The following is an 89,800-nucleotide window of genomic DNA, read 5'->3' as shown; positions in this document are numbered from 1 at the left end:
CTACTTGTCTTTTTAGGAATTTTTGAACTTATCAACAGTTGCGTGAAGAGAACCGCAGAACAAAAATAGTTTTGTTAGAAGAATCCCGCAAATTTTTGACAAAAAAAAGCCCGGCGACTGCCAGGCTTTTTAAAATTGGTAGTGAGAGGCGGACTTGAACCGCCGACCTACGGATTATGATTCCGTTGCTCTAACCAGCTGAGCTACCCCACCACACGTAACGCGTTTGCGTGAGACAGGATTTTTAATTGGGGGAGCGTGTTATGTCAACGATGGGCTTTGCGTTATAGTGGCTTTTTTAATTTTTTGCCCACAACCTCGCCTTAGGTCTTGACCTCCCCCCTGTTTCCACAATGCAATAACAGAGGATGTAAGAAAACCACCATGGAGGGGGAAATTACTATGAAAAAACTCATGATGGCACTGGCGGTGCCGGCGCTGCTTATTGGCTGTTCCAAGGATTCCAAGCCAAAAAAGCCAGGTTCCGACGGTATTGCGGGTCTGTTCTGGACCCAAGAAACAAACCTTATCACTATTAAATCCACAGACGATCAGCCTCTGGCGGGAGCACAAATCCTGATCGGCGATGCTCTCAATGCTCCTTTTGAAGGTAACTTCCTGACCGCTAACGAATCCGGCCAAGTGGAAATTCCCGCCGCATGGACGACGCCACTGACCATCACCGTTCAAGCTCCCGGTTATGTGCGCAGCACTTATATGGGACAAGAACCCGGTGCTTTGACGATCAAACTGCGCCAGCAACCCACAAAAACTCAATACGAAGTTCGCGGCGGCACTCAAGGCCTCCCCATTCAAGACAAAGATGGTCTTGTCGATTTCGGTCTTGTGATGCCCGCGTTCTCAAAACTCGATTTGATGGCTTTCGACATTAATAATGTTATCAGCCCCCAATTCGATCGCATCACAGCCATGGGCCAAGACATTGATGTTCCCGCAAACATCTCTTTGCCTCGTCAAAGTGAGAAATATTCTTTATTCACGATCACGCTGGATAAACCCACTTATCGCATTTACTACGGCCAAACCGGCGTGAATCGCGTTTTTGCTGCCCGCGGACGCTTCCCATTTAAATCCACGGTCGACGCCCTCAGAAACGGAGCCGAGTTCTATGAACTTATCAATGATTTCAAAATCAATGGCGGAGCCGTTCGCGATATCGAAGTAAAATCAGCCCAAACAAAGTTGGATATGCCCACCCGCGAAATCAACTTCACGGACTCTAAAGGACTGGTCGCTCCTCAATTCCGCGCCGATGAAATGTTCCTCGCCGTGGGTATCGCCAAACAATCAGGCTACATGATCCCCACGGATGTGAAGAAAACCACTCAAGGACAAAAGCTGACTCTGAACACTATGCCGGACTCAGAACAAATGATCCTTGGAGTGCTGAAAAAAACCGCAGACATGAAAAGCGGCGGCGATCGTATGAGTGCGACCTTACTTCCGTTTGCTTCAGGTGTTGCCCCCAAGATGCTGCCTCTGATCCCCGATCCTACACTTGCTAGCGATGGAGAGGTTTTAATGCCTAAATTTAACACAGTTGATGGCGTCAATCCGATTGCGACCTACTCTATTCTTTCCAAGGTGGAGGAAGTGATGCAAGGAACCGCAAAAGTGAAAGTCCTTCATCCGCAGTGGGAAGTTTACTCACAAAATTGGCTGGAGCGCATGAAGCTTCCCCAATGGCCTGAGGACACGGCGATCCCTGGCAAAAAGCGCTGGGAGGTTAATTTCGTAGGCTCCCAAACTGCTTCACAAGTGCCGGTGGGACCTGCTATGATCGAAGCCGCAACGCATGTCACACACAGCTCAATCTCTTTCTAGAAAAATCCTTCTTGGACTTGTGATTTTCACAGGCTGCACTCTTTTTGGGTGCAGCTTGTTTGATAAAAAACCTTCCGCACACACGCGCATGGCGCAAATCAATAAACAGAAAGTCTTCTTCGCCTCTTACGATTCTGTCTGGAGAGCGGCTCACTCTGTTCTGAAGTATCCCATTGCTCAAGAAAACCAAGACACTGGGATTATTGAAACCGAATACATCAAGGGCATTGATGGATGGCTTCCCCCAAATGAACAACGTCCCCCTTCTAGCGGCATCCGCTATAAGCTGATCCTGACTTTTGCCCGCGGCAAAGCTGAAGGACGTGAGTCCGTGCGTGTGACCGTCGATAAGAAGATGGAGATTTTACGAGACTTTTTCTCTGAGCCCGAACCCATGGAAAGTGATGGTTTGGAAGAGAAAATTATTTTCTACCGTATTGAGCGAGAGCTCATCGTCAACGAAGCCCTTAAGCGAGCGAATTAAAGCTCGATCGCTTCTTTTTTAACATAGTTTTTCCAAAGTCCAACAAGAGCCGACGGTTTTTCCTGTCCACCACCAAGCTTAATCCCCGTTAACTTTTCCAAACCACGAACCGCAGGCAAATGCACCCGTTGATCTTTATCAGAAAGAAGTTGCGCAAAACTTCTTATTTCACGATCCATCGGTTTTTGCGCCAGAATTTCCACGATTTGATGACGAATCCAAAGGCTTTGCGAATTTTTGAAATTGTATCCCTGATTCAACTCTTCCCACAAAAGTTCACGAACAGTCATTGAACTGCTTTTTTCAAGCACACTCACTGCCGCCGAACGAACCACCAGGGCTTTGTCCTTAAGAAGTTTTTGCGCCAGCTTCTCACCCTGCTCTGGGTTCACTTCACTTAACGCAACCAAGGCTGCATTTCTCATGTACCATTGTTTGTGCGCCCCCGCCTTCACAAGATCCGCCGTCGCCTGCATGCCCTTGGCTTCCGCCGCCGCCATCAAAGCTCGCCAACGAAGGCTCATGGGTTGAGCCTCATTAAAGGCCACAGAAATAAAATTTTGATAGTGTTTATCACCCTGCCCCCGAATCACCATGCGGCGATTTTCACCGGGAAGATTCAGAACTTCGATCGCAGAAGTTAAAGCACTAGATGAAGGTCTTAATCCGACCGCGAAAGCACTTGAAGAAAGTCCAGCAAGTAATGCAGAGGTCACAATAATCTTATTCATGGTTTAGCTCTTCTTTGCTACGAAGTTTTCAAACTCACTCATCAGTTGGTCTGTTTCATCCCCTGATTTTTTTGCCGCTTCAGAGCCGTCGCCGGCCTTTTCTGCCACTTTACTCAGGTTCTTCTGACCTTCCACCGCCGCCGCAAATTCCTTCATCAACTCATCGTCGATAAGGTCAGCGCCCCCTGCCGACACATCGGCTGCGGGAGTTTCAACGACAGGGACGGGCTCTTCAACTGGTGCCGCCACTTCAACGACAGCAGGAGGCTCTTCCTGAGTCGGTTCCGGCTCCGTAACAACTTCCGCGACTGGAGGCGCGACCGCCGCAGCACCGCCACCAGTTTTCAAGGCTTCAAGCTCTTTTTTGAGCTGATCATTTTCTTCACGATAACGAGACAGGTCTGCGATATCTTCGCTGATAATTTCATATTCAGCCAATCGCGCTTCAAGGTCTCGAATCTTTCCTGCAAAAGATTCTTTTTCTGCAGCGCTCATTCCGTCACCAGCGTCCGCAGCAGGAGCATTCATATTGGCCGCATCCGTCGCGGCCTGCAAAGCTTCTTGAAGCTGCGCCTGTAAAGTTTCAATTTTCTTGTGACTCTCACCCAAAGACATCCGAAGCTGAGCAACCTCCGCCGCAGACTCCCCCGCCACTTGAGCGGGCGCCTCCGCCGCTGAGGACAAAGAGTTTTTCTCGAGCGCATCAAGATCCATGTCCATCTCAAGATCTTCGGTAACCGCGGGGCGAGAAGGTTTTTGTGCCGCCGCCTGACTTTGATTCTCAAGAATTTTTTGCAGAGTTTTTTCTAATTGAGCCGCATCAAGGCCTTGCCCTGCCTCGCCCATTTCAGATTTGGATTTTTTCGCAAAAAAACTGCGATAAGCCAAAACAAGTGAAAGAAAAATTACAAGAGCAACGAGGCCCTCAATAATGGCGGTATTGTGCTGACTCCAAAAGGAGAGGAATTTTTCAATTGTCACAATTCAAATTCTCCCCTATCCCAAGAGCTCCGTCAACGCTGGACCTTGGAAGGTGTTTGGTGGTACGGTGGATTCTTAAGTCCGAGGTGAACTATGTCTCAACGACCCTACGACCTAATTATTCAAGGCGGAACCTGTTTACTCCCCCACCCCTCAGAGTCAGGTCTGATCGAGCAGCAGGCAGACATCGCTATTCGCGATGGACGCATTGAAAAGATACGTGATTCCATTCGCGAACCCGCGACGAAAGTAGTCCAGGCCCAGGGACTTCATGTCCTCCCCGGGGTTATCGATAGCCAGGTTCATTTTCGCGAACCAGGATTGACTCACAAAGAAGACCTTGAAACTGGAACCCGCGCTGCCATCTTAGGGGGTGTCACCAGCATTTTTGAAATGCCAAACACCAACCCCTCAACCACGACTCAAGAGGCCTTTGCCGAAAAGCTGCAAAGAGCCCACGGTCGAGCCCACTGCAACTACGCTTTTTTCATTGGCGGCGCTCACGACAACGTTGAAAATTTGGCTCAACTCGAACTTCTGCCTCATTGTTCGGGAATAAAAATCTTCATGGGAAGCTCCACCGGAAATCTTTTGGTTGAAGATGACGCCACCCTTGAACGCATCCTCAATCAAGGCCATCGCCGCGTGGTCTTTCACAGTGAAGACGAAATGCGACTGCGCGAACGAAAGCATATTGCCGTGGACATGGCCGATCCCCATTACCATCCGGTCTGGAGAGATGTCGAAACCGCTGTGAACTCAACCCAACGTTTGCTCCGACTGGCACGCAAAACAGGACGTAAGATTCATGTTCTGCATATTTCAACGGCGGAGGAAATGGACCTTCTCAAGGACCATAAAGACATCGCTTCGGTGGAGGTTTTGCCTCAGCATTTAACTCTATTTGCGCCGGACTGCTACGATCTTTTAGGTAATTACGCTCAACAAAATCCGCCCATTCGGGAAAAACGCCACCTTGATCGCCTGTGGAAAGCGGTCTTGGATGGCACGGTGGATGTGATTGGCTCCGACCATGCTCCCCACACTCGCGAAGAAAAAGAGCGTCCTTATCCGAACAGCCCCTCGGGAGTTCCCGGAGTTCAAACGCTTGTACCGATCATGCTCAATCACGTTCATGACGGTCGCCTGACCTTGCGACGTTTTGTTGAAATGGTCACTGAAAATCCATGTCGCGTTTTCGGAGTCCACAACAAGGGCCGTTTGCGCCAGGGGTTTGACGCCGATGTGACCATCGTGGATCTTAAAAAAGTAAAAACTATCGACAACTCCTGGATTGCCAGTCGCTGTGGTTGGACACCTTTCCACGGCATGACTGTGACGGGTTGGATGACTCACACGGTTGTTGGCGGAAATCTAGTGATGGAAAACGATGAGGTTTTAATGACTCCGCAGGGGCGCCCTGTCAACTTTACGGAAACGATGAAATGAATTCCACTCCTATGAATCCCAAAAATCAAGCGGCCGGACTTTTCTTTGCAGGACTTCTGCCCGTCATCGCGTTCACGTTGATTGAAGAATACTATGGCACCTTGGCCGGGCTTGTTGCCGGAATGGTGTTTGGGGTCGGCGAGATCGCTTGGGAGCTTTACAAACACAAGAAAGTTCAAAAGATCACTTGGTTTGGAAATGGACTTCTTTTACTTCTGGGAGGAATTTCTTTAATTTCCTCTGAGGGAATTTGGTTTAAACTTCAACCCGCTTTGATGGAAGGTTTTTTTGCTCTGCTACTTTGGGGGTCTGTGATCATGGGAAAACCTTTGCTGGTGTATCTCGCAGAACAACAAGGCCACCAATTCCCTGACTTCATTAAATCTCGAATGAAAGGTCTGACCATTCGTTCGGGCTTCTTCTTTGCCATTCACACCGGCCTTGCCGTTTGGGCGGCCTTGGCTTGGAGCACTCGAGACTGGGCGCTGCTTAAAGGCATTGGGCTGACGGTCAGCTTTATCCTCTATTTAGGCATCGAAGGTCTTCTTTTAAGAAAATCTGTCTTGAATCAAAAATAACCTCAGCGCCCTTGAAAATGGGGCGCCTTTTTATCTTTCATAGCCTCCAGAGCAGTAAAGTGATCTTGCGTTCTTTGTGTGATGCCCTGATAAGCCGCCGAAAGTTCTAACACAGTATGAAGATCATTCAAGTACGCTGTCTTCATCGCCTTTTTTGTCATCTGAACTGCCACCGGAGCATTGTTAGCCACTTTTTCAGCCAGCTTTTGTGTTTCCGTTTCAAGATCCGCTTCGGCGACAAAATAATTCAAAAGCCCCCACCGATAAGCTTCTTCGCCGGCTATCAAGTCTCCGGTTAAAGACATCTGCATCGCTTTAGAAAAACCAATTACTCGTTGTAAAAAGAAGGTCCCACCATCCCCGGGCACCAATCCCAGCTTCACAAAAGTTTCTCCAAATTTGGACTTTGCAGTTCCAACGCGCAAGTCACACATCATTGCCAGATCACAGCCCGCCCCAATCGCAGGCCCATGAACCATTGCAATCATCGGCTTTGAAAGCTCTTCGATACACTTCGGAATTTGCTGAATGCCGTGAATATAACGCATGCGCAGTTCATTGCTTTCCCCCGCAAACATTCCCGTTTTATTTTGCATGGCTTTAACATCGCCCCCCGCACAGAATGAGGCTCCCTCCCCTTTCAGCACGATCACTCGAACTTTCGCATCAAAGTCCGCATACTTTAGTACCTTCGTGAGAGAATCCACCATCTCAAGAGAAATGGCGTTGCTTTGCTCTGGATTATCCAAAGTCACCCATAAAACAGAAGAACTAAGATTCACTTTAAGATGGGGAAATATTTGAGAGTAAAAAGACATAAAACCTCTACAACCGTTGGTTTTATTATTCTACTCAAAGAGACGAAGAGGACACAAGCAGGTGAAAATAAAAAAGGCTCCCGGGAGGGAGCCTTTTGAAGTCTGCCATTATTTAGATTGGCAGAATGGAAGATCCGGTTGGATCTGACAGATGATCTGACAGATCATTGGATCGCCCAGCGGGCATTCGCCAGGCTCACCAGGATTTCCTGGGTCAGGCAAACCACCACCATCATCTGGCGGAGGAGGATTTGGGTTGCCGCCACCAGATTTAGCACCCACATTGATGTTCAATGTAGTCGCTGTTTTTCCAGTCGCGTCAGTAACAGTCACAGTTGTTGAACCGTTAGCTACTGCAGTCAAAGTTCCGTTGTCCGCGATAGTTGCAACAGAAGCGTTGCTGCTCGCGAATTTGAAAGGAGCTTTTCCATAAAGAGCAGAGAAAGCCAAAGTCTCAGAAGGTTTGATAGTTGCTGCTGCAGGAACGACAACCATTTTCTTAGACATTACTGTCTCAACCGCTTCGTAAGCGTCCACGCGGCAGTTACATGCAGTTTCGATAGAAACTTTAGCACCTGTCGTTTGAAGGATCGCACGAATTTGCGCACCAGTAAGTGAAGAATCTTGAGCTTTCAACAAAGCCACAAGGCCAGACACAAGTGGAGTTGCCATCGAAGTACCAGAAAGGTTTCCGTACTTATTGTTTGGCAAAGTTGACATGATGTTTTCACCAGGAGCCGCTACGTGAACAGTCGCTGTTCCGTAGTTAGACCAAGATGGTTTTGCATCAGAAGAACCAGACGCTGCAACAGTGATAGAGTTAGGGTACCCGTTGTTAGCAGGATACATCTCTGTTTTATCATTGTTTTTACCGTCATTCGCCGCTGCCGCAACAAAGATAACACCTTTGTCGTCAGCACGCTTGATTGCCTCAAGAAGAGGAGCTGCTTGTGAACGAGGAACCGCCGCACCCCAAGATGCAGAGATGATTTGCGCACCTTTTTCAACAGCGTAATCAATAGCTTTGATCGCGTTGTTCAAGTCACCAGAACCATCTTCACCCAAGAAGCGAAGAGGCATCATAGAAACTTCAGGAGCCAATCCGACGATACCACCGTCAACCAAACCAGTCGCACCAACTGCGCCCGCGCAGTGAGTTCCGTGACCAGGGTTTTGGAAGCCAGTTTTATCCATTGGATCGTTGTCGTTTTCTTTGAAATCGTATCCAGGGATCATGTTTGGAGCCAAGTTTGGATGTTTATAGTCAACACCCGTATCGATAACCGCTACGATCACATTGCGGTTTCCTTTGTTGCCAGCGCGTTGCCAAGCTTTTTCAGCTTGAACTTTCGCGATCGCCCATTGCTCTTTCAAAGCCGCAGCATCAACTGGAGCCGCGAAAGCTTTCAACTTGAAGTTCGGAACGACGTACTCAACGCCAGGTTGAGACAACAAAGACGCCAAAGCTTGTGCTTCGTGGCTCTTGTTGATGTTTACTTTTACAAGGCTTGCAGTTGGATTGTGATCCGTCATTTGGATCGTCGCAACTCTAGACATTGTCATCGTGTTAAGCATGTTGAGCGCGCTTGTGTTCTGGTATTTCACCAAGTATTCACCAGCAAAAGCCTGTGAACCGAACAACAATGCACCTAATAATAATGCACGTTTCATATAATAACCCCCTCCGTGGTAAAAAAATCATATTCAGATTTCATCCACAAATAATAGAAAAATCTTAAATAAATCTTAAATTTCATGACACAAGCCATCGAACATTGAACCCACAAACGAACTTTTCAAGAATGAATCGCTGATTTCCAACACCCATTGCAAGGACCATCACATGAGTTATCTGCACGCGCTGATTTTAGGGATTGTCGAAGGTATTACCGAGTTTCTTCCCATCTCTTCCACCGGACATATGATTATCGTCAGCTCCATGATGGGCATCGAAGACAACAGTTTCACCAAGGCCTTTGAGGTGATTATTCAGTTCGGCGCCATCATGTCGGTCCTTGTCCTCTATTGGAAACGCTTCTTGCCTCATTGGGGATTTTATAAAAAGCTCTTTGTCGCCTTCCTCCCCACGGGCCTTATCGGATTCATATTAAAAGATGTCGTCGAGCAGCTCATGGGCAGCGTGCAGGTTGTCGCGTGGGCCTTGATCCTTGGCGGAGTGATCCTCGTGTGGTCAGACAAAATCTTCGCTCACCTCACCGCCATGGGACGCAAAACCTCGGACCTAACATATGTCGACTCTGTGAAATTGGGGCTCTTTCAATCTCTGGCCATGATCCCCGGTGTGTCCAGATCCGGAGCAACGATCATGGGTGGATTGACACTCGGCATGAACAAAAAAGAAGCAGCTGAATTTTCATTTTTTTTAGCGGTCCCCACCATGGCCGCAGCCACCGGATATAAATTGTTAAAGATCTATAAGACGATCGAGCCCAGTCAAATCGGCGTGCTGCTGGTGGGTTGCCTCGTCGCCTTTGTCGTGGCCATGCTTGCGATCAAGTTTTTTATCGGTATAGTGACTCGCTATGGTTTCAGAGGTTTTGGTTTTTACCGTATCGTCTTGGGAGTTTTAATATTAATCATGCTTTACACAGGGCAAAACCTTCAGTTCAACTAGTTTTGAGTTTCAAGGAACGACAACATGGAAAAATTTATTTTTGAGCAAACAACTCTTTTTTCTGAAGATATCATAGCACTTTTAAAGTCCACGGTGTTCGTCATGCCGAACTGGAAGTGGGGGGTTTTGGCCATTGCCCTTTCTGTCGGGTTTGTTTTGCGCCCCCTTATTCAGTTCATCCTGAAAGAGATAAAAAAGCACAATCCTTTCATTAAAAAATATCCCAAAAGTTTCTCTGCCTATTTGCTGAATCAAAAAATTGAGCATCCTACGGCTTGGCTCTTAGTGATCTTCTTCTGGTTCGGCATTGGAGATGCCATCACGCTGACTGGAAAGTTTGAAGTCTACTACAACCACTTCCTGCGAGGCCTGGTTGCTATCTATGTTATTCGCCTTCTTTATTATTGCGTCGATGCCATGAGCAATGTTTTCGCGGATATGGCGGCAAAAACGGAAAGCACCTATGACGATCAACTGGTTCCCTTTGCCTCCAAGACTCTGAAGGTTTTGGTGGTGGTTCTGGGCGTCTTGATTGCGCTGCAAAGTTTCGGCCTCAACGTCATGTCTTTGCTTGCCGGCCTAGGGCTGGGAGGTTTGGCCTTGGCGTTGGCAGCCCAAGATACTGCTGCCAATCTTTTTGGCTCCATCACCATTCTTTTTGATCACCCCTTCAAAGTCGGCGACTGGGTCAAAGTCAAAGACATGGAAGGAACTGTTGAAGAGATCGGCTTCCGTTCGACCCGTATTCGCACCTTCTATAATTCCGTGATCACCATTCCCAATGCGATGATGGCCAAAGAGACTATTGACAACATGGGCATTCGCCCGTTCCGCCGCATTCGTCAAATTTTGGGACTGACTTACGAAACGCCGCCAGAAAAAATTGAGCAATTCTGCGATCAAGTTCGCTATATGATTAAGCAGCACCCCAAGGTCAACCCTGACACAGTGACCGTGAACTTCAATAACTATAACGCCTCATCCTTGGATGTTTTAGTGAACTTCCACCTTCAAGTCTTCACCGGGGCCGAAGAGCTGCAGCACCAACAAGCCGTCTTCGTGGAGATCCTCAAGATTGCCGCCAGCATGGAAGTAGATTTCGCCTATCCGACACAAACCGTGTACCACAAAAAAGGCGAAGCCGTTCCCCCGACATTTTAATAGCAATGCATTGCATCGACACGGAGGGGTATGTTCCTCCGTCGGCGAAATGCTAGCCTGTACGAATGAATCCTAAACATCTTTTAAAGAACGTTCACGTTCAAAGCGCACAATACAAGATCCTCCTGAATCTTCCCTTCTGGATCTCGGCAGGTCTCGCGGCCCTGGTTTCAGTCTTATATAATGTCCTTTTCAGAATGAGCGAAGACTGGGCCCGGGCTCACGCGACAGACTCCCTGTTGCTGCTAACAGCTCCCTTGGCCCTGTTAGGTTCATTTTTAATCGGTCATTTTTTTTCTAAAGAAGCCCTCGGCAGCGGCATTCCCCAGGTGATCGCCTCTGTCGAACTCTCCGCCCATGATCATCCTTTTTTAAACAAACTCCTGAGCATTCGCATGTTGATCGCTAAGATTTTCGGCTCTTGCTTATGTGTTCTTGGGGGAGGCGTCTCGGGCCGGGAAGGACCCACTCTGCAAGTTTCAACGGCCGTCTTTTATCAATTCTCACGCTTATGGCCTAAGAGTCTTCCCAAACCCCAGCTACCGGCCATGATTCTTGCGGGAGGAGCTGCGGGGCTGGCGTCGGCCTTCAACACTCCGTTGGGAGGAGTCGTTTTCGCTATCGAAGAACTTTCAAAATCTCACATCAGTGTCGTGCGCACGGCAGTCTTTCAGGCCGTCATCATCGCGGGGATTCTGGCTCAACTCTTTTTGGGAAACTATCTTTACCTTGGAGATTCCAACTTCGGCAGTCTTCCCTACTCGGTTCTTTATCAAACCGTGATTATCGCGGGGATCGTCGGCATTGCTGGCAGTCTTTTTGCCGAAAGTCTTTTTCGCATCAGCACCTGGAGAAATAAAAAGAACTTCAGCACGAAGGTTCTCATGACCCTCCTCTGCGGTGGCCTGCTCAGTCTGACCATTTGGCTTTGCGGTCCTCAGACGGTCGGAGCTGGCAAGCATGTTATGCTCGAGATTCTTAAAAATCCCATGACTCCCGCAGATCCCCTTCTGCCCATCGCCCGTATCTTCGGAAACTTCTTCACGTACATCGGCGGAGTCATCGGCGGCATTTTCGCCCCAGCCTTAGCCAGCGGCGCGACACTGGGACAATTCTTAAGTCAGATTTTTGGTTTCATGAATGTCAAATTGATGATCATGGTGGGAATGGTGGCGTTTCTGACTGGAATCACCCGCACCCCTTTTACTTCATTTGTCTTGGTTTTGGAGATGAGTGACTCTCATGAGATCATTCTTTACCTGATGCTGGCCTCGCTGGTTTCAAACGTCACAGCCCGTGTCGTATCGTCCAAGTCCTTCTATGAACAAGCGGCTCACCAAATAGTGAGTGCGCACCAAGAGCCCTCCAGCAAAGAATAAAAAAAAGCCCGGTTTGAACACCGGGCTTTTTCATTTACTCTTTTTATGGACTATTTCTTTTTCTTCTTAGGAACTTTCTCGAGAAGGCCGGACTCGGCACGGATCTTCGTTGCTTCCAACTTCATCTTTTCCGTTTCAGATTCAGCATGAGCAGTTTCCATTTTGATCTTGGCTTCTTCCGCCTTGTTTCTTGCGGTCTCCACCTGACCTTCAAGCTGCTCGCGTTCATTTTTGGCTTTTTCCGCCTCGTCGCGCAGGCGTTTGAGTTCGGCCTCTGAGCGCGCGGTCACAGCTTCACTTTCCGCAATGATTTTTTTGGAACGAGCAATCTCAAGATTGGCCGATGCTTGCTCTTTTTGAAGATTGCCCCGCTGACTTTCAAGCTCTTGTCGAGCTTTGGCCGCCGCCTGCTTAGACTTTTCTTCTTGAGATCTAATTTCACTGACCTTCTTGCGTTCCGCATCGGCTTGTTGTGCCGCCTCTTTTGTCGCGGATTGCGCCGCTTTCAGCTCCCCTTCCACTTTTTCAATCAAAGCTTTGGATTGCTCTTCTTGCGCTTTCAGACGAGACAGCTCAGCATCAGCTTTGGCTTTTTCCGCTTCGGCTCTGGCGATTTCTTGTTTCGCCTTGGCTTCACGTGCCCGAGACTCTGCCACCGCTTTTTGCGTTAACAGCTTTGTCTTAGCAAGATTCTGTTCGGCCTTTAAGGCCTCCATCTTTGCCGCTTCCGCTTCTTTGCTGGCCTTCATGCCCTCTTCAGTGGCGTTGTTCGCCTGCTTTTCAAGATCTTTAGCTTGATCGCGAAGATCATCCGCTTTGTTTTCCGCCTGTTTACGAACCTTCAAGGCCTCATCACGAACCTGAAGGGCTTTCTGAGTTTTTTCTTGGGCGGCTTTGATCCGCGCTTGGGCAGCGAGCTGCTCTTTTTCTGCAGCTCTTTGCTGACGCTCATGATCTGCCGCCTCCGCTTTTAACTTTGCGGAGTCACGCTCAGACTCGGCTTGTTCTTTCTTGGCTTCATTTTCAAGAGAACGTGCTTTATTGATCGCGGCTTGTGCTTCCGATCTCATTTTATCGCGACGCTTACGATCTTCATCCGCTCGTTTCCGAGCTTCATTGGCCTCCGCTTTCGCCGCTTCAGCATCGGCGGTCGCCTCTTCAGCTTCGATCTGTTCGCTTCCGACTTGCGCATATACACGTTGAGGCGCGGTTTGAGTTAACAAAGCGGCCAAAAGAAGAATCCCTAGGGGTTTTAACTGCATGAGTGTCTCCTTACGATGTAGGACAGCACATAGCATATAAGGATTTTAGGCAAAAAAAAAGCGACCAGGATTGGGGGGGAGGGGTCCTGGCCGCCATGGGGGGTTGCTCTTCACTAAAGCAACGGCGGTGCCATGCTCAGTTCTTGGTCAGAATCATTTAAATCCAGCAGGAACACTGAACCTCTGTCGAGGATTTAGACGGAAACGGACAATTGTGGGCCCCCAAAAAGCCCCCCACTATATCAGTTTGAACAAACCAGATTTCATTCACTGCAAAAGCGAGCCGCAATTTTTTTTAAAAGGCCTGCTTCATTTTAAGACGAAAGCAATAGATCGAGCGCGAAAGCGGTCTCGAATATATGAAAATTGCCTCTTATTAACAGATAAGGCCTCGATGCCTCGCCTCTTTGACCGATAAGAAGAGTAATGAATAATATCCGGAACGTCCTTGTCTATTCGCTGGGTCTTTTATTGAGCTTATGGGCTCAGGCCTCCCCGCAGTCCTTAAACTACCAGGGACGCATCCTTAAATCCGACGGGACTCCTCTAGAGTACAACAACGTCAGCTTCCTATTTGAAATCACCTCTGCCGATGGCAATTGTGTTCTTTATCGCGAAAAGCGAGACATGGTGAACATGCAAAACTCCGGTGGTGTTTTTGACGTCTCTATCGGAAGCGGCACTCGCCTCTACCCGGAAGATGCCATTTTTTCTCTTTCAGATATCTTTGTGAATGGGGTCTCTCATAACTGTGCCGGGAGCGGCACTTGGACTGCCACGACCACCTCAGAACGACAATTGAAGGTTCAGTTCCATGATGGTGCGGGTTGGAAGGTGATCTCGCCAGCAAACATCATTCGCTCTGTGCCTTTCTCGATCACCGCGTACAGCGCGCAAAAGATTGCCGACAAATCACTGAATGATTTGGTTCTAAAAAGTTCAACGCCCGCCAGTGCCTGTGCCCCAGGGCAAGTCATTACCTGGAACGGCACCAATTTTACGTGCGTCGTCGATGCGGGGGGCTCTGGTGTCATCTCTGATGTTTTGGCGGGAACGGGAATTTCCGTCTCGGGAACCTCCACCAAAACAATCGGCCTTGCAAACACGTCGGTCGTCGGCGGCACCTATGGCTCGGCCACGCAAGTCCCCAGCTTCACCGTCGATGCGCAAGGGCGTTTGACGGCAGCCAATCAAGTGACGATTTCAGGTGTCGCTCCAGGAGGTGCTGCGGGAGGTGATCTTTCCGGCTCCTATCCAAACCCGACGGTCAGTAAAATCAGCGGCGGCAATCTCGTGATCTCCAGTCCCTCGTCAGGAAATTTTTTAAAACACAATGGTTCTGCCTGGGTGAACGCGACACCGTCTTCAGCGGATCTTTCAGATGGAGGATCATTATTAAAAGCCTCACAAATGCCTGCCACTTGTGCGAACAATCAATCCTTATCGTTTGTGTCTCCGACAGGAACATGGACCTGCGCCAATATCGGAATTTCTTGGGCTCAAGTCACTAGCGGCAAACCCACCACCTTAGCCGGTTATGGCATCGTCGATAAAGTTGTTATGAATGCGGGAACAAATTCCAGCACCGATATTGTTTCTTTGCAATCAGGCCCCAACGCCTCAAAACCTGCAGCGGGAACGGCGGGTCGCCTTTATTTCTCTATCGACACCAAAGAAATCTACCGCGACGATGGCGTCGCCTGGATTCGTTTGGCGACAGAGGCTGGAACAAGTACGGCGACTCTTTCCGGCGTCACGGCGGGAACAGGTCTGAATGGTGGAGGCTCCTCGGGGAACGTTACTTTGAATCTTGCCAACACCACAGTCACGGGCGGCGCTTACGGCTCTGCCACTCAAGTTCCGACATTCACGGTGGACGCTCAAGGGCGCTTGACCGCAGCCTCGAACACAACCATTTCAGGAGTTGCCCCCGGAGGCGCTGCGGGAGGAGACCTTGGTGGTAGCTACCCAAATCCCAATGTCGTAAAACTTCAAAATACCGCCGTCGCATCGACGTCGCCCAGTTCTGCAGGACAAGTTCTTCGCTATCAATCTAGTCAGTGGACACCGGCATTTTTAAATATCGCCGACATTCGTGCCACGATCACACCCTTTGGAGGTGTTTTTGCGAGCGCCGCCTGCAATGCGGATCAAAGCCTGTTCTATGAATCCTCTTCTGACACCTTCAAATGTCAAAACATCGGCATCGCCGCTTCGCAAATCACTGGCGGCACGATTGCCACAGCTCGCCTTCCTGCCAGTGCGACATTCTGGCAAGATGGGGGCGCAGGAAAAGTTTATTATACTGGTGGTAATGTCGGCATTGGCACGAACACACCGGGGCAAAAACTCACAGTGTCGGGAGTCATTGAGTCTACAACCGGTGGACTCAAGTTCCCCGATGGCACTGTTCAGACAACGGCGGCGACGGCGACTGCGTATGGTGTCCAAATTAAAATGGGGAGCTACACCGCTCCCGCCTCAAGTGGTAACTACTCCGTAACGGGACTGGGTTTCAAACCCACCCATGTGCGCCTTTGGGTTCAGAACAATCGAACAGGTACGATGCCCGGCGTATCCACGAACGTCTGTATCGGCTCTATGACAGAGACCTCACAGATGACCTACTACGCTTATGCGAACACTCCCGCAGCTCGTAATCTGATGTATACAGACCGAGTCATTGCCTGCAGTGCCGCCGATGCCGTGGCTATCACAATACAAGCTAGTTACGTGTCAATGGACGCAGATGGTTTTACCGTGAACTACTCAACGTCCTCAAATAATTCCTGGACCATTTTTTGGGAAGCCACCGGAGGTTCAACCTCCGCCAGCTCCGGCAGCGGAACAACAAACTACATCCCCGTCTGGACCGGCAGCACCGCTTTAGGAAGCAGTCCCTTGGCTGTCTCGGGAGGAAATGTCGGTGTCGGCACAAGCACCCCCGTCAGCAGTTTGGAAGTAAATGGAGAGGTCCGCATTGGAAACTCTGGCGTGGCGTGTAGTGCCGCCAACAGTGGTGCCACTCGTTACAACAGCACCTCGAAAAAAATGGAGTTCTGTGATGGCGCTTCTTGGCAGGCCATCAATTCAGCGACTCGCAGAACTGTTTGTGCCTATTCCAATGCCTCTTACTCAACACAGATCACTGGGCAGAACATTTATAATTGGACCACGGGAGACTGTGACAATGGATATCCTTCGGCGGGATGTGTTGGTTATCTCTCCAAAGCCATTGCCTGTGGGAGTGATTCAGACTGGGGGGCGCTCGGCCCTAACGAAACGCCCTTTAATGGGGGAACGTCCGTCGGCGCCAATGGAGGCGTTTCATGGTCTTTGGTGAGTCCTTGCAACGGAATCTGGGTGCGTGCCGTCTACGAGTGTAGCAACTAGCTTCTTGTCTAGCTTGTTCTTTCACAAGAGCTCGCCTGAACTGCTGGACTGGACAAGATCCTGAGGGGTTTCTACCCTTAAATAATGAACTTCTGCCAACTCAAACAGATCGTTGCTGCTAGTGCCTTCTTGTGGAGCTTTCCCGCCTCTGCCCTGCATATCATGCTCGACCCCGGACACGGTGGTGTGGATACCGGTGCTGTTCATGGCCCGGCGAAAGAAGCTGATCTAGTTTTAAAGGTCGCTCAACGCCTCAAAACTCTGCTCGAACAAGATACACAATTTAAAGTCTCTTTGACGCGGATTCAGGATAAAAACATCAGCCTTCCCTCACGTGTAAAAATGGCCGAAGACGCCAAAGCCGATCTGTTTGTCAGCCTTCATGCGAATGCCGCCTCTGATCAGCGCGCCAAAGGTGTTGAATTCTTTTTTCAAAACAATCTTCCCCCCGACGAGGAAAGTCTTTATCTTGCAAGCCAGGAGAATCAGATGATTCTCAACAGCCAAGAACTGCATAGCATCTCGGGCGGTGATGAACTTTCCAAAAAAGGTGATATCGCCGCCATCGTCGAAGACCTGCAACGCCAAAATCGCATGACCAGCAGTTTACGCCTGACTCAAACTCTGACTCAAGTGTGGAGCAATGATGAGACGGCTTCTCAGGCCACCATCAAACAAGCTCCGTTCTATGTGATCTCAAAAACTTCGATGCCATCGGTCTTGATTGAAATAGGATTCCTCACAAATCCCCGCGAAGCCAAGCGCCTGCTCAACTCAGAATATCAAAACGATCTTGCTCAAAAAATCTACAGCGCACTCCTCTCCTACAAAGAAAAGATGGACAATCACACTGCAAAAACATTAGATTAGCCTCTATCAAACAGATGGCTGTATCGAGCCAGAGAAGGTCTTCAACTTCCTCTGACCAGAACAACCAATCCCTTCTGGAGGAAATTCTATGCGCGCTGACGGCCGTCTTTTCGATCAACTACGAGACATTAAAATCACCCCTCATGTGTCTGAGTATGCCGAAGGCTCCGCGCTTGTAGAATTTGGAAAAACCAAAGTTCTTTGCACTGCCACCTATGAACCCAAAGCACCGCAATGGCTTGTCGGAACCGGTGCTGGTTGGGTGACTGCCGAATACGGTATGCTTCCCCGTTCGACGCACACGCGTATCAAACGCGACAAGGCCATGAACAGTGGGCGCACTCAAGAAATCTCTCGCTTGATCGGACGCTCTTTGCGGGCGGCCGTGGATCTTAAACTTCTTGGCGAAAAACAGATCATCGTCGACTGCGACGTTTTGAATGCCGATGGGGGAACTCGTACGGCGTCTGTGACCGGGGGATTTGTTGCTTTGGCATTGGCGCTGAAGAAGCTGGCTGATGTGAGTGAAATTAAAGCCAACCCTTTGATCAACTATGTTTCTGCGATCAGCGTGGGTTTGCATGAAGGAAATATTTTATTGGATTTAAATTACGACGAAGACTCTGCCATCGGCACGGACATGAACTTTGTGATGACTGACAAGGGGCAATTCGTCGAAGTTCAAGGAACGGCGGAGCACCTGCCTTTCACTCGAGATCAGCTTTTCAAAATGATGGACACGGCCGAAAAAGGTTGCAAGGAATTGTTCATTCATCAGGCTGCCGTCGTAGGGGCCATTTACCAAATCGCGGGGAAGTAGGTTTTAAATGGAACTTTGGATTGCGACAGGAAATAAAGGAAAGCTTGCTGAATATAAACTTCTTTTGCGCGAAATCGCCGACCTGAAGGTTTTCTCACAAGGCGACCTTCCTTCATTCACTCCCCGCCCTGAAGATGGAAAAACCTTCGAAGAAAACGCACGCATCAAGGCAAAAACTTTGCGCGCTGTAAAAAACAACGTGTGGGTTCTTGGTGAAGATGCGGGACTTGTCGTAGAAGGATTAGGTGGATTGCCGGGAATTCATTCAGCTCGCTATGCGGGCCCTAAAGCTTCCGACAGCGAAAATGTCGCTAAACTTTTAAAGATGATGACCTTAAAACCCATACAAAACCGCAACGCCAAGTTCGTTTGCACCACGGTGGTTTACACTCCCGCGGGCGAGGAATGGATTTTCACAGGGGAATTGAAGGGAGTCATCGCTTCAAAACCCGCAGGCCTGCATGGCTTTGGTTATGACCCGGTGTTTGTTCCAGAAGGACAAACCCAGACCCTTGCCGAGATCGGTTCTGGCTATAAAAGCCAACACTCCCACCGCTCTCAAGCCTTAAGGGCTTTCTTAGAGCGACTGCAAGCGTCAGCTCAATAACTCAAGATCCCCTGCTCTGAATAAGCAGGGGATTTTTTTTATTTTTTTGAAGAACAGTGAATCGTCACTTGAACGTCAGACTCATTGGGGTGCCACCCTAACATCACGGGTTGATCCCATGATCCCACAACCGTCATACCGGCAAAGGTCTCTGTATTTTGCAGGTAAGTGATAAAATTTCCTTTGTACCCCATCACCCAGCCATAAACCGGCGCTAAAGTTGTTGTCGGAAGCTCAGTGAAGTCATGGCCGCTGGCTGCAACAGGAATCTCAAAAACAGTTTCCTTGGTCGTTGCCCCAGAGGTTTCCGTCATTGTGCAGGCAAACCCGGTCGGTTGCTCTTTGGATTCAGACATTTCACCGCGAACGCACGACATATCAAGATAGTCCGTGCTGTCTCCGCCTGAAATAAAGCTCAAACGCGCAAAATGCCCCTCACCAGCGCCCAACTGAATCAAAGTCTCTTTTTTGGTGCTTGGATCAATCAGGGAAAATTGACCCCGGTCATTTTTCACAGAAATACCACCCGCCGTCAGTCCTCCCGGAGAACGTCGGATCTCAAGGTTCGCTTCGTCTGAGGAAGTCAGAGGAAGCACATAGTCCGTCGCATACTCTACGTCGAGAGCCTTTTCTTCCAGATTGCACTGGTAGTCAGAGGCCATTGTTACGAAAGACGCCATCATTGAAACGCTAAAAATAAGTACTTGTTTTTTCATATAAGTGAATCCATAGAAAATGGCGACTTTTGTCAAACGGTTCTTTGATTAAAGATGATCCACGTTTGTGCCCTTTCACAACGGACGTTTAAAATGGAGTAGAGAAAAATCCAGGCGAAAATGTGGACAAACTAACAGGGCCTTGCTAGGGTCTCCCAAACGCACTTTTAACTCAGGAGACTACGAGTGATGAAGGGCCTAAAAATCTTTACCGCCAATGCCAACCCTATTCTGGCTAAAAAGGTGGCCGAAGCTGCCGGTGTGGAGCTCGGTTACTGTGAAGTCAGCAGCTTTGCTGATGGGGAAATCCAAGTCGAAATTCATGAAAGCGTTCGTGGGCAACATGTCTTTGTTGTACAAAGCACCTGTCCTCCCGTGAACCAAAACTACATGGAGCTTTTTGTGATGCTCGATGCCCTTCGCCGGGCCTCAGCCGCCTCCATCACGGCCGTGATTCCCTATTACGGGTATGCCCGTCAGGATCGTAAGGTGGCTCCTCGAGCCCCCATCTCTGCAAAATTGATGGCGGACCTGATCACCACTGCCGGAGCGGACCGCGTGGTCTCTGTGGACCTTCATGCCGCTCAAATCCAAGGATTTTTCAATGTCCCCGTGGATCACTTATTTGCTATCCCCACCCTGGCCCGCGCCTGGCGTGAAGCCTATGGGCAAGGGTCTGAATTTGTTGCAGTGAGTCCAGACGCGGGCGGAGTGGAAAGAACCCGAGCCTTTGCTAAACGCATTGAAGCCTCTATCGCCATTATCGATAAGCGCCGTTCTGGCCCTAATGAGGCCAAAGCCCTGCATCTGATCGGGGACGTCGCTGGTAAAACGGCGGTCATCGTCGATGATATGATCGATACGGCTGGAACTCTTACACAAGCAGTTGACAGCCTCTTGAAAAATGGGGCAAAAAGGGTGTTCGCCGTTGCAACCCACCCGGTTTTATCCGGTCCTGCGATCAGTCGCCTGAAAGAAAGCCCTATTGAAAAAGTATGGGTCACTGACACGATTCCGCTAACTGAAGCGGCGAAAAATTGTGGAAAAATCGAAGTTATTTCTGTCGCCCCGGTGTTGGCAGAAGCAATCAAACGAATCCACGGAAACGACTCGGTAAGCAGTCTTTTTGATTAAACAAAGCCTCCCTCGAAAAGGGAGATATTATTAACATCCTCTATTGGACTAGAAGGAAGAAAACATGAAAAGCAGAATCGACCTAACAGTTGAACCTCGCCAAATCGGTAAACACAACAGCCGCGCACTTCGCAACTCTCGCAACGTGCCTGCAGTTATCTACGGAGCTGTTGAGCCTATCAACGTATCTGTTGGTGAAAAAGAAATCGTAAAATTTAACACTCGCGCTTATGAAAATGCTCTTTTCACTTTGAAAAGCACTGAGAAGAACGCCAACGGTATCGTTGTTTTGGTCAAACACGTTGACGTTCACCCTCTTTCTCGTCGTCCTCAACACGTTGACTTTTTCGCTTTGGATCTGAAAAAAGCTGTTCGCGTTAACGTTGAAGTTCGTCTTGAAGGCCGACCTATCGGTCTTTCTGAAGGCGGTTTGTTGAACGTTGTTCTTCGTTCCGTTGAAGTTGAGTGCTTGCCTACAGAAATCCCTGAGTTCTTCACTGCTGACGTTTCTAACTTGGCCGTAGGTGATGCTCTTCACGTTTCTGACTTGACGGTGGCTGGCTCTGTAAAAATCCTTTCTGGCGCAGAACAAACTATCGCGGTTGTTAACGCTCAAGAAGAAGAAGTTGCAGCGGCTCCAGCAGCAGTAGCGGCAGCTCCGGCGGCAGCACCTGCAGCAGCAAAAGCAGCGGCTCCGGCTGCAGCAAAAGCTCCTGCGAAAAAATAATAAATTCGCTTGCGCTTCTGAACTTCAATTCAGAAAATCTCAAAGGCAGCTCACTCGAGCTGCCTTTGTTCATTAAGAGGCATCTATGTGGTTGATTGTTGGACTTGGAAATCCTGGTGGCGAATACAGACTCACTCGTCATAACATCGGCTTTATGGCGGTGGACTATTTTCTTCAAGGCCTCGGAAATCCAACCATAAAAAATCAATTTAAAGCCGAAGTCGCTCAAGTAAAGTGGCGTGATCATCAGCTGATTTTTTGCAAGCCTCAGACCTACATGAACCTCTCGGGGGAGTCCGTTCAGCCCCTCATGGGATTTTATAAAATCCCTCTAGATCATCTGATCGTGATTCATGACGATATCGACCAACCCTTCAATCAGATGAAGATTCATAAAAACCGGGGCCATGGCGGCCATAATGGAATCAAGAGTATCTCGGGTCTCATGGGAACCCCAGACTATATTCGCCTCAAACTCGGCGTAGGACGCCCTGAAAACCCCAACATCCCTGTTGCCGACTACGTCTTGGGTAAATTCACCAAAGAGGAATTCAACCAGATGCCGGATTTCCTCAACCGAGGCCTTGATGCCGTTGAAAGCATCATCCTCGATGGGGTCCAAAAAGCTTCGACAAAATTCAATACTTAGGCTACATTCCCGGGAATAAATATTGATTATTTTCTAAGGGGTTTTTGATGGCACTTCAGGTGGGTATCGTAGGTTTACCGAATGTGGGTAAGAGTACGCTTTTTAATGCTCTGACTTCAGCAAAGGCCGAAGCAGCCAATTATCCTTTTTGTACTATTGATCCGAACGTGGGCGTGGTGACTGTTCCGGATCCGCGCATGGATAAAATCACTCAGTTTATTAAACCTCAGAAAGTGATTCCCACGACGATGGAGTTCGTGGACATTGCAGGAATCGTTAAAGGCGCTTCTCAAGGGGAAGGCCTGGGGAACCAATTTCTTTCTCACATCCGTCAAACTGATGCGATCGTTCATGTGGTTCGTTGTTTTGACGATCCAAATATCGTGCACGTTTCTGGCAGCGTAGATCCGATCCGCGACATCGAAGTTATCAATACCGAGCTTCTTTTGGCGGACTTGGATTCCGTTGATAAAAAATATGCGCGCATCGAAAAGATGGCCAAGAACACCACTGATAAAAAATTGAAAATGGAAGCCGAAGTCACAAAGAAAGTGAAAGAAGCTTTGGGTAAAGGTCTTCCTGCCCGCTCGGTTGCTTTGGATGACCTCGAGGCTCCGTTCTTGCGTGATATGCATCTATTAACCGCGAAGCCGGTGTTGTATGCGATGAACGTGTCTGACACGGATTTCGCGGCTGGTGGAAACGATTGGACTAAAGCAGTTGAAGCTCGCGCTGCGGAAGAAAACAATAACACTATTTTAATTTGTTCTGCGATGGAGGCTGAGATTTCTCTCCTTCCACCTGAAGAGCGTAAAGACTTCCTCGATGCGATGGGCGCGGAGGAACCAGGCCTCAATCGTTTGATTCGTGAAGCTTATAAACTTTTGGGCCTACAGACTTACTTCACAGCGGGTGAAAAAGAAGTGCGTGCATGGACGATTCGCGCCGGCACCAAAGCTCCTCAGGCTGCGGGCGTGATCCATACGGATTTCGAAAAAGGTTTCATCCGTGCTGAAACTTACCATTGTGAAGACTTGTTCTCTTACAAGTCAGAACAAGCGGTGAAAGAAGCGGGCAAATACCGTCTTGAAGGAAAAGAATACGTCGTCAAAGACGGCGACATTTTGTTCTTTAGATTCAACGTTTAAGGAGAAGGGAGCCTCAAGCTCCCTTTTTAATTTTATGAATGAGTTGTTAAAACTTTCCGGTCTTGAACTTGCGGCAAAAATCTCGAAGAAAGAAATTTCTCCCAGCGAGGTTCTGGAAGCTCATATTGAGCGCATTGAACAGGTCAATCCCCCCCTCAATGCCATGGTCGAAGACGACTTCGTCCGTGCCAGAAAATTGGCACAAGAACAAACCGAACAACTCTCCAAAGACAACTCGACTCTCCCCCCCCTCTTCGGCGTTCCCTTTACTGTCAAAGAAATGTTTGCTTATGACGGAATGAAAAGAACTGGAGGCAGCATTCATCACAAAAATGACGTGATGTCTTGGGATGCGACCGTGGTCGCGCGAATGAAAAAGGCGGGCGCCATCCCCATGGGAACGACCAATGTTCCTGAACTGGGTTTTTGGTTTGAATCTTTCAACCCCGTCTATGGGCGCACCAACAATCCTTACGACTTGGGCCGCACCTGCGGCGGCAGCAGCGGCGGCGAAGGGGCCCTTCTGGGAGCCGGAGCGACTCCCATGGGATTAGGAAGCGACATCGGAGGCAGCATCCGTATGCCAGCCTTTTTTTGCGGCGTCTTTGGTCACAAGCCTTCCCGTTATCTTTTACCTCTCACCGGCCATTTTCCCTATGCCCAAGAAGAATTCAAAAATCTGAAAGGCGTCAAATATCCGTATACGTCCATGGGACCGATGGCCCGCAAAGCCACGGACCTTTACCCAATGCTGAAGATTTTGATGGGCGCTGATGGTTACGATCAAGAGACTCTTCAGAATCCTCAACTTGAGGACCTCACCCAAGAATGGGCCGGGCGCAAAGTTCTGATCTGCCCGTCACCTATTTTTCATCGGGCCCGTCAAACCGATGACGAGATGGCGCAAGTGGTGCGTAACTGCGGAAAACTTTTTGAGGAACTCGGCGCCCAGGTTGAAGAACTGGATCCTCGCTTTTTTGTCAGAGGCACTGAACTTTGGTTTGCCGCTTTGAAGGTCTCTAAAAATAAAAATCTTTATGAAACTTTGATGGGGCCCACCCAGCACCTTTCTATCGGCAAGGAACTGCTCAAGGTGGCTTTGGGCAAAGGGGATTACACCCTTCCCAACCTGATCGTTTCGTTGGGAGAGATTTTTGATAACGGCAAAACCGACTTCAGCGAAGAAATGCGGGCTTTACAAAAAATGAAAGCGGATCTTGATGAAAAACTGGGGGAAGAAGGCATTTTGATTTTGCCTCCGCATCCGCGTGTGGCTCCCAAACACCGTGCTCCGATTTGGTCGCCGTTTGACTTTATCTATGCCGGTTTTTTCACGACCACAGGGCACCCCGCGACAGTGGCCCCCATGGGGTTGAATTCCGAAGGTCTTCCTTTGGGAGTTCAAATCGTGGCTCGTCACATGAAAGACCATCTGACGATCTCCTGTGCTGAGTTCCTAGAGACCACTTTTGGTGGCTGGCAAGCGCCTACAAAACTCTAGTTTAGTTTTGGTATTCAAATTGCTAGCTCCTTAAATCACGGATTTTTCCTACAATTTAAGGAGTTTTCATGCGCTTTTTTATAGGACTGGCTATTTTGTTTACAGGTCTTCACAGTTTGGCTTATGTGGGGATGGATGAGTGCTGGGACGTTAATAATCAGCCCGTGAGAATCCAGCAAACCATGGCTCTTCGCCAGGCTGCGGAAAGCACCATCGCCAATGGCCTGCCGACCATTCTTCTTCACCCGCAAATGATGGGACAATATCCTCAAGACGTGCAGCAGTTCATCGTGGCCCATGAGTGTTCTCACCATCGCCAAGGCCATGTTGTGAGCCATCACTATGGCAACACCCTGCCACTGACATCTGAGTTTGATGCCGACTGTATGGCCGTGCGAACAATGAAAGATCTAGGACTTTTAAACGGATACGTTTTACAGAACATTCAAAGATTCCTCAATTCACTCTCAGCGGATGCCACTCACCCCGCCGGGCAACATCGGGCTCAGTATGCAAGACAGTGTGCTCAATAATTTTAAAGCACTACATTTTCAGCTTTGCTTTCACATGATCCAACACGATGTGAAAGCTCCACACCGTTAAAAAAAGAATCAATGAAGGAAATAGAATCAAATGTGGAAAGCTCGAAAGAGTTTTCCATCCTTCGCGAACCAAAATCCCCCAACTGGTATAAGGGGGATGAATTCCCAGTCCCACAAAACTCATGAAACTTTCATACAAAATATTGGTAGGAATCTGCATCGCCATCAAAATCAATAACGTGCCCAACATATTGGGAAGGATATGACGAAGCATGATGTGAACCCGCGTTCCCCCCAAGGCGACGGCGGCTTCCACAAAAGGCTTCCTTCTGATTTCAAGCACCATTCCCCGAGTCACTCTAGCCAAACTCATCCAGTGCGTCGCCGATATTCCAAAACATAAACTGACCAATGCCTTGGTAAAGACATCTTCGAAAGGTAAAACCAACTGCAAAGACATACACAAGATGGACACCAAAATAAAACTGGGAATCGCCATAAGAATATCGCAGAGTCTCATTAACACTCGATCCGTCACTCCCTCAAACCATCCCGCTAAAGCTCCATAGGTAAAACCGAAAAGAAAAGACAAGATCGAGCAGAGCAGTCCCACGAATAAAGAAATCCTCCCGCCCAGAAGCACGCGAGTAAAAATATCGCGCCCTAAAGAGTCCGTTCCGAACCAGTGTTCTTTTCCGGGGGGCATCAAGATGGATTCCACATTCTGTTCCAGCCCCGTCCCCCATCCCAACCACGGATAAAATACGATGCCGACGAACAACACCGACAAAAAAATCACCGCGAAGATAAAGAAGAACTTCTTCACGCGGCCTCCCGCAATCTGGGGTCCACCCACTTCAACAGCAAATCAATCAGCGAGTTTACCAAAATCAAAAGCGTTCCATAAAACAGAGTGAGCCCCATGATCAGTGTATAGTCCCGGTCATTGATCGCAGAAATAAACTCTGTCCCTAATCCAGGGACAGCAAATAGAACTTCCACCAAGAATGAGCCTGAGAGCAATGAAACCATCAATGGCCCCAAATAACTTAAAAAAGGAATTAACGAGTTCTTCAGCACATGATGAAAGAGAATTTGCCAGCTCCCCACCCCTTTGGCCCTTGCGGTGCGAACGTAATCTTGATTGTAGTTTTCGTTTAAAGAATTTTTAAGCAAACGAACCAAGGTCGCCAAAGGACGCAACGACAAGGTTAAAAGCGGAAGAATATAATGGCGTGGACCGGAGAGAAACGCCACCGGCAGCAGATCCCAATAAAATCCAAAAATATAGATTAACAGTGGACCCCAAAAAAGGCTGGGCAAAGACAAGAATGCCAGGACCGTCTGGTCAATCACCTGTTCAATCCAAGTGTTTCGATAGCGAACCGCTAAAACCGACACTAGGAGCGACCCTAAAACAATAAAGGCTAACGAAACTCCATTCAGCATCAATGTGTTACGAAGCCCCTGAAGAATAATCTCGCTCACGGCTCGATCCGGGCGAATCATCGAAACCCCGAGATCCCCCTGCACTAAAGCTTTGATATAGGACAGGGCCTGGGAGCTCCACGAGCTCTGAACCTGCCAGTGCTCCAGAAGTTTTTCTTTAACCAAAGGATTTAATGCCAAATCCTCATCGAAAGGACCTCCCGGAAGGGCCTTTAGCATAAAAAACGTAAGCGCCGCAAGGACCCCCAGCGACGCTATGATTTCAAATATTTTTTTTAGGACAAAACGAAACGCGTTCTCTCTCAAATGTCATCCCAATTTTCTTTTCCCGCGATCTCCGTGTTCACTTTCACAGGAACAGCTTCCGCAAGGTAAGGGAAAAGATCTTTTTTGTTGCCGTACAATTGTGAATACACATAGGCGTTTGAAACCACGCGCTTCACATAGTTGCGTGTTTCCAGGAACGGAATATGTTCAATGAACTCGTCCGTTTCAAGATTTCCAAAACTGACCAGCCAGTTTTTCACCCGATGAGGTCCCGCGTTGTATCCTGCCGCCACCAAAGGAATCGTATTTTCAAAACGATCCATCAGTCTTTTGAGATATCTTGAACCATACTTCACTGAAGTTTCAGGCTGTAAAAGCATCGGTGCTTTAAATTCTTTCTCTCCCAACAGGGTCGCTAGCTTGTGACCCGTAAACGGCATCACCTGCATCAACCCCAAAGCCCCTACCGGAGAAATGGCGTCGCGACGATAGTGAGTCTCGGCACGCATGATTCCCCACACGAGCTCTTCAGGCACTGTGAATTTTTTTGTGAACTTTTCAACATACTCAGAATACGCTCTGGGGTATGCAAACTCCCACAGATAGCGGATCCCCTCCACGCCGTGGGCGGCACGCTGTCCGCCAAAGTTGATTTGCGCAATATAAGAAGACCGATTGAAATGGCCGGCCGTATTGTACTCGCCCATCAAGGTGCGCAAGTGTTCGCGATTGGAGGTTTTTCTTTCAATATCATAAAGATCCCATCGCGCCCATTCGTACTCGCCCAAGATCATCATATCACGCGCACGTTCAAAGCGCTTCATCAACGCCGGGCTTGAGAAGGTCGTAACTTTTTCTTCTGAAGAATCTGGGACCTCATCGGCAGACGCGGCCACATCCACGGACTTCATGTCGGGATTGTCCGAAGATTCAGCCTCTTCACTTTCTCCTCTTTCATCATCGGCAGAGTATTGAGTCAGAATCAAATTTTCTTCCGATTCACTTTCATCACCACGATAGTCTTCTTGAGACACAGGCATCAGGAATTCACTGGCAGAAAAACGCGAGATCACACGCGGCTGTGTGGGAAGCGCGGTTAAGGCCAATTTTGGAACTTTGATCTCTTCCATTTTCTTAAGTCGAGCCTGCGCCACGATCGAGTAATAACCCATCAAGGAATCTTTTGCGAGACTCTCCATCATCGGTTTGGCCTGCTCTACCTTCCCCTGACGGAAAAGACTCATCGCCATCCAATAAGTCACACGGTCTTGCGGAAATGACTTCCAGGCTTTTTTGTTTTTGCGCTTTTGATTGTTTAAAGAAGCAAAATCTTTATAAGCCCCCTGATAGTCCCCTTTTAGATATTTCAGCCAGGACAAGTGCCATTGAGCATCTCTATTCAAGCCAGAGTTCGGATAGACTTTCATGAACTCCTGAAAACGTCTTGCCGCTCCATCATAGTCTTGGAATTGATAGCTCAAGAAGGCGGACTGATAGAGTGCCTGACGGCCCGTTTTAGAGCGAGGACTCAGCTTATAAGCTGAATAGTAAGATCCAACCGCCAACTGACTTTCCCCTGCTCGCGCTGAAGCGGAAGCAAAAAGAATCAGATAGTCGAAGTTCTTTTTATAGGCCTCGTAATAGGGTTTTAAAATTTCGACAGCCTTATTGACTTCACCTTCTTGGATATAGAACTGCGCCTGCAGTTTGTCGGCAAGATACTTGTCTGTCTTTGCCAACTTCTCCTTCATGATATTGATTTCACCTTGGGCCTTTTGATCCAGACCCGCCCACAATAAATAGCGCACGCGTGTGCGAAAGTCTTCGGTGGTGACTCGACAGTCAGAAGGTTTCCCGTCAAATTCGTTCGCGGCTAAATCCACGCTCCAGTTTTGTACCTTAGAGTACGCCGGATAACGCTCATACAACTTCACCAGCCACTTACACATTTGACCGTGACGCCCTAAACCTTTTTCCGCCAAAGCCAAATTGTAAATCACGTCTGGATAGTCTTCGGTGTTGCGAGTTCTCTTTTCGAGTTTACTGAAGTGAATGTCCGCTTGTTTAAAGCTCTTCTTTTCAAGAGCCACTTGCCCCAAAAGATTGGACGCCTCAATGGACATCTTTACGTTGGGTGAAAGATCGAGAATCTTTTTTAGTTCGGTCTCGGCTTGGTCCCATTTACTGGTTTTCATGAAAGATTGCGCCAAATAAAAACGCGCATATTCTTCCAAAGACGTTTTCTCTTTCAGAATTTCCTGCAAAGCCGGGATCGTCTGTTCGTATTTCGACTCCCGAAAATCTGCGAGAGCCTTTTTAAAAGACTCTAGGTCATTTTTAGCTGTCTGAGCTCCGGCCATGGGGCTCATCAACAAAGAAATCACGATGCACTTCAGTGCGTTCTTCATATGTACAATCCTTGTATCTCTCATCCAATAATGATACCGAATATCTATGGCAAAATCGAAGACGAAAACGATCTATACCTGTCAAAATTGTGGAGCCCAAAGACCTAGGTGGGAAGGAAAATGCACAGACTGCGGTGCGTGGAACTCATTTGTTGAAGAATTGCAGCTGCCGGAGGTTAAAACTCGCGGATGGTCTACCGGAAGCCCTGAGAAAGGCTCTCCTTCAACGAAGCCCGTCTCCCTAGACCAAAGCCTTGAAGAGGTGAAATTAGATCGCTTTGACACGGACTATGAAGAACTCAACCGTGTTTTAGGGGGTGGCTTGGCCCGCGGCAGTTTCGTTCTGCTAGGGGGCTCTCCCGGGATCGGAAAGTCTACTCTTTTACTGCAAATGGCCGGTGGTTTAGCGAAGCATAAGCACAAGGTTCTTTATATTTCGGGAGAGGAAAGCGTTTCCCAAACTGGGTCTCGTGCTCACCGTTTGGGTATTCGCTCCCCGCTGATTGAGATTGGCTGTGAAAGCAATCTTCATAGCATCATGGAGCTGGCGCGCTTTAAAAAGCCCGAAGTTCTGGTGGTGGATTCGATTCAAACGATGTTCTTGCCGGATTTACAGGCAGCTCCCGGTTCCGTTTCTCAAGTGCGCGAATGTGCCGGCCATCTGATGGGACTGGCAAAACAAGAAGGCATCACCGTCATTCTTATTGGTCACGTCACCAAAGATGGCAACATCGCAGGTCCCAAAGTTTTGGAGCACATGGTGGACTGCGTGCTCTCTTTTGATGGCGATGCCTCTTACAACTTCCGCCTGTTACGCGCCTTGAAAAATCGTTTCGGTGCGGCTCATGAATTGGGCGTCTTTCAAATGAACTCCAAAGGTCTTGAAGAGGTTGCCAACCCCTCAGAACTTTTCCTTGAAGAACGTGGCGACCAGTTGATTGGCTCTGCGGTTTTTGCCTCCATGGAGGGAACTCGCCCTTTGCTATGCGAAGTTCAAGCTCTCACTCTTTCCAGCCCCATGGCGATGCCTCGTCGCACAGCTTTAGGAATCGATGTGAACCGTTTGCATCTTTTAACGGCCGTTTTAGATCGTCACTTGGATGTCCGTTTGTCTTCGAATGACATTTTTATCAATGTCGTGGGCGGTTTGAAGCTGGTGGAACCCGCCGCGGATCTGGCGGTGGCTGCCGCCATTTTATCCACGGAAGGACGGCGGGATCTTGACGCCAAGACCTGTTTCTTTGGCGAAATCGGCCTGACCGGCGAAGTGCGCGGTGTTTCTTTTGCTGAAAACCGAATCAAGGAAGGCGATAAGTTGGGCTTCCAACATTTCGTAATCCCTTATTCCAACAAAAGGCATCTGGCGGACCTGAAGCTTTCTAAAGATAAAAAGATCACTTTCATTAAAAATGTCCGTGATCTGAGTCGCCTTATCTAAAAACTCCACATTTTCTTTGGAAGCGCCGCACTTCAAAAAGGTACGGCGTACCTTTCTGGGGGAATTTGAGTATCATTTAAGTATTGGTTTTTTAAAAAGGGATTTTTTCGTGTCAGATGCTTTGAGTGCGATTCAAAAAGAGAGCTATAAACCTGGAGATTACGTTTTCTTTGAGGGCGACATTGAAAATCATTTTTATATTGTTGAAACCGGCGTGGTGAACATCTTCACGAAAGACAATATGGGAAAACGCATCTCGATCTGCGACATCGTGGATGGAGAGTCCTTCGGCGAATTCGCTCTTATTTCCAACAGTCCCCGCTCCGCCTCAGCCCAAGCCGTCACTGATGTTGTCTTAGTGAAAGTCTCTGAGGACGGTTTCAAACAACTGATGTCCGAACTTCCCACCTGGGCTGAGTGTATGCTGAAGTCCTTTGTCGACCGCCTTCAAAATATGACGGAAAAGATCCGCGAGTTAGAGCAATTCAAAAAACGTGATTAACGATACTTCAAATACAGCTCTCGCTGCAGATCCATCATCAAACTGAGAAGACGATTCTCCAAAAGCTGATCGACATTTAAAAACTGTACGCCCGCAATTTGATGTACCCGCCCCTCGTGTTCTTTTTTTTGCGCGAAACGAACTTCAACTTCAAACTCCATCGGACGACGAGCTCCCAAACGCAAAGTTCCCCGGACTTTGTCGCCGACTTTAAGATCTGGTTCCGCGTGAGGAAGTTCTAACTTAAAGCCGCCAGCACTGACATCTTTGACCCAACAATCCAGAAAATAAGACTTCCCACCGTGTTTCATCAAAATGAACATCGCATCGTACTTAGCGGGAATATCAATGCGAGCGTTAGCTCTGCGCTGTAATTGAAAAAGGTCCACGTCCGTTCTGATCACGGCCCAGCCCGATTGAAAGCTGAGCTCCGTTTGAAAAAAATATTTTTCGGTCTTAAATGAGAAGTTCACAAAAATCTTTTGATTTACCGTCACACCTTTTGAATCCGCCGTGTGATGACAAAGCAGAACCTCATCTTTTTCCGTCTGCACGGCGATCAAATGAAACAGACCTTCTTGCTCGGTTCCGCGAATGGCAAGCTGCAATTTATCGTCAGCTACTTCACGGAAAAGCATTTTCTTTTCAGACATCGCGACTTTTTTAAAAATGACTTGTTCTTTTTCAGGAGCTGCCATTCTCTAAACTCTTTCCAGGGCCTCTTGCCAACGAATCATTCTGGTTTTGCGATCCTTCAGAGTCATTTTCACTTTGAATTCTTTGTTTACCTTCCAAACACGCTTGATTTCTTTAAGGTCCTTCCAAAAACCCGAGCCCAATCCGGCCATGAATGCAGCCCCCAAGGCCGTCGTTTCCAGGTTTTGGGGGCGAACCACATTGACGCCACAATAATCCGCCTGCAGTTGCATCAACAAATCATTGGCAGCAGCACCACCATCAACCTTGATCCCTTTTAATTTTTTCCCCAAGTCTTTTTGCATTGTCACTAAGATATCCACGTTTTGCAATGCCATGGCTTCCAAAGTCGCTCTGGCGATATGAGCTTTGGTAGATCCTCGCGTTAGACCACAAATCACACCACGCGCCTCTGGCTTCCAGTGAGGGGCTCCTAACCCTGTCAATGCAGGAACAAACTCGACGCCCTCGGAACTCTGCACTGTTTTTGCCAGGGCCTCCACGTCCGCAGAGTGCTGAAAAAGACCCAAACCATCACGCAACCACTGAACAGCGGCTCCACAAACAAAAGCTCCGCCCTCGAGTGCGTAAGTCATTTCTTCGTTCTTTAACTTCCAGGCAATCGTCGTCAGAAGTTTATTCTTCGACTTAACCGCTTTCTTGCCGGTATTTAACAAAAGAAAACTGCCCGTTCCAAACGTACACTTCGATTCGCCAACTTCATAACAAGTCTGACCAAAAAGCGCCGCCTGTTGATCGCCAATCATGCCCGTGATGGGAATTCCATCGGGCATGAAGCCAAGCCCTGCCGTTCGGCCAAACTCTGCATTGGAGGGGCAGATCTCTGGCAGGATTCGATCGGGAACCCCAAAGAGCTTCATCAGCTCTTCATCCCACCATCCCGTGTGAATGTTCATCAGCATCGTTCGGGACGCGTTACTCACATCCGTTTTGTGAGAATGGCCCCCGGTCAGTTTCCATAACAAAAATGTATCGACAGTTCCGGCCAGAAGTTCTCCCGCTCGAGCCCTCTTCATGGCTTGGGGCACATGTTTTAAAATCCATTGAATCTTACTTGCAGAAAAATAGGGATCTAGAACTAAACCCGTTTTCGCAGTGATTTGCTTTTCTTTCTTTGCTTTCTTAAGCTTTTCACACAAATCTTGAGTCCGACGGCATTGCCAAACGATGGCATTATAAATCGCCTTACCGGATTTGGAGTCCCACACCATCACCGTTTCGCGCTGATTGGTGATGCCAATCGCCTGAATCTGCGATCCCTTAATCCCCGCCTTCTCCAAAGCCATACGCATCGACCTCTGGGTGGAGTACCAGATATCTTCGGGATCATGCTCCACCCAGCCTGGTTTCGGAAAAATCTGCTTGAATGTCTCACGCGCTTCTGCGACAAGACCTCCGGCTTGATTGATGATGCAGGTTCTCGAGCTGGTTGTACCTTGGTCAATAGCCATGATAAAAGAAGAAGACATTAAACACTCTCCGGTCGATGGGTAACTAGTATTAATCATGAAGAATTTCTTGCAGAAACCCAATGAAAAAATATTTGGCCTTCGGAACCTTGACCGAGACACATTGATTTTTCGAGTTCTGCCCCGTTTTCTTTTAGAAATCCTTCGTAAATACTTTCGCATGGAAATCGAGGGTGTTGAAAACATTCCGCGCCGTGGTGCGGTCATAATTGCCCCCAACCACTCCGGCTACACAGGTTTTGACGCCTTTCTTTTAGGGCACATCGTTCAACAAGAGGCCAAACGAGTTCCCCGCGTCCTCACTCACCATTTTTGGTTTTTGACTGAAACCACCGCGATCCCGGCCCACAAAATGGGATTCACAGAGGCGACCTATGAAAATGGCGTCAATGCTCTTAAAAAAGGAAATGCCATTGTCTTATTTCCCGAGGGCGAACAAGGTAACTTCAAACCCACGACGGAGCGTTATCAGTTGCAAGAGTTCAAACGCGGTTTTGTCCGCATGGCTTTAGAAACTCAGTGCCCCATCGTGCCCGTGGTGATCTTGGGAGCGGAAGAAACTCACATCAATTTGAAAAAATTGAAATTCACGAAGTTCTTAAAGGGCTCCGTGATTCCCCTGCCTCTGAACATCATCCCTTTACCGGCCAAGTGGCGCATTCGCTTTTTGGAACCGATCTATCTTCCCTACAAAGCTTCGGCGGTGGATGACTCAGAACTTGTGCATGATATTGCTCAAGACATCCAAGAAAAAATGCAGCTTGCTATTGAAGAGGAAATTCAAAAAAGGGGAAATCCTTTTCTGTAAGGTCGTACCTATTTGCGGCGATCTGGAAGGTCGTCGCCGATGACTTTCATTATCGAGTGCCATTTGGCGACAAGAATGCCCGGCTCGTCAGGGTTTCGGCTGACCAACTGACTGACAAGAAATGCAGATAAACTGACGGCAATGACGAGGAGGAGCACATACTCCACCACAATCTGACCCTTTTTATTCATATCTGAAGTATATCATAGTTCAGCAGGAGCGGAAGAGAGCTCCATCGGAGCTGGACGCCAAGTATCCATTGTGAGACGTAAAGTCTCTATCAAAAGATCCAGGTTTTCATCCTCAACAGGACCTCGCAAGCCAATCACGACGTCTTCATGCCACTTTTCGACTTCCAAAGGACTTGATTTGCTTTCACGACCGTCAAAGGAAAGTAAGAAACTATCCGCCGTAGGATAGACCATCACCAAAATATTCGCACCCGACGCTTTAGAAGCTTCCTTCGCTTTCGCCGTTTCTGCCGCTAACTTCTGTTGGATCAGGAAGTAGATTTTCAAAGCCAAAGCTTCATGGAACTGGGCAAAGTAGATGCGCACGGGACCATCAAAGATGGCACTGTTAAACGCAGGATTAAAATACTTCGACTGCATTAAAGTGGTATAAGACGATCTCATGTTGTTACTCCCCCCGGAACAGACACAGCTCAAGACTAGAAAGAAATGAGGTCATAGTTCAAAGGAAATTTTAAGAATCTTAAATTTTCTGACGCATCAGATTATTTTAGATTGTTAAAAACCTTCTTCCCTCTCGAGAAAACCACCTTCTTGGTGGACTCTCCCACACTATAGAACAAGGTCTGCCAGTCCTTCTCAGTGCACAAAATATCAGCAGACTTGCCAACCTCTAAAGAACCGACTTCATTCTGCAAGTTCAAAGCATGAGCCGCCCCTACAGTGTAAGCGCCGATGACTTCTGGCAAACTCATCTTCATCTCTAAACGAGCCAAAAGCCCTACAAGATTCAGATCCTGCGCCGGAGAACTGCCCGGATTAAAATCCGTCGCCAGCGCCACTCGTGCACCCGAATCAATCATCGCGCGCGCGGAAGGATATTTTGTCTTCATATAAAGATCCGCCGTCGGCAACAAAACACATGTCACCTCGGACTTTGCTAAAGACTGAATTTCTTTTTGAGTGACTTGCAGAAGATGATCCCCCGACAAGGCCCCCACGTTGACGGCCACATCACTGCCACCGCTTAAGGACAACTGATCTGCATGAATCAGAACCTCAAAGCCCAATTCTTGAGCTCGACGTAAATAAACCTCTGAGGCCTCGGGAGGGAAAAATCCTTTTTCAATAAAAATATCCACGCGCTGAGCCAGCTTCTTTTTCTTCACCTCTGGCAAAACTTCTTGGGCCAGAAACTGCAAATACTCTTCATAGGATTTAAACTCCGGAGGAAGCGCATGAGCGCCTAAAAATGTAGACACCGTTCGCACACCTTGAATTTTCTGTGCCGCCTGAAGCATCTTCAACTCATCTTTCAAGTTGAGCGCATAACCTGATTTGATTTCTAACGTGGTCACACCTTGAGAAAGAAAGTGATTTGCTCTTTCTTGCCCCCACCGCACAAGATCCGCCAAAGAGGCCGCGCGGGTTTTCTTCATCGTAGAAAGAATTCCGCCTCCACGGGCCGCGATCTCCTGATAACTGACCCCTTGGTTGCGCATTTCAAATTCCGCCGCACGATCTCCAGCAAAAATCAAATGCGTATGGCACTCTACGAAACCGGGCAAAACCGTACACCCCTTCAAATCCAGTTCGCGATGATTTTTCTTAGCCAGCTCCTTGGGAAGTTTTTTTTGAGGTCCTATCCAGGCAATCCGATCCTTCTCAATCAATACAGCGGCCTGAGAAAGAATCCCGAGATCCTGTTCTGTGATCTGGCGCCCCTCTTTGCGAGCCGCCCCTTGCAATGTCAAAAGCGTTGAAATATTTCGTAATAGAGTACCCATGTGCTTATTCAAACACATGGGTTTCCGGGATCAAGGAAAAACCTTGTCTCTACATAATCTTGATAGAATGACTGCGCGCGCCCTCTGCCTTGGGCACGGTGATCTCTAAGACACCATCCTCAAAGTGAGCCTGGATCTTATCCGCGTTCACCTGAGAAGGAAGGGACAGATTTCTTTGGAACTTCCCGTAAACTCTTTCCGTGAACTTCCCTTCACCTTTGGTTTCGCGAAGACGCTCTCCAGAAATCGTCAAAACATTGTTATTAAAGTCGAGCTTAATATCGCTCTTCTTCATGCCTGGAAGATCCGCATAGATCATATAGGCGTTGTCATTTTCCTCCAAATCGAGGGCGGGAGTATATTCAAACTCAGAACGAGCCGCAAAGCCCGGAGAGAAGCTGCGATCAAATTCATTAATGAACTCTTCAAACTGATTGAAGATATCTGAGGTCGGTAAACGACGACCACTCCAGGGAGCCAAGGAACGCATAGGCATAGAAATCCTCCTTTAAATTTTGAAACCAGTATGGACTCCCAAAAAACAAGGTCAATGCTCGGACCAAGGGTATGTCAAAATATAAACGGCGCCAGATTCCTCAGGCGCCGTTCCTTGATTTTAACTCATTTCATGAAAACGAATTTGTTATTTAACTCTCGGAGCAAACCACATATCAATCACGGCTCCTTGTTTTTCTTTACCTTTTTCAACAAAAATAAAGGTGCTGCGCTCACGCACTTCGGCGCGATCCCCGATAGCACTGGTTGTGCTGGCATCGTACTTTAAAGACACGGATTTAATTCGCGACTTCAGGGGAACCAGCTCTCCCTTTTGAACGACAGCGTCGCCATTACGATCAAACCACAAAAGCAATTTCGCAAAGTCCTTGTCTTTGGCGTCGATCACATCATCTTTGTTTGAGTCAAACTCTCGCAAGGCTTCAAATCCGTTTTTAACCGCATCGCCTTGATTTCCAAATAACTCATCGACGGAGATCTTCTGATCGCTGTTACGATCAACCGCAATAAAAGCTCCCGGGGCCCCTTTTTCAGGCCACATGGTGTTTCCGGAAGGATTTAATGGGAAGTCCACTTCAGCAGAAAACTGAGGACGCTTGTCATCGAAGAACACCATCAACGGAGAGAAGTATCCTCCGCAAAAGCCGTTTTCCCCAGGGAAATAGGCGGCGATGCTATATTGTTTGCCGTCCTTTGAGTTGCTTCGATAAATGCTTCCTGAAAGGTCGCCGTTATGGCCCATATACTGGCCCCCACTGGCGACATCAGGATCAAATTGCTGAACAAAGCGAACACTTTGCAACTTCACGTCAAAGTCATCGCTGATATTTCCTTCTTCATCCACTTTGGTCGTGAAGGTAATAGGTACGGAAATTCGCACATTGTTCCCGGCATACGACGCCACCAAGCCTGAGCCGGAGGTGTCTTCACTAGGGATCAAAATAACCTTATCATGGCCCGACATCGACACCACTTTTGCCGGATATTTGACGGAGTACTGCCTTAAGGCACCCTTATCATTCAACGTGACATACATAATCACTGAAGATCGCGGTGAAATGGGATTTGAAACACTTCTGAGATTGGTGCCGAAACAAGAGTTTGAAACGTTGATCGTAATACCTTCCTGGGAAGCCCGAGTAGCCTGACCAGAAAGAACCACCCCTTGAAAGCCGGCACCACCGCCTGCGCCCGAATTAACGGCGGCAGGCTGTTGCTCTGATGCCTGTGCCTGAATAACCGCTCCTAAGACTAGCGGAGCGCAAAGCCATCTCTTCAAAAACATACAAGCCCCCTTTAGTTCCCTTTTTTTGCATCAGGTCGCACGATGCTATAATAGATCAGAGCATCCCGCGCACTCTTTCGTGCAAAGACCACCTTCTGAATATCGGCGGCAAAAAGCTGTCCTTCTTGAAAGCCTCCAGAGCCATAAACAGAACGGAAAAGGTTTACCTTGTTATTCCCCCGAGTATCTCTCTCTAAATAATACTTGATAATACTGACCGCCTTCAAGCGCACAAGAGGAGCGGCTCCCCCCAGAGGAGGTAATTCACGTAGAAGTTCATCTTCGTTATCAATTGTCTCATTTGGATACAAAGGATTTGTCCGATCCAGAAAATTGGGAATCTCCAAGGGTCCTAACACGGACTCTCCTGTGGCCTTCACCACGCCAACAAACATAGGAGATCGCGCCGGACGAGAATAGTTGGGACCCGTTGAAGTCATCTCTCGGACCGCCGCAGGGGAATCCAGCATCAACAGCGTCCCCACTTGCCAAAAGTTAGGGTTGGCTTTGGCGACTTCCTCTTTTTTATTGAGTGAACGAAACGTCAAGGTCGCGGCAATATTGGGATTCGTGGGTGGATTTCCAATATCATAAGCCAATGCCGGTGTGTACATCATGGTGGCTCCCAACTTTTGATTGGTCACCATAAAGACAAACTCCGTCCTTCCACCCAGCGACAGAGTCAACTGCCGAGGGCCCTCGTCGCCTCGCCCTTCCGTCACGTCCGAGACATAATCAAAGAAGAGATTCCCAAAATCATCTTTAACCAAAAGATTATTAAAGGATGGTTCTGAATACTTTAGATCTTTAAGAATCATGCGCTCGGCAATGATACTGTCAACTTTGTCTTCGATCTCATTACTGATTTCGGATTTAGTCTTTGCGGTAAAAACAAAAAACGACGCCGCCACCAGCCCCATGATTCCCAAGAGGGCCACACCAATAATCATTTCAGTTAAAGTAAAACCTTTTTGATTATTTCTCATTGCGAGTTCACCACAAATTGATAGTCCACAAAACCATAAGCATTCGCGCCGGCCTCTTGAGATTGTGCCGAGCCCTTACTCCAATCCTTATGACTCAGACGCACGGTCACGAGATAAAGACCACTCATCCCCGGGTACGCCTGGATCACAAATCCATAACGCCCAGGACAGTCCGGGCACTGTTCCGCCGTCGTCATAATGCCACTGCCCCAGGCCATCGGAAGAGTATCCAAAGCCAACGCATTGTTTCTCTCTTCATCAGTCTGAAAATAGTTGATCTGATACATACGAACATTGGGACGAATATTTTCAATCACGTCATTGATCTGTTTATAGAGAGCATTTTTGGTTCCGCTGTCTTTGGCGACCTTCTTCATACTCAGAATTCCTGAGATAAAAAACGATCCCACCAAAGTGATCATTGCCAACCCCAAAAGGGATTCAATAATGGTAATACCTTTTTGATTCTTAAGAGTTGACGTCATATGCCGGACTCCCTGGAAACCTCGAGAACATAAAATCGCACCAGACGGTTTTTACACATCGTTGAGTTGCTATTCGGCACAAGTCCACAATCTGGATCCACTGAGGTCCAACGGAAAGGATCCGCCTTAGATCGCAGAGAAATAGCGTTACAGCGATACAAGTTAGCCACCTCTTTCATGGCCGGATAAGGATGCCAGATTGGATAGCGGGCAATGGATGAACAATCCTGACTATCCAGGGCTTTGAGAACCCCGGCCTGACGAAGTTCAAACGTCGCCATCGGGTGATAAATGGTGCTCCAACGAATTCCCGCAGTATAGGCATCGGGCGCTATCGACAATCCATTCGATAGAATAAACGTGCCAATAATTCTTAACGGTGTGCTGCGCGACTCAATCACCAATCGCTCACAGGCGAAGAACCCCGTCACAAAATTGGCGGTGCTCTTAACAACACAATCGCGCGCCATGGATTTAATGACGAAGGTGGCTGTTCCACCACCGCTCGCGGCCCGATAAGCATTATTCGCATCAAAAATATAGTTTGTTCTATCTTCATACTTATTAGTAAAAGACCAGGAGTGCTTGGCGTTCGGAGCAAAGGATCTTGTCCAATCAGTTCCCCCAAAAGCGGAACTGCCAGAGCCGTTAGTCAAACAAGCCAAATCATAGTTTGTAAAGGGATCATCGTCGGGAAGAACCCCTTTCGAGTTTCCAATAGCATCAGAAATATTTTGAGAGACGGAAATGCCCGTGCCTCCATTACGTTTAAAAAACAACCACCCTTTGTTGTTGCCCTTCTGAGCCTGAGACCAAGTACGTAAGGAGTTCCCATTGTAATAAGACACATCATACGCTTCAAGTTGCAATGACATATCCAAAGGGTCCCCGTTTGAACTTAGAATCAACTCAGGGTGATCAAAAGAGACTTCAAGATCCCGGAATGTCGCGTTCGTGTTCCCTTTGCTATCGTTGGGGTCCACGGTCTTCTTCACTGAAATATAAATCTTAGGCTGAATGCCCTCTTTGGCGGCCACGGCGGCCTTCTGCTTTTGCAGATCATCGACCCTGTTTTGGGCGTCGGCAATCTTAAGATTTTGATCCTCACGTTGTTTACGCAAAGTGCGAATCCGTTCTTCGACAAAATCAATCTGATTTTTCAGGGAAGACACTTTGGGTTGATCCACGGGTTTTTTGCTTTCTGCCGTAGCCAGCTCTTTTTGCAGATCCGCCAAATCGTCTTCCGCTCTGGAGAGTTGTTTTTCAATATCTTTTAAGCGGCTTTGTTCAAAGAGCAACTGCGACTCTGCGTCCACCAATTGGCGTTCGATCTTATCCTTCAGTTGTTTTAGATTAATCTCAGGAACCAGAGTGACAGTCCCGTTGTCAGGGATCTCTCCACTCACCACCATGCGCCCGATGTTCATCGTGTAGTGAGCCACGGCTCCATCTTTCTTATCTAACTTCCAGTCTTTAAGAACCTCTCCAAACCAGCCCGAGCGAGTCATCGACGGCGCATCCACTTGACCCGTTTGAGGATTGAAGCGATTTTTATCCGTCATTCCCAAACGGTACTGATATTTACTGCCGTTCTCTTTGAGAAGTTGTCCTCGCAATTCACTCTCGGCGGTGCGATTCAGATCATACTTGGCCAGATTATAGCCAATACAGCGCTCCATCAAACTGGGATCTCCTGTGGGACTGCCCGTGGCATACCCCGACAGATAATCCAATCCCAGATCTCGTCCCCCATCCACTTCAACACCTTTTTGAAAGCCACCGAATTGACGGATATGCGCCCAAAATTGATCCCCTTCATCCCCGGAACTTCGTGGACGGAATTCTTTATTATCACGCATTACGGGACCGCTGCCCAAAATCACTTTGTCTTTGAAAGTCACCGGAGTATAAACCGTGTCCGCCTCTTCCTTATCTGCCTTCAAGTCAGGAGCCTTCGGTAAATGAACCGTGCCATTGGTATAAACGGGACTCTCAAAGATAAGCCCCGGGTATTTGATTTGCTCTGCGCGAGACGGAAACTGTCGAACAACCGCATCGCCTTTTCCGGGCCCCGTTGCCGTCGATAAATCCAAGCGCATGTCTCCGGCCACTAACAAAGCAAAACTTCCCACCTCGCGAGGATAAACCCCCAGATAAGAAACCGTAGTTAATTTACTAGAGCCCACTTCAATAACATGGCCAGAGCCATCAAGAAGACTGACGGTCACTTTCAAATACAATTCATTGCCGTACTCGGGCACGACACCCCGTCGATCCCGCTCGATCACGACATCAATGGCTTCCACCTTGTAACCCTTCAGATCCGCCACAATTTTATAAACCGGATGCATGGCACTGAAGGACTTCAAACTGATTCGTTGTTTGATCGAATTTAAAGGAACACTATCCGCACTGCCTATGCCCATCGCCTTCAGAAATAGAACCGTTTCATTTTTCATCAGCAAACGTTCTACAGAGCGAGGATGATTTAAGATCTGCGCCATGGTGGGCGGAACACTGCTGCCACAAGGTTCGGGCATCCAACTTTCAGAAAAACACCATCGTTGTTTAATCCCAAATAGGGTAAAATCAACCATCGAGTGCAAAGCCAATCGCGCTGTGATGATGGAGGAAGTTTTAGTCACCTGTTGACGATGTTTGAGGACTTGAGGAGACAAAAAGTAGAGCATAATACCCACGACCCCGACGGCAAGAAGGGCTTGCAAAAATGCACTCCCCTTGCGGTTAGGCATGGTAATACGTTCTGATCTGCTCATGGTGGTGTCTCCTATCTGTCCGTATCGACAGATAAAAGGACAAACTTAACAAAAGACACAGTTTGAGCGACTGCAAAAACAAAACAATATCTCAGAATGAGATTTCGGAGTTAGTTCGTATTTCCGTTGTCCTTAATTCTCACAACTCCGTTTCGATTCAGGCCGTTGTAGGCGGTGAAGTCCCCCACTAAGAAGACATCCCCCGAACCATCATCAGCCGTCTTGATGGTGTAACCTGACGCGTTCACCCCGGTCCCTAAAGCAAAAGACATATCCATACTGCCATCCGGATTCAGACAGATAATTCGTGGGACCGTCGTGGGATAGGAACTTCCGCTGTAAGGATTGAAGTAGCCTGTAAATGCACCTGTCGCATAAACGCGCCCATCCTTCGCCAACGTCACGCTGTTCACATAACCACGATCGACATAGGTCGAACCACTGTCTGCAGTATATCGATACATCAAACCAGAACCCACGTTAAAGGTGTTATCCAAAGTTCCACTGGCTTTGATCTTTACCAGCCCCATACGAGCTTGTGCCTGGAACTTTTGGAAAATTCCCGCAATATAAAGTCCTCCATCAGGGGCAACCACCATATCTGTAATTTGCGCCGCCGTCGCCGGTGCTGTATAGCCCGGACCCGCTCCGACATTAAAGTTTGAGTTCAAAAGTCCGGTGTCTTTCAAACGAACAAGATAATACCGAGCCGTTCCGTTATAGGAGGTGAAGTTTCCGCCCATAAAAATATCATTGGTTCCATCCAAGGCGGCCTTCATAACCAAGACCCCAGTTCCTCCAAATCCAGAACCGACGTTGAATGCATAATCAATGCTGCCGTCCGCATTCAAACGTATAGCTCGATTTGAACTGACACCTTTATAGGTCCCAAACAATCCCGAAGCATAAATCTTCCCGGACTTATCTGGCGCCGGAAGAATATCATACACGGAAGAGCTGAATCCCGTGCCCACCACAAACGTCGTATCCAAACTGCCATCAAAATTTAAACGGGCAATACGAGGAACCGAGACGCCCTTATAGGTCGTGAAAGCTCCTCCAACATAAATCTTATTGATCGTCTTATCATAATACAGGGCAAGGACTTCTCCATTAAAGCCCGTCCCCACCACAAAACTTGTGTCAATTGAGCCATCTTGATTGATTCGCACAATATAAGGAGACGAAGTTCCTCGATAGGTCGTGAAGTTTCCACCTAAGAAAAGGCGGTCAGAGCCATCATTGATTTCGACAACTTTACGAACGTACCCCGAACCTCCTGCGATCCCGGCACCAATGTTGATACCGATATCGGGTGTTCCATCCGTATTCAGGCGAGTAATACGCGCAAATCCAAAGGCATCATAGGCCGTAAAGGCGCCACCGACATAGACGTCAAAATAGGGGTTCGCCGAAGCTGGCGGAACTAACACCGCGTAAGTGACTCCCCCAGAGAAACCGCGATTTGTAAAGCTTGGATTCAAAGAACCATTCGCTTGAACGCGAGCAAAATAGTTTTGTACGGTTCCTCGATAGGAAGTGAACTCGCCGGCCACATAAATATCGTTCGTCCCGTCTCCGGCAGCAACAATGTCACGAACATAAGCTGCGTTAAATCCATTGGTGGCGCTCGCAACACCATTGAATGTGGCACTCATCGCTCCATTAGCCGTCAAACGCGCAATGCGAAGTGCCGAGTTGGCCGTCGCCCCATACTGAGTGAAGTTTCCACCTGCATAAATCTCGGTGTTATCTTCAGGCGCTAGCTCAATATCAAGAACATAACTAGACGCCGTCGTAAATCCGGCCGTGGCCCCCGTCGCCCACCCCGCTGCGACCGCGCCATTACTGACATTCACTTTCACGATTCTGTTTACCGTTACGCCCCGATATGTTGTAAAGTTTCCGCCCAGGAATAAGGAGTTTCCGTCTGCGGATAAACGCAAAGCCCGCACTTCTCCATTGGCGACACCGCCGGTCCCGACATCAAAGGCCGTCACAGTGGTTCCATCCGCATTCAGTTGCACGACCTTTTGAAAACTTGCGGACCCATTGACATTGGTGAAAGCGCCACCAGCAAAAATCGTATCCCCCGGGCCGTATTCCAGCGAGTAGGCAATGCCCACAAGAACGGGCGCAAAAGATGGGTCATGGGAACCATCGGCATTAAGACGGATCAAATAGTCTGCCGTGGTGATTCCATCATAGTCAGTATACGCACCAGCAACATAGAATTTCCCACTGCCATCTTTCGTGGGCAGAATCGCATACACCGTATTATTAAAACCTGTTCCAATACTAAATGACTCGACCCGATCTCCATTGTATTTAAATCGCACCAGACGATTCAGCGTGATATCGCCTAATTGAGTGAAGGCTCCCCCCGCCAAGATATCGCGAGTTCCATCATTGGTCATGGCCATCGACCAGACTGCACCGTTCACACCATCACCCAGCATCGTAAAAGTGGGTTTGTAGACAAAGTTACGACTGATCGTGCCCGAGTTGTTTCCGGCCGCATCGACCTGATACGCCGAAAGACTGCGGGGCCCATCGATTCCATCAATAAGAATATCGACCGCAAACTCGCTGTTCGCGCAAGAAACCGTTGAAGGACCTAATACATTGCTGGAATAAGAAAGCTGAACATCGATACCCGTTTCGCACGCACCAATGACCGTTCTTTTATCTGAAATCACCGTGTCGTTCTCAAACGGAATCGTAAATCCGACTGAAGGCCCCGTGGTATCAATAATCCAACCATCCCCCACTGTGACGGAGGACACGTTGCCGACATTGTCGACGGATCTCACCTTGGCGTAATAACGGACGTTCGCCACAAGACTTAATCCCGTTGCCGTCACGGACACACTCGAACCTGCTGAGGTCCATCCCTTCACATCTTCTAAAAGAGGACTCGTGCCAATCGCATACTCAAAGCGATTAAATCCAGAGCCTCCGTCTGTTCCCCCGCCCACCCACGAGATCACGGGTGATGTCGTCAACGAAGTTGAGAAAATGCCGTCATCCACACTCAACGAAGGAATCGGTCCTTGGTTGTCGTGAACATAGTTTGTCATAAAGGCACAAACACTGCTTTTATTGATAGCGGTATCTGTCGCCTTGGCATAAATCGTAGAAATTGTATTGGCCGTGACTGTCACAGTGACACCCGTCGATTCAAAGGTCGACTTCGTTCCTGAACCAATCACCACACTGCAAGCCGAATCTGAATAAAGAGTGACCGTATCAGCCACCACATCAAGATAGCCTTTCATTTTCGGCGTCGTGGATGCCCCTGAGGGACTTTGTGGATCTGCGGCAAAGAAAGACGGGGCAGGCACGTTGACATTCACTAAGAACCCCGCGTTGGCAGCGGACATAGTCACGTTCCCCGCGCTATCGACGGCTCTCAGGCGAATGTAATAACGAACGCCATCACTCAAAGCCAGTCCACCGATCGTGAACGACGCCGAAGTGACTTGGGTCCAATCCACGACATCGCTAATAGCGCCTCCCGTGGTGCCGGTCCCCATCGCGTATTCGTATTTAAACGCGTTACTATCTGTCGCCGACTGTGAATAGGAAACTGCCGGCGAACTCACCGCCGAAGCATGAGTTCCCGCATAACTGACATTGGGAGTCGTCCATACCGGAGCGACCGTATCCAATGTCACGGTGTTGGAGTCGACACGACTAGAAACGTTGCCCGCACTGTCACGCACAAAAGCCGACAATGTCTTAAGACCATCTCCCCCACCCAAGGTGAAAGAGGACGTCATCGGCAGACTCTGCCAAACACAAGAACCCACATTAGTGTTGTTAGTTAAAAGACAATACTGACTGGGCTCTCCTGTCATGGCGCCGATACTCAAAGAAACCAGCGTATTATTTATGAACGAGCCACCATTAATAGATAAACCCGAGAAGGTCGGAGCAATATTGTCGTGTTTGTAAGTACCCAAAAAGTTACATACGGAAGGATTTTCTGCTCCGTCATAAGCTCGGCCATAAACAGACACTTCCGAGTTGCTCAAGATACTAAATCCAATTCCGCCACCTTCATATTCGGCCTTCGAACCGCTCGCAATCAACGAACTGCAACCTGCATCCGAGAATAACTTCACAGTCACCGTATCCGCACTCACAGTCCCTTTGACGACGGGGGATGTGGTTGTCGCAGACGGAGAACTGGGCGTGAAGGAGGTAAAGACCGGCCCACTTGCTGGCCCACTCACATCCACGGTCCACCCCGAAGAAGAAGCCACCGCAGACACATTCATGGCCTTGTCTGTGGTGCGGAAGTTGATGTAGTACGTACTTCCATCCAACAAAGTCAGTCCCGAAAACACCGCAGGAGATGTCGCACTTAAGGTCGTCCAACCACGAATGCTCGTCCCCCCGGCCGTGGTTCCAATGGAGTATTCAGTCTTTAAAACACCCGCCCCGGCATCCGCAGAGGTCGCTGACCACGTCACAGACGGCGTCGAACTCGTCGAATTCAAAAAGGACTTGTGCGAGATCGAACTCACATTGGTGGGCGGAGTATTGTCATGAAGGAAGGTTGCCATCAAAACACATGACGTTGGATTCGAAGAAGCATCAAAGCCCTTGGCATAAATCGCGGTATGGTCGTTGGCCTTGGTGGCAACCGTAATGCCAGCCCCTTCAAAGTCAGCCTTTGTGCCCGTGCCAATCTGAGCCCCCGCACAAGAAGAGTCCGCAAAAAAGTTAACACTCACCACATCGCTGGACGAGTACCCCTTGATCTTTGGATTCTGATTTGATGACGGAGAAAGAGGCGTCGTCGAAAAATAACCGATTGTCAAAGGTGTCACCGCTCCACTTTGATGAGTGTAGTCCATCAAATAAGCGCACCCCGAAATATTTTGAGCTCGGTCTTTGGCTTGGGCAAACAAAGAGGTCGTCGACCCCAGAGGCACTGTGATTTGAATCCCCGTAGTCAAGAAACTATCTCGACTGCCTCTTCCAAGAAGAGTCGTGCAGGTGTTATCACTATAAATAGCCACTTCCGAGGCCTCCAAATCCGCAGAGCCCTTCACCAAAGGAGCTAAAACTCCCGACGGGGTTGGTGGCACGGTTGAAGGACTGCTGGGATCTGCCGGAGGAGTGATATCCACATAAACCGTATTGGAGAAAACACGATTCGAGATATTCCCAACAGCGTCCTTAAAAAATAATGTGTATGCTTTAAATCCATGAGGCGGCGTCGAAGACAGCGTCGTCGGCAAAGGGGGATTTTGCCACACGCAGTTTTGCATATCAGTATCGTTTTCCAGAAGGCAGAAGGAATCAATACCGGACGATTCACCGACGACAGAGTAATTTAAATTCACCTTATTCACATAAGGTTCTTCATCAATTTTAAACTGAAAAAGGGCTGGCGCAATCGTGTCAGAGGTGTAAGTGACCAAAGACTCACATGGGCCGTAGTTTCCAGATACGTCAAACACTCGGGCATGAATATGGGTGCTAACATTGGGGATCACCAACGCTCGAATTCCCACTAAAGAAAAATTCGCCACGCCCCCCGCACCGATCGGCACACTGCAAGTTTCATCCGAATAAAGAGTCACCGCATGCGAAGCCGCATCCAAAGCCACCCCCTTCAAAAGAGGCGTCAAGGTGCTGGAAACAGAACTGGGTTCAATGGATAAGAAGCTGACCGTGAGTGAAGGTTTTAGAGTGGGGCCTCCGGGAATCGTCGTGACCGGCTCGGCGTTGGGAGTTTTTGTCGACTCCACAGACAACTGTCCCCCGCATCCCGCAAGAAGCATGGCAAAGACAGTAACGTTCCAGAGTACCGACAAGTTCCTAAGCATAAGTAACTTGTCGGTATCTAGAAAAAATATCTTGAGAATTTCACCTGTTTTCTAGCGTAACTGTAATGGACTCACATCTCTAGATGAAACAACTATTTCGCCTTACCTTGGTTGGCAACAGCGTCCATGGCGGCTTTCACCTCTTCAGGGTCGCCAATAAACTCTTTATGCAAAACCTTAAAGTTGGCATCCAGTTCATACATCAAAGGAATGCCTGTCGGCATATTCACGGCCATAATCTGATCGGGGGTCATTCCCTCCAAATACTGAATTAAAGCTCGCAAACTATTTCCGTGGGCGACAATCAAAACCTTCTTCCCGCCTTTGATCGTGGGCGCAATCGTGCCGGTCCACAAAGGCAGAAAACGAGCCACGGTGTCCTTGAGAGACTCTTGGCTAGGCAAAAGTTGAGGATTCACGTCTTTGTATCGAGGATCATGAGAAGGGTGGCGAGGATCTTTCGCGTCCATCGGCGGAGGTGGCACATCATAGCTGCGACGCCAGATTTTCACTTGCTCTTCTCCATGACGGGCCGCAGTTTCAGACTTATTGAGGCCCTGCAGAGCGCCGTAATGTCTTTCGTTCAAACGCCAATCTTTGTGGACAGGAAGCCACACCTGATCCAACTCATCAAGAACGATGTCGAGTGTTTTAATCGCTCTTTTCAACACGCTCGTGTAAGCAATGTCGAAGCTAAAACCCTTATCTTTGAGGGCTTTTCCGCCTTTTAGAGCCTCTGCTCGACCTTTTTCAGAAAGATCAACGTCCTGCCAACCCGTGAAGCGATTCTCTTGATTCCAAACACTCTCACCGTGCCTAATCAGTACCAACTTATACACAGTTTAAACTCCTTCAATTTACTTAGAAAAAGAGCTATCATGACCAGGCTTTCTTTAATATCAAAAGCTGGTGATTTTGCTGCGCATTAAGGCGTGTCAAACTGCCAAGTTTTTGAAAAATTAGCACGCGGAATAAAGTCGTTCTTAAAAAGAGGATCATCGTGAACAACAGTGGCATCAATCGCGCGAATCTAGAGTACATCGAACAACTCTATGCAGATTTTAAATCCAATCCTGAGTCCTTGGCGTTGGAATGGAAAAGTTTTTTTGAAGGTGTTGAGTTTGCTCAAGAAGGCAAGTTCGGCATGTCCGACAAAGAGCTTTCTGTCTTCCAATTGATTCAAGCTTATCGCGCTGATGGTCATACCGAAGCGGACCTCAATCCTCTTTATGCCCCCAAGGCCGGTGAACTTTTGTCGTTGAAACGTTTTGGCTTGAGCGACAAAGACTTGAACAGCAAATTCCAAGTGGGCTCCCTGATCGGAAAACAAGGCGCCACTCTTTCTGAAATCATCGCCCATCTGAAGTCTCTTTACTGCGGCAAAATTTCTTTGCAGGCCGCAGACGCGGCTCCGCAAGAGATCTCTTGGTTGCAAAAACAATTTGAAGGCAACTCCTTCAAACTTTCTTTGGATGAAAAGAAAAACGCTTTGGCTGCTTTGACGAAGGCCGAGTCTTTAGAAAAATTCATCCACACTCGTTATGTCGGGACAAAACGTTTTTCTGTCGAAGGGGCTGACACTGTCATGCCGATGATGGAAGCTCTTGTGAATAAAGGCACGGGCCTGCAAGTTCAGGAAGTTTTTGTCGGCATGGCTCACCGTGGACGCGTGAACATGCTGGTGAACTTCTTTGGCAAGGGCGAAGAGTACGTTTTTGGAGACTTCAATGGCCCTCTGCAATTAGCAGAACCCATCGAAGACTTCGACAACGACGTGAAATACCACTTGGGTTATGTCACAGAAAAGAAGACGGCGAACGGCCCTTGCAAAGTCACGATGGCTTACAACCCTTCTCACCTTGAAACCGTGAATGCGGTGGCTCTGGGCATGACTCGGGCTGCTCAAGATAAAATCGGCGCTGATGGAAGTAAAAAAATCGTCCCTGTTCTAATTCACGGGGATGCCGCTTTTGCCGGACAAGGAATTGTGCAAGAGGTTTTGCAGATGGCCGGGACCAAATCCCACACCGTCGGCGGAACTATTCATATCATCCTCGACAACCAAGTCGGCTTCACGACAACCGGCACGGACACTCGTTCTACACGCTACTCTTCCGATGCAGCGAAGATGACCTTCACACCGGTGATTCACGTCAACGGTGATGATGTTGAAAGCGGCGTGCGCGCAATGGACATCGCTTTACGTTACCGCCAAGAGTTCGGCAAAGACGTGGTGATCAATATGATCTGCTATCGTAAGTTCGGACACAACGAAGGTGACGAGCCCGCGTTCACACAGCCTCAGATGTACGAAATTATTAAAACTCATCCGACGGTTCGTGAAATTTACGCGAAAAAATTGACAGCTGAAGGCAGCTTGGATCAAAAGACGATTGACGATCTTTACAATCAAGCGATGGATCGTCTGCAGACGATTTTTGAAGATACAAAAAAGAATCCTCCCAAATTGAAGAACTTTAAATTTGACGGCGAATGGAAAGGTCTGCGCAAAGGTACGGATGCGGACTTTGAAAAATCAGCCGACACCACTTTTGATATCGCAACTTTGAAAAAAATCGGCGAAAAGATTGGCTCTTATCCAGAGTCCTTCACTCCCCACCCAAAACTTTTGAAACTTCTGGAAGGTCGCAAGGCCATGGGTGCTGGCAAAGAGATGATTGACTGGGGCATGGGAGAACTTCTTGCCTATGGAACACTTCTTCACGAAGGGACTCCGGTTCGTTTGACTGGTGAGGACTGTGTGCGTGGGACCTTCACACACCGTCACGCCGGCATGTATGATTTCAAAACCGGAAAAGCTTATTTCCCATTGGCTGACCTCAATCCCAAGGCGTCCTTGCTTGTGGCGGAAAGCATTCTTTCTGAGTACGGTGTGCTCGGATTCGAATACGGCTATTCAAATCAAGATCCACGCACGCTTGTGATGTGGGAAGCTCAGTTCGGCGACTTCGCCAACGGCGCACAAATTGTGATCGACCAATACATTGCAGCCTCCGAAACCAAGTGGCAGCAGATGAGCAGCTTGGTCATGTTGCTTCCTCATGGCTACGAAGGTCAGGGGCCGGAACACTCTTCGGCCCGCCTTGAAAGATTCTTGCAGTTGTCCGCTCAAAACAATATGCAGGTTTGCAATCTAACAACCCCAGCGCAGATCTACCATGCTCTTCGTCGCCAAATGCACCGAGACTTCCGTAAGCCTCTGGTGATCATGTCGCCGAAATCTTTATTGCGCCATCCTCGTGCGGTTTCATCCCTTGAAGAACTCGCTAAAGGAAGCTTCCAGGAAGTGATCGCTGACACGGTTGATAAATCCAAAGTGGACACGGTGGTGTTCGTTTCTGGTAAACTGTATTATGAATTGCTGGAGGAAAGAGAAAAGTCGAAAAAGGAAAACATCGCGCTTGTTCGCCTGGAACAGATCTATCCTTTCCCTGCAAAACAAGTGACCGAAGTCTTGAAGTCTTACCCCAAAGCGAAGACTTTGATTTGGGCCCAGGAAGAACCTAAAAACATGGGGGCCTTCCAAAACGTGTACTTCAAATTTGTCGATGTGGTTTCTAAAGCCGGCCTCAAGCTGGGCTTTGAATATGTGGGTCGTCCCGAGAGATCTTCTCCGGCGACGGGCTCTGTCCACCGACATAAAGTTGAACAAGCGGAAATTATTAAATCTATTTTTGGCGCTTAAGCACCAGGTTGAAAAGGACGTTGCATGAAACAAGAGATTAAAGTTCCCGCAGTTGGGGAATCCATCACAGAAGCAACCATCGGAAGCTGGACAAAAAAATCCGGTGAGTTTGTGAAGCGCAATGAGATTTTGATGCTTCTTGAAACAGACAAAGCCAGCGTGGAAGTTGTCGCGGAAAACGATGGTGTTTTGACTATCCTTCCTGGCAACGAAGCCGGTGCGGTTGTTAAAATTGGCGCCACCGTGGCGATGCTTGATACGGACGCAAAACCTTCTGCGGAAGCGGCAGCTCCGGCTGCGGCGGCGACAGCGCCCGCTCCGAGTACGGCGGCACCAGCCCCCACTTCGACGGCTGCCTCTCAACATCTTTCCCCTGCAGTACAAAGAATTGTGACTGAAAAAGGTCTTGAGCCTTCCGCCATTCAAGGCACCGGCAAAGACGGACGTCTGACAAAAGGTGATGTTCTGGACGCTTCTGCTCCTGCAAAAGCGGCAGCCCCTGCCCCTGCGGCGAAAGCCGCTCCGGCTCCTCAAGTTTCTGCAGCGGAAGTCATGGCCGCTCGTGGCCCATCCAAACAAGGCGAAAAGAAGCTTGTGCCAATGACAACGATTCGTAAACGTATCGCGGAAAGACTTAAGGAAGCGCAAAACACCTCAGCTCTTCTGACAACTTTCAACGAAATCGACATGACAAAAGTGATGGACCTTCGCTCCAAGTACAAAGACAAATTCAAAGAGAAGTATGGTTTGAATTTGGGCTTTAACGGGTTCTTCGTGAAGGCCTGTGTTGAGGCTTTGAAGGCCACTCCGGCGGTGAATGCTTGGATCAACGGAACTGATATTGAATACCATAACTACTACAATATCGGCATCGCTGTTTCTACGGATAAAGGTTTGATGGTTCCTGTTGTGAAGGACGCGGACATGCTTTCTTTAGCCGGCATCGAAATGGCCGTTCGCGATTTGGCGTTGAAGGGCCGTGATGGTAAGATCACTCCGAATGACCTTAGCGGTGGAACTTTCTCCATCACCAATGGCGGTGTTTTCGGTTCATTGCTTTCGACTCCGATTCTTAACTTCCCTCAATCGGGCATTTTAGGTCTTCACAAAATCCAAGACAGACCTATGGCTATCAACGGGAAGGTGGAGATTCGCCCAATGATGTACGTGGCGTTCACTTACGACCACAGAATCATCGACGGAAAAGAGGCTGTAGGATTCCTCGTCAAAGTCAAAGAGCTTATCGAAGATCCCGAAAGACTTCTTTTGGAAGTTTAGTCTCAAAAAGGCTCATCACTTCGATGGGCCTTTTTTGCATGCCCACTATTAACAGAATTTTGTTTGCAGATTCTGCAAACAGCTTCCGATATATGGGACATGAAACATCTAACTCTTCTTTTGAGCGTTTTATTTCTAGTCCCGGCTTGCACCAAGACAACAACCTCCTCCTCCGAGGGTGAGATCGTCAATGAGTCCATTGAGGGCGGCCTTTGGAAGACCGACTGCCTCGCCAGTGGCGGCATCTATCTCAAAGGGGAGTCTTCATTTAGCGGAGGACAGTACTACTCTTCTCTCACTGTCTATTCAGACAGTTCCTGCAGCACAGCTTCTCTTGAAGTCAAAGAGGTCGGCACCTATGCCTTGACGGGAACGATTGCTGAAGGCCTCTTCCCCAAAAGCAAGATTGATTTGACCCTCAGCACTCTGACAACAACGGTGTGGAGTTCCTCATTGATATCCTCTTTCAACTCGAACAACCATTGCGGCATCTCAAACTGGAGTGTCGGAGAAACCCGCAGTATTTTAGGGTTGATCTGCGACTCAAAACAAATGGGGCAAGCCGGGGATAAATTCTATGATATCTATGGCGTCCAAGTCGTGGGAGATAGCCTCATGGGTGTTCGGGCCGGAGACCTTCTCTTTGGTTCCAAGAGCACCTCCTACGATGGCAGCTCGGAAAATAAGCGTCCTGTGAATCTGAGCTCAAGTCTGACCTATCGAAGATAAGTCCTGTTCTAAAAACCAAGGTCTAATGCGAAGCTTCCTTAGTGACCAACGATGCTAGAATGACGTATACCAACAAGGTATCCATTCTCTACAAAGGACGCTTCTATGGCTGATACTCAATTTGATCTTATTGTTATTGGTTCTGGTCCCGGCGGTTATGTTGGGGCTATTCGTGCCGCTCAGTTAGGCCTTAAGACGGCTATTATTGAAAAAGACAAAACCTATGGAGGCACTTGCCTTAACATCGGCTGCATTCCATCCAAAGCTTTATTAGAAAGCTCTGAACACTACCAAGCTGTTCAACACGATTTGGCCGCCCACGGGGTCAAGGTCGCGAAGGTCGAGTTGGATCTTCCAACCATGATGGCTCGCAAGGACAAGGTCGTAAAACAAAATACGGAAGGCATCGCCTTCTTATTTAAGAAAAATAAAATCACTCCCTTTAACGGTTTTGGAAAAATCGTTGCTCCCGGAAAAGTGGAAGTCAAAGCAGCTGATGGCAACACGCAAATTCTGACGACAAAAAACATTATCATCGCGACAGGTTCTGCTCCTGTGGAACTTCCCTTCCTGAAGTTCGATGAAAAACGCATCGTCTCTAACACCGGGGCTCTTTCCTTAGGTGACGTTCCCAAAACCATGATCGTTGTGGGTGGTGGCGTGATTGGACTTGAACTAGGTTCCGTGTGGCAGCGCCTTGGCGCGAAAGTCACGGTGATCGAATACGCCAATCGTTTGGGCGGCCCCATGGATCAAGACTGCATGAATGTACTTAAAAAGAATCTTGAGAAAGAAGGCATGAGCTTCCTTCTTTCTACGAAAGTCACAGCCTCTAAAGTATTGAACGATGGCGTTGAAGTCTCTTACGAGTCTTTGACTGATGGAAAGGCCGCTCCCATGAAAGCCGATGTCGTGCTGGTCGCCACCGGACGCAAGCCTTTCACAAATGGTGTCGGCTGTGAAGAGATGGGCATTCAAAAAGATCCTCAAGGTCGCATTGTGGTTGATTCGCACTATCAAACTAACATCCCAGGCATTTACGCCATCGGAGACGTTATTGTCGGACCAATGTTAGCTCACAAAGCGGAAGAAGAAGGCGTGGCTTTGGCGGAGATGCTGGCCGGTCATGCGGGTCATGTGAACTATAACACCGTCCCTGGCGTTATCTATACACATCCCGAGATTTCCTCTGTCGGCATCACGGAAGAACAAGCCAAAGAAAAAGGTCTTGAAATCAACGTCGGCAAGTTCCCCTTCTTGGCCAACGGACGTGCTCGCGCGAAGGGCTTTACCGAAGGTTTTGTGAAGATCATCGCTGACAAAAAAACGGATCGCATTCTTGGGGCGCATATGGTCGGACCCAGTGTTTCGGAACTGATCCATGAGGTTGTCGTATGTATGGAGTTCGGCGGCAGCAGTGAGGATTTAGCAAGATCCTTCCACGCTCACCCTACGTTAAGTGAAGTGGTGCGCGAAGCGGCGCTTGCTGTCGAAAAACGACAAAGACAAATGTAGTTTTCAAAAGGGGATTCTTAGAATCCCCTTTTTTTATCGAAAAAATTTCTAAATTCTTTTGTGAAATCCGCGATTTTCGCAGGAAGACAGAATCTTGAGGAAATTTAAATGGTGCAGGTGAAGCAAACACAGACGAACACCCACCCCTCATTAATTATCCACATGATATCATTGCATTTTTTCAGAATCCAGCAAAGTCGAATTTCGATGAATTTCGACGACTTTATCTGAAAGGGCTCTCTTTAAACGAAGCTTCCGAACAAATAGGATTTCCCGTCAGCACTGTTCGAGATGAACTCATCGCAAATGGAGTTCCACTTCGAGCCAACAATAAAGCCAGTGCAAAAGATCCGAAAAAACCAGCCAGAGCTTTTTGGGGTTCCATTCCTTACGGTTACACTATCCTTGATGGAAAGCTCGTCATAGACCCAAAAGAAATCAAGATTATCCGAAAAATTATGGCCCTTCACCAAAGAGGGGTCAGCTTTAATTCCATCGCAAAGACTCTAACCGAACAAAAAGTTCCCAGCAAAACTGGCCGTCGCTGGAACGACAAAACAGTGGCCAGAATTATTAGACGTACAAAACCAGAATAACCAAAATTGGAGGGTCACATGAATAATCTTATCAAAATCGCAGTCGTATTGGCTTTTGCCGCAGTCTCTACTGGCAACTTGCCTAAGATTCTAAACCAAGTCCGCAAGTCTCAATTCCAGCTCATCATGGAGTCAAAGGCATCAAAGTGGCCTAAAGCAATGACACCACCAAGTAGGTAGTTATATAACTCTATATATCCTTTTACTAACGAGGGGAAAATATGTCTGAAGTAAAAAGAACCTTAGTGGATAGAGACAATCTACCAAAACAGTTTCCCACACATAGGCATACTTCAGAGTTTTGGGAAAAGCTCGGCAGAACTGTTGCCACATTTTCTTTCCTTGAAGAAATCTTAAAAAAAGCGATATTTGCACTCGATGCAACCAAAATATATTCTTCAGAGGAAGATTTAAATAAAGCTTATGCAAAATGGAGCGCCAAACTCGAATCGATGATGACCGATCAGCTATTTAAACTTTCAGTGTCATATCATGAAGCAACCAAAACACACCAAGAATTTTCTGCAGAAGCTGAATCAGTTTGTGAACTTGTTGAAGCTCTAAAAAAGGCATCGAAAATTCGCAACATACTTTGCCATGGTTCTTGGGGAGCCCCAGACTCTAATGGGAAATCACTTCCATTTTTTATAAATAAAAATTTAGAAATACTCGAAACTCAAATTGATGTGGCCTTTCTTGAACAAGTACAGAAGCACGTAACAGATCTTATTTGTGACGTAATAAATTCCATCACATCTAAGGGGTGGAGATTCCCAAGTTGGAATAACCCTGGCAAACCCATATTTTGATTTATTCGTAGTCTGCTTGAGTTCATCACTGGCGCATCTAGCAAAACAGAAGTACTAACGATTACTACCTATGCATAAATCTTAGGGAAAAAGTACGCCAGAACTTTGAGTTTGTTTGTATCTGTAATGGCATTGTGCTTTTTCAAAAAATCTAAATCTTGCTCAAGACCATCATGAGCACCTTTTAGGTATTCTGCAATGTCTTCTCTCGTAATAGCACAATGTTTATTTCTAAAACTATCCTCAAGTGATTTGTTTTTAAACTTATTCCACTTCTTGTCTTTCCCATAAAAAGAAATCCACTCCGGATCCGCCAAAGTTCCAATGATATATTTTTTTACATCATTCAAGTCGAACGATTGATAGTGAGGGTCAATCTTTCTTATTTCCCCGATGAGAGCGTTTAACTCAGCTTCATCTTTTAATGTAAGGTCGTGATGATTTTCATTGATTGAAGTAAAGTGCGATTGGTTGTCATTCACCTGCTTATTAGAAAATCCTTTCTCCGGCAAATGAACACCTGAAACTCCATTAGGAATTAATGATGGTGAAACATTGCTCGCCTTAAATTTTATGAGAAAAGATAAAGGACTATCGTTCGATTCATCTTCCGAATTTACAGCGGCTGAACATTCATTATTTGAAATCACCTGAGGGAATACAGGTGATTCAATATCATTAAGTAATTGCCCTTTTAAGTCTTCTTCCGTTAAGTCTGTATAGAAAAAGGTTTTAGTTGCCCTCAACTTCACTTGTACATATCCATCAGTTTAATTAACGAAACAATTTGCTTTTTCACACCGTCTCCAGTTTCTCTCTCAAGAGCGGCCTTAAATTCTTCATAAAGATAAGAATACTTTTCCTCATCATCGAAAAAATACTCTGAAAGAGCTTTATAGGCTCCTTCTCGCACTAAAGGAGATGGATCGCTAGTCAACGATCTAATCAATCCAAGAAAGGTATCATTAACAGCTAATCCCAATTTGCTTACAGCAAGTGCTTTTGTAAAATTCTTGATATTTCCCTGTGTGATAAAGTCAGCAAGAAATTGAGGCTCTTTCATCGCCGCATCAGCAAGAGTTTTTTCATTAATTACGCCACCAAATTTTTCTTTAAAAAGACCAACAAAATCTAAAGCCAGACGACTAGAAACAAATTTTTCTACTGATTCATTTATAATATAAATAACTAACTGTTCTTCTTTTGAATAAAACTCTTTAATGAATGTCGAAAAACTTCTTTCCCCCATAACAGGAATGGAATCAACCAAATCATGAGTAGGGAAAACTCCACTCGCAGAAATCTTCTCCAAGAAAATTCTGAAATAGGTAATTCTTATCGTTTTTGATTTAGAACCTAGCTGTGCTCTATTTTTACGATGTAATACATCATTCAACGTGCCTTCTTTAACGTCTAAATAATCAGACACACTTTTGCTATTCCAGCCAAAGCTAAAAATCTTCTCCACTTCCTGTTTTAGTTGTACTGCACTCATATTAAAGCCTCCGATAGTCTTATCGGTTATTTAATTAAATTATACAGCAAAATTATGTATAAATCATCAAAATATACATATAATCATAAGTATATGTAATTACTTAATTTTAAGTGATTTAAAAGGCCAGAACTCCATAACTCCCCCTTCAAATCCCCACTGTACACACCTAGAAAACCTGGACGGCCATTATATCAACTTAATCGACTATGGGGCTTCGCCTTTTTCAGATACACCTTTGAGATCCTCTTTTTTAAAATTAAGCCAGAAAAATGGAATTACTGGCGTCCTAAAATGTCTCGATGCAATCAATGGGAGTGCAGGCGGAGAGTCTTTCCAGTCAGTTTCGAAGTTTTCGCTTTTATTGCTAAAATCAGAAAATTGCACCAGCCGATCTTTTAACTCACTTAAAGTTTTAGGTAAGTGAATTGGGGCTTCGGCAATACCGAACTCAACACCTGCATATCTGGAATATAATTGAGCCTTAATACCTTTTGCCGGAAACCAGATCTGGAGATTACAGTGAGAAAGATCGTCTTCAACAAACTTCACCAAATCGTTATATTGATCTTCAAAATCAAGAACGGCGCAAAAATATGCTAATGTCGCAAGTAACGTGGACATTGAAGTCATCTTTTCCTTTGTGTGCTCCTTCTCTTTTTCAAACTCGACCAACATTTCTATAGAATCTTGAGAAATAGGAAATCCTCTCTCAAGAACAACATATGAAAAATGAAACCGACGAATAATTTCATTTATCCAATTCTTTATAAAATCGTTTTCACCACAAAGAGCCAGAAATGTTATTGCCAAAGTAATGTCTATCGTCATCCCGTCAAAACATGGAGAGCCAGAAATACCATTGTTCGAAATCAAATTCTTAAGTCCATTTAGAACAATTTTAGAATTTTCTATTCCTTGAGGGTCTTCAGCAGAAATAGCCCATATCGCCTGAGACAACCCTAGAATACTAATAATACCTATCTGCTGAAACACAACTTCAGATGCAAGGACATGACTACCACAACTGATGGAAGCCCCATCACGCACGAGAAGGTGCGGCTCAATCTTAATAAAGTAATCCGCACCATACTTATAATACAAATGTAAAAGATGATAAAATTTCGCAGTGACCTTAGTATTATCTTGCAGATTATTTTTCAAAATAAAATCCCAACATCTTAGAAGGGTATGTTCCGCAGCAATAAGAGGATGTTTAAAATCATCAGCATCCTTTGAGTACTCATAAATCATCCCTAAACACACGGATATTGTCGAAAGTACCTTTAAAGCTCTTTTCTCAACTGCACCCGCTGCCAAGTCCTTCCAATCATCCCCAAAAAGAAGGTCATTCAATGTTTCCTTATAGTGAGCCAAATCATACTCATGATCAGAAAGAACGACCAAACATCTACGCATTTTTTTCTTGGTACTTTCTAAAAATACGCCTTCATTCAAAAGATTCTCTTCTATTAAAGACGACAATTTGCTAGCATTCCAAAGATCAAATTGAACAGTCGAATGGTTGTTTTGATAGCCAGTCCAATTAGTTTGAACTTCTTGTTTTAATTCCCCACCACAGCATAAAATAATTTTGGAAGGTAGCTTTCTATCTTCGACGCTAATTTTATTGGGGATATACACATCTATTATTTCATTTAGACTACTCCGAACACCTTGCTTAGACACATCCCAGACAGCGCGATCTATATCTCCTTTTTTGATGGTGATAAGAAAATTCTTCTTTATACCATCTTCAGGATCAACGCCAATCGCATGAATATCCACTCCATCCTGGCGAACACCCTTCTGTGGAGCTGAAACAATTGTTAAACCCATCGCTGTCGCAAGCTCAAGCGTGACAACATCCAGTTCATTATCTTCTTTTAATAATAATAGATACTCTTGTAGTAAAAGCCTCATGATTCACCTCTCTTAGCTTGGCGAAATTCGACTCGTTCCATTGACGCACCAATTTCATCAAGTACATCTTTTCGAGGCAACTCTATGCCATGAGAGAAGTGATTCATTTTACTTGGTTCATGGTATTGGCCATGATGAAAAGAAAACCAAGACAGCCCTTCTCTAATAGAAACCTGGCTAACCATACCTAGTAGAGGCGACTTCGCCCGCGCCTCTTCCATTGATTTACTCATGGCCTTTTGAAAAGATTTATTCAATCTGATTGCATGGTCTGAGTTTGGAAGTAGCTCGTTGGCACGATTAAGAGATTTAAGTTTATTGCTTCTCGTCTCGAGTTCCTTAATGCATAAATTTAAAATTTTCTTTGCTTGTTCAGAAGAAGACTCCAACTCAGACTGTAATCGCTGAATTGTTTTATAGGTGTAATTATAACCAATGTATTCAACCAATACAGATGCAACCAAATCACCAACATCTTTATCGAAAGAATCTAATTGTAAAATTGAAAGCACTAAAGAAATTGAAATATCAAAATCAAGAATATATCCAATTATTTTACGAACTATGAATAAATGATCATCATAATTAAAACTTGCCAAGATACTCAAATCGAATTCAGCTCGCCTCATACCCCGAGAAGCCATGTATGAGGCAATTTTCGAAAGCACATGATGAAATCGCAAATCATCCGAATTCAACCACTTTGTGAAAAGGAGTTTAAGTAAAGTTTGATTTTTAACGATTTCAAAAACTGCAGAGTCAAATGACTCAACAAAAATTGAACGGCGATGCTCTTCTGCCGAGTGTTTCAAAACCCACTCAGTTAAAATTTGTTCCACTTCATTTATATGGTTGTTCGTAATTAAGAGGTACAATAAGGAATCAAGATTATTAGTGATACCCTTATGCTCTAAATTGTAATTGCATATATTTTTAATAGCGGTGAGATCGGCCGAACTAATTGCCCTTGCATTAGAGACATTGCCCCATATATGGGTCATTATCTCGTACCGTGCAGCAGGTTTACCAATAAGACTTAACTCTATTTTTTTCTCTTCTAGAACCTTGGAAACAGCAGCAAATCTACACAAAGAAAAAGCTGCACTAGCTGCAATATCCTCATCTGAATCTGTGGAATATCTTGAAAGTATTTCTGCTATCTCTTCCTTTTGGGAGTCAGGCACTCTCTCAAGCAATCCCAATCCCCTTAAGCCAGTTTGCTTAAGGCGACTCTCATCGCTCTTAGTGAGCTTAATAATCTTCTCATAACCTTGGGTAAAATCTGCCTGAGTGACACCTAAATATGATGTAAGTAAAAAGCTATATAGCCTTTCATCTCTTCGACGAAGAATTTCTTGGGTCAATGACAACGCCCATTCAATGTCATTTTTGCTTTTTTCTTTTATCGAATCATAAAAACGACCCCCAGCAAGATCATTCTTCGTTTTATCAAAATACTCCTGAAGGAAATTAAGCAACGTAGAAACTTCAATCGGTCGTAGCTCTGTAAAAAGAGCTACAAGTAATTCGGAAACACGAAAGATATCTTTTCCATTCCGAATGGCCTCAGTAGCTGAAATAAAAATATCCGTTTCCTTGACATTTAAATGCTTAATTGTGGGAGCAACAAAGTCTTTTGATCCATAAGGCAATTCATGCTCAATCGCGAGAAGCTCTGTGATTAAGTCAGCTTCACCCTTAACTACAGACGCCAGCCTATTTGAAATTTCATTTTCTTCCATAGATTTTCTACCTAACTAAAAAATTTTGATCACCTAGCTATTTTACAAGAGAGCATCCACGGCAATCGCAGTTAGCTTCATTTCAAGTTCACTTTTCTTTGACTGAACCTTTAAAATAATGTGTTGGATATATTGAATAGTTTTATCGATATCCTCATGTCCAAAACCACAAAGACCCATCTTAAAAGCACCAACACCCAATGTGATGTCACGAGGAAGAGAGTTTGGTTGGACTACCTGTCCAGTTGAAATTAAACTTGTGACAATGGATGTTTGGCAGTGCCGATAAGGAGATTTACCAGTATGGGCAATTAGCTTATTTCTAAAATCCATAAGCTCACGATGTCGTTTTAAACTAATCTCATCAGCTCCGACCCAATGTGCCGCACCCTCTAGCTTCACTCCGCCTCTACCTTCTGCTGATGCAAAAGCTCTCCCATAAGCCATTATGGCATCCACAAATAGCGCAGACCGAATATCTTCATCTCCAATAAAATCTTTAGACCTTCTGAAAGATTCTTTTGAGTTTTCAAGATCCCATTCAATTTCAGAATATGCAGCATGCTGACTCGCCATGTGCTTATCAAACTGATCGGCCGCTAATGTTAGAAGAGGCTCTCCCTTATCATTTGCCATACGATATTCAATTCGGTCCCCAGCCTCCGCAAAAATGGAGGTATTAAATTTCTTGCTATTAAAACTCATCCACTGACCTCGCTCCCTGTAAATTAAAACACTTGATACTGTTTATTACAAGCCGAAGAGACTTCAGGAGGAGTCATGACTTTCAAAATTGGGGTCTATTCTAGAGTTAGTACAGAAGAACAAACTAAAGTAATTGCCGGTTCAATTCAGCGTCAGGTTCAAAGGTGCAATCAGTTCGTTACAGCAAAGAATCAAGTTTATCCAAAATGGGGGCATATCATCTCCGATTATCGCGACGAAGGGTGCTCCGCGAAGGATACAAAGCGTCCTGCTTACCAAGCTCTTCTCAAAGATGTTCGTAACAAGAAGGTAAACCTTGTTCTCGTCAGTGATCTTTCAAGGCTATCTCGAAATATTGCTGATTTCAGTCATTTTATCGAAGAACTTCAAAAGCACAGAGCGAGCTTTCTCTCGATCAAAGAACAATTTGATTCGAGTACTCCTTTTGGAGAGCTGATGATCTTCAATATAATTAATCTTGCTCAGTTTGAACGAAAGCAAACTTCTGAGCGTGTCGCTATTAACAATCACACTCGTTCACTGCAGGGAATGCTTTCTGGCGGTCAAAGAATTTTCGGGTATAAAAAGAAAAATGCCTCGGTCGTTGTTGATAAAGAAGAGGCTCAGATTGTACAAAAAATTTTCCAAGAGTATATCATCTCAAGTGGATTTCACAAAACTGCCATTCGCCTTCAGAGACAATATCCCGAAATCAACTTTTCGCCTCATTTTGTACGCAGAATTCTTCAAAATATCGCGTATCTAGGAATCAAAGAGGTTAATAAAAAGTATCAACATCGTCCACCAGAGCAACTAAAGCCCTGGCAAAAATACGAACAAGTTAAAGCTATTTGGTCAGCCATCATTGACCAAACAATATTCGATCTTGTTCAAGAAAAATTTAAAGTTAATCAATTCACGCAGAATCGCAGAAACCATCCGCAGTCAAATCGCGTTTATCCATTAAGCGGAATTTTAAAGTGCGGTGTCTGTCACCGCAAACTTTCGGGACAAGCTTCTCATGGGAAAAAAAAGTATATCGCTATTATGGACATTCAAAATCTCAACGATGTAAGGGAAAAAGATATTAGAGCAGACTTTATTGAAACCACAATCGAACTATACGTAAAACAAAAAGTAGAGTTTAAAAAACTTCTGAGAGGTGGCAATAAAACGAAACTCAAAATGGAGTACAAAAAAATTTTTGATGCCATTGTTTGTGAAAACGAATGCCTAAAAATCTACTTTGCCACACACAAAACTTCAAATCAGACTGCCACTGAGGGTGTTCGTCTGCGCTTGCATCACCACTCTCAATCCAAATCACCATCCATCGCAGAAGTATATGATTTTACTAATGAAAATAAGGGCGATGCGTCTGGTTTTACAAATGGTGCGGTCGGAGAGATTCGAACTCCCGACCCCCTGGTTCGAAGCCAGGTGCTCTATCCAGCTGAACTACGACCGCACACGATAGAAACTAAGAACACTAACAGTATCAAGCAAGACCCGGAAAAAGCAAGGATCTGTCAGCCTAATCTTTAATGATTAGATGATTTTTAAGCTCATTTTGCCCCGGAGTGGAAATGGGAAAGTGCGTCTTAAGATGCTGCCCGCAATTTTCGATGGCTTTAACAAATCCTTCGCCCCACTCCCCGCGATGAAGATACTCCCCCAATTGCATTAGCACCTGATCCCAAGTTTCTTTGGGGAGCTTTTTAGAGATCCCCTCATCCGCCAAAACGACGGCCTTTTTTTCCATCACCGATACAAAAATCAAAACTCCCGTGCCACCTTCTGTGCGATGAATCCGATTGGTGTAAAACTCCAAGTGCGCTCGCTGGTGCACTTGAGAAACTTCATCCTTTTCAGGTACCAATATTTTTTGAATCCAAGGGATTTTTCCTAAAACATGGGACGCATAGTAAATCGCAACAATCAAGACCGGCCACAGATACACCCAAGGAGTGACCCACAACCAATCACTGAATGGCAGTTCAAGAATCACCAATAACAACGTGATCAACAAAGTCAAAGTCAGAGGCACATGACCCACGGTTGAAGACCTTTTCACAATAACAGGCACGATCTCGCCAGAGGTGGATTCTTCCACACGGGAAATTGTGTCTTCGATCTTCTTCAGATCTTGTTCGGAAAGATATTTATTAATCCATGCCATAACAACCTACTTCGCTCAAATTCCGAGCATTACCAGTTTCCTGAAGCGCCGCCACCACTAAAGCCGCCGCCACCACCAGACCAGCCACCGCCCCCGCCGCCGCCGGAAGACCATCCTCCACCGCCAAGACCGCCACCGCCCCAGGCGCCGCCACGATAGTAGCGACCTCGTCCGCCGCCAAAACGGCCCAAAATAGAGATGATGATAAGCACAGCAATAATCACAAAGATCGGGATATCGCCTCCCGTAGATTCATCATCGGGAGTGATATTTTGATCGGCAAATTCTTTATCCGCTAAGCGCAGAATTTCGTGAACACCCACCACAATGCCTGCGGAATATCGCTTTGAGCGAAACAGGGGAATCACCTGATCACTGATGATTCGTTTTGCAGTGATGTCGGGGATGGCCCCTTCCAATCCCTGCCCCACCTCAATGCGCATCGCGCGCTCTTGGGCAGCAATCAGAAACAAAACTCCGTTATCTTTTTTCTCGCTTCCCAACTTCCATTGATCCACAATTTCAATCGACGCCTGTTCGATGGGAAGCCCCTGCAAATCTGGCACAATCAACACTTGCACCTGAGCTTTGCCACGACGATTAAAATCATAAAGAAGTTGCATCAGTTCCTGGCGATCACTGCGAGTCATATATCCGACCTCGTCAATCACCGGCCCTGTCAAAGCAGGAACTTTGAACTTTGCCTGGGCGGAAAGTCCCAGGCTCATTAATAAGAAGAAAGTCAGTGCGAAATAACGCATTCTATGAAATTCCAACAACCTAGAATTTCACTTCAGGAGCTTTTTCGGCCTGCGCTTTTTCTTCCGGCGTCATATCCCATTGAGGCATCTTTTCGAAGTGATACATCAATGAGTTAGTCCAGCTTGTCGGAGGCACCGTCACCAAATTATTAAACTCTTTGATAGATTCAATATATCTTTGACGGGCAATCGTAATGCGATTTTCTGTGCCTTCTAATTGCGCTTGCAGATCACGGAAATTTTGATCCGCCTTTAAGTCAGGATATTTTTCAGTCACCACCATCAAACGCCCCAAGGCTTGCGACAATCCTGTTTGCGCCTGCTGATATTTCGCCAACTGCTCTGGCGTCACTTTGGATGGGTCGATATTCATCGCCGTCGCTTTCGCCCGAGCTTCCGTCACCGCCGTCAAAGTCTCTTGCTCATGCTTGGCATAACCCTTCACAACATTGACAAGGTTCGGAATCAAATCAGCTCGACGTTTGTATTGGTTACTCACCTCCGCCAATGCCGCTTCTGTTGAGTTCTTCCCTTGAGGCAAGGACTGAATCCCACAACCCACCAAAAAAGGAAACGCCATAAGTGCTACGATAATTAGGTTTCTCAAAAGGACCTCCGTTAAATTTGCTAGAAAGTATACCTGGACTTTGACGCAAGTTCCACATACGAGCTCGAGAGCTTCTGCGGAGCCACCGACATATTCTCACGAGTGAGGATTGTCCGAAACGGCAAGGTCCAGCTATACTTTCTAGCGAATCTAACGGTGACCCTCAATGAAAACCGGATTATAGTAGTCGGATGACACGGATAATTAAACTTCGATACACCGAGATAGCGGGCTGCGTTTTCGTTGACAAGATTGCAGGCCTCAACACGCATACGCCCGAGTATGGGCAACGCGGTTGCGTCGAAATTTATGAAGAGGAATTAGATCGTAAGCTTTATGTCGTCCATCGCCTCGACAAAGCAACGTCTGGAGCCCTGGTTTTCACAACCTCCTCGGAGCTTGCTGCCGAATTGACCAAACTCTTTGAACAACACAAGGTCGAAAAGCGATATCTTTTCCTCACCGACAAAAAATGTTCGCAAAAAGAGTTCACTTACGAATCCTTTATTAGCAAAGAAAGAAACGCCTTCGTCAGCAATCCTCAGGCTGAGCCCAACTCGAAAACCACCTTCAAGTGGCTTAAAAGTTTGGGGGACTATGAACTTTGGGAGGCCCTTCCTCACTCTGGCAAGCCTCATCAAATTCGTTTGCATGCAGAAGCCAATGGAATGGCGGTATTAGGGGATAGCGAACACAATGGGAGCCCGTACTTCCGTCTTTGCCTTCATTCCCACTCGCTGACCTTTACACTGAACGGTCAAAGAATCCACTTCGAAACGGACCTTCCGGAATGGGCACAGAATGAAGACCCCTCGCAAACTGAAGAGATGATTTTAGCCGAAGCCCTCCAGCGCCGCGAGCGCCTTTATAAACTTTCCGCACTGAAAGAAGAATCTTTACGCCTTTGTCATCGGGAGTTCGACACGTATCGCATTGATCAATACGGTGAGTACCTGTGGGTCTACTGGTACAAAGAGTCCGACCCCACCGTGCAAGATCTTCTTCGCTTTGAAAAGCTTGCCAAAAGACATCATAAAAAGATCCTGATTCGCAAGATGCTCAATCGTGGTGAAGACCCGAACGCGGAAATTCTTTGGAAGATCGGCAACACCGCGTCCCGGTGGCAATCCCAAGAAAACGGCGTGACCTATGAACTGCGAAGTGATTCGGGTTTATCCCCCGGACTGTTCTTAGACCAACGAGAAAATCGTCTCTGGGTTCGCGAACACGCTCAAGACCGACGGGTCTTGAATCTGTTCTCTTATACCAGTGGGTTTAGTGTGGTCTCTGCTTTGGCTGGAGCACAAGAGGTCTGCACCGTGGATGTTTCGCCCAATTTCATTGAATGGAGCAAACGGAATTTCGAACTCAATTGTTTAAACCCCGAGCAAGAAAACTACGAGTTTTGGGCCCAAGATTGCCTCTTGTTTTTAAAAGGCACCATTCGCAGAAAAAGAAAATTTGGTCTGATTGTCTGCGATCCCCCTTCTTTTGGGCGATCCAAAAACAGTGTCTTTTCCATTAGTAAAAATTTTGATGAGCTGTTGATCAACGCCCTGTACTGTCTTGAGCGCAACGGCCTTCTGCTTTTCTGCACCAACTACGAAAAGTGGACAACGGGAGATATCCATTTACGCCTGAATAAACTCAAGCGGGAATTTTCCTTTAAGATATTACCCGCCCCCGCTCAAGGACTCGATTTCGAATTGCCCGATCAAGAGCCCTTGATGAAATCCATCATTCTAAGAAAGAACTAGGCAGATTTACTCTTATTCCCCTGGAGGAATTCACTCAAGTTATCAAAGACCGTCCGCAAGGTCTCTGCCTGGTTTGAAAGCTCGCTGGAGCTTTCTTGGACACTGGCCGCCAAGGCCGCGTTCTGCTGCGTCACCTGATCAATACTATTCATCGAAGTGGAAATCTCTCGGGTCCCGACCGCCTGCTCTTTTGAAGCATCCGCTATAGATTGATTGATTTCGGTCGTCTGCTGAATGGATTTCACGATCGACGCCAGAACCGCGCCACTTTGGTCGGCTTCTTCGCGGCCACGATTGGCAACCTCTACCGTTCCATGAATTAAAGTGGAAATCTCTTTGGCCGATGTCGAACTCTTCAAGGCCAGAGTTCGCACCGCATCCGCAACGACCGCAAAACCCTTTCCTTGTTCACCCGCACGAGCGGCCTCAACCGAAGCATTGAGGGCCAATAGATTGGTTTGAAAAGCAATATCCTCGATAACGACGGTGATCTCGGAGATGCGCTCGGCTCGTTCGGCAACCGTTCTCATCGAATCAATCAACTGAGAGATCTTCTGAGATCCTTTCATTGCCGCTTCCGTATTTTCTAAAGACAACTGATATGCCTTCTGCGCGTTGCTGGAGTTCGTGTCGACCATTGATGACACTTCGGCCAACGAGGCCACGGTTTGTTCCAAAGAGGCGGCCCCCTCGGAGGCTCCCTTCGACATACGGTCTGAAGATCCCTTTAACTGGCCACTGCTATCGGCGATAATTTTTGAACTCACTTCCATTTTTTCGCTGATATTTCTTAGTGTCACAATCCAGTTATTTAATCCAAAGAAGCTGACAACTCCGATGAGCAGGCAGACAACAACACCAATACCAATGAGAGTCCAAATCATCGACCCTACGGGAGCAAAGATTTCGCTGGAGTCCTTTTCGACCACCAACGTCCATTTTTCGCCGAGAAAGTCCACCGCGGATGAGAACGCCATTGTTTTGCGATCAAACGGATTCTGATCCTGAACAATCCCCTCTTGCCCAGAGACCGCTTGTGAAATAGCGGCACTCTTCAACTTAATATCTTCAAGAATACTTTTTTCGGCTTCTAAAACTTCTTTACCGCTTTTATATGACGTGCGCAAAGTCTGATCTCCCCCGATCAGATAAGACACTCCCGTGTCTCCTGCGCCAAACTTCCAAGCAGCTATTTCAGAAATGATTTCCATATTTATTTTGGAAATTGCCACTCCCAAGACATCACCCTTTTTTACGCCATCCGCCGCATGATCAAACTCTGCCAACTTTGTTTGGCATAAGAAAGCCACCCGTTTCTTGGTAATGGGATTGACGCCGATGCTGGAAAAAACCATCTCTTTATTTTTAGCATCTCGAGCCTTGCGGTAACATTCGCCGACGCGAAGATCCTTGAACGCCCCACTGACAAGATTCTTTCCCAAAAAGACGGAATCATCTTTAGACTTCGCCAATGAAAAGATCACCTGGGCATTTGTAGACACCAGGATAATATCATCCAGCGAAAAATCCCGCGCCATTCGTTCTGTTCGCGCATAGAACACTTTATTCAACGCTTCAAAGGAGCTTGTGAAACCTTGCTGATCTTTTCCGGGAACAAGTCCCGCTCCATAAAACGCACCCTCATAAGCTATAAACATTCCCTCGATCAAACGACTGTCATTAACTTGTGCTCCGTAGTTTCGAAGTCTCTCGACGTGAGCCGCAACATTTTCTTTAATGCCCTGCCCTTGTGATAAAAGTTGGGACTCCATTTGCTGAGCCAATGCACTTCGCGTGTTCATGGCACTAATGAGGATGAGCGCCACGGCGCAAACCCCGATTGCAAAGAATATCAAAACGAATAATTTTCCACGAAATCCTATACGCACGGGGCCCTCCACCTAGACAAGCAATATCAGAAAATCTGTGGGTTTATTTCCAAACCCCAGAACCCGCGATCCACCCTTTGGCTCCACCACATTTTTTTACGAAAGAAATTTTATCCGTGGCTTTCTCAGCGCCTGGCTTTGGCCAAACGTAATCGACCCAACCGCCCTCTTTTTTGGCTTTCGCCATCTTGTCGAATTCGACAAAAAGCGCCTTGCCGTTGTCGTCCTTGTTTTCTTTTAAAGACGTTTTATTCAGCTTGGGTTTGATGGGATGAAGAACCATGTTTAAGTCAGTGTCTTGAACCCAAACATAGTTGGATCCGCAAAAGCGAAAGCCTTGAACCATCTCCAAAGCAGCGTCTCCCTTGGCTTCAATTTCTTTACAAACTTTTTCTACGGCTTCTTTTGCTTGCTCTTTCGTACAAGCCTCTTCAGCATGGGCGGTTGTCGCACTCACAAGCAAAAGAACAAGGGCGGTTTTTAGTAATCTCACGAAAATCTCCTTATTGTTTGGTTCCAATATATGCGAGAGACATATCGGACATCTTTCCCGAAAGTTAACCGGGGGCCCATAGTCTCAAAATGTGGAGACTGAACCTGAAATGTGAGTCTGTTCAATATTTCAAATATGAAATTCAATTGGCCGTACAACGAGCTCGCCAAAAACCGACATGGGGCTCTTCTCACCTTCCACATTACAAATTATGAGCGACCTTATTTTTTATTTTTTTTGCAGGGGAGCCGGCTTGAGTGTGATCTACAACATAAACTAAAATCACTGATCCCTCGTCTCAGATTTTTTAAATGCAATGGTAGAATTCCGCTCTTATAAACAGCGAGTTTTTATAGTAGAACTCGGTTTTTCAATAAGGGGATCTGCTATGAATGGCCCTCCGGAGGATGTGCCCAAGTCAATGGCTTCCAACAACACTTGGGACGTAATCGCCGCGACTTGCGCGGGCACTCTCATTCAGTGGTATGATTTCTATATCTTCGGTTCTTTAGCGACGATCATTGCCCTCCACTTTTTTCCTCCGGGAAATGAAGTGACCGCACTTCTCGGGGCCTTTGCCACTTTCGCTGCTGGATTTATCAGTCGTCCAATCGGCGCCATGATCTTTGGACGCCTTGGCGATATCGCCGGAAGAAAATACGCCTTCACCAGTTCGCTCCTTATCATGGGGGCGTCCACAACCTTGATGGGGCTTCTTCCAACCTACCAACAAGTTGGCGTGCTGGCGCCTTTAGCTCTTTCACTTTTACGACTTCTTCAGGGCCTCGCGATGGGGGGAGAATACGGTGGAGCCGTTGTCTACGTCGCCGAGTTCAGCCCCGACGGCAAAAGAGGATTCTACACAAGTTTTGTTCAAGGAACAGCCACCATGGGCCTCTTGGTGTCTTTGGGAATTGTGCTGGTCACACGTTTACTCCTTGGTGAGGACTCCTTCAAGGCATGGGGATGGCGAGTTCCCTTTCTCTTATCCGTTGTCTTAGTGGCTTTTGGATATTTTGCGCGCAGAAAGATGTTGGAATCGCCGGTATTTGAAAAAATAAAGGCCGCCGGAAAAACCTCCGCTTCTCCCTTACGGGATGTTCTTTTTAACGCCGACAACAGAAAGCGGGTCCTTCTTGCTCTTTTTGGCGTCGTCGCAGGGCAAGCCGTCATATGGTATACCGGGCACTTCTATGCTCTCTACTATTTACAAACTATTTTGAAAGTCGATTTTGTTGTCGCCAGCTTTGTGATGGCGGTGGCCCTCATTCTGGCGACGCCTCTGTTCGTCCTCTTCGGAGCCCTTTCCGATAAGTACGGACGTTGCAACATCATGGCCACGGGAATGATTCTTGGCGCTTTTTCTTACTATCCGATCTATCTGGCCATGGATCACTATGCGACCTTGTCTCCACAGCTATTGACCAGCACGACCCATCGCCCCTTCTATTTTTTTATGATTCTTCTGGTTTTTATTCAGATCTTCTTTGTGACGATGGTCTACGGACCTTTAGCGGCTTTCCTCGTCGAGCTTTTCCCACCCTCAATTCGTTATACAGCCCTGTCTTTGCCTTATCATGTGGGCAACGCCATTTTCGGTGGTTTGGTGCCTATCATTGGGGCCGTCCTCACAACCTCTACGGGAAACCATCTTGCCGGAATAGCTTACCCGATTGCCGTGGCCCTGATTTCGGCCTTGATTGGGGTTCTGTTTGTCTCTGAAAAAAACGTTAAGGATAAAAGTCATATCTGACATGAATACGATTTTCGCCTTGTAAGCCCATTTTCGATCCGCTCGCATAAGGAGGGACCTTGCGAGTCTGCTTCTTCTTATTCTTGGGATAGGCCTTGTTGTCCACAAAACAATCAAAGTGCGAATCCTTACACAAGGCTGCGAACGAAGTTTTATCGCCCTTTAAAATATAGGCTTCCAGTGCCTTGGTCATTTTATCATGCTTCTGTAAGTCCTTCGGACTCACCACAATGCTCGGCACTGGCGTGGGCTCAACCAACGGCTTTTCTTCTTTCTTTGATTTCTCTGAGAACTCGACTTTCTTTTCTGAAACAGATTTCTGTGCGCATCCCGCAAAAAGCAGAAGGGACATAACTACAAGGATGTTCTTTTTCATCTTGCCACCCACTCAGACCAAAGCATTTTTTCCCCTCGCGGGTTTTCTTTGGCGTAATTGTAAAACTCACGAACGAACTCGGCCCGTTCCTTTTGATAAGGATACTTCCATTCTTTCGAATCGCCAACCGCGATCACATCATAGTCGTTACTCAGTTTGGTATTGCGATCAATGATCTCATCAAAACCAACGTACTTTGCATTCAACAACATATCATACAACACCATAAAGGTGGTGGTTCGACCCTTCCCCGCGCGGCAGTGGAAGTGAATCCATGAATTCTCCGGAAGATCACGGACGGCCTGAATAAAACGATCCACTTCGGAATCCACCGGGCGAACATGGTCCGTCACCGTCAAACGAACGTATTGATGACCGTTGCTGCGAACCATACTTTCTTCAGTTTCAATACTCTTGATTTCCTGCCCTGCGATCTTATCGCCGACGCGAAGATCTCCTAAAAGTCGGCGTTCCCGACGTACAGCCTCGTCGTGATTCAAATCGGCGTTGGCCCAATCCCGATCCGCATACCACGTGACCGGCACGTCGTTGATCAAGCCGTGCGATTCTTGCCTAAGGTCGAATACGTAAAGAGTAGATTTATTTTTCTTAAGAGGTTTGGCGATCTCGCGGAGTGCCTTGGGGCCGAAGCTTGCACTGCCTGACATTTTCAAATCCATGCTTTTACGATAATTTTCCGGCTTAACACCCGCGTGATCCTTATCAAAGATCAGTTCCGCCGGCCCTGTCGGCTGAGGTCTCGTCATAAAAAAGGCCAACTTCGCAGATGAATTTTCGGCAGAGCCAGAGGTCTTTTGATCCGAAATGCTTTTTTCCGCGCAAGCCCCTAGAACCATCACCAAAAGAATTAAGAGTGTTCGCATAGGTCGCCTCCTCTTGTTGTAAAAAGCCTAGAGGAATTTTGACCTGGCGACAACTCTTCAATCTTTAAATGTGCATTTTAGGTTTTTAAGGTCCCGCGCGCGAACATCTCTTCCAGATATTGAGCCGCAGAGTCCTGCGTTCGCATATAGTAATAAGCCCGCAAGATCCCCTGCTCTTCTTCGCTCAAAGAGGCATTCGTTCCTCGGCGCTTCAAACGATCCTGAGAAATATGATAAAGACTGAGGGCTCCGGCGACGGAGATGTTGAAACTCTGTACAAAGCCCGTCATCGGAATGATGATGCGCTCATCGGCGGCATCAATCATCTCACGACTGACTCCATCCTTTTCATTCCCCAAAACTAAAGCCGTCTTTCCAGAAAAATCAATTTCGTGCAAAGGCTTGGATTTTTCATCCAAATGAGTGACACAGATTTTGTAACCTTGATCCTTCAAGGCCTTCACACATTCAGAGGTCTTTTTCCACTTTTTGACTTCCACCCACTTATCAGCGCCTTGGGTGACTCGGTTGGCTTCTTTGAATTTTTCTTGGGTCTCGATGACTTGGAAATTTCCAAAACCCAAACCCTCGGCACTGCGCATGACCGCAGAAATATTTCCGCGGTCATAGATCCCCTCTAACACCACGGCGGTGTCAAAATTGCGCAAGGACACGACCCGCTCGATTTTTTGGCGACGCTCATCTGTCAGCAAAGGCCCAATCTTCTCAAGAACAAGCTGGTAATGAACTTTTAAACTGGCGTTGATCTCAAGCTCGGGCCCATAGGGAAACATCGTTACCTCAATTCAGAACAGGACTACTTATACAATGACTCAGGATTTTTAGCCAAATCACGAGTGATGTTCTTCTGGTGGGCTTCTAAAGTTCCGCCGCCGATTTCAAGAAGTTTGGCGTCTCTCCACAGTCTTTCAACAACGTACTCGCCCACATAACCATAACCACCCAAAACTTGGATCGCACGGTCGGCGATATTTTTACCCATAGTCGTCGCCACCAGCTTCACGCCATCAGAATCCAAACGGTTTCCTTCTTTGTTCAAATCCATGCGACGAGCGGTTTCGTAAACATAAGCCCGTGCCGCTTTGTATTCCGCATAGCTGTCAGCGATATAACGCTGGATTTGACCGAAGTGATTCAGTGATTTTCCAAAGGCTTCTCTCTCAGTCGCATAGCGATTCATGATCTCAATTGAACGACGAGCAATTCCCAAACTTTGTGCCGCCAAAGTCAAACGTTCGATCTCAAGATTTCTCATCATGTGCAACATCGAGTCACCTTCGTGACCGACAAGATTGGCTGCAGGAACATGACAATCTTGGAACACCAGCTCTGCCGTATTAGAGCCACGCATGCCCAGCTTGTCTTTGATCTTTTGTCCAACCTCAAAACCTTTGTGGTCCTTTTCAACGATGAAAGTAGAGACCATCGCGCGACCCTGTTTTTCTCCGGTCTTTGCGTAAACTAAAACGAGATCACAAGGCGTGTTGTTTTCATCAACCGTTCCGTTGGTGATCCACATTTTGCGACCATTAAGAACGTATTCATTGCCTTTTTTATCCGCGCGAGTTTGCATGCCCAAAACATCCGTACCGACGGCCGGCTCTGACATCGCCATAGCCCCCACCCACTCACCAGAACAAAGTTTTGGTAAAACACGGTGACGTTGTTCATCACTTCCATTCACCGCGATGTTGTTCACACAAAGCATGGAGTGGGCCAAGTATGCCAAACAAAAACCAGGATCTGAGGCCGACATCTCTTCGTGCACAATGGCTGCCGCCGTCGCATCCATTCCCGCTCCCCCGAATTCTTCCGGAACGGTAATTCCTAATAAACCCAACTCTCCCACTTTCTTGAAAAGGGCCAAGTTGAATTTTTCACTGCGATCATATTCATGAGCCTGGGGTTCGATTTCAGCTTCTGTAAAAGACTTCACTGTTTCGCGCAGCATGGCGTGTTCAGGGGTTGGATTATAGAGATCAAACTCTTTCCAGTTGAATGACATAAAAGAGACTCCTTGGGGTTCAAACCGGGTAATTGCTCAACGCGTGAATCTATTTAGAGAGTGCTCCGGGGGCAAGGGTTTGGCCACGATAATGCGTCGCGTACATGTCAATTAACACCCCCAAGAGGGAAGACCCTGGACGCAGATCCAGACCTCGCTTAACTTGAGGTCTACGACATGGAGATCTCTCACAATGAAAGCCTCAGTTTTAGGCATCGGCACGGAACTCACTGACGGGCAAATCGTCAATAAAAACGCCTCTTGGATTTCGAAAAAATTAAAGGCCCTCGGGCTCTCGACGGTCACTCATTTGGTTGTCCCCGATGAACGACGTTTGATGCGCGAAGGAGTGGAATTTTGCGCCGGGAAAAGTGACCTGATCTTTATCACCGGAGGGCTCGGCCCCACGTCCGATGACTTCACTCGCGAGGTGGTCACTGAGTGGGTCGGCGTCCCTTTGAAGTTCGATGAAACCTCCTGGCAACACGTCACCACTCGCCTGCTCTCGCGCGGTTATGTGGTGAAGGACATTCAACGGCAACAATGTTATTTTCCCGAGGGGGCGACCATTTTGTTTAACTCTCAAGGGACAGCCAACGCGTTTTATCTCGAAGCGCACGGGAAGAAAGTTTTTGTCTTGCCAGGCCCTCCTCGCGAAATCGAAGCTGTCTGGGAAGGATATATTGTGGAATGGCTGAAAAAGAACACGACACACCTGGACCCTTACATCACGCGCATGTGGGACACTTTAGGTGTTGGTGAATCCGACGTGGCCGTCATTGTCGAGGACACCCTGAAAGACGTCACAGTTGAAAAAGGTTATCGCGTGCATCTTCCTTATGTGGAGGTCAAACTTTCCTATTTTAGGTCTCAAGAAAAGGAGATGGCTCCAGCTATTGAGAAGCTGACGGAGGCTTTGGCTTTTTGCACCATCTCCCGCGACGGAACCGATGCCGCAGAACTTTTCGCCGAACGCTTAAAAAGTATCAGTTCTCTTTGTGTGATTGACGAAGTCACCGGGCAATTCCTGATGAATCGCCTCATGCCGGTGTTGCGCGGATTTATGACCGATCAAACCTGGAGCTTTTCAAAATCACGGCTTGTGAAAAGTCCCGCCGAAGTGCACTTGCACATTTTGCCTAAGGACGAACACTCCTGCGAAGTCAGTCTTGAATACAAAGGACGCAAGTTGAAGGACTTGGTGACGACTCCCTACACGACCTTGAACATGCGCGAACGCCGTCATCAATACTTTGCCGAGATGGCCTTGATTTTCTGGCTTAAAAATCTCTAGGTTCAGACAGAGTGATGGTTGAGAAATGAGCGTGATCTTTGAGGATCTCGACAGCATTTCTCAACCAAAAGTAAGGACTTACTTATTTCGGTTTGAGGTTGAGGTTCTTAAAGGCGTCCCCAAGAGAACCAAAACCGCTGGCGGAAGTCGTGTGTGACTTCCAACTTGTGTCTTCAGCTTCGTGCGGAAGCCCCAAAGAGATCTTCTTTTCTTCAAAAAGAATTTGATCCACTTGCACAGTCACTTCATCACCACGTTTTTTGTTTTCATATTGAGCCGCTTCGACAGAATCCCGCCATTTGGATTTTGGCAAAAGACCTGTCACTCCAGGAGCAATGTTGACGAAAAGACCGTAGGTCTCCTTCTTTTCCACTTTCCCTTTTACGACCGTTCCCACCGGGAACTTTTGAGGGACTGACAGCCAAGGATTGCCTTCGCCATCGGCCTGTTTCAATGACAATGAAATCTTCAGCTTGCCGTCGATTTCTTCGGTTTTCAAAAGTTTCACGGTCACGTTCTGACCTAAAGAGACGATCTCATGAGGATCATTCACGCGCGACCACGCCAACTCAGAAACGTGGATCAAACCTTCAATTCCTGGTTCAAGTTCAACGAAAGCACCAAAACGCTCTAGGCGCATCACTTTACCTTCAAGCACCGCTCCCGGTTGATGTTTCAACATGAACGTGCCTTCATTTTCTGCCCGTTGCAGTTCCAACAAACGACGACGAGACACCACGATGTTACGGCCTTTGCTGTCAAACTGCGTGATCAAGAACTCAAATTTTCGTCCAACATATTCCGTCGCATCTTGAGCAAACTTCAAATCAATCTGACTGATGGGGCAAAAGGCGGTCTTGCCTTGAACGCTAACGCGGAAACCACCATTGCAGGTCTCAGTCACACGGCCTTCTACCGGAAGCTCCATATCAAAGGCATCTTCCAAAGAATCTGTCGTCGCCGCCAAAGATCCTTTTTTTGCAAGGCGAATCTCGCCCCCTTTGATCGCCGTCACCACACAATCAATGATGTCGCCGACTTTGTATTTCACTTGTTTGTTTTCATCCAAAAGATCACGAGTGAAAATCATTCCGTCCACAGGGGTGCCGGTCGCAATAAACGCCTCTTCTTTCCCAATCGAAAGAATCTCCCCTTGCAGTTGATCGCCAACACTCAAACGACGATCCATGCTCTTTTCAGACTGAGCAAACATTTCTTCAAAACTTGCGAAGTCCTTGGACTCCTGAACATCATCACCAAAAATATCTTTCTTAGACATAAATTCTTTTCCTTAATGAAAAACCAGCAAACTCACACCCAGAGGCTTCGAGTCGAAAGAGAATACCCTGTTCAAAGCGCCAAGGAAAGATGATTTACGAACAGCCGACCGTGGTCCCGCAATTAGGACAGCGATAGCAGCCACTAGTAAGCACCGTGTCGCTGCCACACTCAGGACATTTCATGGTGAAATTGGAAGCAGGACTTTCCTCCTCCTTCTGAGCTTTATGCATATTCAGAGGCTGACTCTGCTTACTGCCATCTCGATACACAGCGACAGCCTTGAGGCCGAGCTTCCAAGCCATATGGTAGATCCGCCCAATATCCTCTTCCGTGGCTGAATTAGGTAAGTTCACCGTCTTAGAAATGGCCCCGCTTATAAAAGGCTGCACCGCCGCCATCATTTTCACATGGCTTTCCGGCGACAGCACACGCTGCCCCGATCCCCCTGTGGCACAATCAAAAACCGCCAGGTCTTCCTCGTGAAATTCGGGACATCCCTCCACGGTATTATGATCTTCGACGTATTTCAAAATCGCCGTGATCTCCTCTTGGGAGTATTCGAGTGCCCGCAAAGCCGGAGCCACCGATTGATTGACAATCTGAACCTCCCCGCCACCGGCCAGCTTCTTAAACTTGATCAATGAAAAATCGGGTTCAATGCCCGTCGTATCACAATCCATCAACAAACCGATCGTTCCCGTCGGCGCGATCACCGTGGCCTGGGCATTACGGAAACCATGTTTGGCTCCATTATAAAGAACACCCTTCCAAAGATTCTTCACCGCTTTATCGAGCCCCTCGGGAAGATACGACCAACTGATTTTTTTAAGGGCTTGTTCGTGCATCTTCATGACCTTCAACATGGAAGAACGATTTTTCTTATAGCCGACAAACGAGCCTTTCGCGCGTGCGACTTCCGCACTGGTCAAATAGGCCACACCAGTCAATAAGGCCGTCAAAGCGCCCGCCCAAGCACGCCCCTCGTCACTGTCATAGGCAATCCCTTTTTGCATCAAAAGACTTCCCAGATTCGCAAACCCCAGTCCCAACGGGCGATAGTCATGGGAATTCTGCGCAATTTTCTGAGTGGGATAGCTTGAATAGTCGACCAATATTTCTTGCGCCACAAACAAGGTTCGAGCCGTGTGAATGAAGGATTCAAAATCGAAACTGCCGTCTTCCGTCAAAAACTTGACCAGATTGATCGAGGACAAATTGCAAGCGGAGTCATCCAAAAACATGTATTCAGAACAAGGATTGCTAGAGTGAATTTCATCCGTTTTCGCGCATGTATGCCACTTGTTAATGGTGTCGTGGAATTGCACTCCCGGATCCGCACAAACCCACGCAGCGTGAGTGATCTTCTTCCAGACTTCTCGCGCCGGAAGCTCGCGCAGAACTTTTCCGGTTAGACGCGCTTTGAGTTTCCACGGAGCTTCTTTTTCCACCGCCTTCATAAAAGCATCACTTAAACGGACCGAGTTGTTGGCGTTTTGCCCTGACACGGTTTTATAAGCTTCACCTTCAAACTCAGGGCTTAAGCCCGCCGCAATCAGCAGATGAGCTTTTCTTTCCTCGCGCATTTTCCAATCGATAAAGTCCAAAACCTCGGGATGGTCGATATCGACGACCACCATCTTCGCCGCGCGCCGAGTGGTTCCTCCGGACTTGATAGCCCCCGCCCCTTTATCCAAAACTTCCAAAAAGGAAATCAGTCCTGAACTGGTGCCTCCGGCGCTGGTCAATTCATAACGGCTGCGAATTTTTGAAAAATTACTTCCCGTGCCTGAACCATATTTAAAAAGTTTCGCTTCTGTTTTGGCGAGGTCAAAAATTCCTTCGATCGAATCATCCACGCTTTGAATAAAACACGCCGAACATTGAGGGCGTTCATAGGCGTTGTGCGTGGCTTGAATGCTCCTCTTGGTTTCATTCCAGGCAAAGTGTTCACTGGGGGAATTGATCTTATAGGATTCCCACAGTCCTGCATTAAACCACACCGGACTGTTAAAGGCTCCGCGCTGAGAAAGTAAAATATATTGAAGCTCTTTGGCAAAGATGTCGGCCGCTTTTTTATTTGCGAAATACCCACCTTGTCGCAAGGAGGACGCGGTGATGGCCTTCACCACGCGAGCAATGAGTTGTCGCACTGACTTCTCGTGTTTGCTCTGAGGGACACCGACCTTGCGGAAGTACTTGCTCGCAGCAATATCAATCGCCAGTTGCGACCACGCCGCCGGTGCCTCCACATTTTTCATTTCAAAAAAGATATGCCCTTCGCGATTGCGAATCTCGCAATCGACCTTCTTCCACTGAAATATCGCTTCGGGATTTTTCCCAGGTGCCACAAAATAGGACGGACTGTGCAAAGAATATTTTTTCATGCAAACATTGTAAATGTTTGCATGGGATCCGCCAAGCCAGGCGCTGCTTGTCTTAGGTCCAGTGGGGTTAAGCCTCAGTAATCTAAATTAAGTTCAGTAAAGGTTTCTTGTTTGACTTCAACAAACAACCGTTAAGAGGGGGATCTAGATACCAAAACCTTTTAGACAAGGGTGAATATGCAGCAAGCGACGATGAATAAGTCCCTGTTGATAATCAAAGCCTCTACCGGAGGACTTGGCGCCGTGGAAGGTTTCCTGCGAAACCGAGACTGGAAAGTCAAAGCCACCACTAATCTCAAAGAGGCTTTGATTTATTTAGTTCAAGAACATCCCCAATTTGTCATGGTCGCCATAGACCACCCCAATCGAAAAATTCGCAATCTTCCAAAAATTCTGGCGCAGGCCTTTCCCGTTTGTGTGATCGCCTTCTCGGAAAACTCCTCGGCCGCCTCTTACAACTTGCTCAGCACCTGCGCGACAGAATATCTTCTTTATCCTCCAGTCACCGGGCCCGCCGTCGAAAGAACCGTCAACAAATACTACAAGGATCAACAAACGCGCGGCCTCGATCCTCATCGCGAACGCGGCTCCCTTTCCTCCTCTGAAGAGGGCACCATTTCTATCAAGGGAGGTTTACAAAATGCGCAAAGTATAATTGCGCACATGCTGGGCGAAGACTCTTCCGGCTTCGGCGTTGTTACGGCCGATAAAACCCAAGACCCCGGCATGGCGAGACAGGGCCTCGGCGCCGGAACGTCGTTAAATCCGCTTCTAGATCAAGAGGACTCTCGTCCCTTATCTTCTCACTACCAGCGCTCGGAAAAGCAGGACTCCCCGGGATGGCAACCGGTGACAAAAGCAGAAAGAAAAAACAAAGAACGCCCCGGCCCCGAGCAACCGGACGAAGACACTTCCCTCGCCAAAAAAGATTCTATTATTCTTCGCGGAACCAAAGAGGCTTTGGAAAAATCCTGTTCCCTCGGTTCTGAAACAGCACCTGCTCAGGCGATTGAACAATCTTCTAACATCGCTTGTATCGTGATTGAGTCCTCGAGATTTTCTGGCTACCTCATCACCGCCATGGGAAATAACAAAACTTTGGACAGTGCCTTTATGCAAAAGATTCGCGAGCGCCTTTATCGCTTTCTTCGCGAAAACGGCGAAGAAGTCAAAGAGGGCGACTCCATGGATCTCAAAATCAAAGAGGTCCCCTTTGAAGATTGGGCCTTGGACTATGCTGAGTTTTTAAAAAAATCCATTCACGAAGGCAACGAAGTGGCGATGGCTTTCTTCCCGCGGACTGACATAAAAGCTTCTTACGGGGAATCCCACGCCGAAGAAATGGCCTCGATCAAAATTGAAGAACTGGCCGAAAATGTTTCGGTGGAGTTTAACGTTTATATTCATTTGCCTCGAAACAATAAGTACGTTCTTTACACTCCTCGTGGTGGAGTTTTTTACGGCACTCAGAAAGAGCGCCTTTTAAACCAAGGGGTCGCCAAGCTTCACATTCTCAAAGAGGATCTCAAAGACCTAGACAAATACCGAGCGCAAAACTTCCTCAATGACAAAGTGGAAGAATTCGAAGCCAAAGAACGCGCCAAGGAACCGGCTTAACCCCACGGGTCACGTTTCGGAGTTGACGCGCAGGCTGTGTCGGGATTAGCTCAGGGCCTATGGAAACGAGCTCCGAACGCCCTATGGGAACAAGCCAACAACAAGACAAAGCCATCTATCTTGATTACAACGCCACAACCCCTGTGGACCCTCAAGTCTTTCAGGCCATGGAGCCCTACTTCAAAGAACATTTTGGAAACCCTGCCAGTGCCGGTCATCGTTGGGGTTGGGTGGCAGAGTCTGCCGTCACCAAAGCCCGCGCTCAGGTCGCCAGCGCAATTGGCGCAAAATCCTCGGAGATCACTTTTACCGGAGGAGCCACGGAATCCAACAACTGGGTTCTTTTTGGATTGATCTCAAAAATTCGCGAAGAAAATCCTTATGAGCCAATTCACTTCATCACCAGTTGTGTAGAACATAGCTCTATTATGAAAGCCATGGGCGCCGTTCAAAAAATGGGGGTTGAGGTCGATTTCCTTCCCGTGAATCGCTATGGCCAAGTAGAAATCGAGACGGTTCGCAAGGCCCTCAAGCCGCACACCAAGCTGATGAGTTTTATTTGGGTGAACAATGAAATTGGCACGATCAATCCCATTGCAGAAATTGCTCGTCTGGCCAAAGAAGCAAAAATTTATTTGCACACCGATGCCACGCAAGCCGTGGGCAAAATTCCAGTCGACGTGACTGAGATGGGCATTGATCTGATGTCTTTTTCGGCTCACAAGATCTATGGCCCCAAAGGAACTGGCGCTCTTTACATGCGCTCCAAAGATCCCAAAGTGCAAATCAATCCCTTGATTTATGGCGGTGGCCAAGAGCGTGGTTTACGTTCTGGCACGCTGAATGTCCCGGCCATCGCCGGCTTCGGAGTCGCCGCCGAGATCTGTCAAAAAAATCTGCCTCTTGAAAATCAAAGAATGACAGAGCTTCGTAATTTCTTGTGGAGCCACTTGCAAGCCGCCATCCCGGGAATTCGCCTGAATGGACACCCCACCGAAAGAGCGCCGAACAATCTCAACATCACCTTACCTGGTCACAAGACCGAAATGCTGATCCCTCGCCTTCAAAAAATGGGCGTCAGCACCGGATCTGCTTGCGGCACCGGAGCCATGGTCATCAGCCATGTTCTGACCGGGATCGGCTTGACGAGCGAAGAGGCGCAATGCTCTTTGCGCTTAAGCTTGGGACGCTGGACAACCCAAGAGGACCTCACGCAGGCCGTCGAAATTCTCAAAGGGGCATGGTAAAAAACCCCTGTCTTTTTAATATCTTACACTATCAACCCCTGGGGTAGATTTCATTCTCCCCAAGGAACCCGAAGCGTGTTATACTTTTTTGACAATCATCTTTGAACATCGGGGTCTCTATGATTCAAATTTCACCGGAAGCGGCACAAAAGATTGCCGCCTTAAAAAAAGAAGAAGGAAAAGGCGAAGGTGCTTTTCTGCGCGTGGAAGTGAAGAAAGGCGGCTGCTCGGGGCTTTCTTATAAGATGAATTTTGAAACAGCTCCTCGTGACGGGGATAAGTTTTTTGAATCTCACGGACAAAAAGTCGCCGTCGATCCACAAAGCATGCTTTACATTTTGGGTATGACGTTAGAATACTCTGGCGGACTTAACGGTAAAGGGTTTGTGTTCAACAATCCCAATGCTTCAAAACATTGTGGTTGCGGTTCCAGCTTTAACGTCTAGATCAAATTCTTTAAAAAAACCCACTCATATCATACTGAAATCATCTCAACATCCTCGACAACCATTGAAGGAAGATGGCGATCCATGTAGTATTGCCTCTGACTGAAAAATCGCAGGAAGTGTCTTTTAATGAAAAAAAAGATCCGTGTTCGTCTGAAACCCTACATTCAATACAAATTCATCAACTCTGTTTTCACAGGGCTTTCTACGGGCGCGGTCTTTGTTATCTACGGGATTCTCCAACCCTCCGTCTTTTCCATCGGAGGATTGATCCTCTCTTTTGGAATTCTTCTGGTGTCGAAGTACTACAGTTCTTTGATGAGACTTCGCGCCTATTATTGGACTACGATCGCCACAGAAGTCATTGTTCTTCTTGCCGTCTTTCTTATTCTGCTGATTCCTAAAAGTGAGTTCCTCGCGTTAGCGTACTATTCTCTTTTAAATTTGATATTTGTCTTCGGCACTTATCTCATGCGCTTTGAATCGACTCTTTTTAAAAAGAACAGGGCTTTAACAGCAATTGATTCCGCCAAACAAATCGGGAATCTTTTGGGATTGGCTCTGAGTTGGTTGTTTTATGAATCTTTAAGACTGCTGGGCCCAAATGTGGAAGCCGATAGATCCTGGGATCAAATCTACAAACTGCATTGGATTTTGGTGATCGTACAACTGCTCACTTTACTGCTTTGCCTGAAGTCTTTTAGAATGCTCGTCCGTAAAGCCTAGGCGACCACTCTATATCAATTCGATTCAAACTCATCCCTTGAGCTCGAATATGCCTCGAGTTCATATTCATTGCGCAATAGTCATTTAAGAGAATTCCGATCTGCACCGAATAGTCTTATATGAAGTCTAAACCCGGTACGTTCTTTTTTAGACTCTCCTTGGCCACGGCCCTATTGCCGTTCGCCCTCGGATGCTCATTAGATCTCGACATCAAAAAAGCCGCCGTCTTTGATATGCTCATTGATGAAACTGAAGTTCCGTCCTTAGCAAAAGGGCATGATCTGGCCGCCATTAAATGGTCGATCACCTCGGGAACCCATCTGCCATTGTATAGCATTGCCCTGGAGGTCTCCGTCGATGACGGCGAAACATGGCTCACAGTGGATGATAAAGTCTCTTCTGCAAGTACCTACAATTGGTCTTTTCCAACAGGTGTTGACGGCGTTTATTTGGCGCGCTTGCGGGCAACGACCGGTGATGGTGACAAAATATTCCCTCTAAAGCCTATCATCGTTGATAACACCGCCCCCGTTACGGGAGGAGCGCAACTGATCAACACCTTGGAGGATCAGGGCCAAAGTTTTCAAATCAACCCAGCGACTGATCTTCACGGGGTCTTTTATGAAATTGTCGCTCCTCCTGAACATGGCGTTCTCACCGGGTGTACATCCGGTGATGACACACGCGACTGTCATTATGCTCCCGAAGCTCACTTCTATGGAGTCGACCACCTGACCTATCGAACGCGAGATCAATTGGGAAATTATTCTGCTCCGGTCACTCTCAATCTGGCCGTCGCTGCGGTTCCCGACACGCCCATCATCTCAACACTGAGTTGTCCTCTGTTGGCACCTGAAGGCAGTGCCTATTATTGCAAGATCACCGCTATTGATTTTGATCCTACAGACACACTTTCTTATTCTCTAGCGCCCGACAACTCGTGCACCTGGGCCAGTGTGAATATCAACACCGGGGAAGTGAGCGGAACTCCCCTGAACAACCAAGTCGGAAGTTGCACTTTGGCAATTCAAGTCTATGACCAGACGGGACTGAATACGGCCTGGTCTTACCCCGTGACCGCGACCAATATGATTCCCACCTTAAGTATTTCAAACATTCAGAATCTCACCGAAGATGCCGGCGAACAGGTCGTCGTTGCGGCGACCAACGTGGTTTCAGATGCCGAGGGACTGGGTGGAACTTACTCTCTTTTGACTGCGTCGACAAACGATTGCGCCACTTCTGGCACGGTCAGCATTGATTCGACGACGGGAGAAGTTCGCATGAATCCGTCCACGAACTTTTTTGGTGTCTGCAAATTGAATATTCAAATGGATGATGGTTTTGGTGAAAGTAAGTCCCAAGAGATTTCTGTAACAGTCAATAACGTCAATGATGCTCCCACTATTGTCAGTGCCCTGTGTGGAAACTCCATCAATCAAGATGAAGCCTTCTTCTGCAGTGTGCTCACATCCGATGTCGATGGCGATTCTCTGACCCTGCTCTTGGATTCTACCAACACCTGTTCTTGGGTTTGGGTTGCAGGCGCGAGTTCTCTGCAAGGCACCCCCGGGGACTCGAACGTCGGCTCGTGCACTCTGGCATTTAAAGTTTTTGATGGCGCCCTTTATTCGAATGTGGATGCTCGCTCCTTCACTGTCGTCAATGTTCAACCCACTTTAGGTATTACGGTGACTCCCTCCATTCAAGAAGATGGAGGAGTTCAAACCATTGCTTCTGATAGTGAAGTCCAGGCCAGCGAAGAAGGGCAAGGCCTCTACGCCTTTGCGCATGCAACAACCACGGCCCCTCGCTGCGTTGACTATGGAACATTGTCTTTGAACTCAAGTACTGGTCAGGTCAGCTTTGATCCCGCCGCCAATTATTTTGGAACTTGTTTTGTCAAAATAGAATTTGATGATGGCAACTCTGTAAACAACACAGCCACCAGTGAATTCCCCGTTGTCGTGAACGCCGTCAATGATGCGCCTTCTTTAACAGCCCTTCCTTCGACTCAAAATCTTTATCATATTCAGACGATCTCAAACTTGTCGGCCACAGCCAGCACGGGGCCTGCCAACGAAGCTTCTCAGACATTATCCTGGGCACAATGCTCTAGCAGCAATCCCTCCCGACTGAGTGTGACCTGCGGGGCTTTTACTGGCACGACCGCTCCGATCAGCATCACCTCGACGGCCGGGGTCAGCACCACCGTCACAGTCACTTTGCAAGTGCAGGACAGTGGAGGTGGTACTGACACCAGTGCCGTTCAAACTTTCACGGTCTACGTCCACGAAGCGGTGATTTTAAATATCACTTCAAGTCTTGCGAACTATAATATCTATACGGCAGCGGGCTCTCCATCGGTCGCGAACAATTTTATTGTCACGATTTCTTCCGGAGTGATTGTTTATGGCTCAACTGCCAGCGTTCCCGCCCTGAGCAGTGGTAATTTACCCGCAGGTTCGGTCGTGCGGATTGTGAATAACGGCTACATCTATGGAGCTGGAGGAAAAGGCGGCAATGCTGGAGGCTCCTATTACGCGAGCGAAGTCGGACAAGATGGCGGGGCTGCGATTTCCACCTCTGTGCCCATCTATATCGACAACACCAATGGCTACATTTTCGGCGGCGGCGGTGGAGGTGCCGGTGGCACTCAGTGTGGAACTACCAATATTCTTGCCTGTGGTGGAAGTGGTGGCGGAGGTCGCGGTTATGCTGCGGGAGCCGCAGGAATTTTAGGCGGCTGCTACTCGGGGGCGAACTATCCTAATGGAAGCTCTGGGGGCGCGGGCTCCTTTTCGGGACCCGGTGGCGGTGGCGGCGGTGCCAGCAGTGGCGTCTATCCAAATCAATGGGCTGGAGGTGTTTGCTATTCCGGAGCCGGTGGTGCTGGGGGTGAGTGGGGATCTGCCGGTGGGACCGCTGGAAATAGTTATCTTTATGGAGGGCTTCAATACTATGGAAACGCCGGAGGAGCTGCCGGAAAGGCCGTTCAACTCAATGGCAATACTGTGAATTGGATCGGCGGAAACAATGCGACTCAGGTGAAGGGTCCGGTGCAATAATATGAAAATACTCATGTCTAATATGAAGTGTGTTTTCATTTCAAAGTGCGAACTCAAGAGAGAGCCCTCCGATTCCGATATATAAACATATGAAATTATCCGGGGCGTTCTTGCTTGCTTTAGTCATTCTATGGGTGTCAGGCTGTACACTGACTGCCGATATCTTCAGTCAAGACTCCGCAAAGCTCACCGTCGTCTTTGTCTCTCCCAATAAACTCACCTACACCAAAGAACAAACCAAAGAAGTCAAATGGCAACCCGTTATTTCCGGGGTCGGCGGCGTCGAAAAACTCGCCGTCAAAGACTATCAGGTAGACCTCTTTGAGGGCTCCCAATGCAAGGGTGTCCTGCTAGAATCCCAGGAAACTCCAAATGAAAGTTATACGATCCAAAATATGACTCACGAAAAAGTCTATTCTGTCTCGGTGACGCCGATGACGACGCTTGGAGAGTTCCCAGCGGTTTGCTCAGAACGAATCATCGCAGACCAAGCAGCTCCGGCCTCCCCAACGCTGGCAGCTCCTCCGGTCAACGGATTGGTAGGACAAAAAGAGCTCAACTTTATTTGGGAAACCTCGCAAGACGATGGCGCTGGTTTAGACCCAAATGAGCCCTACATTTTAACTCTCTATGAAGGAAGCAACTGCGCGGGGACCGTACTAAAAGTAACATCTCAAAAAGAAACCTCCTTCCACGCAGAGAATCTGCAGGATGGAAAGACGTACTCTTTGAAGGTGGCCTCTAAGGATATTGCTGGCAACCTCAGCAATACAACTTGCTCTGCGAGCATGGAGGTGGACTCGCGAATTCCTGCAATGGAGTTGTCAGACCCCTCTTCAAGAAATCCCGATGATGTCTCAAAAAATCAAAATGTTTCTGTGAGCATCACAAACGCGAATTCTGCCGCCTACTATTGCTTCACTGAAGATCTCAATTTCTTACCCACCACAACCGGCGATGTCTGCCCCGCCGGGATCGGCGGAATGAATGGCTGGAGCAATACAGTTCCAGCCCAACTCACACTATCCAATGGGGACGGCACAAAGAATCTACAAATCTGGATTGCCGACAGCAATGGTATTGTGATCACACCCCACCCCGGTGTCTACTCGATAAACTTAGACACGACCGCCCCCGCCAATTTCTCGGTGATCGGAATTGGGGGTGGCTCAGACCTGACCTTTGATGATTGGCTGCGCACGACACTCACTCCTACGGTCAAATGGACCTCTTCAACAGATGCTTACGAATACTCTCTTACAATTAAGAGTGCCGATCTTCAGCAGACAGTCTGCCCCGAGATCCGTGTGCCCGCCCCCTCTCTTGAAAAGGAACTCATCGGTTGCCAACTTGAAGATCAAAAAAGCTATGTTCTTCAGATGAGTGCGATTGATTATGCCGGAAATGCGACAACATCCGCCGACTTCACATTTACGACAAACAATGTTCCCCCGGGGATTTTCAATATTTTAGGGGTTAAGGGGGGAGCGGACGTCCTTGCCGACAATTGGTTGGGCACCACAGATCCCGTGGTATCTTGGTCTGCCTCGAATCGATCTGATTTCTATAAACTTCAGATCCTCGACGAGCAGGCCCAAGAGATCTGCTCTCTTCAAGTTGCCAATTCTTCTCAAACGGAATTTGATTATGGTACCTCACCTGGAAGTTGCCAACTCTTCAACGATGGCGCTTCCTATCAAGTTCAAGTGACCGCTCAAGATTTTGCGGGCAACATGACCCACGCCTCCAATCATCCGTTTTTATTTCGCGTGGACAGATCAGCTCCCACTTTAAATATCTCTAACACTCCGGCCCCCCACACCTCACAGACCACCGCCGCATTTTCTGTGACAGCGAATGATATTCTGAGTGGCATTAGTTCTCTTCAATGCCGTTTAGATTCAGGCGCCTCTTCCTCTTGTGCGGATTCTTCTACTTTGAGTGGTCTCACTGAAGGGCTTCATACTTTTACTGCTCGTGCAACGGATCTCACCGGCAATACGCAAGTTGATTCCTACTCTTGGACTGTAGACACGTCCGCTCCGACGGTCAGCATAACACATGCGCCGCCCGCCAATGACAGCTCTGTCTCTGGGCACTTTGTTTTTACATATTCCGACACCTATTCTCCTTTATTGCGCTTTGATTGCACTCTG

Annotated in this window: 72 protein-coding genes, 2 tRNA genes and 1 pseudogene (1 of these 75 running past the window's edge); 36 read left to right on the top strand and 39 right to left on the bottom strand. The window is 47.4% G+C overall.

The annotated features are described in order from the left end of the window. Positions 1-136: 136 nt before the first annotated feature. Positions 137-213: transfer RNA gene (locus ACM64D_RS09560), tRNA-Met, on the bottom strand. 189 nt (positions 214-402) lie between these two features. Here ACM64D_RS09560 and ACM64D_RS09555 point away from each other — a divergent pair. Beyond that, the gene (locus tag ACM64D_RS09555) at positions 403-1,845 is read left to right on the top strand and encodes a hypothetical protein (protein ID WP_415062979.1); all 1,443 of its coding nucleotides are present in this window, start codon (positions 403-405) and stop codon (positions 1,843-1,845) included. After that, entirely contained in the window at positions 1,817-2,329 is a 513-nt protein-coding gene (locus tag ACM64D_RS09550) for a hypothetical protein (protein ID WP_415062978.1), read from the top strand. The genes ACM64D_RS09555 and ACM64D_RS09550 overlap by 29 nt, the downstream gene beginning before the upstream one ends. Here the strand turns inward: ACM64D_RS09550 and ACM64D_RS09545 are convergent. Together ACM64D_RS09545 and ACM64D_RS09540 are read right to left on the bottom strand one after the other, a co-directional pair. Then, on the bottom strand, positions 2,326-3,060 hold the full coding sequence (locus tag ACM64D_RS09545; protein WP_415062977.1) for a HEAT repeat domain-containing protein: 735 nt from the start codon (positions 3,058-3,060) through the stop codon (positions 2,326-2,328). The two genes, ACM64D_RS09550 and ACM64D_RS09545, sit on opposite strands and share 4 nt — an antisense overlap. A gap of 3 nt (positions 3,061-3,063) precedes the next feature. After that, the gene (locus ACM64D_RS09540; RefSeq protein WP_415062976.1) at positions 3,064-4,041 is read right to left on the bottom strand and encodes a hypothetical protein; all 978 of its coding nucleotides are present in this window, start codon (positions 4,039-4,041) and stop codon (positions 3,064-3,066) included. A 93-nt stretch (positions 4,042-4,134) separates the two neighbouring features. Here ACM64D_RS09540 and ACM64D_RS09535 point away from each other — a divergent pair, with 93 nt between their 5' ends. Together ACM64D_RS09535 and ACM64D_RS09530 are read left to right on the top strand one after the other, a co-directional pair. Continuing rightward, on the top strand, positions 4,135-5,490 hold the full coding sequence (locus ACM64D_RS09535; RefSeq protein ID WP_415062975.1) for a dihydroorotase: 1,356 nt from the start codon (positions 4,135-4,137) through the stop codon (positions 5,488-5,490). Continuing rightward, positions 5,487-6,068 carry an inner membrane-spanning protein YciB gene (locus ACM64D_RS09530; protein ID WP_415062974.1) on the top strand — a complete coding sequence of 194 codons (582 nt, stop codon included), beginning with the start codon at positions 5,487-5,489 and terminating at the stop codon, positions 6,066-6,068. Before ACM64D_RS09535 ends, ACM64D_RS09530 begins: the two co-directional genes overlap by 4 nt. Positions 6,069-6,070: 2 nt before the next feature. On the opposite strand, the gene ACM64D_RS09525 is transcribed toward ACM64D_RS09530, so the two are convergent. Then, positions 6,071-6,886: an enoyl-CoA hydratase-related protein gene (locus ACM64D_RS09525; RefSeq protein ID WP_415062973.1), complete on the bottom strand. Its 816-nt coding sequence runs from the start codon at positions 6,884-6,886 to the stop codon at positions 6,071-6,073. Positions 6,887-6,994: 108 nt separating this feature from the next. Continuing rightward, positions 6,995-8,557 carry a S8 family serine peptidase gene (locus ACM64D_RS09520; RefSeq protein ID WP_415062972.1) on the bottom strand — a complete coding sequence of 521 codons (1,563 nt, stop codon included), beginning with the start codon at positions 8,555-8,557 and terminating at the stop codon, positions 6,995-6,997. Between the two features lie 172 nt (positions 8,558-8,729). On the opposite strand from ACM64D_RS09520, the gene ACM64D_RS09515 reads away from it, so the two are divergent. From ACM64D_RS09515 to ACM64D_RS09505, 3 genes are all read left to right on the top strand, one after another. After that, a complete protein-coding gene (locus ACM64D_RS09515) occupies positions 8,730-9,521 on the top strand; it encodes an undecaprenyl-diphosphate phosphatase (protein WP_415062971.1) in 792 nt (263 codons plus the stop codon). A gap of 24 nt (positions 9,522-9,545) precedes the next feature. Then, on the top strand, positions 9,546-10,682 hold the full coding sequence (locus ACM64D_RS09510; protein ID WP_415062970.1) for a mechanosensitive ion channel family protein: 1,137 nt from the start codon (positions 9,546-9,548) through the stop codon (positions 10,680-10,682). A gap of 65 nt (positions 10,683-10,747) precedes the next feature. Next, positions 10,748-12,061, top strand: coding sequence for a chloride channel protein (locus tag ACM64D_RS09505; protein ID WP_415062969.1), 1,314 nt, complete (start codon positions 10,748-10,750; stop codon positions 12,059-12,061). A 50-nt stretch (positions 12,062-12,111) separates the two neighbouring features. On the opposite strand, the gene ACM64D_RS09500 is transcribed toward ACM64D_RS09505, so the two are convergent. Further along, complete coding sequence (locus tag ACM64D_RS09500) at positions 12,112-13,323, bottom strand: hypothetical protein (protein ID WP_415062968.1); 1,212 nt, start codon at positions 13,321-13,323, stop codon at positions 12,112-12,114. Positions 13,324-13,749: 426 nt separating this feature from the next. Between ACM64D_RS09500 and ACM64D_RS09495 the strand changes: the two genes are divergently transcribed. The 4 genes from ACM64D_RS09495 to rdgB all read left to right on the top strand — a co-directional run bounded on the left by ACM64D_RS09495 (position 13,750) and on the right by rdgB (position 19,013). Then, a complete protein-coding gene (locus ACM64D_RS09495; RefSeq protein ID WP_415062967.1) occupies positions 13,750-16,716 on the top strand; it encodes a hypothetical protein in 2,967 nt (988 codons plus the stop codon). Positions 16,717-16,800: 84 nt separating this feature from the next. Beyond that, the gene (locus ACM64D_RS09490; protein WP_415062966.1) at positions 16,801-17,586 is read left to right on the top strand and encodes an N-acetylmuramoyl-L-alanine amidase family protein; all 786 of its coding nucleotides are present in this window, start codon (positions 16,801-16,803) and stop codon (positions 17,584-17,586) included. Between the two features lie 88 nt (positions 17,587-17,674). Beyond that, complete coding sequence (gene rph, locus ACM64D_RS09485; protein ID WP_415062965.1) at positions 17,675-18,406, top strand: ribonuclease PH; 732 nt, start codon at positions 17,675-17,677, stop codon at positions 18,404-18,406. A 7-nt stretch (positions 18,407-18,413) separates the two neighbouring features. Then, a complete protein-coding gene (rdgB, locus tag ACM64D_RS09480) occupies positions 18,414-19,013 on the top strand; it encodes an RdgB/HAM1 family non-canonical purine NTP pyrophosphatase (protein ID WP_415062964.1) in 600 nt (199 codons plus the stop codon). Between the two features lie 38 nt (positions 19,014-19,051). Here rdgB and ACM64D_RS09475 read toward each other — a convergent pair whose 3' ends face one another. Then, complete coding sequence (locus ACM64D_RS09475; protein WP_415062963.1) at positions 19,052-19,729, bottom strand: hypothetical protein; 678 nt, start codon at positions 19,727-19,729, stop codon at positions 19,052-19,054. Between the two features lie 189 nt (positions 19,730-19,918). Here ACM64D_RS09475 and ACM64D_RS09470 point away from each other — a divergent pair, with 189 nt between their 5' ends. The 6 genes from ACM64D_RS09470 to ACM64D_RS09445 all read left to right on the top strand — a co-directional run bounded on the left by ACM64D_RS09470 (position 19,919) and on the right by ACM64D_RS09445 (position 25,421). Beyond that, the gene (locus ACM64D_RS09470; protein WP_415062962.1) at positions 19,919-20,863 is read left to right on the top strand and encodes a ribose-phosphate diphosphokinase; all 945 of its coding nucleotides are present in this window, start codon (positions 19,919-19,921) and stop codon (positions 20,861-20,863) included. A 64-nt stretch (positions 20,864-20,927) separates the two neighbouring features. Next, positions 20,928-21,590 (top strand): 50S ribosomal protein L25, encoded by a 663-nt coding sequence (locus ACM64D_RS09465; protein WP_415062961.1) that lies wholly within the window; start codon positions 20,928-20,930, stop codon positions 21,588-21,590. 85 nt (positions 21,591-21,675) lie between these two features. Then, the gene (pth, locus tag ACM64D_RS09460; protein WP_415062960.1) at positions 21,676-22,239 is read left to right on the top strand and encodes an aminoacyl-tRNA hydrolase; all 564 of its coding nucleotides are present in this window, start codon (positions 21,676-21,678) and stop codon (positions 22,237-22,239) included. Positions 22,240-22,286: 47 nt separating this feature from the next. Next, positions 22,287-23,387 carry a redox-regulated ATPase YchF gene (ychF, locus tag ACM64D_RS09455; RefSeq protein ID WP_415062959.1) on the top strand — a complete coding sequence of 367 codons (1,101 nt, stop codon included), beginning with the start codon at positions 22,287-22,289 and terminating at the stop codon, positions 23,385-23,387. Between the two features lie 34 nt (positions 23,388-23,421). Next, the gene (locus ACM64D_RS09450; protein WP_415062958.1) at positions 23,422-24,888 is read left to right on the top strand and encodes an amidase; all 1,467 of its coding nucleotides are present in this window, start codon (positions 23,422-23,424) and stop codon (positions 24,886-24,888) included. A 68-nt stretch (positions 24,889-24,956) separates the two neighbouring features. After that, positions 24,957-25,421 carry a hypothetical protein gene (locus ACM64D_RS09445; RefSeq protein WP_415062957.1) on the top strand — a complete coding sequence of 155 codons (465 nt, stop codon included), beginning with the start codon at positions 24,957-24,959 and terminating at the stop codon, positions 25,419-25,421. A gap of 10 nt (positions 25,422-25,431) precedes the next feature. Here ACM64D_RS09445 and ACM64D_RS09440 read toward each other — a convergent pair whose 3' ends face one another. The 3 genes from ACM64D_RS09440 to ACM64D_RS09430 form a co-directional block, all read right to left on the bottom strand. Continuing rightward, complete coding sequence (locus ACM64D_RS09440) at positions 25,432-26,256, bottom strand: ABC transporter permease (RefSeq protein ID WP_415062956.1); 825 nt, start codon at positions 26,254-26,256, stop codon at positions 25,432-25,434. Continuing rightward, positions 26,253-27,098, bottom strand: a complete 846-nt coding sequence (locus ACM64D_RS09435; protein ID WP_415062955.1) for an ABC transporter permease — start codon at positions 27,096-27,098, stop codon at positions 26,253-26,255. Before ACM64D_RS09435 ends, ACM64D_RS09440 begins: the two co-directional genes overlap by 4 nt. An 83-nt stretch (positions 27,099-27,181) precedes the next feature. Continuing rightward, entirely contained in the window at positions 27,182-29,554 is a 2,373-nt protein-coding gene (locus ACM64D_RS09430) for a transglycosylase SLT domain-containing protein (protein WP_415062954.1), read from the bottom strand. A gap of 46 nt (positions 29,555-29,600) precedes the next feature. On the opposite strand from ACM64D_RS09430, the gene radA reads away from it, so the two are divergent. Beyond that, positions 29,601-30,992, top strand: coding sequence for a DNA repair protein RadA (gene radA / locus ACM64D_RS09425; protein WP_415062953.1), 1,392 nt, complete (start codon positions 29,601-29,603; stop codon positions 30,990-30,992). Between the two features lie 109 nt (positions 30,993-31,101). Beyond that, positions 31,102-31,494 (top strand): Crp/Fnr family transcriptional regulator, encoded by a 393-nt coding sequence (locus ACM64D_RS09420; protein ID WP_415062952.1) that lies wholly within the window; start codon positions 31,102-31,104, stop codon positions 31,492-31,494. On the opposite strand, the gene ACM64D_RS09415 is transcribed toward ACM64D_RS09420, so the two are convergent. Both ACM64D_RS09415 and glpK read right to left on the bottom strand, forming a co-directional pair. Beyond that, positions 31,491-32,192, bottom strand: a complete 702-nt coding sequence (locus ACM64D_RS09415) for a flagellar brake protein (RefSeq protein ID WP_415062951.1) — start codon at positions 32,190-32,192, stop codon at positions 31,491-31,493. The genes ACM64D_RS09420 and ACM64D_RS09415 overlap by 4 nt on opposite strands. Positions 32,193-32,195: 3 nt before the next feature. Beyond that, positions 32,196-33,680 (bottom strand): glycerol kinase GlpK, encoded by a 1,485-nt coding sequence (glpK, locus tag ACM64D_RS09410; protein WP_415062950.1) that lies wholly within the window; start codon positions 33,678-33,680, stop codon positions 32,196-32,198. A gap of 37 nt (positions 33,681-33,717) precedes the next feature. On the opposite strand from glpK, the gene ACM64D_RS09405 reads away from it, so the two are divergent. Further along, positions 33,718-34,488, top strand: a complete 771-nt coding sequence (locus ACM64D_RS09405) for a lysophospholipid acyltransferase family protein (RefSeq protein WP_415062949.1) — start codon at positions 33,718-33,720, stop codon at positions 34,486-34,488. 8 nt (positions 34,489-34,496) lie between these two features. On the opposite strand, the gene ACM64D_RS09400 is transcribed toward ACM64D_RS09405, so the two are convergent. From ACM64D_RS09400 to gpmA, 10 genes are all read right to left on the bottom strand, one after another. Next, positions 34,497-34,679: a hypothetical protein gene (locus ACM64D_RS09400; protein ID WP_415062948.1), complete on the bottom strand. Its 183-nt coding sequence runs from the start codon at positions 34,677-34,679 to the stop codon at positions 34,497-34,499. A 12-nt stretch (positions 34,680-34,691) separates the two neighbouring features. Beyond that, entirely contained in the window at positions 34,692-35,123 is a 432-nt protein-coding gene (locus ACM64D_RS09395; RefSeq protein ID WP_415062947.1) for a hypothetical protein, read from the bottom strand. 101 nt (positions 35,124-35,224) lie between these two features. Next, the gene (gene hutI / locus ACM64D_RS09390; protein ID WP_415062946.1) at positions 35,225-36,466 is read right to left on the bottom strand and encodes an imidazolonepropionase; all 1,242 of its coding nucleotides are present in this window, start codon (positions 36,464-36,466) and stop codon (positions 35,225-35,227) included. Between the two features lie 49 nt (positions 36,467-36,515). Then, entirely contained in the window at positions 36,516-36,962 is a 447-nt protein-coding gene (locus tag ACM64D_RS09385) for an Hsp20/alpha crystallin family protein (protein WP_415062945.1), read from the bottom strand. Between the two features lie 147 nt (positions 36,963-37,109). After that, complete coding sequence (locus tag ACM64D_RS09380) at positions 37,110-38,267, bottom strand: EF-hand domain-containing protein (protein WP_415062944.1); 1,158 nt, start codon at positions 38,265-38,267, stop codon at positions 37,110-37,112. A gap of 11 nt (positions 38,268-38,278) precedes the next feature. Beyond that, positions 38,279-39,253: a Tfp pilus assembly protein FimT/FimU gene (locus ACM64D_RS09375; RefSeq protein WP_415062943.1), complete on the bottom strand. Its 975-nt coding sequence runs from the start codon at positions 39,251-39,253 to the stop codon at positions 38,279-38,281. Next, positions 39,250-39,738: a type II secretion system protein gene (locus ACM64D_RS09370; protein WP_415062942.1), complete on the bottom strand. Its 489-nt coding sequence runs from the start codon at positions 39,736-39,738 to the stop codon at positions 39,250-39,252. Before ACM64D_RS09370 ends, ACM64D_RS09375 begins: the two co-directional genes overlap by 4 nt. Next, complete coding sequence (locus tag ACM64D_RS09365; RefSeq protein ID WP_415062941.1) at positions 39,735-42,515, bottom strand: hypothetical protein; 2,781 nt, start codon at positions 42,513-42,515, stop codon at positions 39,735-39,737. The genes ACM64D_RS09370 and ACM64D_RS09365 overlap by 4 nt, the downstream gene beginning before the upstream one ends. 110 nt (positions 42,516-42,625) lie before the next feature. Further along, positions 42,626-48,346, bottom strand: a complete 5,721-nt coding sequence (locus ACM64D_RS09360) for a hypothetical protein (RefSeq protein ID WP_415062940.1) — start codon at positions 48,344-48,346, stop codon at positions 42,626-42,628. A 104-nt stretch (positions 48,347-48,450) separates the two neighbouring features. Next, on the bottom strand, positions 48,451-49,197 hold the full coding sequence (gene gpmA / locus ACM64D_RS09355) for a 2,3-diphosphoglycerate-dependent phosphoglycerate mutase (protein ID WP_415062939.1): 747 nt from the start codon (positions 49,195-49,197) through the stop codon (positions 48,451-48,453). 161 nt (positions 49,198-49,358) lie between these two features. On the opposite strand from gpmA, the gene ACM64D_RS09350 reads away from it, so the two are divergent. From ACM64D_RS09350 to ACM64D_RS09325, 6 genes are all read left to right on the top strand, one after another. Beyond that, on the top strand, positions 49,359-52,064 hold the full coding sequence (locus ACM64D_RS09350) for a 2-oxoglutarate dehydrogenase E1 component (RefSeq protein ID WP_415062938.1): 2,706 nt from the start codon (positions 49,359-49,361) through the stop codon (positions 52,062-52,064). 24 nt (positions 52,065-52,088) lie between these two features. Continuing rightward, positions 52,089-53,342 carry a 2-oxoglutarate dehydrogenase complex dihydrolipoyllysine-residue succinyltransferase gene (gene odhB, locus ACM64D_RS09345; RefSeq protein WP_415062937.1) on the top strand — a complete coding sequence of 418 codons (1,254 nt, stop codon included), beginning with the start codon at positions 52,089-52,091 and terminating at the stop codon, positions 53,340-53,342. Between the two features lie 99 nt (positions 53,343-53,441). Further along, on the top strand, positions 53,442-54,071 hold the full coding sequence (locus ACM64D_RS09340) for a hypothetical protein (protein WP_415062936.1): 630 nt from the start codon (positions 53,442-53,444) through the stop codon (positions 54,069-54,071). A 105-nt stretch (positions 54,072-54,176) separates the two neighbouring features. Beyond that, positions 54,177-55,586, top strand: coding sequence for a dihydrolipoyl dehydrogenase (gene lpdA, locus ACM64D_RS09335; protein WP_415062935.1), 1,410 nt, complete (start codon positions 54,177-54,179; stop codon positions 55,584-55,586). 149 nt (positions 55,587-55,735) lie between these two features. Beyond that, positions 55,736-56,182 (top strand): recombinase family protein, encoded by a 447-nt coding sequence (locus tag ACM64D_RS09330; protein ID WP_415062984.1) that lies wholly within the window; start codon positions 55,736-55,738, stop codon positions 56,180-56,182. A 221-nt stretch (positions 56,183-56,403) separates the two neighbouring features. Beyond that, the gene (locus ACM64D_RS09325) at positions 56,404-56,991 is read left to right on the top strand and encodes a hypothetical protein (RefSeq protein ID WP_415062934.1); all 588 of its coding nucleotides are present in this window, start codon (positions 56,404-56,406) and stop codon (positions 56,989-56,991) included. 68 nt (positions 56,992-57,059) lie between these two features. On the opposite strand, the gene ACM64D_RS09320 is transcribed toward ACM64D_RS09325, so the two are convergent. The 5 genes from ACM64D_RS09320 to ACM64D_RS09300 all read right to left on the bottom strand — a co-directional run bounded on the left by ACM64D_RS09320 (position 57,060) and on the right by ACM64D_RS09300 (position 62,856). Then, a complete protein-coding gene (locus ACM64D_RS09320; RefSeq protein WP_415062933.1) occupies positions 57,060-57,743 on the bottom strand; it encodes a hypothetical protein in 684 nt (227 codons plus the stop codon). Beyond that, positions 57,740-58,486 carry a HEAT repeat domain-containing protein gene (locus ACM64D_RS09315; protein ID WP_415062932.1) on the bottom strand — a complete coding sequence of 249 codons (747 nt, stop codon included), beginning with the start codon at positions 58,484-58,486 and terminating at the stop codon, positions 57,740-57,742. Before ACM64D_RS09315 ends, ACM64D_RS09320 begins: the two co-directional genes overlap by 4 nt. 207 nt (positions 58,487-58,693) lie before the next feature. Next, entirely contained in the window at positions 58,694-60,409 is a 1,716-nt protein-coding gene (locus ACM64D_RS09310) for a hypothetical protein (RefSeq protein WP_415062931.1), read from the bottom strand. Beyond that, positions 60,406-62,151 (bottom strand): hypothetical protein, encoded by a 1,746-nt coding sequence (locus tag ACM64D_RS09305; protein ID WP_415062930.1) that lies wholly within the window; start codon positions 62,149-62,151, stop codon positions 60,406-60,408. The genes ACM64D_RS09310 and ACM64D_RS09305 overlap by 4 nt, the downstream gene beginning before the upstream one ends. Before the next feature lie 42 nt (positions 62,152-62,193). Then, positions 62,194-62,856, bottom strand: coding sequence for a hypothetical protein (locus tag ACM64D_RS09300; RefSeq protein WP_415062929.1), 663 nt, complete (start codon positions 62,854-62,856; stop codon positions 62,194-62,196). 75 nt (positions 62,857-62,931) lie between these two features. On the opposite strand from ACM64D_RS09300, the pseudogene ACM64D_RS09295 reads away from it, so the two are divergent. Next, positions 62,932-63,750: pseudogene (locus ACM64D_RS09295) on the top strand (recombinase family protein); the annotation flags it as partial. Between the two features lie 497 nt (positions 63,751-64,247). Here the strand turns inward: ACM64D_RS09295 and ACM64D_RS09290 are convergent. From ACM64D_RS09290 to ACM64D_RS09275, 4 genes are all read right to left on the bottom strand, one after another. Further along, positions 64,248-64,324, bottom strand: a tRNA-Arg gene (locus ACM64D_RS09290). 66 nt (positions 64,325-64,390) lie between these two features. Beyond that, positions 64,391-65,035, bottom strand: a complete 645-nt coding sequence (locus ACM64D_RS09285) for a TPM domain-containing protein (RefSeq protein WP_415062928.1) — start codon at positions 65,033-65,035, stop codon at positions 64,391-64,393. Positions 65,036-65,064: 29 nt separating this feature from the next. Next, complete coding sequence (locus ACM64D_RS09280) at positions 65,065-65,796, bottom strand: TPM domain-containing protein (RefSeq protein WP_415062927.1); 732 nt, start codon at positions 65,794-65,796, stop codon at positions 65,065-65,067. Positions 65,797-65,815: 19 nt separating this feature from the next. Then, positions 65,816-66,376: a LemA family protein gene (locus tag ACM64D_RS09275; RefSeq protein ID WP_415062983.1), complete on the bottom strand. Its 561-nt coding sequence runs from the start codon at positions 66,374-66,376 to the stop codon at positions 65,816-65,818. Positions 66,377-66,594: 218 nt separating this feature from the next. Between ACM64D_RS09275 and ACM64D_RS09270 the strand changes: the two genes are divergently transcribed. Further along, positions 66,595-68,160, top strand: coding sequence for a pseudouridine synthase (locus tag ACM64D_RS09270; RefSeq protein WP_415062926.1), 1,566 nt, complete (start codon positions 66,595-66,597; stop codon positions 68,158-68,160). Here the strand turns inward: ACM64D_RS09270 and ACM64D_RS09265 are convergent. Together ACM64D_RS09265 and ACM64D_RS09260 are read right to left on the bottom strand one after the other, a co-directional pair. Further along, complete coding sequence (locus ACM64D_RS09265; protein ID WP_415062925.1) at positions 68,157-70,049, bottom strand: methyl-accepting chemotaxis protein; 1,893 nt, start codon at positions 70,047-70,049, stop codon at positions 68,157-68,159. The genes ACM64D_RS09270 and ACM64D_RS09265 overlap by 4 nt on opposite strands. A 43-nt stretch (positions 70,050-70,092) precedes the next feature. Then, positions 70,093-70,542, bottom strand: a complete 450-nt coding sequence (locus ACM64D_RS09260; protein WP_415062924.1) for a cache domain-containing protein — start codon at positions 70,540-70,542, stop codon at positions 70,093-70,095. A 388-nt stretch (positions 70,543-70,930) separates the two neighbouring features. On the opposite strand from ACM64D_RS09260, the gene ACM64D_RS09255 reads away from it, so the two are divergent. Further along, complete coding sequence (locus ACM64D_RS09255; RefSeq protein ID WP_415062923.1) at positions 70,931-72,295, top strand: MFS transporter; 1,365 nt, start codon at positions 70,931-70,933, stop codon at positions 72,293-72,295. Here the strand turns inward: ACM64D_RS09255 and ACM64D_RS09250 are convergent. From ACM64D_RS09250 to ACM64D_RS09235, 4 genes are all read right to left on the bottom strand, one after another. Continuing rightward, the gene (locus ACM64D_RS09250) at positions 72,273-72,671 is read right to left on the bottom strand and encodes a hypothetical protein (RefSeq protein WP_415062922.1); all 399 of its coding nucleotides are present in this window, start codon (positions 72,669-72,671) and stop codon (positions 72,273-72,275) included. The two genes, ACM64D_RS09255 and ACM64D_RS09250, sit on opposite strands and share 23 nt — an antisense overlap. Beyond that, complete coding sequence (locus ACM64D_RS09245; RefSeq protein WP_415062921.1) at positions 72,668-73,555, bottom strand: fused DSP-PTPase phosphatase/NAD kinase-like protein; 888 nt, start codon at positions 73,553-73,555, stop codon at positions 72,668-72,670. The genes ACM64D_RS09250 and ACM64D_RS09245 overlap by 4 nt, the downstream gene beginning before the upstream one ends. 77 nt (positions 73,556-73,632) lie before the next feature. Beyond that, positions 73,633-74,349, bottom strand: a complete 717-nt coding sequence (locus tag ACM64D_RS09240; RefSeq protein ID WP_415062920.1) for a TrmH family RNA methyltransferase — start codon at positions 74,347-74,349, stop codon at positions 73,633-73,635. Positions 74,350-74,372: 23 nt separating this feature from the next. After that, positions 74,373-75,581 (bottom strand): acyl-CoA dehydrogenase family protein, encoded by a 1,209-nt coding sequence (locus tag ACM64D_RS09235; RefSeq protein WP_415062919.1) that lies wholly within the window; start codon positions 75,579-75,581, stop codon positions 74,373-74,375. 193 nt (positions 75,582-75,774) lie between these two features. Between ACM64D_RS09235 and ACM64D_RS09230 the strand changes: the two genes are divergently transcribed. After that, positions 75,775-76,875, top strand: a complete 1,101-nt coding sequence (locus ACM64D_RS09230) for a competence/damage-inducible protein A (protein WP_415062918.1) — start codon at positions 75,775-75,777, stop codon at positions 76,873-76,875. Between the two features lie 82 nt (positions 76,876-76,957). On the opposite strand, the gene ACM64D_RS09225 is transcribed toward ACM64D_RS09230, so the two are convergent. Together ACM64D_RS09225 and ACM64D_RS09220 are read right to left on the bottom strand one after the other, a co-directional pair. After that, the gene (locus ACM64D_RS09225) at positions 76,958-78,154 is read right to left on the bottom strand and encodes a S1 RNA-binding domain-containing protein (protein WP_415062917.1); all 1,197 of its coding nucleotides are present in this window, start codon (positions 78,152-78,154) and stop codon (positions 76,958-76,960) included. A 94-nt stretch (positions 78,155-78,248) separates the two neighbouring features. After that, positions 78,249-80,540, bottom strand: coding sequence for a vitamin B12-dependent ribonucleotide reductase (locus ACM64D_RS09220; RefSeq protein WP_415062916.1), 2,292 nt, complete (start codon positions 80,538-80,540; stop codon positions 78,249-78,251). Positions 80,541-80,717: 177 nt separating this feature from the next. Here ACM64D_RS09220 and ACM64D_RS09215 point away from each other — a divergent pair, with 177 nt between their 5' ends. The 6 genes from ACM64D_RS09215 to ACM64D_RS09190 form a co-directional block, all read left to right on the top strand. After that, entirely contained in the window at positions 80,718-82,157 is a 1,440-nt protein-coding gene (locus tag ACM64D_RS09215; RefSeq protein ID WP_415062915.1) for a hypothetical protein, read from the top strand. 59 nt (positions 82,158-82,216) lie between these two features. Next, positions 82,217-83,404, top strand: coding sequence for a cysteine desulfurase family protein (locus tag ACM64D_RS09210; RefSeq protein WP_415062914.1), 1,188 nt, complete (start codon positions 82,217-82,219; stop codon positions 83,402-83,404). 119 nt (positions 83,405-83,523) lie between these two features. After that, a complete protein-coding gene (locus ACM64D_RS09205; RefSeq protein WP_415062913.1) occupies positions 83,524-83,850 on the top strand; it encodes a HesB/IscA family protein in 327 nt (108 codons plus the stop codon). A 129-nt stretch (positions 83,851-83,979) separates the two neighbouring features. Beyond that, a complete protein-coding gene (locus ACM64D_RS09200; protein ID WP_415062912.1) occupies positions 83,980-84,576 on the top strand; it encodes a hypothetical protein in 597 nt (198 codons plus the stop codon). 119 nt (positions 84,577-84,695) lie between these two features. Continuing rightward, complete coding sequence (locus tag ACM64D_RS09195; RefSeq protein WP_415062911.1) at positions 84,696-87,644, top strand: tandem-95 repeat protein; 2,949 nt, start codon at positions 84,696-84,698, stop codon at positions 87,642-87,644. 89 nt (positions 87,645-87,733) lie between these two features. Further along, positions 87,734-89,800 carry the 5' portion of an Ig-like domain-containing protein gene (locus tag ACM64D_RS09190; RefSeq protein ID WP_415062910.1) on the top strand. 990 nt of this gene lie beyond the right edge of the window, so 2,067 of the gene's 3,057 nt are visible here — the first part of the coding sequence; it begins with the start codon at positions 87,734-87,736; its stop codon lies off the right edge, out of view.

The organism is Bdellovibrio sp. (assembly GCF_047637665.1).
GTDB lineage: Bacteria > Bdellovibrionota > Bdellovibrionia > Bdellovibrionales > Bdellovibrionaceae > Bdellovibrio.
Note: the sequence above shows the minus strand (reverse complement) of the source record. Positions and strands in the feature narration are given on the sequence as shown.

Excerpts from the sequence above, each read along its gene's own strand:
- ACM64D_RS09375 (WP_415062943.1), bottom strand. The coding sequence starts at position 39,253 with ATGAGAAATAATCAAAAAGGTTTTACTTTAACTGAAATGATTATTGGT.
- ACM64D_RS09285 (WP_415062928.1), bottom strand. The coding sequence starts at position 65,035 with ATGGCATGGATTAATAAATATCTTTCCGAACAAGATCTGAAGAAGATC.
- ACM64D_RS09415 (WP_415062951.1), bottom strand. The coding sequence starts at position 32,192 with ATGGCAGCTCCTGAAAAAGAACAAGTCATTTTTAAAAAAGTCGCGATG.
- ACM64D_RS09445 (WP_415062957.1), top strand. The coding sequence starts at position 24,957 with ATGCGCTTTTTTATAGGACTGGCTATTTTGTTTACAGGTCTTCACAGT.
- ACM64D_RS09510 (WP_415062970.1), top strand. The coding sequence starts at position 9,546 with ATGGAAAAATTTATTTTTGAGCAAACAACTCTTTTTTCTGAAGATATC.
- ACM64D_RS09340 (WP_415062936.1), top strand. The coding sequence starts at position 53,442 with ATGAAACATCTAACTCTTCTTTTGAGCGTTTTATTTCTAGTCCCGGCT.
- radA (WP_415062953.1), top strand. The coding sequence starts at position 29,601 with ATGGCAAAATCGAAGACGAAAACGATCTATACCTGTCAAAATTGTGGA.
- ACM64D_RS09550 (WP_415062978.1), top strand. The coding sequence starts at position 1,817 with ATGTCACACACAGCTCAATCTCTTTCTAGAAAAATCCTTCTTGGACTT.
- ACM64D_RS09435 (WP_415062955.1), bottom strand. The coding sequence starts at position 27,098 with ATGCTAAAGGCCCTTCCGGGAGGTCCTTTCGATGAGGATTTGGCATTA.
- ACM64D_RS09395 (WP_415062947.1), bottom strand. The coding sequence starts at position 35,123 with ATGAGATCGTCTTATACCACTTTAATGCAGTCGAAGTATTTTAATCCT.
- ACM64D_RS09305 (WP_415062930.1), bottom strand. The coding sequence starts at position 62,151 with ATGGAAGAAAATGAAATTTCAAATAGGCTGGCGTCTGTAGTTAAGGGT.
- ACM64D_RS09230 (WP_415062918.1), top strand. The coding sequence starts at position 75,775 with ATGAAAGCCTCAGTTTTAGGCATCGGCACGGAACTCACTGACGGGCAA.
- ACM64D_RS09505 (WP_415062969.1), top strand. The coding sequence starts at position 10,748 with ATGAATCCTAAACATCTTTTAAAGAACGTTCACGTTCAAAGCGCACAA.
- ACM64D_RS09245 (WP_415062921.1), bottom strand. The coding sequence starts at position 73,555 with ATGCGAACACTCTTAATTCTTTTGGTGATGGTTCTAGGGGCTTGCGCG.
- ACM64D_RS09280 (WP_415062927.1), bottom strand. The coding sequence starts at position 65,796 with ATGCGTTATTTCGCACTGACTTTCTTCTTATTAATGAGCCTGGGACTT.
- odhB (WP_415062937.1), top strand. The coding sequence starts at position 52,089 with ATGAAACAAGAGATTAAAGTTCCCGCAGTTGGGGAATCCATCACAGAA.
- ACM64D_RS09315 (WP_415062932.1), bottom strand. The coding sequence starts at position 58,486 with ATGAGTGCAGTACAACTAAAACAGGAAGTGGAGAAGATTTTTAGCTTT.
- ACM64D_RS09495 (WP_415062967.1), top strand. The coding sequence starts at position 13,750 with ATGAATAATATCCGGAACGTCCTTGTCTATTCGCTGGGTCTTTTATTG.
- ACM64D_RS09535 (WP_415062975.1), top strand. The coding sequence starts at position 4,135 with ATGTCTCAACGACCCTACGACCTAATTATTCAAGGCGGAACCTGTTTA.
- ACM64D_RS09490 (WP_415062966.1), top strand. The coding sequence starts at position 16,801 with ATGAACTTCTGCCAACTCAAACAGATCGTTGCTGCTAGTGCCTTCTTG.
- ACM64D_RS09300 (WP_415062929.1), bottom strand. The coding sequence starts at position 62,856 with ATGAGTTTTAATAGCAAGAAATTTAATACCTCCATTTTTGCGGAGGCT.
- ACM64D_RS09250 (WP_415062922.1), bottom strand. The coding sequence starts at position 72,671 with ATGAAAAAGAACATCCTTGTAGTTATGTCCCTTCTGCTTTTTGCGGGA.
- rph (WP_415062965.1), top strand. The coding sequence starts at position 17,675 with ATGCGCGCTGACGGCCGTCTTTTCGATCAACTACGAGACATTAAAATC.
- ACM64D_RS09205 (WP_415062913.1), top strand. The coding sequence starts at position 83,524 with ATGATTCAAATTTCACCGGAAGCGGCACAAAAGATTGCCGCCTTAAAA.
- ACM64D_RS09370 (WP_415062942.1), bottom strand. The coding sequence starts at position 39,738 with ATGACGTCAACTCTTAAGAATCAAAAAGGTATTACCATTATTGAATCC.
- ACM64D_RS09430 (WP_415062954.1), bottom strand. The coding sequence starts at position 29,554 with ATGAAGAACGCACTGAAGTGCATCGTGATTTCTTTGTTGATGAGCCCC.
- ACM64D_RS09500 (WP_415062968.1), bottom strand. The coding sequence starts at position 13,323 with ATGCAGTTAAAACCCCTAGGGATTCTTCTTTTGGCCGCTTTGTTAACT.
- glpK (WP_415062950.1), bottom strand. The coding sequence starts at position 33,680 with ATGTCTTCTTCTTTTATCATGGCTATTGACCAAGGTACAACCAGCTCG.
- ACM64D_RS09530 (WP_415062974.1), top strand. The coding sequence starts at position 5,487 with ATGAATTCCACTCCTATGAATCCCAAAAATCAAGCGGCCGGACTTTTC.
- pth (WP_415062960.1), top strand. The coding sequence starts at position 21,676 with ATGTGGTTGATTGTTGGACTTGGAAATCCTGGTGGCGAATACAGACTC.
- ACM64D_RS09525 (WP_415062973.1), bottom strand. The coding sequence starts at position 6,886 with ATGTCTTTTTACTCTCAAATATTTCCCCATCTTAAAGTGAATCTTAGT.
- ACM64D_RS09450 (WP_415062958.1), top strand. The coding sequence starts at position 23,422 with ATGAATGAGTTGTTAAAACTTTCCGGTCTTGAACTTGCGGCAAAAATC.
- ACM64D_RS09200 (WP_415062912.1), top strand. The coding sequence starts at position 83,980 with ATGAAAAAAAAGATCCGTGTTCGTCTGAAACCCTACATTCAATACAAA.
- ACM64D_RS09210 (WP_415062914.1), top strand. The coding sequence starts at position 82,217 with ATGGAAACGAGCTCCGAACGCCCTATGGGAACAAGCCAACAACAAGAC.
- hutI (WP_415062946.1), bottom strand. The coding sequence starts at position 36,466 with ATGGGTACTCTATTACGAAATATTTCAACGCTTTTGACATTGCAAGGG.
- ACM64D_RS09400 (WP_415062948.1), bottom strand. The coding sequence starts at position 34,679 with ATGAATAAAAAGGGTCAGATTGTGGTGGAGTATGTGCTCCTCCTCGTC.
- ACM64D_RS09380 (WP_415062944.1), bottom strand. The coding sequence starts at position 38,267 with ATGTTTTTGAAGAGATGGCTTTGCGCTCCGCTAGTCTTAGGAGCGGTT.
- ACM64D_RS09385 (WP_415062945.1), bottom strand. The coding sequence starts at position 36,962 with ATGCCTATGCGTTCCTTGGCTCCCTGGAGTGGTCGTCGTTTACCGACC.
- ACM64D_RS09220 (WP_415062916.1), bottom strand. The coding sequence starts at position 80,540 with ATGAAAAAATATTCTTTGCACAGTCCGTCCTATTTTGTGGCACCTGGG.
- ACM64D_RS09515 (WP_415062971.1), top strand. The coding sequence starts at position 8,730 with ATGAGTTATCTGCACGCGCTGATTTTAGGGATTGTCGAAGGTATTACC.
- ACM64D_RS09310 (WP_415062931.1), bottom strand. The coding sequence starts at position 60,409 with ATGAGGCTTTTACTACAAGAGTATCTATTATTATTAAAAGAAGATAAT.
- ACM64D_RS09475 (WP_415062963.1), bottom strand. The coding sequence starts at position 19,729 with ATGAAAAAACAAGTACTTATTTTTAGCGTTTCAATGATGGCGTCTTTC.
- ACM64D_RS09520 (WP_415062972.1), bottom strand. The coding sequence starts at position 8,557 with ATGAAACGTGCATTATTATTAGGTGCATTGTTGTTCGGTTCACAGGCT.
- ACM64D_RS09555 (WP_415062979.1), top strand. The coding sequence starts at position 403 with ATGAAAAAACTCATGATGGCACTGGCGGTGCCGGCGCTGCTTATTGGC.
- ACM64D_RS09325 (WP_415062934.1), top strand. The coding sequence starts at position 56,404 with ATGTCTGAAGTAAAAAGAACCTTAGTGGATAGAGACAATCTACCAAAA.
- ACM64D_RS09545 (WP_415062977.1), bottom strand. The coding sequence starts at position 3,060 with ATGAATAAGATTATTGTGACCTCTGCATTACTTGCTGGACTTTCTTCA.
- ACM64D_RS09225 (WP_415062917.1), bottom strand. The coding sequence starts at position 78,154 with ATGTCTAAGAAAGATATTTTTGGTGATGATGTTCAGGAGTCCAAGGAC.
- ACM64D_RS09195 (WP_415062911.1), top strand. The coding sequence starts at position 84,696 with ATGAAGTCTAAACCCGGTACGTTCTTTTTTAGACTCTCCTTGGCCACG.
- ACM64D_RS09240 (WP_415062920.1), bottom strand. The coding sequence starts at position 74,349 with ATGTTTCCCTATGGGCCCGAGCTTGAGATCAACGCCAGTTTAAAAGTT.
- ACM64D_RS09270 (WP_415062926.1), top strand. The coding sequence starts at position 66,595 with ATGACACGGATAATTAAACTTCGATACACCGAGATAGCGGGCTGCGTT.
- ACM64D_RS09235 (WP_415062919.1), bottom strand. The coding sequence starts at position 75,581 with ATGTCATTCAACTGGAAAGAGTTTGATCTCTATAATCCAACCCCTGAA.
- ACM64D_RS09255 (WP_415062923.1), top strand. The coding sequence starts at position 70,931 with ATGAATGGCCCTCCGGAGGATGTGCCCAAGTCAATGGCTTCCAACAAC.
- ychF (WP_415062959.1), top strand. The coding sequence starts at position 22,287 with ATGGCACTTCAGGTGGGTATCGTAGGTTTACCGAATGTGGGTAAGAGT.
- ACM64D_RS09365 (WP_415062941.1), bottom strand. The coding sequence starts at position 42,515 with ATGAGCAGATCAGAACGTATTACCATGCCTAACCGCAAGGGGAGTGCA.
- ACM64D_RS09465 (WP_415062961.1), top strand. The coding sequence starts at position 20,928 with ATGAAAAGCAGAATCGACCTAACAGTTGAACCTCGCCAAATCGGTAAA.
- ACM64D_RS09215 (WP_415062915.1), top strand. The coding sequence starts at position 80,718 with ATGCAGCAAGCGACGATGAATAAGTCCCTGTTGATAATCAAAGCCTCT.
- lpdA (WP_415062935.1), top strand. The coding sequence starts at position 54,177 with ATGGCTGATACTCAATTTGATCTTATTGTTATTGGTTCTGGTCCCGGC.
- rdgB (WP_415062964.1), top strand. The coding sequence starts at position 18,414 with ATGGAACTTTGGATTGCGACAGGAAATAAAGGAAAGCTTGCTGAATAT.
- ACM64D_RS09470 (WP_415062962.1), top strand. The coding sequence starts at position 19,919 with ATGAAGGGCCTAAAAATCTTTACCGCCAATGCCAACCCTATTCTGGCT.
- ACM64D_RS09275 (WP_415062983.1), bottom strand. The coding sequence starts at position 66,376 with ATGGCGTTTCCTTTTTTGGTGGGTTGTGGGATTCAGTCCTTGCCTCAA.
- ACM64D_RS09405 (WP_415062949.1), top strand. The coding sequence starts at position 33,718 with ATGAAGAATTTCTTGCAGAAACCCAATGAAAAAATATTTGGCCTTCGG.